Source organism: Microlunatus elymi, from assembly GCF_007362775.1.
GTDB classification, from domain to species: Bacteria; Actinomycetota; Actinomycetes; order Propionibacteriales; family Propionibacteriaceae; genus Microlunatus; species Microlunatus elymi.
In genome coordinates, this window is record NZ_CP041692.1 from 1,094,719 (window position 1) to 1,210,061 (window position 115,343).

The following is a 115,343-nucleotide window of genomic DNA, read 5'->3' on the forward strand; positions in this document are numbered from 1 at the left end:
CGGATGCTCCATCCAAAGCTGCCCGTGCAGCACCTCCCGGCGCAGCACGATGTCGCCAGGATGGAACCTCGGCCGGAACATCATCTGCATCGACCGGCTCACCCGGCCACCCATCTAGCCATACCGCCACCGTGACACAACACCGCGGAGCCAGCCATATCCGGCCATGATCAACTCGTCGCGGAAGCCGATCGTCTCTCGGCACACCGCGACGGGGCACGTTGGCTGCGACAGTCGCGTAGCGGGCGGCCGTACCTGGATGGCAAGATCCCTCGGGTGGATCTCACCGAGACGTTCTCCTGGAAGGGACGCGACGTTGCGTGGTCGCGCATCGGTTCAGGCCAACCAGTGGTGTTCTGTCATGGCACCCCGTGGTCGTCGAAGACCTGGGCGCGTTTCGCCGACGCCCTGAGCCGAGACTTCTGCGTGTACCTGTGGGACATGCCCGGCTACGGCCAATCCTCAAAGCACCCCGACCACGACGTGGACCTGGCCACCCAGGGCGAAGTGTTCACCGACCTGCTCGCTGAGTGGAAGATCGACCCGCCGCACGTGGTCGCGCACGACTTCGGAGGCGCTGTCTCCCTGCGAGCACTGCTCCTCCATGGAGCGGACTTCGCATCGGTGTGCCTGGTCGACGTCGTCGCTCTCAGGCCGTGGGGCTCGCGCTTCTTCCGCCTCGTCCATGACCACACCGACGTCTTCGCGGCACTCCCGGCTGCGGTGCACGCGGGCGCGTTGGCGGCCTACATCCAAACCGCGAGCTTTCGGGGCCTTGATGCCGATGAGCTCGCCGAACTGACGGCGCCATGGCTTACCGAGGAGGGCCAGGCCGCCTTCTACCGCCAGATCGCCCAGGCCGATGAACGCTTCACCCGCGAACTCGAAGATCGACTGTCCGACATCGATCTGCCCGTCCATATCATCTGGGGTGAGCAGGACACCTGGATCCCTCTCGACCGCGCGTCACGCCTCACCGATGCGATCCCCGACGCGAGTCTGCGCACTGTCCCCAATGCAGGCCATCTGATCCACTACGACGCACCCGCACCGCTGGCCGACGCGCTACGAGCCTGGCTCCAACCGTTCGGCCACTGAGCACGTCTCATCGCGACCCGTAGAGGGTTCGGCTTACGGCGCGACGCCAAGCTGATCCGACCATGATCAATTCCTTGTCGCAAGCGGATCCTCCGCCGGGCCCGGTGACGGAATCGGGTCGCGTGGGCATCCGTGGTTGTGATGCGATGTCGATCCGTGACGCCGAACGTTGACCACAACACGCCTGTGCCGGGGCTTGAGGGTCTCGATAACGGACTAGACGAGCATGGCCGGATCCGCCGCGAAGGAGACATCAACCGCGTCGATGCAGCCTTCGCCCCTCTTGTAGCCGAGGCTGCGTCGGCCCTCCGACAACTCCTTGACCGACGCCTGCACAGCATCTACCTGTACGGCAGCATTCCTCGCGGCACCGCCGTCGTCGGCCAGTCAGACCTCGATATGGAGGTCGTCCTGCACAGCGAGCCGACCGAGACAGATCGCACCGCGATCGGCCGGCTTGCCGCCGAGCTCGACCAGGACACCGACCTGGTCAACGAGGTCGGCATCATTGTCGCGGGCCGTCCTCGACTGCTGTCTGCGGCCGAGCGGTACGACAACGCGTTCCAGATCTCATGTCTTTGCACGCCGCTGTGGGGACCGGATCTGGCCGATGAGCTGCCCGATCAGTACCCGAGCATCGAGCTGGCCCGGCACATCACCAGCGGAACCCAGGCCGCCTTCACCCGGCTCACCGCCGCGCTGAACGAACCGACGACATCACGGCCAGACTTCATCCGGCAGCGGGTCGGTCGACGAATCACCCGGCTGGCCTACACCTGCGTCCTATTCCGCTGGCCAGGCTGGACAAGCGACCCGATAACCATGCAGCGAGTCATCACCGCCTTCTATCCCGGCCACACCGACGAAGTAGCCGCCAGCATCCGGCTCGGCTGGGGCCGGCTGACCGGCAACCCTCCTGACACACTTGACGATCACCATAAAGCGGTTGAACTGCTCACCAATTCCGCGCCCTGGTGGACAAGTGAACACCACAGAGTCACTGCCCAGACCGGGTGAGACCGCGCCGCAAGTGGATCAGTGACCGGGCAGATTGCGTTACCCATCGGGTCTGTCAAGTTTTCGGTGTAACTGATTTTTGATCTTGTTAGTTGCGTCCGGCGGATAGGCGTCCGTCGAAGGTGATGTCGAAGGCGTTGAGTGCTGCCTTCCATCGGTTGGTCCAGCGTTTGCGTCCTCGGCCGGTCGGATCGAGACTCATGATCGCCAGGTACAGGCACTTCAGCGCTGCCTGCTCGGTGGGGAAATGACCGCGGGCATTGACCGCTCGCCGGAGTCGGGCGTTGATCGACTCGATCGCATTCGTCGTGCAGATCACGGTGCGGATTTCGCGGTCGAACTGCAGGAATGGGACGAACTCTGCCCAAGCGTTGGTCCACAGCCGGATGATCGCCGGGTAACGCTTCTCCCACTTGGAGCTGAAGTCGGCGAACCGGTCCAGCGCTTCGGCCTCGGAGGCGGCGGTATACACCGGTTTCAGGTCCTTGGCGACCGACCCCCAGTCCTTCTTCGAGGCGTATTTGAACGAGTTCCGCAGCAGATGCACGATGCAGGTCTGCACGATCGTCTTGTCCCACACCGCCGACACCGCGTCAGGGAGTCCGGTCAGCCCGTCGCAGACCAGCATGCACACATCGTTGGTGCCACGATTCTTGATCTCGGTCAGCACTCGCAGCCAGTACTTGGCACCTTCCCCGTCGCCGTGCTCACCGGCCCACAGGCCGAGCACGTCACGCTCACCGTCGGCGGTGACACCCAGGGCCAGGTAGATCGGCCGGTTGCAGACCTCACCCTCCCGGATCTTGACCTGGATCGCGTCGATGAACAGCACCGCATACACCGGGTCCAACGGACGAGACTGCCAGGCGGCCAGCCCCTCCATCACCCGGTCGGTGATCGTCGAGATCGTCTGTTTCGACACCTCCGCCCCATACACCTCGGCGAGGTGCGCCGAAATCTCCCCGGTCGTGAGTCCCTTCGCCGACAGCGAGATCACTAGGTCCTCCACCCCAGACAGTCGCCGCTGCCGCTTCGCCACGATCGTCGGCTCGAAACTGCCGTCCCGGTCCCGCGGCACCGAAACATCAACCGGCCCGGCTGAAGCGCCACGGGTTTCGGGCCGGTCGGTTATGGGTGGGCCGGCTCCGGTTGGAGCAGGTTCAGTAGGTGATCGTAGTGGGCTTCCTCGTACTCGGCAGGGATGAGGTAGCCCAGGCTGGAGTGGAGCCGGTCGTGGTTCCACCAGTCGACCCATTCGGCGGTGGCGTATTCGACGTCGAGCAGGGTTTTGATGGGCCCTTCGGGTCTGATGCATTCGTTCTTGTAGAGTCCGTTGATCGACTCCATCAGGGCATTGTCGTAGGAGTCTCCGACGCTACCGGTAGAGGGCCGGATTCCGTTGTGGGTAAGGGATTCGCCGAACCGGATCGACGTGTACTGGCTGCCCTTGTCACTGTGATGGACGAGCTGGTCGGCGATCGGATGCCCCTGGTGGTCACGCTGCCAGACCGCCATCGCCAGGGCGTCGCGGACCAACCGGTCGCCCATCGTGGTGGCGACTGCCCAGCCGAGGATGCGTTGGGAGAACACGTCCACGACGAAGGCGGTGTAGCACCAGCCGGACCAGGTCGACACGTAGGTGATGTCGGCGATCCAGACTTGATCGGGCACCGCTGCGGTGAAGTTGCGGTTCAACAGGTCGGTGGCGGCTGGGCGCTTGGGGTCGCGGATGGTGGTGGTCTTCTGCTTGCCTCGGCGCAGCCCGTTGAGGCCTTCCTGGCGCATCAGCCGGTCGACCTGGCAGTAGGGCACGTCCAGGCCCTGGCGGCGTAGCCAGCGGGTCATTTTCCGGCGGCCGTAGAACCGTTCCTTCGGTGGCCGGCCGGTGACCGGGTCGGGCCGGCGGGTGGCCAGCAGCGCCTCGACCACGACCGCATCGTCCAGGTCACGGTCGGCCGGTGGCCGGGTCCTGGCCTTGCGGTAGGCTCGTTCGCTGAACCTGATCCCGAACTCGAGTAATACCCTGCAGATAAGGAAGATCCGGTGACCGCATCGACGTTGCGCGTCGATGAACTCGACGATCATCGGCGTCGGGGGTCGAGTTCCCCCGCGAAGAAAACCGATGCTGCTTTCAAGATTTCGTTGGCCTCGCGCAGCTCACGGTTCTCCCGCTCCAGCTCCTTGATCCGGGCCCTCTCCACACTCGTGGTGCCCGGCTGCTCGCCGGCATCGATCTGGGCCTGTTGCACCCACCGGCGCAGCGATTCCACTCCGACTCCGACCTTCGGCGCGATCGCTTTGCACGCCAGATACGGGCTGTCGTACTCGTCTAAATGATCTTGGACCATCCGCACTGCACGGTCCCGCTGCTGCTTCGGATACTGCTTCGGCATGACAACCGATCCTCTCGAAAAGGACCGGCCCTAAAGCCGCGACACTCCAGGCTTCGGTCAACAGCGTCTTGGCCCGGTAGCCGTTGCGGGAGTTACCGCCGTCCCGGCCGACCGGATCATGCTTGGCATACCCCAGGTGATCATCCATCTCACCCTCCAGGGCGCCCTCGACGATCATCTTCGTCAGCCGGCCCAGCAAGCCGCCCTGACCGGTCAGCTGCAACCCGTTGGCCCGGGCCCGATCGGTCAGCTCGCGCACCAGCTGCTGATCGCTGGCCGACAGCTCCTGCCCGTCAGCAGCAGCCACATCCCTACTCGTCACGTCAGTCACAGGTGTCTCCTTCGTCTCAGGAGTTACACCGTTAAAATTACAGTCCCTACCCATCGACATGCCGTTTGCGCTGCGGGTGTGGAGGAGGTGTCCGTTTGGGTTAGTCGACTCGGCGGATCGGTGGCAGTGCGAATTTGCCTTTGAGGATTTCTGGGCGGGGTTGGTAGAGCCGGATCATGGGCCGGAAGTCACCGTCTGGGGTGGGGAGCCAATTGGCTGCCTGCTCAGCGTCGGGTTGCTGGTGTTGCAGGTAGAGGGTGAGTGATCCGTCGTCGCCGTATCGGATGCCGGGGGTGCGGTCGCCGATGGAGTAGCGGCCGATGGGGTTGTCGACGAGGAAGTACTCGGGCATGGCGTACATCGTCATGGACCAGAACGCGTCCACCGGTGGCAGTTGGGTGAAGGTGATCGTGTAGCGGTGGCTGCCGGTGAGTTGTTCGCCGTCGCTGTCGACGTAGATCTGGGGGTAGACGGCCTCGTAGGCGTGGTTTCCCCAGAGTGCGTTGCGGGCGGCGACGGCGCGGTCCAGGTAGGCGGTTAGGGGATCGGCGATCTTCCATTCGTCGGAGTCGATGGTGCCGATACTGAAGGCATCGCGGTTGTAGTCGAACAGGTGCAGGCTCATCTGCCAGCCGTTGACGGCGTCCGGGTCGCCCGATTTCGCTGCTTCTTCCACACGTTGCTTGCCCGTGATGAGTCCCGCCGTGAGGAGCTGTACCAACTCCTCGGACGCGCCGGGATAGGGGCTGTCGGGGTCCAGCAGGCCGAGGGAGTCGAGGGTGGCGAGGTAGGCTTGGTCTTCGGAACCTGTAGGCGGGTTGGCTTGTGACCAAAGGCGCAGCTGCTCCCAAGAGTGCAGAGGCTTGGAGAGATCGGCATCGGCTGAGGGGATCCCGGCCGGCGTGGTGTTGCCGTCGACCGGGCTGAGGGTGAAGTGCTGCTGGAGTTGCAGGACGCGCGGCAGGTCGTCGAGGCCGTCGCAGGCGAGCCTGCCCACGATGCTGACGATGTTGGTGGGTGCGCTGATGACGTCGAGGCCGCCGGTGTCTCCGGACCATCCGGGCGGGGTGATCAAGTATTCGGCTTCGCTGGTGCCGGTGGCTCGGCGACCGACATAGGCGAAGTTGTTGGTCCAGGCGTCGACGAACTGCAGGACGTAGTAGGCGCCGGCCGTGTCGGGAACGTGCAGCCGCAAGGGTCCGCCGGACAGGTCAAGCTGAGCCAGGGCGTACACGGTGTCGTTGTTGACGCTGACAAACGGGTCGGCCGGGGTGGCGAGCTGCTGCGCGAATCCGAACCGGTTGAACGGGGTCGGTGGCAGCGACCCCATGCCGTTGCGCGCGATCGCTTGCAGCGCATTGAGGTTGTACACCAAGGGATAGCCGAACACGTAGGCGTCGGCGACAAGATCGGACATCAGTGGGGCTCCATCATTCGATGCGGGTGATGCGTCGGGAAACCTGCGTAGGCTGCGCTGCTCGAGGATCGAGCCGTTCGGCCTCGAACAGGCCCATCAACGAACGGCAACCCATCGGCTACCGGACCCGTTCGATCGGCGGGATCTGGTAGCTGCCGTCGAAGATCGCCGGGTCGGGGATGTACATCCGCAGCACCGGCCGGAACGGCCCCGCCGGCGCCGGAAGCCAGTTCGCCCGCTCGTGCGCATCGGTGGGCTCGGTATTGCTGATGGTGATGGTGATACCGCCATCGGGGTCGGCGGTGATGCCCGGAGTTCGGTCCCCGATCGAATAGCGACCGATCTCGTTGTCCACCAGGAAGAAGTTCGGCACGTCATACATCGTCAGCGACCAGAACCCACCCACCGGCGGAGTCGGCGACAGCCGCAGCCGGTAGGTGTTCGTGCCGTCGAGCTGGTGATCATCGGAGTCGACGTAGGTCATCACGTAGGCGGCTTCGTAGCCGTGGTTGCCCCACAACCCGCCCAACGCCGCCGCCGCTCGTTCGGCGAGGCGGATCTTCGGGTCGGTGAGTTTCCACTCATCAGAATCGACGGTGCCGACCTCGAAGTAATCGAGGTTGTAGTCGAAGACATGCAAGGTGAGCGTCCAGCCGTTCACCTTCGGGCTGTTGCCCGAGTGCTCGATCCGGTCCAACGCCGCACCCCCCGAGGCGTAGGCGGCTTCCAGCCGATCCTGCGTCGGCGACGCCAGCCGGCCGACCGGAACGTCCCCGGTCAAGCCCAGTTCTGCGACAGCGGCCAACAGCGGCTGGTCCCGCGGTGCCGGTGGGAAAGCCTGCGACCACAGCCGCATCTTCTCGAAGAAGGCCAAACCCTCCGAAAGGTCCGGCTCGATCGGCGGCAACCCCACCGGGACCGCCGACTCATCAGCCGGTGTCAAGGTTGTGGCGTCTTGCAAGGCGTGCACGACCGCAAGATCATCATCACCCGACACCGCCCACCGCCCGACAATCGAACCAACTCGGGTCGGGAAGCGGATCACCGCCACCTCATCGGCAACCTCACCGTCCCAGCCCGGCGGAACCAGAAGGAAATCGCCGGGGCCGGGACCCGTACCCCGCTTACCGACGTAGGCGAAGTTGTCGGTCCACGCATCTACGAACTGCAGCACGTAGTAGCGGTCGCCGACCTCCGGTACATGCAACCGGACCGGACCGACCGACAGGTCAATCTGGGCCATCGAATACACGGTGTCGTTGTTGATCGTGACGAACGTGTCCGCCGGCGTCGCCAACTGCCGCGCGTGACTGAACGTGTTCCAGTCCGCGGCAGGATTACTCCCCACGCCCGAGGTCACGTAACGCGTCACCTGATCCAAATTGAACACCAGAGGAAAACCGACCAAATAGGCCTCAATCCCCAACCGATCCACAGCCCCAACGGTCGCCATAACACCCTTCCCGCGCACCCATGGCCCTGGACAGACCACCGAGTCCCATCAAGCCAGACTCCAACCGATCACACCTCACCCGGAACAGGTGGCAAATCGCGGGCCACGCGACACCCCCCACCTGACTGCAAGCCACTCGTCACCGACATAGGTGCCCGTTGGACGTTCCCCAGCCGACATCGCCGTACGCCGCCCCGCAAGCCGGCCCTGGCGGGCAGACCCTCCGGGCAACCTGACCGGGCACGCCGGTCAGCGCGGAGTCGCTGCGTCACAGACGATCCTTCATCGGGGCATCAGTGGTCCGAGGCTATTGATCGAGCCACCAGGCGGCCTTCTGTAGTGAGCCTGTCTGGTTCATCAGGTCGTTGACCGGATCGGGGTTGTAGCCAGACACAGCCGGCCTGTAAAGCGCTATCGCGGCCCCGAGGACGGGCAGCGCCCGCAGCTCGGCCGAGGTCAGCCGACTGCCGGTGCCCGCTTCAAAGGTCTTGATCCAAACCGGAATCTGGTCTGTCGCGGTCGGGCCGAGAACTGCGATGGCCCAGTTGAGACTGTAGGCAAGATCATGTACTCGGGGTCGGCGGGCGGCGAATCCGAAGTCCAGCGCGACCAACTCTCCTGCACCGGTCCGGGGCAGGTTATTCGCCTTTCCGTCGCCATGGATGACCTGACACACGAGATCGCGGGCGGGCACCCATCGCCGGGCGACGGTCCGACTCTGCGCCACCAGCTGTTCGACCAAGTGACTTGCGTCGCGGTCAGCCGCGACCGCATCTCGGGTCGCCGCCAGCCATCGACGCAACGCCGACCCGGTGGCCCACGTTGCGATCACCGGTCTTGTCAGCTGGCCGGTGAAGGTTGCGAGGTGGCGGTCGATCGTCCCCAGGTCAGACAGCACCGCAGTGCACGCGTCCGCGCTGGGCGTTGCGGCCTCGTGCGGGATATACGGCTCGAGTTCCGCCCAACGGTCGGCGCAGCGAAACACTGTCTTACCTTCCCAGGGGATCGCGACCGCAACCTGCACGCCCACGCTGGCCAGATGGCGACGCACGGCTTGCAAGCCGAGCAATCGCTGACGCGACACGAACGGCTGATGAACGCGCAGCACAAGGCCCGGTTCGCGAAGATGGAGGTTCAGGCTGAAGTGACCACCGAGATCTCGTACCTCGCTTCCCGAGGCGATGCGCTCGGCGACTTCAAGCACTCCGGCCGTCGACGCAGGCAGGCGTCCCGGGAGGTCTGCGGGATCGTCGAACCACCACGACCGCACTCCCCGACGTGGCGTCGCAACTGGCATTGACACGACAGGCATCCTGCAACATCCATGCTGCGGCGCCGAACGTAATTTCCTTCTTCGTGAAGTGAAGCCACCCGATCAGCCCAGAACGACCACGGCGTGCATGTGCCGGAAGAGGTTCCTCTGAGGACACCGAGATCACGATCAGGCATCGTCGCTGGAAGCGGATCGAGCACCGGGCACCTGACAACGTGTCGCTACGCTGCAGCCGTGACGGAACTCGGTAGTCAACGGTCGGTAACCAAGATCAAACTCGGCGGAGCAGTCCGCACACATCAGAGCGTTTCGATCCAGACGACCCCCGAGGCGTCATGGTTGTACGCTCCCGAAGGAACCGCCGTCTACTACGACACCGGTGAGCTGTACACCCACCACAACACCGCTGGCGTCCAACTGCTCGTCCCCGGCGAGTGGTGGACCGCTTGGTGGTTTCAGGACAAGCGCTGGATCGCCATTGATGTAACGCTGCCTGTCGAAGAAACCAGCGAGGGGTTCCGCTACACCGACCTCGAGCTCGACCTGTGGTGGCGAAACGGCGACAGCGGCATCGTCGATCAGGACGAGCTAGACACTGCCCTCACCAGCGGGAAGGTCGATCAGACGACCGCCGAGGCAGCCCAACAGGTAGCGAACTCCCTGCACGATCGGCTTCAGCACGATCGCGAGTTCATCGAACTCGGATTCAGCATGCTCGACCGATGCCTCGACCGTTCGTCAGCAAGCTAACCAGCAACAGCCGCGACTGGCCGCCCGTAAGCGGTTCGTGACCTGCCCGGCCAGGGACCTCGCCGCGTGATCGGCGGGACACTTTCAACAGCGAGCCGGAGTCCACCCGGTTCAAGTTCCCCTGCATCACCAAAGATCACGACCTTGCTGGTGTCCGTAGCGGTTCGCCGGCGAAAACGAAGTGGAAATCCCCCACTTTCGTGAAGGCATGCACTATGAGGAGTTGTCATGCCAGAGAAGCGACGGAAGTTCGACGCGGAGTTCCGCGAGGGCGCTGTGCGGCTGGTGCACGAGTCCAACAAGTCGATCGCGCAGGTCGCCCGTGACCTGGGGGTCAACGAGGGCACCCTGGGCAACTGGGTGGCCCGGGACCGTGAACAGCGTGAAGGCGTCAATAGCCTGTCCAAAGATGATCTTGACGAGTTGAAGCGGCTGCGCTCTGAGAACGCCGAGCTGCGGATGGAGCGTGATGTTCTCAAGCGTTCCGTGGTCCTGTGGGTGAAGGAGGCGATGAGGTGAGCGTGGCACGCTTCATCGCCGACCAGAGGACCTTCTACCGCGTCCCGATCGCGGTCTGCTGCGCCATCCTCGGCCTGAGTGTGGGCTGGTTCTACAAGTGGATCAAGTCCCCGGTCACCGACCGACAGCAGCGGCGCCGCGAGCTGGATGCTGCGGTGCTGGCCATGTTTGAGGCGTCCGGTCGTACCTACGGCTCACCGCGGATCCACCGGGATCTGGTCGATGCCGGCTGGAGGGTGGGCCACAACACGGTCGCCGACTCGATGACCCGCCAAGGCCTGCAGGGCAGAAAACGCAAACACCGTAAGGGATTGACCAAACAGGACCGCAAGGCGGCCAAGTTCCCGGACCTGGTGCAGCGGGACTTCTCCGCCCGGGCGCCGAACTGCAAATGGTGTGGCGATATCACTGAGATTCCGACCGATGAGGGCAAGCTCTACATGGCCACGGTGATCGACTTGTTCTCGCGCAAGCTGCTGGCCTGCCCGATCAGCGATCACCCCGACGCGCCATTGGTCTGTGATGCGATCAAGATCGCCGCGGCGGTCCGCGGTGGCCGGGACCACATCGAGGGTGTGATCTTCCACTCCGACCGTGGATCAACGTATACAGCGAAGGACTTTTCCCTGCTGTGTAAGAAGAAACTCGGGATCCGACAGTCGATGGGACGGGTCGGATCCTGTTTCGACAACGCGGCAGCGGAGTCGTTCTTCTCCACCCTCGAACACGAAGTCCTGTCCCGCCACCACTTCGAAACCAAAGCCCAAGCCAGGGCTGTCGTCCTGGCCTGGTGCCACCAGTTCTACAACGTCCAACGACGGCACAGCGGCGCGGCCTTGCTGCCACCCGACCAATACGAGATGATCACCGCTGACCAACCGGCAGCGGCCTAAACCGAAACCCTTCACGATTTCGGGGAAATCTCAAAGATCACGACCCGACATCACGTCCGGCAGGGATCGCTAATCGGGCACTGATGAACGGGTCGTCTGGTGCCCGGTGATCGTGCGGCAAGGCCCGGTGACCGGGCGGTCGGCAGAGGATCGGCCTGTCACGGTGGCCCGCCCGCAGGGGATTGGAGGATTTCAGCGGTTTGAGAGGAGTGTTCGGTGATGGCGCGGGCCAGGTCGGAGAGTCGTTGGTGTGTTTGGCGTGCGTGGGCGCGCATCGCTTCGAAGGCGTGGTCCATGGTGAGGTCACCGCGCTCGGCGAGGATGCCTTTGGCTTGTTCGATGATTAGTCGGCTGTTGAGCGCGGTCTGCAGCTGGTTGGTGACGATTTCTGCTTGCTGGGTGCCGCGATGTTGGAGGATGCCGATGGTGGCGATGTCGGCCAGTGCTTGGCCGACTCGCTGGTCTGGCTCGGCGAGGTCGGATGCGTGGATGCAGAACAGGTTCAATGCGCCGATGACCTGGCCGCGTAGTCGCATGGGCAGCGCGTGGACGGAGACGAATCCTGTCTGCTTGGCAGCGGTGGCGAATTGTGGCCACCGTTTCTCGTTTGCGGTCAGGTCGGCGTTGACGACAGGTTTGCCGCTGCGGTAGGCGTCGACGCAGGGGCCGGCGTCGGTCTGTAATTCGAAGAGTTCGAGCAGCCGGGCCTGCTCCATCGATGCCGCGGCGGAACGGAGCCGACCCTGTGAGTCGGCGAGGGCGACACCGGCGGCGTCGACATCCAGCAATTCGACGCACCGAACGGTGAGGGTGTCCAGGAAGTCGATCACATCGAAGTCTTCGACCAGCGTGTCGGCGAGTTGGACGAAGACTTCTGCCAGCCGTTGCACCGCCGCGTTGGTCACACCAATCCCCTTGCTCCCTGAACCAGACGTGAGGCGCCAGATAGCGTTAGTCGCACGTTGGTTGCGTCAGTTGCGTTGGCGTCGATTACTCATCGTTGACCCTCGTCGAATCGTAGTCGCCGTGCTACGACGTCTTCCGCAACCTCTGATGTCATCCGGTTGTTGCCGTAGGCATGGGCGCGCAGTCTGATCAATGCCTCGGTCAGGTCGATTCCGAGTTGGACACTGATCATCCCGGTGGCCTGAAAGACCACCATCTGCTGCTGGTCGAGCAGATCGTCGTCCATTTCCGGCGCGAGGGCAGCCGCGGAGAGGAGGATCGATGTGGCGGCATCCGCCAACGCGACAGCGTCACCGAGGGCAGGTGTGGACAGCGGGCCGGGTTTGTCTCGATGCAGGACCAGCACGCCGACCTTGATGGCGCCAAGTTGCAGGGGCAGGGCGAACACGGCCCGCACGTCGAGAGCTATCGCCTCGGCGGTGAAGGCCGGCCACCGGACCTGCGATAGTTCGGCCAGATCCGGTGCAAACACTGCGGCACCTGCCTCGATCGCGTCGATCGCGGGCCCTTCGCCGGTGGTGAACTGCAAGTCCGCGAGCCGCCGGCTTACGGGGTCATCCCCCCAGGTCAGAGTCGGGACGCGTTCAGCAGCGCCCAAGACGACTGAGGCGACCGAGGCACCGACCCCTGTTACGCCCAACACCGCAGCAGTGGCGGAGGAGGCGAGGCTGGACAGGCCGTCCTGGTTCGCCTGATGGTTGCGTCGCAGCGATGCGAGGCAGATTGCCATCGCTCTGGTCACCATGGTCCGCTCTCCCCTCCGCCCGGCAGCCCCCAGCCGTGCGGGGCCGCCGACGGTGTGGTTCAGCGGCGGACGAGGCGTCGGCCGCTTGTCGATGCGGGTGGTGTGTAGTCCAGGCCGAAGTGGCGGAAGGCGCGTTCTTCATCCTCGACCGGGAGCTCTTCGCCCGAGCGGGTGGTGGGGGCGCCGTCGACATCGGCCTTGGTCCACGGGAGCGTGATGTAGTCGGGTGAGGTGACAAGGTCGCGGGCTGGTACCAGGACCTGCTTTTGGCTCAGCATTCCGGTCCTGACCGCTAGAAAGACGGGCTCGTCGGTCTCGGCGTCGTAGTAAATGTCGGCAAGCTTGCCGAGCTTCTCATCGGCGTCGATCAGGACGTCTTTGTCGCGCCATTCACCGATATTGGTCGGTACGGTCATAGCTGACTCCTTGTTGGTGTTTGTCGAAGTTGATGTTTATCGAGTTGGTCGGGCCGTTTGTCGGTCGAGCAGATCGGGGCCGGCACCGCGCATTTGGGCGGCGAGCGGACATCCGAATGGGTCCCGGGCGGCCAACCCGACCTTGTTCAGGTACCGCAGCACGGTTGCGTACGCAGCGGGGAGACTTTTCTCGGTGTAGGTGATCTTGTTCTCGGCACACACTTGGCGAACGAGTGGCTGGAGCTTGCGCAGATTCGGTCGAGGCATCGACGGGAACAGGTGATGTTCGATCTGGAAGTCCAGGCCGCCGAGCAGGAAGTGCACAAGCCATCCGCCGCTGACGTTGCGCGACATCAGCACCTGGCGGCGCAGGAAGTCAATCTTGAGATTCGGCGGCACCGTCGGCATACCGATGTGGTTCGGGGTGAACGCACCACCGAGATAGAGCCCGTACGACGCGAGTTGCACGCCGAGGAACGCGGCCGCCGTGCCGGGCGGCATGATCAACAACAGACCGGTGAGATACCCCAAGTGGCGGATCAGCAGCAACGCGAGTTCCCACCGACGGCGCTTCATCGGCGTCCGGCTGACCACCCGACGCATACTCGCTACGTGCAGGTTCAACCCCTCCAACATCAACAACGGGAAATAGAACCAGGCCTGGCGATCAGCCAGATACCGACCGAGCCCGTGCCGTTCGGCCCGCGCGTACGGGGTGAAGGCCAACACACCGGGGGCCACGTCGGGATCACTCCCAGCCTTGTTCGGATTCGCGTGATGGGAGCTGTGTTTGTGCTGCCACCATCCTAGGCTGAAACCGCCGAGCAGGTTGCCCAGTCCCAGGCTGGCCCACTCGTTCGCCCAAGAGGTCCGGAAAATCTGCCGGTGCGCCGCGTCATGGCCGAGCAACGCAAACTGGGTCAGAATGACCGCGAGTACCGCCGCCAGCAGCAGCTGCAGCCAGGAATCACCCAGCAGCACCATCCCGGCCACCACGCCCGCCAGCGCGACAACGGTCAGCGAGATCTTGGTCCAGTAATAGCCGTACCGGCGCTGTAACAGCCCGGATTCCTTCACCGCAGCAGACAGCTGCGTGTAACTGCCGGTATACCGATCCTGTGCCCGATCAACTCGAGCCGGGCGTGCCGCCTGAACAGTCATCATGATCACCCTCGGTCCCGACCCATCCGATCAGCGAGCGATGGGAGGTATGGATTGCCCAATATGGGGCCGAGGTCTAGGGCACCAGGTAATGGCTTCTTCTCGACAGTACCCACCGAACGGCTCCCAACACGACGAACCGCACGCCGACCGAAACCGGATGAGATTATCGGGCGGCGTTCGACCGCTGACGGACAAACCGGCGCGGGGAAGGGGTCGCCTGACGCCAGGTTCCGGAAGCGACGTAGCTGATCATGGTGTGGATGACTGCGGCGGCCGGGACGGCGAACAGCGCACCGGGGATCCCGGCGATGAAGGAGCCGCCGGCGACGGCGAGGACCACCGCGAGCGGATGTACCCGGACGGCGGAGCCCATCACGAGCGGCTGCAGGACGTGGGACTCCATCAGGTGGACCACCACAACGCCGGCGAGCATGATCACCGCCTGCAGCGGTCCGAGGTAGACCAGGGCGATCAGTACAGCCAGCACGCCGGTCGCGATCGCACCGACCAGCGGCACGAACGAGGCCAGCAGAACCAGCACCGCCAGCGGCACCACCACCGGCAGGCCCAGGAAGAATGCGACCAACCCGACCCCGACAGCGTCGGCGGCCGCGACGAGGAGCTGCACGCGGACGAACGCGCTCAACGTCAACCATCCCGCCCGGCCGGCGCCATCAACGGCCGGTCGTGCCGGGCGCGGGAACAACCCGACGATCCAACCCCACACCACGGCACCGTCGATGAGCATGAAGATCGTCGAGAACAGCGTGATCAAAGCACCAGCGACAATCCGGCCGACCGTGGCGCCGGCGGACAAGGCGCCGCCAAAGATGGCACTGCCGTTCTTCTTCATCGCCTGGATCGCCTTGTCCAGATCGGCGGCCAGAGCAGTATCACTCAAATGGAGAGGTCCGACCCGCAGGTAGGTGCGGAAGCTGTTGTACCGCGCCACCGACCGCGCCTCCAAGCCAGGCAGACCGGAACGGATCTGGGTCGTCACCAGCAAAGCCAAACCACCCACGATCAGCAACAGGCCCACCAGCACCGCCAGGATCGCGAGCACCTTCGGCCACCGATGCCGTCGAAGGAACTGCACCGGCGGAGAAATCAACGCACACACCAACAGCGCGACCAGAACCGGGATCACGATCTCACTCAGCGAAGCCACCAGGTAAACGCACACCGCGATCGCCCCGACGACCACCAAGAACCGCCACGCCCACTGCGCGGCCAGCTCCACCGCCGGCGGCACCGCCGTCCGACGAAAACCGTTGCGAGGACCGTTGGAGCGACGCGCCAAACCAATACGAACCGACCGGTGTCTGGGATTCATGGCACAAGTCTGAGCATCCCGGGCACACCCGATCAGAACCAGCCCCCGCTTCAGCGCGCCGGACTCCGCCTTTTCACCCACGGCCAGGCCTGTGCTGCGCCCCAATGTGCGGCCGGGTTTCGAGGAGACGATTCAGCGGCCCCGGGCACCCTGGGGCTGTCCGCGTCGTTTTGGCTATCGCAGCTAGATTGGAGTCCTGGGAAGGCGCTGCAAGTTCCTTGCTCCGCATCGACACCCAGCCCTTGGAGGTCGCCATGAGCGACTACACCTCACTGCCGGAACGCCGCCCCACAGCCACACCCGCAGCGGCACCAGTGATCGAGTCAGATCCTCCGGTCCCGACGTCGCCCCTCCCGCGCCTACAGCTAAAGCCGATCCTGGGCGAAGCAGTCCTGGACGGCGCCTGGTGGCCCCGGTCGCGCGACCTTCGTCAAGAACTACCATCGCTGACCGATTACTGGCCCCTCGAACATGGCCGGATCGCCCGGGCCCTCTACTCCACCGCCGACTGGGATATCGCACCCCGCCGCATCGTCTCCCGCGGCTCCATCATCCCCGCCTCATCCTTCCCCGACGAAAACACTCACAAGATCATCCTCACCCTGGCCGGCAACCGCCGCCGTATCGAACTCCTCGTCATCCCACCCGATGCCGATCCCACACACGCCGAACAGGCGTTCGCCCTCGCGATCGACACCAGCAACCGTCACACCGCAACCCAAATCCTGACCGACCTAACGGAACCGGCCCTGACAGAACCAACCCGACGACCAACCTGACTAACCAACCTGACGAACCAACCTGTGAACCAAACCGTCATGGAACTGACCTGATTGAACCGACTCAGCCCAACCGGCCTTCAGAGCGCCAACCACGCAACCGGCGGCCGCAGTCGCGTCGGGCCACGTCCCCCGTCAGGCGGGTCAGGCGGGTCATCGTCGAGACCGTCAAGGTAGCCGTTCCCTGGCAGGCATCGGAACGCGCCGCCCGCAAGCGGGCCGGTGGCGGGCAGACGACACGGGCAGCACACCGGGCACCCGGCCGAGCGTCGCGTCGCTGTTGCACAAGGGATCGGCAGATTCGGACAGGTAGTCGGGTCCCCGGTGATGACTCCGGGCGGTCCCGTTGCTGGGCAGTTTCTCGAGTGTCCAATCAGGCTCCTGTCGCGTGGGACCACGATGCCGAACCGGGTTGACAGTGGACCGTCTGATCGTTCGGATAGGCCTGTGAGCCCCCGCAAGTTCCATGCCGACCACATCGGCACACCTGTCGTCCACGAACTGGTGGCTGCTCAGTTCCCTCAGTGGGCCGCGCTGCCGCTCGAACCCTTCAACTCCAGTGGGTTGGCGAATGCGATATACCGCCTCGGCCCGGACCTGTCCGTACGGCTTCCGCTCCCGCCCTCGATCACCGACATGGTCCAAAGGGAGCAGGAGAAACTGGCGGCACTCGCGCCGTTCTTGCCTGTCGCCATTCCCTCTGTCGAGGCGATCGGCTCACCTCACGCCGCCTTTCCGGGCACGTGGTCCGTCCACCGCTGGCTCACCGGCGCGCAGCCCGCCCCGGACGCGATGGTTGATCCGCGCCGGCTGGCGAGGGACCTCGCGGCATTCGTCGACGCATTCCGGCGGGTCGACCTGCCGGACCGGGAACCGACGTATCCGGGCGAACGTCGGACGCGCGCTCCGATGGTCTCGATGGACTCCTCAACACGGAAGATGATCAGCGAGCTGGATGGCCTGATCGACACCCGCGCGGCGCTCGCGTCGTGGGAGGAATCGCTCGCAGCACCGTACGACGGCCGCGAGGCGTGGGTGCACTCCGACCTGACCCCGAACAACCTGCTCGTCTCGACGGCAGGCCGACTGACCGCGGTGCTCGACTTCGAGACCTGCGGTGTCGGCGATCCGGCATGCGATCTTTTCCCCGCGTGGTACCTCCTGCCGATTGACGTCCGCGACGAATTTCGCGCAGCGCTGGACGTGGACGACGCGACGTGGCTTCGCGGACGCGGACGAGTACTGTCTCAGGCCCTGACCTATTTGAGGCACCACAAGGAAACCCCAGCGCTGGCGAACAATGCGCGCCACGTCATCCGCGAGGTGCTCGCGGCTTCTCGATGACGCCCCGGGCAGGACCGATAGCCGTTCCACCAACGGGCCGACCGAAACCCTCATGACCAGCGGAATCGCCGGCGACCGATAGACCCGCCCGGCTCCGGTGTCCGCAAGGGTGCCTCAAACGAAGCGACAAGCGACGACCAATCTGCGAGACGAAGCGCTCGACTCCGGCGCCGTCGACAAGCGCTGGCTTCTGCCGTGGCGTTCACCGGCGCGTGGCCGCCGGGCTGACGTTTGCGGTGCCAATGAACATCGACCAGAGTGCGAGGCAGGACAGCTCAAGTTGGTAGCTGCTGCCAATCAGGAGGGCAGCGGTTCGCGCCAAGGCGAGCTGCTTCACCAGGCAGTTGGCGTTGAGTCGACTGCCGGCGATGATCATGTGACTCTCCTGATCTCGGATCCATAGCAGGTTGTCCAGCAGTTCGACGTCGAGACAAGACCGGGGGATCGGCGTCTTTGGATCGCGGGCTCCGAGTTGTTCGAGGCCGAACGCCGACGGGTCGCCGATGTAGGCGCGGTCGACGATCAGGACGGGCATCTTCAGGTTCAGGAACGTGGCCGGGAGCAGATGCCAGCCGTCGTCGAATCCAAGACGAGCGACCGGTGGCAGCGATTGCCGGAGGACTTCGATCGTGGCAGTCATGGTGAAGCTCCGTCCTGTTCCGAGACAGTGAACGGAGCGGGGACCTCGTCTCGAGGTGCCCTGTGGCTGCCGTCGAAGCAGTCGGCGGGTGCCCACTGTCGCATGCGTTGGAGGAAGCCGGGGAGCCAGCGGTCGTGCCACATCTGCGCCGCGTCGGAGTTCGACTTGGCGTCGTTGAATGCGCGCCGCCAGGCGAACGCGAGGGTTGCGATCTCGGCGGCAAGGCCGCCGTGCTGCTCCCAGCAGTACGGGATGCGTTTCGTCTGCTCCTGTGGTGCGTAGCGCAGGTTGAACCAGGCAACCCAGGTCGGCAGGACGTCGACGTCCTTCATCGGTGGCGGCTGGTGATAGCACCACGGCGCGGTCCGCAACTCGCCTTCGCGCACGTCGACGAGCCGTCCGAGTACGCCGTCGATCGCCTCGATCGCGCGGTTCTGCTGGTTGACGGTGTCGCGCAGTGAGCGGACTTCAATCTGCAGTCTGCTCACCTCCGACGGGTCGGGGGAGCGAACGCCGTAGTCGCCCGACTCGTCGAACGGGTCGAACGGGTCATCACTCATCGCGGCACCAGCTCTCCGGTGAACGCGGGCCGCGACAGTTGAGGTTCGTCGTCGACACGGCCGGCGCGAAGGGCGTCCGCGTCGGCGCGAAGCTGTTTCCAGTCGCGGCGCGTCCACGCGGGCACGAGGCGGACGATGGTCGGCGGCATCGAACGCATGATCAACAACGCCCGGCCACGCGGCAGCTCCCGGATCGCGGCAGGCTCCAGGATGTCGCTGCGTTCAACGCCGACGTGGATCGATCCGGGATCAGCGAATCCGTGGCTCTGCCGGCTGCGTCGCTCCTCGAGCCGTCGACCTGCCAACAAAGATGCCCACTTCAACGTCTCTTCCGACTTGAGTCCGCCGAGGATGGTCAGCGCCGTCGTGTTGTCGAACAGCGTGGCTGCCGCCCTGCCCCAACGGGCCTGAGCCTGAGCCGGCGACTGCAGGGCGTAGTGGACGATCACACCTCGCCCCGCCGAATCCGACAACGTGTCGGGCAAATCGGGCAGCGGACAGATCGAGGCGACCTCGTCGAGCACCGCAGTGAACGGCGGAGCCAATCGCTCACGTCCGCTGGCGTTGCTGTCGGCGATCGCGAGTCGACGTGCGGTGTCGAGCACGTCCTGGACGAACGCGGTGATCAACGGCGCCTGAGACGCGGCGTCGTCCTCGGAGCCGATCACATAAACCGTGCCGCCGCTGCGTACGAACGCTTCTGGATACAGCCCTTCGGCGTCGGTACGCGGCAACGCGCTCGCGGCGACGTCGGGGTCGGTCAGGCACGCGATCGCGTCACGAATGGTCTCCCAGATGCCGGATCGGGTCTCCTCGACGACCGATTGCGCCTGCTGCAAGGTCCGGCGTACGGCAGTGAAGTCCGGCCGGGTACGGAGGATCGCTGCGGCTTCGGTGTCAAGATCGTTCTGGCACCAGCCGACGAAGTCCATCAACGGAGCTCCTGATATTCCGGCGGCCAGGAGATAGGCGGTCAACACGGCCACGGCGCGCCGCTCGAAGAACGCGTGGTTGCCGACGGTCCCGTCGTGGCCCTCGCCGGTGGTCGCACGCAGTAGTGCTTGGGCTCGGCGTTTGGCCGACTTGACCGTCGTACAACCGCGGACGGGATTCCACCGGACAAGATCGGGCCACTTCGCTGATCCGGTGAGGTCGAGCACTTGGACGGCCGAACCGGCGCGTTGACGGGTCTTGGCCGTGAGCAGGAAGAGATCGAGCTTGGTCGACGTCACGATCAGCGAACCCGGTGCCGCGATCACCTTGTGCAGTTGGTCCATCAGCGTCTTGCCGGACTGCTGCGGCGCGATGACACCGGTCGCGTTCTCCAGCGGTAGCCACAGGGCGGATCGGCCGACGGCGGAGCGATGCAGCGGGATCCCGACCTGTGCGGGAGCGGCGAGCCGACGGTCCCGCCAGCCGAGGTCCGGGCGCGTCGTGCGAGCCCGCTTGCGGCACACCGAAACCGACAACTCCTGGGCGAGATCAGACCTGGTTGCAAAGCCGCGACCAGTGGGCGCAGCCAGTCGATACGCCGTCATCGCCGTCCACACATACGCCGACGAGACCAGACAGAGCAGCGCAATTGCCAGCACCCAGAACGTTCCCGACCCGATACCGATGCCGAAGGTGGCGGTCGCACGGCCGGGATGCAGCCACACCGTCGCGGCGAGCGTCGACCATCGACCCGGAGTTTGCCTGCCGATTCGGGCAAGACCGACTCCGGCCAGCACTGGCGTCATCGCAGCGACGAACAGGCCTACCATGATCAACAAGGCGACGACGGCTGCGGCTTGTCGGCGATCTTCTGCCGCGTACCAGCGCCACATGATCAGGCCACCCCGTCCGTCTCGTCCGGCTCGGCAGGGGACACCCGTACTTCCTCGGCCATCGCGTCGGCGGGGTTGGCTACCGACTCGTACTTCCGGGTCCCCATCCGGGAGTCGGTCTGGATCAACTCCCACTCGTAGCCGTCGCGCAGCACCGTGTGATCGACGACGAAGGAACGCTGGCCGACCTTCCACAGCGCCGTCGCCTGCGGCAGTCGGGGCAGGAACTCGGCTTCGATGTCGGTCAGGTTCAGCGTTGACCGGGTGATCGGCACTTGATCGTCGGCTTGGTTGTAGACAACTCGGGTGGAGCAATCGGCCAGCAATCCGAGTGCGAGTTCGCGGATCTCCGGCGCGGCTCCCATCAGGTCGGAGATCCGGTGCAGTGCGATGAGCGTTGCCGAGCCCGACGTCACGTCATCCCCGCGCGCCAGCTTCTGCCCTTCCGAGATGCGGCGCACGATGTGCGGATAGCGGATCTGACGCCAGCACTCGTCGAGGATCCGCAGCCACTGATCGTCGGTAAAGGTGAGGATCTGATCGACCAGCGCCTGCGCGCACGTCATCGTGAGCGCCACGCCGGCATCCGATGCGCGAATGCGTGAGATGTCGATCACGACGCCGGGCCGGTTCCAGTCCACCTCGACGGTCTCCCCGTCGAAGACGCCTTTCAGGCTGCCCTTGATCATCGCTCGGAAGCGGAGAGCCAGGTCGAGACAGTCGTCGGCGAGGACCGACAGCGGGACCGGGATCGCTGCTGCCATCTCCGGTGTCGGGTTCAGCATCAGCTCGCAAAACTCGGCCAGGTTCGGTTGACGCATCCGATCCGCCGCGACGTGATCAACTTGCCGAGTGAGCTGCGCGAGCGCTTGCTCGATGCCGGTCTCCTCCCGTGCGGTCAGGGGCCGTCCCGACGCGGTTGCGCCGAGTGCGTTGAGGAGTAGCAGACGTTGTTGCTCCATCAGCTCGATGTACGTGGGCTCGTCGACTCGTTGTGGACGCGGCGGTGCGTAGAGGGGGTTGAGCGCTTTGCCCATGCCCGGCCCGAGTTGGACCAGGGTTGCTCCGACCGCCCGGGCCGTGGCCGCCATTTCTCCTTTGGTGTCGGCTGGATTGATGAAGCGGACGCCGAACGCCAACAGTCGCAGGACGATCGTCTTGATCAAGGACGACTTGCCCGACCCGATCGTGCCGAAGATCGCCACGTTGGGGTTGGGCAGGATCCCCGCCCGGTAGAGCTCGAACGGGTCGAATCGAAACGCTCCGCGGGTGAAACGGTCCCGCCCGACGTATGCGCCGTCGGCCGTGAAGCCGTGCTCGGCGACGAACGGGTAGACGCCCGCGATCTGTGCCGTCGTCTCTTCGTGTGCGCGCAACCGCATCCGGTGGAACACCCGACCGGCCCACCGTCCGGCCGGGCCACGACCGGCGGGCGCGACGTCGAGGGTGCCGAGAAGATCGACGATGCCGTCTTGCGTACGTTCGGCAGGCGGGCGCTCACGCCACGGCGTACGCGGTGCCGTGACCGTTTCTGGCAGCGTGAGAGTACGTGATTGGCTTCTCATCGCAATCCTCGAGCCAGCGGCAGCGCGGCCGCGCCGAATGCTTGATCGTGTTCGCCGGACATCCGAGCGATCTCCAGCTGCGACCGTTGTGCGAGAGCTTCAATCTCGCCGGAGGCGGCTTCGAGCTGGGCGAGGTCGTCGGCCGACACCGAAAGAAATCCGAGCATGCGATACAGGCCGTGGCCGGCGACCAGTTCGGTCTCGCGTCGATCGACATCGCCGGCTTCGATCTCGTGCCGGCGTGTTGTGCGCCGCCGGAACCGTTGCCTCATGGCCGCTTCGGAACTCACCCCGGACTGGCGCAGCGTCACCCGACGACTGGCGCGACTCGGGCTGAGCGGCTCCAGGACGATCGACACCGTCCGCCGATGCTGACTGGACAACAACAACGGCGTCAAGAACCCGGCGTCGACGTACTGCCGTGGCCATTGCAGAATCCACCAGCAGCGGTGAACCGCGCTGTCGGTGCGGTAGTGAGACCACGCGTTCTCGGCACGCATGGGCCCACAGATCCGCGGATCGACGCCGGACGGCAGACCGTCGTCACCGCCGCGGCTGTCGGACCGGCCTCCGCCACGACGGCGGATGAGCGGCCGTGACGCCGGATCGTACGCTGTGCGAATGACTTCGCCGAGCATTCGTGGCGGGCACCACCCGTCGACGCGGACGCCCGCACCCTTGAGACCCTCGGCGATCTTGTCGATCTCCCTGACGACGACCGCGGCCGCGCCCTGATGGCCGCCGCCGGCTTGGCGGATCTCGGCGTTGGCACGGCGTGCGTCCACGCTGACGGCGACGAAGCATTCGTGGGCTTGGGTGGACCCATCCACCGCCGACAACAGTTGCTCGTAGTTGGCGGCCTGCAGGGAACCGTCGTGAACGCCCCGCCGAGTCCAGTCGCGGTGGAGGGCGTCACCGGAGTCGGGGAGGGTCCGTTCCAGGACTTGGATCCGGTTGATGACGCCGTTTTCGGAGCACAGCTGGGCCAGCAGCGAGCCCCACGCGTCGACGCGGGATGCTCGCACGGAGGTTTCGAGCAACGCGAAGGTGGAGCCTTCGAGTGCCAGGACAGCGGTGTACGTCTTGGCGTATGGGTCGTGTACGACGGCGATCTCGGCACCCTCGCCACCGTCCAGGACGAAGTTGATCAGGCGCAGGTGGGCCAGGTCTCCAGGCAGGACGAACTCTGCCGTGTCTGAGTTGCGCATGCGAAACACACCCCCGCGATAGACGTCCTGACCGGTCAGCTTTTGGGTCCAGAAGTTGGCGATCACCGGTACGTACTCGACGATCGTGCGGCCGCGAACGGGCAGGAACGCGATGGTGAGACAGACCGCCGCCAGCAGCACCCAGCCGAACCGGGCACGTCCGCTGGTGTCGGCGTCGAAGATGCGGGTGGACGTCCACACCGCGACCACGCCCAGCAGCAGTTGCGAGGTTGTCATGCCCAGCAGCCAGCCGCGCGATTCGCGCGGGCCGAACCGCACCTGTTGGCTACTCATCGCTGTCCTGGCCCTGGTCAGTCGGCGTTTGCTGCGCCGGTGGCAATTCGAGCTGTCGGTCGTCGACGACCGAGCCCGGAATGATCAGGTGATCGATTCCGCGTGGGGCGATCGCAGGGCGCTGTGGTACGTGGGACGGCGTCTGGACGATGGTCAGCTGTGCAGGTTCAGGTCTGGGCTCGCGGTCCTGCTGGGAGGCCGAGCCGCGGTGGTCGCTGCTTTGGGATGTGTCGCGGGCGCCGTGTGGACCACGCGATATCGGTGGACTCGGTACGTGAGGGCCTTCGACGTCGCCCAGGACTCCGCCGCCGGTAGCCGCGTGTCCGGCGAGCCATCGGCCACCCGACTCGATCGTGCCTCCCGCGAGCGCTGCCGTCACGGCTGCGATGCCGATCGGGCCCGCGAGTCCGCCGCCTCGCGCCCCAGTGGATGTGGTGCCGGCGACTGCCGGTTGCGGGGGTCGTCCGGCCAGCATCGGGCGTGGTGCGTTGCGCTCCATGATCACCCGAGTGAGATCGACGCTCGAGGTCGCCGACTGTGCCGATTGTCCGATGTAACCCGCGGAGGCCCTCGGTGCCGCACCCGCCGACGTGTTCGTCAAACCGCCGGAGAAGCGGTAGATCACCCCGGGCAGCAGGGCGGCAAGCAGGATGATCGAAACACCCAACAGGGCGTCGGAGAAGGTGGCTTGCGGTTGACCTCGCGCCGGCACCGACACCAGCACGGCGCCCAGGCGTACGGCGATAACGATCAGCGGCTTGGCGAGCAGCAGGGCCACGAACATTCGTACGGCGGCGTTGAACCACTCACGGGTCATCCGCGGACCCGCGGTTCCCGCCAGGGTCAGCGGCAGAGCCATCACGATCATCAACAGAGCGATGTTGCGCATCAGCAAGGCGACGAGCGCGGCGACGATCGCGATGATCAACAGCAGGCAGACCAGGATTGCGGTGAAGCTGCCCACGTCGTACGACGGTCCAACGGTCGAGTTGGCCGCGCCGCTGACGTACTCCACCCAATCGGCGAATTGCTTCCCGGCGCGATCAAGGTCCGTAGCACCGGACTTGTCGGGGCGGCCGGCGAGCCAGCGGGAGACCTCATCGGACGCTTTCATCAGCATGACCGCGACGGCGGCGCCGGCCGACCAGAAGAGGCCCCAGACGATCACTCCGAACAGCGCGTGCCCGAGGTGCCTGACGTCGAGTCGAACAGCGGAGATGATCAACGAGATCAGCAGCACGCCCAACAGGATCACGGCTCCGAGGCTGCCGACGTCGCTGTACAGCGACACGATTCCCGGGTTGTGCCATCCGTCCAGCATGGCGATTGCTTGAGTTCCGGAGGTCAGGATCGTCAGTAGCCCTTGCCACAGGCTGACGATTGACCGCTCCAGCCAGATGTGCACCTGTTTGGCCAAGCAGTCGAACGCCGCCGGGGCTGTCGTCACGCACTTCAGCTTCTGCGCAACCGGAGCGACCTTGTCAAGGAAGAGGGCGCGGGCCGGATCGAGCATCTTGTCGAACACGGAGGTGCAGAATCGGGTCACCGGCCGTGCGACCTTTCCGAGCGCTTCACCACACGCTGCCCGGATCCCGCTGTTGTTGCCCTCGGGGTCGATGTTCTCGACGATGACGGACCGGCACAGTTTGTTCGGACTGATGTCTTTGGGCAGCTTGATGATCGGCGGCACCGTTCGGCACACCGATTGCGCCACGTCCTCGGCGACACTTCGTCGTTCCCTCGTTGTGGGCGCGGCGTGTGCTGCCGGCACCGCGGTGGCTAGCACGGTTGCCGCCAGGAGCAAGGCGGCGATGATCGAACGGAGTCGACTAGTGCGGCGCATTGGCGTACTCCAGCCACGACTGCTCGGCTGAGTCCTGGATCTCGCCCGGATCCTCGGGTGTGCGCGAAAGGATGCTGCGCTTTTCCGCGGACGTGGGGTTTCCGGACGGATCTTTGGGGTCCGCCGCTGCGCCGCCGCTGCGGACGATCAGCTCGTGATTGAGTTTCCAGTCGCCGCGAGCCCACACCACGTTGACCGCGTCGATGCCCCAGGTTTGTTGACTGGCGCCGCTCGCGTCCGCGGTGACTTCGGGCGCCCACACGTAGACGGTCGCGCTGTCGGGGGAGTAGCGGGCCACCGCGTACGCGCCGCGAGCAGGCTGCAGCTCGTCCGTCGTGAGGCCTCTCATGCCGGATCGGATTTCGTCGAAGGACCGTACGAGGGCTGTCCGGGTCGTGTCGTCGGCGGCGGTCGCGGTCGCCATCGCGTCTGCGGCGGACTTGTCGGTGATCTTGATGGAGTTCATCCAGATGAGGTAGTTCGTCGCTGCGGCTGCCGCGCCGTCCTGGGTACGGTCGTACGTCAACGGCAGACCGTCGGGGCCCTCGGACTTACCGCCACGTCCTGCCGCCACGACGCCACGATCAAGCCCATCCGCCGCGTCGCTGCTCGAAGCGGTACTCGGTGCGACCGTGGGCGTGTCACTCGGAGTGACCGCCGCGGTCGAGGACGTCGTCGGCGTCGCCTGTGGTTCGCCGCTGCGGCCGGCCAGGTAGGCGACGACCGCGATGGCGGCGAGCAAGATCACCAAGCCGCCGATGACGACTCCGGCGCGGCGACGATTCCGGCTCATGCACGACTCCTCATGGGTACGGACGGCGACGTTATGCCCCGGCGTTGTAGAAGAAGTTGATCAAGGTTGCGGATATGCCGACCAGGAAGGCGACGCCCAACGAGGCGAAGATGCCGACCTTGCCGATGGTGCTCGCCTGCGTGAAGCCGAGCCGTGGGCCGATCGCCAGGATCAAGCCCGACAGCAGCAATCCGACGAGGCAAGCGATGATCGCGTAGAAGCCGATCGCGTCAATCAGGTCACCGATGGCGCTGCTGCCCGGCGCATTCTGCGCGCCCGCGGCGATGTTGGGACCGTCGACGACGTCCTTCGGCTTCTTCGGTGCCGCCCACGCATAGAACGGCGCGACGGCAAGAGCGGTGGAGGTGGCGACGGTTGCCGTCAGAGTACGGACCTTATGCATTGCGGTCCTCCTCTCCAGGAGCGGCGGTCACTACCGCCGGTTGGATGGAACGATAGACGTCGAGACAGATCCTGACGACTGCCTTGTGGATGGGACCCGGAACATGCTGGGAGGGTAGGACCCGTCCTGGACCGAGCGCCGGATGAGCGGCCAGCCTGTGGACAGACCAACATCTGATGCCCAAGGCTGTCGCCGCCGGCTTGCTGTTGCGGTCGTGGCGTCCCGCCGCATCGTTGATGACGACGGTGATCCGCTGACGCGCCACACCTCTGTCGTCCTGCAACCACAGCAGCGCTTCGGCTGTCTTGGCGAGACTGACTCGGTCAGGTCGCACCGTCAGAACGACGGAGTCGGCGGAGTTGGCGCGCGTAACTCGTTCGGTTGCCAGAAGCCCTGCAGGTGCGTCGCACACGATCATCGGGTGCAGTTCGGCAGGGTGCATCGGTCGCTCCGTGAGGCGGACGTTGCCGCCACGGCGGCCGACGTTGATGAGCTGGTCGTTTTCGGCTCCCCAGCGTTCGTGGGCGTGGGAGAGCGGAGCGGCTTCCAGTTCCTTCAGGACGACTGGACGATGCAGGTGGGCGTACGGCAACGCGGCGAGCGTCACGGCAATCAGCCCGGCCATCGTCGTGCGCCCGGTCCCGCCGGCCAGGCTGCACACGTCGATGTGATGGTTCGCCGGCCACTGCGCAAGAGCCAGTTGGTCGGCGGCCTGGGCGTCGCTCAGGGTGCGTTCCAGCCGAGGAAGATCGGGCACAGGATCAGCTGAAGCGCGAGGCAGCGCCAGAGGCCGATTGCGCGTGAGGTCGACCGACACCGGGCGAGCTCCGTAGCCCGACACCCGCCGATCGCCACTTCTCAAGTTCACAGTCACAGGCTTGAGAATAACTACAGTTACGATCCATGCGCTAGGGGATGGGCCGACTTGTTCTGAAGTTGTGGATCGTCGATCGCGGTCTGTGCTCAAGGTGCCGACTGTGCGATGCTAGGTGGGTTGGAACCCGATTGAACGAAGGATTGGTTGTGGCGGAGGACGGCATCCCGGGTCTCGCGGACAAGCTGAATCGGCTGTTCGCGACTGTGCCCGGCCCCGGCCGCAACGGCCTGTACTCCAACGACACGGCGGCTCAGGCGCTGCGTGAAAAGGGCATCACGGTCTCAGGCGTCCACATATCGCACCTGCGATCCGGACGTCGAAACAACCCCTCGGCGCGGCTGCTCGCGGCAATCGCCGACCTTTTTGGGGTGCCCATGGGGTACTTCTTCAATCCGGATCTGGAGAAGCAGGTCGAATCGGAGCTCAACGCGCTGACGGCCATGAAGGACTCGCGTGCCAAGGGCTTGCTGCTTCGGACTCAAGGGATGAGCCCCGAGAGCATGGAGCATCTCAGCGAGATCATGGATCGCATTCGGAAGATCGAAGGCCTCGATGACCCAGGAACGGCGGAGAGCTAGCGCGGGAGCACGGATTCGGCTCGCTGGCTTGCGGGCGAGCAAGTTGATGCCACCGAGCGGGTTCGTTGATGATCTTGTTGCTGCCGTCGCTTTGAAGCGCGGACGACCGATCAGGACCATGTCGGCCAGTCTCGGACCGCGAGAGCCGAGCGGGTTCTGGATCGCGAGGGAGGACGCGGACTGGATCGTCGTTCCTACGGGTGTCGGCGTGGCGCAGCGCACGGCCATCATGTGTCACGAGTTGGCTCACATCCTGCTTGGGCACACGCCGATCGGTGCGAACTCGGATCCCGACGCGTTGGCTGCTCTTCTCGCCCCGGATGTCGATCCCAATGTCGCTCGCCGATTTCTGGCGAGGTACCGGTACGCGGACGATGTTGAAGTCGAAGCGGAAGCTTTGGGCACTCAGCTCGCGACCATGCTCGCGCGGCGAAGCGAGCGGTGCGCCGTCGGGCACGACGCCATATCGGATCGGTTGCGCTGATGCTGGTGGGCGCGGCTGTGGTCACCTGGGCGGCTGCGCTCTACCGCGCTTGGCTCTCGTGGTCGCAGCCCCGGACGCTGTGGCGTACGAGTTTCACAGCGGTGATGGTCGCCGTCGCGATCGCTCTGACCATCTACTGCGCGCGCCGACCCTTGGACCAAACGCTGCTGTCGTACAACGTTGCCGGGCTGATGTCGCGGCTTGCGATCACGATCGGTATTGGATTCCTTCTCGTGTACTTGCACGCGCTCCGTTCACCGACTGTGCCGAAGTCGGCGGTGGCCCTCTATTCCGCGACAACGGGCGCGGTGGCCGCGGTGCTGATCGGTTCCTGGGCCGCGGCGCCGTTTCATGATCGGGAGCTTGAAGATCTCTTGGCCGCGCGATCGAACGCAACCACGGTGTACTGCGTCGCATATTGGTCGTTCCTCGGTCTGGCTCTCGGGTTGACCGCTCGGACGTGCCTCCGTCGACGACGTTCGGCCAACGAACCGGATCTAGCCCGCGAGACGAGCCTGATTCTCAGCGCCAGCGCGTCAATCGTGGCACTGCTCATCCTCGCGCTGTGGTCCTCGTCGCTCGTTGTGAACCTTTCCGGCGAGAGGGGAGCTGCCATCAATCGGCTCGGCGACCGGCTGCTGCCGCTGCCGCTGGTGTTGGTCAGTCTCGGCGTGATCTGCCTGCTCGTAGTTCCCTATGTCACCTCGTTGATCACGACCTGGCGGCGTCGACGCACGCTACATCCGCTCTGGCTGGCACTTGTCGCCCGCTACCCGGATGTACATCTGCAGATGGCGCCGCGCGGAGGCCCGCTGACTCGGCTTCAGGTCCAGGTGGAGCGAATGATCATCGAGACGCTCGACGCGTTGCGGATCGCTCCAGTCGATGAGCCGGCAGATGGAGTCTCACGTCTTGAGTCGGTGGCTGCATCGATCGAAGCCGGCAGCGACCGAACCGACCTCCGTGCCGCCGACCTTCTGGAATGCTTCGAATCCCGCGACTCGGACCTTGATCAACTGGCGAAGCTCGCGACCGTGTACAAGGAGCTGCATCGTGCATCTGCATGAGGATCGCCAACGGCGCAGCGCCCAGTTGGCAGCCCTCGATCCCAGCTTTGATTGGCACGAGATCTACCGGCGCCTGACCCTGTGGGAGTTTCCCGCGGAGGCTCGGCTCGGATTCCAGTTGGCGTTCTATCGTCCGCTGGCGGTTCCTCGCATGGCGACCCTGCTGCAGAGTACGGGGCACATGCAGTTCGACACGACCCGGCGCGCGTACGACACCGCGCTGATGATGCACGAGATCATCCACGGTGGCGTTGACTCGGAGCGTGGCCGGCGGATGGTGCGTGTGCTGAATCGGTTGCACGACCGACCCGACATTCACGCAGAGGACATGACCTACCTGCTTGCGGCGCTGATGGTCGTACCGACGAGAGTCATGGACCGCTTCGGGTGGCGACCGGTCACTGTCGCCGAACGGGAGTCGACTTGGCACTTCTGGGATTCTCTTGGGGAGCGGATGAGGATTGCTGTCCGTCCGGCGTCCTACGACGAGGCGGAGGACCGGATGGCCGAATACGAACCAGCCCACTTCGCTCGGAGCGCAGCCGGTGAAGCACTGATTCGAGCCACGCTGGACACACTGCGCGGCCGAATGCCGGCACCCGCACGGCCGTTCGTAACACAGATCACCAGCGTTCTCATCGAGGAACCGGCCGTGCTGCGCGAGCTGGCACTGCCGTTGCCTTCGCGTCCGCTGCTCGCGGTTGTCGATGGAGCCGCGTCACTGCGGCGCACGATTCAACGACGCACACCTCCGGCGAGTGAACCGTCGTTCACCCCGGGGCAACCGACCAGGCAGGTGTACACGCACGGATACGAGCTCGACGAACTTGGTCCTCGGGACCGGTAGACACATCGAGAACTGTTCTGTAGTTTTGATTCTCGTTCAGATATGAAACGAGAGTTAAGTCATGCGGCGGACTGTTCTGGCCGCAGCCGCGCTCCTGCTCGTCGTGCTCGTGGCTGTCGGTGCGTACCGGTTGGGAGCTGGCTCGCGTCGGCCGTCTGCGGTCGTGGGCGTCAGTCACGTCGCTCCGAAGGAGACCGGTCTGCCAACTCCGTCGCCGAGGTCGAGCCGAGTACCGGAGGCCAGGACAGAAGCGTGGCAACCCGTCGCGCGCGAGTTCGTCGCGGCATTCCTTGACAACTCTTCGAAGCGGCCCGAACTGCTGCGCAGAACCACGAGTCCTCGTTTGGCAACGCTGCTGGCGCGAACGGAGCCGACGAAGGTCCCGACCAGTCCTGCAGTCGGCGATCCGATTCGTATCTCTGATGACGCCAGCATGACCACAGCGTTGCAGCGGCTTGCAGACGGATCCTCCTTCGCGATCGACCTGGTGGCGGATCCGGAACGTCCCTCGGGGTGGATCGTCGTGAGTGTCCGGCCGGGGGAGGAATGACGTGCGCCGGATGATGGTCGTCGGAGTCTTGGTCATCGGCGTCGTACTCGGGTTGCCCTTTCTCGGTTTCATGACTGCGCGCAACGCGACGCCGCCGAAGACCTGTGTTGGGGACGGCGCGTCCCAGCCGCTGGCCGGACCGGTCCCGAATGTCGCGGGCCTGACTAGTGCACAAGTCGGCGTGGCCAAGATCATCTGGACGCAAGCACGACGACTTGCCAATCGACTCGGCGGTCCGGCCGATCAAGCCGCAGTGATCGCCATCGCGGTCGCGTCCCAGGAGAGCGACTTGGGAGCAAATCCTGCTACGACGCGGCCGAACGCCGACGGTGACGCCGGTCCATTCCAGCAACGTACGCTGCCGGGCTGGTACGGCACGCTCGCCCAGGTCACCAATCCCGCGTACGCCGCAATGACGTTCCTTGTCGGGCACACGGTCACCCGCGAGCAGTACCCCCAGGCTCGTGCGGCGGGCGTTCAGCCCGCAGGAGGCGCTGGCCATCACATCCCGGGTCTCGCAGATGTCCGTGGCTGGCCGGACATGGACATCATCGACGCGGCTGACCGAGTCCAGCGGTCCGCGTTTCCGGACGCGATCGCCGACGACATCCCGCTCGCACGCCAGCTTGTAGCCACCTTCGACTCCGGATCGTCGGCACCACAAGCCGCCACCATCAGTTCGGTAACGGACTCCGGATGTGCAGGTGACTCGTCCGGATCATCCTGCCCACCCTCGGGATCGCCGGCCGAAGCTCGACTGGAGCCGGACACCCTGCTGGTGCTGCGCTGCGTGAAGCAGCAGTTCCCCGAGATCACAACGTTCTATGGGTACCGGTCGCACGACCCGTACCCCGACCACCCGTCTGGCCGAGCGGTCGATCTCATGATCAGCTCTGCCTTCCGCGACTACAGCAGCCCCAAGGCCGTGGCGTACGGGAACAGGGTCGCCGAGTGGGTCAAGGCCCACCACGCCGAACTAGGCGTGCAGTACATCATCTACCACCAGCGAATCTGGAACGTCCAACGCAACAACGAAGGTTGGCGTCGCATGCCTGACCGGGGCAGCCCCACGGCCAACCACATGGACCACGTGCACGTAACGACCTACGGCGATGCCGCGAGGCCGACGGCACTGACGCCGGACGCTGACGCCGGCACGGCGGTGACGCCTGTCGAGCACTACACGCTCAGCGCAACCTTCGGCCAGGTCGGCTCGTGGGCTCGCTATCACACCGGTCTCGACTTCGCGGCCCCGATCGGCACTGAAGTTCGTGCCGCAGAAGCGGGCATCATCACCCACGCCGGCTACGGCAATGCCACCACCTGGGCAGGGCAGTACATCACCATCAAACACGCCGACGACACCAGTACCTTGTACGCCCACCTGTCGCGAATTGACGTTCATCAAAGCCAGTCGGTGGCCACAGGTAAACCGATCGGCGCGGTGGGAGTCACGGGACGCAGCTTCGGCCCGCACCTGCATTTCGAGGTCTACCCCGAGGGCGTTTCGCCGGGAGACATTTACAGAGCCGTCGATCCCAAAGAATGGTTGGAGCGACGTGGTGTTCAATTCGAAGATTGAGACTGTAGCGCTCCTCGCCTTGAACCTGGGGGGTCCCACCTCGTGACTGACGTTCAGCGTTCAGTCGGCTCAACTACGTCTGCGTCGTCAGTCGCGGCGCCGCGGTGTGCGGCGCGAGCAACCTCGCCTGGAACCGGCCCGGGCGACGATCGAAGATGCAAGAGAACGATGCCGTCAACGACCTCGGTCGGGTAGCCCCGGAGGCGAGCCCATGAACCAGGTGCGAGGTGGCGTCCGGTCTCCAGGTCGAACTCCCAGCCGTGCCAGGGGCACTGCAGGATCTCACCGTCGCGGCCGTACTCGTATTCGTACACATCGCCGGTGAGCATGGTGCCGGTGACGTTGCCGCGGCAAACGGGTGCGGCCATGTGAGGGCAGTGATTGCGCCAGGCTCGAACGGTGTCGCCGGCGCGGTAGAGGCCGATCTCCAGATTGCCTAGGGTGACGAGCAGAATGCCGCGGTCAGGGATTTCGGACAGGCGTGCGACCTCGTACGCGGTCATTCGGCTTGATCTGCTGGCAGCGGGTGGGTCGCCGGCGAACGATGCTCTGGCTGCGTTGTCCGTGCCGAGCGCGGCGGCCGCTCCCGCAGTTGGTAGAGCTCGGCTGCGGTGCCGGACATGATTCGTTGCCTCACGTCGCGATCGAGCCGTCGAAACAGTAGTCGTGGATTGTCGCTGTCCCAGTGCGGATAGTCGGAGGAGAACATCACGGTGCGTTCGGCGGCCATCATGCCGAATATCCGACCAAGGTCGTCCGGTCCGTCCGGCTCCTCGATCGGCTGGGTGGTGAGCCGGATGTGATCCCTGATGTAATCCGACGGACGCCGCGTGAGCCACGGCACGGTGTCTCGCAGTGCCATGAAGTTCTTGTCCAGGCGCCACATCAGGTGGGGCAGCCAGGACAGGCCTCCTTCGACGACAACGACGCGCAAAGTCGGGATCCGTTCGAACACACCTTCGCAGACCAGACTTGCCACTTGTGCCATCGCCGTAAGCGGCAGCAGTGTGTGCCATTCGAGATACCGCGATGGGTACCCGACAGGGGTCGGCGGTGACGCGCTGCCGGCACCTTCGGCTCCGGGGTGCAGCGCGACCGGCAGTCCGTGAGCCGCGGCTGCTTCGTAGATGGGCAGGTAGTGGCGTTGCCCGCACGGCCGCCGAGTGGTGGATGCCATCAGCACTTGAACGATTCCCGGGTGTCCGGCCAACCGTTCGATCTCACCGACGGCGGCCGAAGGGTCATCGGAGTTGATCAGGATCGACCCTTGTAGCCGGGGACTGACGGTAAGCCACTCTTCGACGGTCGCATCGTTGACGGCTCGGGCGACGGCATTGAGATAGTCGGGATCGGTTCCCAGCGGCAGCACGAACGGGCCGGTCAGAATTGCGTAGTCGATATCGTACCGGTCGAGGTGATCTTGAAGCAGGAACGCCGGGTCGCTGGCCGGGTCTCCGCCGGCGGGTGGGAGTGTGTCGCTGCGCAGCACACCGCGTGGGTTGAGATAGCCGGTCCCGGCGCCTAGTCCGACCGCGACCCATCGGTCGCGCCAGGGCGGCGGAAGTCGATCATGCAGGTGCGGCAACGCTTGGTGTACGTCGGTGTCGATCAACGACGCCGACTTCTGCTCGGCACAATCAGTCATCGTCGACTTTCGTCGGTGCATGCTCGACTGTCGTCGTCACTTGTCCAGGTGGCGAACCAGCTCGGCGAACAGCTGGAGGTCAGTGACGAAGTCTTCTGGGCTCGTTTTCGGCTTCTCGCCGGCGCTCACGCAGTGGTGGAAGTACTCCCACTCGTGGGTGTATGGGTCCTTGAGATGCGGCCGACGGACCGTCCGCGTGATCGCGTCCCCGCTGGTCTGCTCCACCTCGAGGGTGGTCGGCAGATGGCGCACATATGGCGTGTCGTATTGCACTCGGAAGCTGGCATGCTCGCCGAAGACCTCCAGGTGAGCGTCGAAGCGAAGCTGCTCGTCGACGCCGGTCTCGTAGGAGACGACGAAGTCGTCATACTCCAGCATGGCTGCGATGAAGTTGCCGTCGCGCCACTGGCGGGCGGCATGCACGCCGCGTGCTGGGCCGAGGAGTTCTCGCATGGCCGACAGGTCGTGGCTTCCCAGGCCGCACAGTAGCCGGTACGCGCCGGCCACGGCTGGGTCGACGTCGCCGATCGCGTCGAGAACGAGTGCACGCCCTTTGGCCCACCGCTCCTCGATGGCAGACTGCGGTAGATCCTGCGGTCGGACCACGTACGAGGTCTGGTCGATGATCAGCTGGTTGCGTCCGATCACGTCATGCACTCGGGCAAAGTTGACCCGGCCAAGGCTCGCCAGCATTTCCTTGGCTTCGAGGAACGCGGGAGCGAACCGCCGCATGTATCCGACCATCACCGTGCAGCCGCTGCGGTCACGCGCATCGATGATCGCTTCGGCTTCGCGCGGCGACAGACACATCGGCTTCTCCACGAGGACGTGAAGCCCCTGCTTCACGGCCTGGATGACTGCCTCGGCGTGGTATTCGTCACTGCTGAGCACGGCGACCGCATCGATGCCGCCGGCATTGATCAGATCCGAGCTGCTGGCGTAGCGGTTCGGGATCGCGAACCGGTCACCGACTGTGCGCACGAGCTCTGGCGACACGTCGCATGCTGAGTGAACTTCAAACAGTTCTGTTAGCGCCGACAGCAGCGGCAGATGCACCACCTGGGCGACTTCTCCGAGGCCGATGACACCGAGTTTCATGGGAGCTCCTCTCGCGGGGCAGCAGTGCGCCGCGTTTGATCTGGCGTCGGCGGCTACCGCCGGACTGCCGTTCCAATTCGATTTGGATGCCGGGAGGGACGTTAGCCCTGGATCGTGGTTTTGGGAAGGCCTTTCGACAGCGATCGAAGGACGCCGATCAAGGAGGAAGCACCACAGATTGGCCAAGGACCGCGTAAATCTGGGGACACCGGGCCGTTGACAGGCTGCTGGCGGCTGACCTAGCGTTGTGCAAGTCGATTTGCGCAGTTCTTTCCCCTCGGCCCAGGATGATCTGGGGACGAGCACTCCAACCAAAGTCGGGAATGGGGTCTTGAGATGGTGACAAAGTCGTCTCGTCTGGTGATTGCCGCCGCAGCAGTGGCAACCTGCGCTGCTCTTGCAGCGTGCTCGGTGGGGACCAAGCCCACCGGACCAACCTCGGGCAGTGCGACACCGCAGAAGGTGTCTGCCCCCACCAAACCGGTCACGATCACGTTCGCGTCCTGGGTGGGTGATCAGCCGGCAATGAAGAAGCTCTACGCCGGGTTCCACCAGGAGTATCCGAACATCACGGTCAAGTTCAACAACATCCCTTCCGACTCCGAGCAGCAGAAGCTGGTCACGATGGTGGCCGGTGGCACCGCGCCGGACGTGGCGTACATGGACAGCTCCGGCGTCGCCGACTTCGCTTCGCGTGGCGCGCTGGTTGGTCTGGACGGGTACATCTCCGGCGGGGGTGTCATCAAGAAGGATGACTACGTCAAGAACTTCACCGAGAACTCGATCTACAAGGGCACCATGTACGGCCTGCCGTTCGACAACGAGACAACCGGTCTGTTCTTCCGCACCGACTTGTTCAAGCAGGCGGGCATCAGTGGCCCTCCGAAGACGTGGGACGAGCTGCAAGCCGACGCACAGAAGCTGACTCAACCAGCGCAGAAGCGAAGCGGCATTGCGATCTTCGGGCCCGAGTCCGGCTATTACGTCCAGCCGTTTGTGGCGTCGGCAGGCGGTCAGATGCTGTCCAACGACGGCAAGAAGGCTCTGATGGACTCTCCGGAGGCCGTTCGAGGCGCCGCGTTCTACACCGGTCTGGCCAAGTACGCTCCGGCGGACTACCTGAACTCGAACTCCTACGACGGCCGGGTCGCCTTCGAACACGGGCAGGTTGCGATGTACATCGCCGGCTCCTGGTTCGGCGGATCGCTGATCAGCGAGGCGCCGAACATCAAGGGCAAGTGGGCGACGGCGATGATCCCGCAGGACAAGAAGTGCGCGACGCAGGTCGCCGGCGACAGTCTCGTGATGTTCGACCAGTCAAAAAACAAGGATGCGGCTTGGCTGTGGATGCAGTACCTCTCTCGGCCGGACAGCCTGAAGACGTGGAACGTCGGACAGCCGGACAGCACCGAGCTGCCGCCGCTGAAGTCGCTGCTCAATGACCCGGCGACCTTCAAGGGCAAGGAGTGGCTCAAGTCGTTCGCCTCGATGATGTCCTGCCAGGTCATCACCCAGAACAGCGCCCAGTGGGGTCAGATCCAGGACCACCTCAACGACGAACTGACGAAGGTCATCTACGGCAAAGCCACGGCCCAAGAAGCCATGCAGGACACGGCGAAGTACGCGAACCAACTCTTGGCCAAATGATCAAGGCAACACGGGTCAGGTGATCCCGTGTGACGTCGCAACCGGGGTGCACCGATGGAGGTAAGTCAAACGATGGCAACCCATGAGGTCGCGGCGCCGGCCAGGGCTCGGCGCCGACGGACGGTCAGGCAAGACATGCGACGCGAGTGGAGCGCGTACGCGTTCCTGTCGCCGGGGCTGATCCTGTTCACCATCTTCACCCTGGCCGCTCTGGCCTTCTCCTTCTACCTGAGTTTCCACTCGTGGTCGATCATCGAGTCCTACAAGCCGTTCGTCGGGATGCAGAACTACAAGGACGCGCTGAGCGATCCCGACCTCGGTCAAGCGGTGATCAACACCGGCTACTTCACCATCGGGTCCATCCCGCTGACGATGGCCGCGGGGTTGATCATCGCCTTGATGCTGAACCAGCAGATCTGGGGAAGGGCGATCTTTCGTGCGATCTTCTATCTGCCCGTCATCACCCCGATGGTGGTCTCCTCGATCGTCTGGAAATTCATCTACAACGGCGATTACGGCATCCTCAACTACTACTTGCAAAACATCGGTTTGGTGCACCACCCCATCAGCTGGCTCTCGGATCCGAATCTGGCCATGCCGGCGGTCATCATCATGTCCGTATGGCAGAACCTTGGATTCGCCATGGTCATCTACCTCGCGGGCCTGCAGTCGATCCCGCAAAGCTACTACGAAGCAGCCCGGGTCGACGGGGCCAACAGCGTCCAACAACTTCTCCGGATCACCATCCCGCTGCTGGCACCGACCACACTGTTCCTGGTGGTGACGTCGGTCATCGGCTCGTTCCAGGTGTTCACGCAGATCTACATCATGACCAACGGCGGCCCGGTCGGACGGACGAACACCATCATGTACTTCATCTACCAGAACGCGTTCCAGTTCTTCAAGATGGGATACGCGTCCGCGTTGTCCGTGCTTCTGATGCTGATGCTCGGTGTCTTCACGATCCTGCAGTTGCGGATCTACCGGCCAGGGTCAGGAGGTGATCTGTGATGGCATCGACCGGACAGATGCTCAGTCGAGCGGCGGCGTCGCCACACTCAGCATCGCGCGCGGCTCATCGACGCAAACCGGTTTCGGCCCTTGGTGTCGTCCTGCTGATCATCAGGTACGTGATCTTGATCGCCGGCGCGATCGTCTGCCTGGCGCCGTTCGCATGGATGGTGAGTGCGTCATTCCAACACGAGGGAGACATCTTCAGCTGGCCGATCCACTGGATCCCGAAGAATCCGACCATCCAGAACTACACGTCGTTCTTCGGTTCGGGCGGCCATATCGGGACCTGGCTGTTCAACAGCACACTCGTCGCGGTCGTCACGACGGTGCTGCAGCTGTTTCTCGACTCGCTGATGGCCTACGCCTTCGCGAAGCGGCGCTTCCCGGGTCGGTCCTGGCTGTTCGGACTGTTTCTGGCCACCCTGTTGGTCCCCGGTCAGATGACGACGATCCCCAACTACCTGATCTTGAAGCACATCCCGTTCTTCGGCGGCAACAATGCGTTGGGATCAGGTGGGCACGGCTGGCTCGACTCATATGCCGGCCTGATCGTCCCGGCCGTGGTGAGCGCGTTTGGCATCTTCCTGATTCGCCAGTTCATGGTGAGCATTCCCGACGAGCTGCTGGACGCGGCCCGCGTCGAAGGGGCCTCGGAGTTTCGAATCTTCTGGTCGATCGTCCTCCCGCTGTGCAAGCCGGTGCTGGCAGCGAACGCGATCTTCACCTTCGGATTCTTCTGGAACGACTTCTACTGGCCGTTGATCGTCATGAGCAGCCCACAGCATTACACGCTGTCCTTGGGGCTGGCTCTGTTCGTCGGCGCGCACCAGACGGCTTGGACACTGCTGATGGCTGGGTCTGTGATCGCTACGATCCCGGTACTGATCGTCTTCCTGATCTTCCAGCGCTACTTCGTCAGCGGCATTTCCATGACTGGCATGAAATAGGAGACTGTTGTGGAACGTGGAGTGTACTTCGACGGCTGGTTCCCACGGCAGCATTGTTATCACCCGAGTCTGCCGCCTCGCCGGTTGACGATGGTTGAGGATCTTGCCGCCTACCGGGCAACGATGCTGGTGTGGTCGGCTCTGGGCGGTGGCGTCGTTTCCCTGCCGTACCTGGAAGACGAGGCGCACGGGGCGATTCCCGCACGCTTTCGCTTCTACGGCTTTCTCAACGACGCAGAGTTCATCCAGGAATGCCGGAAGCGGGGCATCACCGTCTTCGGGGTGGTCTTCGAACACGCGTGGGAGTTCCCGGTCGAACTGAACGACGACGAGAGCGTCGTGCTCTCGCTGAACGAGACCCGAGGCGCCGGCAAGGCGGACTGGCTGGGACTGCGTGAGTTCTGGCAGAACCGTTACCCGAAGCTCTGGCCGACGTTCGAGTCCTATTTCCCGGATGGCATTCGTTCCACCGACGGCCAACCGGTGACCGACCCGCTGGAAGAGTGCGCACAGCGCAACATCCACGGTGACCCACTGCACGCGCTGTGGATCGAGGTGCCCGGCTCCGAGCACTACAACATCATGATGGAGCGAAACAACCCGGTGTGGCGTGAGTACCTCAAGGGTGTGATCCGCACCCAGATCGACGCCGGGGTCCAGGGAATCCAGTTCGACGAGGCGGAGACCCCGATCACTTCGCTGCAGTACGGCGGCTGCTTTTGCCACACCTGTATGTCCGGGTTCCGCGAATTCCTGCAGCAGGCACCGAGCCGACCGGCCGAGCTTGATCGAGCCGACCTGGAAACTTTCCACTACGGCGAGTGGTTGTTGGCGCGCGGCTACGACTTCACCACAAATCGTGAGCAGACACCTCTGTTCGACTCCTACATGCGGTTTCAGCGACAGAACATCGTCCGCTACTTCGGCGAGCTGGCCGACTATGCCCGCAGCTACGCTGCCAGCAAGAACCGAGACATCAAGATCACCGGCAACTTCTTCAACCTCTTCGAGCACTACTACCCGATGCGCGAGAAGGTGGATGTCATCGTCACCGAGATGCGCAACACCACCTACCGGCAGCCGGCCTGGTATAGGCACGCGGCAGCATTTGCGGGCGAGAAGCCACTCGTCGTCGTGGAGAATCCGTACGGTGGGGTGGTTCCCGATCTCCTCAACGCGCTGCGGTCCGGTCGCGAATTCGACCGGTTCCGGCTGTCGATCTACGAAGCGGCGGCACTGGGGGTGAACATGAGCCTGCCGTACGGGTCATGGATGGGCAGCGAGATCGAGGACGCCTTCTACGCCCCCCATGAACTCTGCCTTGAGGCGGGCAACTTCCTGGCCGATCACGAAGACCTGTTCGCGCCGGCCACCTACTCACGGCTTGCGGTGGTGTTCAGCGCCGGGAGCGCCTTCCGGCGAATAGCCCCGCCGGATCTGATGGGGGACACCGGCGACAATCGGGTCAACCGGCAGGTCGCCGACCGTGGCCCGTTCTGGTCGGTCGCGGAGGCGTTGAGCGACGCCGGGCACGTGTACGACGTCGTGTACTTCCCGGACGACGAACTTGGCACCGACCACGTCACCGCGACCGCACTGGAGCAATACACCACGATCGTCCTGCCCGGATGCACTTACCTCACCGACAGGCAAGCGGTTGCGGTGCAGGCTGCATTGGAGCGTGGGGCGAGGGTGATCGCCACCGCCGAGGTGTGCGCAGACCGGCCGGAGATCGCGAACCATCCGGCGTACGATCACATGGCCGGGGCAGCCGATCTGACACGAGTCCTCGAACCCCAGATCGCCGCCGACGGGCTGGGCGACACGGCGTACAACATCGTCCAGTTACCCGGCGGCGATGCCGCAATCCATCTGATCCGTTACGACTACGATCCGGTCACCGATGCCGTTCCGGTGATCGAGAAGGCGCGGATCGAGGTGACGCTGCCGCAAGGGTTCCAACGGGTTGCTGCAGTCAGCCCACACGGTGACTTCGAAGCGACCCTGGAGGCTGTCGAAGGCGAGCGGTACCGGCTGCTGGTGGGCCAGGTTCCCTTGTACGGCATCATCCGGATGTCGAGATAGGACGTTCGCATGGCACTGACCTCCAACCCCCGCACGCGTGCCACGATCAAGCAGGTCGCCGAACACGCCGGGGTCAGCGAAACGACCGTTTCGCATGTGCTCTCCGGGAACCGTCCGGTCGCCGAGTCCACCCAGGAACGTGTGCGTCGAGCAGTCCGGGAGGTCGGCTATCGGCCCAGCAGCATTGCGCGGAGCCTGCGGATCAGCCGATCGATGACGGTTTCCTTGATCATCCCGGATCTGACCAACCCGTTCTACACGGTTCTCGCGCGGGGGCTGGCCGACGAACTGGATGCCCAGGGCTATCGGCTGACGATCTGCAACACCGACGGTGCTCGCGATCGTGAGCAGGATTTCATCGACGACGCACTCGACCGCCACGTCGACGGCATTGCGATGACGTCGTACCACCTGGCTACCTCGGAGGTGCAACGGGTGATCGATCTCGGGGTACCGATCGTCTGCATGGGCGAAAGCATCGATCACCCCAGCGTCGATCGGGTCATCACCGACGGCGAACAGGGCGCCTGGGAGGCAACCCGCCATCTGTTGGAACGCGGATCACAGCGGATCGCCATGATCGCCGGCGCAAAGGATCTCAACAACGATCGAATCAGTGGCTATCGCAGCGCTCTGCGATCGGTTGGGCGGCGCGTGTCCCGCAAACTCGTCGCTTACGGCGAATGGACCAGAGATGGAGGCCGCCAGGCCATGCACTCGTTGATCAAGATCGATCCGAAGATCGACGCCGTGTTCTGCGGCAACGACTTGATGGCCATCGGCGCGATGGATGCACTGACCGAGATCGGCCGGTCCATCCCCGACGACGTCGCACTGGTCGGATTCGACGACATCGACGCCGCCTCGCTGGTGCGTCCCGCACTGACGACAATCGCCAACCCCGCCTACGACTCCGGCCGGGCAGCGGGAAAGCAGCTGCTGCAGCGCATGCTGGGAGAGCGAACCGGACCCCGAACAATCACCACACTGCCCTGCAACCTCAGAATCCGGGAGTCGGCATGAGACTGGACGACCGAGTGTGCCTGGTCACCGGTGCCGCTGCCGGCATCGGTGAGGCGATCGCCACCCGACTGGCAACAGAGGGCGCCACGGTCGGGTTGGCCGACCGCGATCTGGACAAGGCGACCCTTGTCGCGGATCGAATTGGTGGGTCCGCATGGCGGGCCGACGTTTCCCAAAGCGCCGACGTGGCGCAATTCGTCGGTGAGGCCGCAGAAAGATTCGGTCGCATCGACGCCATCGTGAACAACGCCGGCATCGCCGTCGGCGGAACCGTCGCCGACACCACCGAGGACGACTGGCAACGGGTACTCAGCACGAACCTGACCGGCGTCTGGCGCGGAATGAAGTACGCCCTGCCGCATCTGATCCAGAGCAAGGGCTGCATTGTCAATCTGTCCAGCGTGCAGGCGCTGGTCGGAATGCCCGGATGGGCCGCATATGCGGCCACCAAAGGCGCCATCATCGCGCTAACGCAGCAGGCAGCCGTGGAATACGGCGCCGACGGCGTCCGGGTGAACTGCCTGGCCCCGGGAACGATCATGACACCGATGAACGAGCAGATCTTCGCCCACGCATCCGACCCCGACGCACTGATCGCGAGTTGGAACGCTTCCCACGCACTCGGCCGGTTCGGCCGACCGAGCGAGGTCGCCGCCGCAGCCGCATATCTGATCAGTGACGACGCCTCATTCGTCACCGGCAGCTGCCTGCGGGTGGATGGTGGCCTGAGCATCCTGGGACCCACCGGGCGGGCCGACTGATGGCCGAACATCCAGCGGCGCTCGACGGCATCCGCGTGCTCGACTTCAGCCAGATGATGCTCGGTCCCTTCGCCACCCAGGTGTTGGCCGACCTGGGAGCCGACGTGATCAAGATCGAACGACCGCACAAGGGCGAGTGGGAACGCGGACTCACCTTTGCAGGCCAGTTGTTCGACGGCGACTCCGCAGCCTTCCTGGCGATGAACCGAAACAAGCGTTCGGTGGCGGTCGACCTCAAGGCACCAGGAGCTCGTGACGCCCTCCTGCGACTGGGGCAGACGTGCGACGTCGTGGTGGAGAACTTCAGGCCGGGCGTGATGGACCGCCTCGGCCTCGGTTACGACGACTTCCGCGCCGTACGTCGCGACATCATCTACTGCTCCGGCTCCGGCTGGGGACAACGCACCAAGTACGCCGCAATGAATCGCCCCGGTCAGGATCTGCTGATCCAGGCAGCCACCGGGCTCGCCTTCAACACCGGGACCGCTGATGATCCACCTACCGCAGCCGGAACCTCGATCTGCGACGCGACCGCCGCCCTCACACTGTCCAACGGGATCCTGGCCGCGCTCTTCGCCAGGGAACGGCACGGTATCGGCCAACGAGTCGAAGTCGATCTCTACCACGCCACCATGGCCATCCTTTGCCAGGAGCTGTCGGCGATGACGAACCTGGGCCTCGATTTCGAACGGTCCGAGGCCGGCGTTGCACAGCCGTGGCTGTCGGCACCGTTCGGCATCTACCCGACGGTGGACGGCTGGATCGCGATCGCGATGGGCGACCTGGCCGCCGTCGCCCGGGTGTTTGACGATCAAGTACTCGCCGATCTGGACCCTTGGGACGATCGCGACGCGATCAAACGGCGGATCGAACACCGCAGCAAGGAACGCGGCAGCGACGAATGGCTGACAGCCCTGCTGGACGCCGGTCTATGGGCAGCTCCGGTGCGCACGATGAAGGAAGCGATGGACGAGCTGGTCGCCGACGACTCGGAACTGGTCGTCGAGATCGATGATGTCGACGGCAGGACCCTGCGCTTGGTCGGGTGCCCGATCACCCTGTCCGAGACCCCCTGGACACAACGCCGCAGGCCACCTGCGGTCGGCGAGCACACCCATGAAGTCCTCGCCGCGGTACTGGACGACACCGAACTGGACGAGCTCCGGCGAGCGGGAGCGCTATGAGGCGGTTGCATGAGCATCTGATCGAGGATCGCCGAGACGAAGTCGCGATCCTGCGGATCGAGCGCGAGGAGGCCCTCGGCGCGTTGTCACGCAGTCTCGTCGAGTCGATCGGCAGCTACTTCGAGGCGCTGCGCGATGATCCCGCGGTACGGGTGTTGCTGCTCACCGGCACGGGGAAAGGGTTCATCGCCGGCGCAGACATCGGGGAGTATCACGCCGTCAGTTCCGACGAATTCGACTCCTATCAGCGACTCAGTAGGCGAGTGTTCAGCACGCTGGAGTCGCTGCCGCAGATCACCATCGCCGCGGTCAACGGGTACGCACTGGGCGGCGGGTTCGAGGTGGCGTTGTGCTGCGACCTCGTGGTCGCCGCTGAACGGGCGCGCTTCGGCCTGCCGGAGATCAAGCTCGGCCTGCTACCCGGAGGCGGCGGCACCCAGAGGCTCGCCCGCGCCGCTGGGATTCGGTTCGCCACCGAGGCGGTGCTGACCGGCCGATTCATCGACGCCGACGAACTCCGCGCGAGCGGCGTGGTGTCCAGGGTTCATCCCGCCGGTGAGCTGATGGACCGCGCGATCGAGTTGGCCGAGGAGATCGCCGGTCGGCCACCGATGGCCGTCGCCGAGGCCAAACACGTGCTGCGCACTGGATTGGAAGGCGGCCTCGAGGACGGGCTGACGATCGAACAACAGGCGCTGTCGCGCCTGTTCGGCACGGCCGATGCCGCGGAAGGAATCAACGCCTTCCTCAACAAGCGTGAACCACGATTCGTGGGGAGATGAGATCCGTGCGGATCTTCTGCGACGGGATGATCACCGAACCACGCCTGGCACATCCCGAAGGCGTGGCGATCGATCGCGACGGCAACGTCTGGTGCGGTGGAGAGACCGGCCAGATCTACCGCATCGCGCCGGACGGCTGTCGGCGCGAGCTGGTAGCCAGCACCGGAGGGTTCTGCCTCGGTCTCGCCTTCGGGCCGAGCGGTGACCTGTTCGTCTGCGACCTGGCCCACGCCGCGGTCTATCGGCTGGACCCACGCTCCGGATCGGTTATGCCCTTCGCCAGCGGCGTCCCGGGACACACCCTCCGCATTCCGAACTATCCCGCCTTCGATGCCGCCGGCAGGCTCTACGTGTCGGACAGCTGGGCAATGCGCCAGCCAGGGCCTGGCATCCTGCGCTTCGACCCAGACGGTGACGGTGAGCTCTGGCACGCCGGCCCGTTCGACTTCGCGAACGGACTGGCCCTGAGTGCGGACGGCTCGTGGATTTATGTGGCAGAGACCTTCGGCCAGCGTGTGTCGGCCATTGAGATCCGTCCCGACGGCTCGGCAGGAGGCCGCAGGGTACTGGCCGAGCTGCCTGGGGACTACCCAGACGGCCTGGCCGTCGCAGCCGACGGCTCGGTCTTCGTCGGTTGCTACCAGCCCAGCAGGATTCTGCGCATCGACCCGTCGGGCACCGTGACCGTCGTCGCCGAGGACGTCAGCGCGCACATCCTGGCCCATCCGACAAACATCGCCTTCGCCAAAGAGAGCCTGATCGCCGCCAATCACGGCCGATGGCACCTGACCGAGATCGACGTCGGCGTCCGTGGGGTCCCGCTTCCGCCAACCTGAACAGGAGACCAGTTTATGAGCAAGCCTGCTGTCGTCATCGATCCGCACTTTCGCAGCATGGGCGAGATCTTTTCGACTGCTGATCGGCAGCGGCTCACCGAAGTCGTCGACGTGGTGTGGGGCAGGGACGAGCCGATGCCCGTCGAGCTCGCGCGCGAAGCGCTGGCCGATGCTCGCGCAGTGGTGTGTTCGGGTTGGCGATACGGCCCGGTGCCGACCAACGTGCGCGCCATACTCGACGTCTCGGGCGCGTTTCCGGCCGATCTCGACTACCGAGCCTGTTTCACCCAGGGCACTCGCGTGCTCTCGGCAGCCCCTGCCTTCGGTCCACAGGTCGCCGAAATGGCGTTGGCGCTCGCCCTCGCCGTGAGCCGCCAGGTCGTCGACGGCGATTCAGCCCTGAGGGCGGGGACCGAGAAATGGCTGCATGCCGGCAACACGGGCACGTTTCAGCTCTTCGATCAGCCGGTCGGCCTGATCGGGTACGGCAGCATCGCCCGCAACCTGCGTGAACTCTTGAGGCCGTTCGGATGCCCGATCTCGGTCTATGACCCGTGGCTGGCCGATGGTTACCTGCGCAGCCAGGGAGTCTCTCCGGTCGCGTTGCCCGAGCTGCTGAGCAGTTCTCGGGTGATCTTCGTCCTGGCGTCGCCGACGATGGAAAACGGCGCACTGCTGTCTCGCGAGATGCTCGAGCAGATCGACAGCAACTCGGTGCTGATCCTGATCAGTCGGGCGCACGTGGTGGACTTCGACGCGCTGACCGAACTGTTGATGGCGCGTCGATTCCGGGCCGGAATCGACGTCTTTCCCGCCGAGCCGCTCCCGGCCGATCATCCGATACGGTCCGCGCCGGGCACGGTGCTGTCCGCGCACCGGGCCGGGTCGATCCAGGAAGCGCTATGGGAGATCGGCCGGATGGTCGTAGACGACCTGGAAGCCGTCGCTTTGGACCTTCCTCCGCAACGGCTCCAGCAGGCACAGCCCGAATTGATCAATCGGCTGGTCCGATACCGGTGATCGCCGGCCGTCAACGTTGGCCGTGGTGCGGTAGCCGTGCACGTGGCGGCATCCAGTACGGGCGGCGTCGGGGCGCCCGGCTGAGTGCGCCGGATATCGCGCGATAGGCCGGCTTCGGCTTCAGGTCCGTGTCGTACGGGCAGGGTCGGCGGTCGGCACCGTCCGGCCGGGGATTGTCCTCGTTCTCCTCGGTCCAACGGTCCGACAGTCCGTACTGGATGACGGAAATCACGGCCTCCTCCTCCAACACGGTGTCGAGATAGCGGCGATACACGTCAGCGACCCCGCGATCGCGTGGACCAACAGCGGCCGGCAGGCCGTCGTCGATCACGTCCATCTCCGTGATGAGGATCTTCAGACCGCGATCGGCGACCTCACGCAGGAACCCCCGGAATTCGCGACGGTGGAAGCGTTCAGCGAAATCTGTTGCCAGCAGATGCGCCTCGATTCCGAGCGCGTGAAGGGGCACATCGGCACCCAGCAACGAATCGATCACCTCCAGCAACGCACGCTGGCGCGGAACCGGCTCGTCGCCGTACTGATTGACCGTGTCCAGGCCGAACTCGTTCAAGATCAACAACGCCCGCGGGTCCTGCTCGTGCGACTGGTAGAACGCCTCGGACACGTAGCCCGGCCCGATGGTGTTGTACCAAGGAACGTCGGTTCGCAAGCCGTGGTTGCCCTCCGGATCGGTGACCTCGTTACAAACGATCCATCCGGCGACCCGTCCGCGGTAGCGTCGTACCATGGCCCGCACGGTGGAAAACAACACCTTGCTGGCCCGTTCTTGAGACATCCCCCAAAGATCGTCGTCGCTCCAGCCGTCGCCGAACCCCTCGTCCCAGACAAGTCCGGGCGCGCCGATGATCAGCTGCCGATTGGCCTCGGCGAACTCAACGATCATGTCCGGGTAGGTGAAGTCCAGGCTCGAGGTCGGTGACGGCCGAAGGTGATACCAGAGGAAGTCGTCCTCGGGCCACAACATCGCCACTTCCTGGCGGAACAGAGCTGCGTACGCATCGTCGTCTGCGTACATCCAGGTGGAGATCGATCCGCCGTAGACGATGCCGCGGTGCCACGCGTCCTGCCACAACGCCCGAGGTCGCTCGCCGGCCGGTTGATGGGCGGAGGCTGGCGGTGCGACGGCTCCGGCCGCGATCAATCCTGCGGTACCGGCAAGAACACCACGGCGAGTGAATCGCGCCCGCGGTCGAAGCCTTTGTTGATCATGATCATGTTCCTCTGGTCGGTCACCGTTGACTCTTGCATCGAGGATGCAAATCGACTTGGATAACGCTAGACGTGGCCGCCAGGGCCAGTCAATAGCCCAGAACCGACAACTGTCGAAGGGGAACAGATGCTGCTGAACGAGATCACACGCGTCCTGGTTGTCGTGGCACACTGCGACGATGCCGAGTGGACGTTCGGTGGCACCGTAGCCCGTCTCGCCGACGCCGGGGCCGCGATCGACTACCTGATCGTCACGGACGGTGCCAGTGGAGGAGTCGACCTGTCGGTCACCGACGGGGAACTCGCCGCGACCCGCGCCGAGGAACAGCGTGCCGCCGCCAAGGTGCTGGGCGTCCGTAACGTCACGTTCCTGGACTACCACAACGACGAACTCCAGGTCAGTGTCGACCTCAAGCGCGACATCGTCCGGGAGATCAGGCGCACCAGACCGGATCTGATCCTGACCTGGACTCCCTACCGCAATCCAGACGCGTCGATCGACTGGGCCCACGGTGATCATCTGGCGGTGGGAGAGGCAACCCTTCAGGCCGCCTATCCTGAGGCGCTGATGCCTCGGATCCATCCGGAACTAACGTCCGAGGGTTTGGCGGCCCATGCCGTGCGCGAGATTTGGTATCCGGCGATGGCGGACGCCGACTGCTACATCGACGTCAGCGATGTCGTGGAGACGAAGATGGATGCGATTTGGTGCCACCAGAGCCAGAACGGCGAGGCCAACGGCGACCGATCCTGGCTCTTTGATCAGCGGGTCGCACCGCCGATGCACGACGCCGGTCGCTACCTCGCAGCCGCCTACGCCGAGAGGTTCCGTCGCGTCGTGGTCGGGGCCTGAGCTATCGCACAGCACCCTCGCTCATCCGCGGCGGGGTCGCGACTCACCGTGCGAGCGGATGCATCGCCGTGCCCCACGGCCGAGAGAGACCCCTTGACACCTGGCGACACGCTCTCTTACTGTGTTATCGGTTACATGTGTAATCGGTAACACAATCAAAGGCGATGCGATGACCGATCAGGTGACGGCGTACGACGTGGCAGCCCGCGCCCGGGTGTCCGTCGGAACGGTGTCACGGTTTCTGACGGGCAACGGCTACGTCGGCCAGGCGTCACGCGCTCGCATTAGCAAGGCAATCGAGGAACTGGGCTATGTCCGCAGCAGCGCGGCGTCCAGCCTGCGGTCTCGGAAGAGCGGCATGTTCGGATTCGTCGTGTCAGATTTGCGTAACCCGTTCACTGCGGAGTTGGCGGTCGCCATCCAAGAGCGAGCTCGCGAGGTCGGCTACGTGGTGTTCCTGGCGCACACGATGGGGTTGCCGGATCGGGCGATGGAGGCCATCGACCAGCTGCAAAGCCACGGCGTCGATGGAATCGTGATCACGCCGCCGGCCTCGGAGCAACTCATTCACCGGCTTGCAGAGCTGCGAGCGGGCGGCACTCCGGTCGTCGGCATCGGGCTCCGGACCAAGCCGCAGGTGATCGATCTGGCCACGGTCGACACCACGACAGGTGCACGGCAGATTGTGGATCACCTTGTCGAGCTCGGGCACACCCGAATTGGCTTCTTGGGAAGCGATCGGAGCAGCGGCCGGTATCGCGGGTACAAGTCCGGCCTGAGGGCTGCGGGCATCGGGCTGGATCAAGATTTGATCGGGATCGGCTCATCGGACCAGTCAGCGGTGTGGGATCTGGCCGAAGCGCTGCTGACGGGCAAGAACGCACCAACGGCGATCTTCGGCTTCAACGATGCAACCGCATTGGCGGTGCTGCAACGCGCCTACCAGAGCGGTCTGCGCGTGCCGGAGCACCTGTCGGTCGTCGGGTTCGACGACGTCGACCTCGCCGCGCACTCGGTGCCGCCGCTGACCACGATGGCACAACCCAAAGACGAGCTCGGACGTCGAGCCGTCGACATGATCATTCAACAATTGGGGGCCGGCATACAGGAGCCGACAACCGTGACGTTGACCCCCAAGCTCGTGATTCGCGCGTCGACTGGCGCGCCGGTCATGCGCTGATCGCGAGGAAGCGAGGAGTTCACATGTCCACATCGATCCGTTGCCAGGAGTGGCAATGAACAACAACAACGTGCTCAGCCGGCGGGCCCTTCTCGGTGCCGGCATCGGTGCAGCCGCCGCTGGGATGCTGGGCGGCTGCAGTGGCGGCAAAGGACTGCCGGGATCGGAGCAATCCGGTCAGGCCGGGACCGGTGCCGGCACCATTCAGTGGTGGACCAACCACACCGAGGAAGACACAAAGCTGTTCAAGGAACGCATCAAGGCGTTCAACAAGGTCCATCCCGACATCGAGGTCAAGCTGCTCAACATCGCCGAGGGCAAGCAGTACTACACCAAGATCAACACCGCTGCGGTCGCCGGGAGCCTGGCCGATGTCTTCTACACCCGAAGCTTCGACATCGCGCCGTTCGTCGCGCGTCAGTGGATCCAGCCACTCAAGGAACTGATCGAGAAGGACAAGGACGAGGTCAGGCCGGACGACTTCTGGCCCGCCGAGGTTGCACAACTTTCGGTCGGGGACACGATGTACGCATTGCCGTACGACTTCTCCAACTTCGCCATCTACGTCAACAAGACGATGCTGGACAAGCAAGGCGTCTCGATGCCGACTGACGACTGGACATGGGAGGACCTGTTCGAACTCGGCAAACCCTTCGTCCAGAAGTCCGGCTCGCGTCAGAAGCGCTGGGGTGTCGGGTGGACCACCACAGACTGGTTCTCGATGGGAGTGTTCCGCGCTTACGGCGGTGACACCTTCAGCGAAGACCTGACCAAGAGCGTGATCAACAATCCGACCAATCTCGCGGTGATGACTGGATGGGACGAGCAGATGGCAGCCGGTGTCCTGCCGGCCACCGGCGCGACGCCGGCCGGAGTGGACGTCTTCGCCTCGCAACTGGCGCCGTTCAACGTCAACGGATCCTGGGCAACGCTGCAGACCAGAGCTGGGATCGCCGACAAGTTCGAGTGGGACGTCGTCCGACTCCCCATGGGATCGACTGGCAAACGCGCCGTCTCGACCGCGGGAGGGGCCTGGAGCATTGCCAAGGCATCGAAGAACCAGGAGGCGGCATGGACATTCCTCAAGTTCATCACCAGCGAGGAATCCACCAACGCTCTCATCGCCGATGTGACCCGAAGCATCCCAGGCCGTCAGTCCTCGGCGAAGCGCTGGAACGAGGTCGTCAGCAGCGGCAAGGAGCCGCCGACCTCGGCAACGATCTTCAGCCAGCAGATGTCCGAAGACGCTGTCAACTGGGCCTACCCGAAGTTCTGGTCCGAGTTCGAGCAGGCATGGAACACGCAGATCGCGACGCTCGGAGTGAAGGGGAAGCCGGCGACCATTCTAAAGAAGACGCAGGACCAGACCAATGTCGCAGCTCAGCGTTACTGACCGTCCGAGCAGCGGCGACGTCGCCCCGGCGCCGAAGGGGCGGCGCAAGCGCCGATCCTCGATGGCCCGACGAGAAGCGCTGACGGGACTGTTGTGGGTCCAGGCGTGGTTCATCGGCTTCCTGGTGTTCACCCTGGGCCCCATCGTCGGCGCGATCTACCTTGCTTTCACCGACTGGCAGGGGCGGGGGCTGCCGAGGTTCGTCGGAGGCAGGAACTTCGTTGAGATCTTCACTGCCGACCCGCTCTTCTGGCAGTCCCTCAAGGTGACCGGAATCTTCGCACTGCTGTATCTGCCGGCGAGTCTGGTGATCGGGCTGGGCATGGCCATGCTGATGAACCAGAAGCTCATCGGAGTCCGGGTCTTCCGGACGATCTACTACCTGCCGTCGGTGCTGTCCGGAGTCGCGGTTGCCATCTTGTGGAACTTCGTCTTCCATCGTGACTACGGCATCCTGAACGGCCTCATGGGGCTCTTCGGTGTCCCGCCGGTTCCCTGGTTGCAGGACCCTCATTGGGTACTGCCCGCGCTGGCGATCATGCAGCTGTGGGGCGTCGGTTCATCGGTAATCATCTATCTCGGCGGACTACAGGGAATTCCGACCGAGCTGTACGAAGTATCGCGAATCGACGGTGCTGGCTGGTGGTCAACCCTGCGTCACGTCACTCTGCCGATGATGTCGCCGGTCATCTTCTTCCAGCTGGTTCTCGGACTGATCGCGACATTCCAGATTTTCACACAGGCTTATGTGATGACCGGTGGCGGACCCGACTACGGAAGCTACTTCTACGCGCTGAACATCTACAACAGAGCATTCGTCGAACTCAGGTTGGGGTATGCGTCGGCCCTGTCCGTGGTCTTGTTCGTGATCATCGTCTTGGTCACCGCCGTGATCTTCAAGACCTCGCGCGCCTGGGTCTACTACGCGGGAGAGAGCCGATGAGCGGCTACCAAGCGGAAGAGAAGACCTACCGGGGTGTCAACGGCGCGGCCGATCGGGCACGCAAGGGCGGTTCGTACGCACTACTGCTCGTCGGCGCAGCAACGTTCCTCCTTCCGTTCGCGTGGATGTTGTCGACCAGCCTGAAGACTCCCGATGAGATCTATGCCTACCCCATCAAGTGGATACCGAAGCATCCGCAATGGCACACCTACGCAGACCTGTTTGCCGACGGATCGTTCCTGCGCTACATCCTCAACACGATTCTGATCACGGTTCTTGGCGTCACGTTCTCCCTGGTCGGCAGCTCCTTCGCCGCGTACGCCTTCGCTCGACTGAGGTTCCCCGGCCGAGACGCGATGTTCTTCGTCATGCTGGCAACGATCATGGTTCCGGCCTGGGCCACGGTGATCCCGTCCTACGTGATGTTCGGACTGCTCGGTTGGCTCGACACCTATCTACCGATCCTCGTACCGGCGCTGTTCGCAACACCGTTCAACACGTTCCTGCTCCGCCAGTTCTTCCTCTCCATACCCAGAGAGCTGGAAGACGCTGCGAAGGTCGACGGGGCGGGCACGCTCAGGTGCTTCGTGACGATCGTTTTGCCGCTCGCGAAACCGGCATTGATCATCGTCGCCCTGTTCGCCTTCCTGTTCTACTGGAACGAGTTCCTCGGCCCACTGATCTACCTCTCATCCCAGGACAAGTTCCCGATCTCGCTGGGGATCATGAACTTCGCCGGGGAAAAGTCACAGGACTTCGCCAGCATGATGGCCGCCGCGACGGTGGCCATGGCACCCTGCGTCGTCCTCTTCTTCATCGCCCAGCGCTGGTTCGTGCAGGGCGTCGTCATCACCGGAGTGAAGGGATAACCCCATGACCGACCTGCGTGCCGATCGCGCGGACAACACAACCCTGCCGTCAACACGCTTGACGCTCGACCTGCAGGGCCAGGACTACTACGACCGCGTCTACGGCTGCTGGCAGGGCAAGAACGCCGGAGGAACCCTCGGGACGCCACTGGAGAAGGCATTCGGCGAGGACGAACCGTTCGACGTCTGGTGGTATCCAGAACTGGCCGAGGGCGGACTACCCAATGATGATCTTGAGATGCAATTGGCTTGGCTGAAGGCTGCCGAGGAGGTCGGCCCAGGGCTCACAGCCCGCGACATGACGGGCTACTGGCTCGACCACATCGGCTACAACTTCGACGAGTACGGCCTGAGCAAGGGCAACCTGCGGCTCGGGCTGGAACCGCCGATCAGTGGCAGCCACAACAACTGGTTCGTCGACTGCATGGGCTCACCGATCCGCTCGGAGATCTGGGCCTGCATCGCTCCGGGCGCGCCACGCGTGGCCGCCAGGCTGGCGATCCAGGATGCTATCTGCGACCACGCAGGCGGCGAGGGCGTCAACGGCGAGGTGTTCAACGCAGCCGTGGAATCGTCAGCGTTTGTGGTGCAGGATCCCGTGACCTTGATCAACATCGGACTGTCCTACATACCTGCCGACAGTGCGTCGGCACGTGCGGTCCGGGCTGTCCTCGATGCCCATCGTGCAGGTCTGGACTGGAAGGCTGCCCGAGAAGCAGTACGCCAGGCGACCCCGCACTATGTGGCGCAGTACTCGCCGATCAACCTCGGCTTCCAAGTGATCGGGCTCCTGTACGGCACCGACTTCGGAGACGGCATGTGCAAGACCGTGAATTGCGGATACGACACCGACTCATCCGGCGCGGCGATCGGCAGCTATCTCGGCATCCTTCACGGCAGCAGCCGGTTGCCCGCGAGGTGGGTCGAGCCCCTCGGCGACACGATCGCCACCAACGAGTCCTGGGGTGGCGTGAAGCATCTGTCTGATGGTCTGCGCCCGGTGCCGCAGACTCTGGACGAACTGGTTGCCCGAATCCGGTTGGTAGCAGACCGAGTCCTCCGCCACCACGGGTTGCTGAACCCCGCGGGCCTGTTGGAGCTGACCGAGCCGGACCTCTTCGCCGACCCGGACTTCGCCGCCGAGCTGGCGTCCAGCAACAGCGTCGTGACCGTCACCGGACCGATGGTCAGCGTAACCATCGACTATCACGGCAGTCCGGTCGTACGCAGTGACGAGCCACGAACCGTGACCACCGAGTTGACCAACCGACGGGAGGAGGCGCTCGAGATCACCGCTGAACTCGCCCTGCCGACAGGCTGGCCACCCGTTGCTCCGCAGCAGGTCACGCTGCAGCCTGGCGCTGCGTTCAAGGTCAACTGGAGGCTCCCGGCGGTGCCGCGGGCCCTGATCAACAACAGCAATCGACTCCGGCTCGACCTATCGGTGGAAGGCCGTCCCGCACCTGCGCCGATCCCGTTCGTGCTTGTCGGGGCTGTCGCGCAGCGAGTCAGCGGACCGTACCTACTGGACGGACCGGTGGACGCAGCGTTGGCGGGAGAATTGCCGCCTGAACGAGTCGCAGACGGCGGCCGGCTGGGAGGTTGGGTGCAGCGGTCGGTTGAAGGGAACGACGCCGAGGTTGGTGACCTGCTCAAAGAGCCAGGCGTCCTCTACATCCAGACCTATCTTGAGTCTCCCGACGACCGCAGTGTCCGCCTCGGTGTCGATGCATCGGTCGCCAACCGGGTCTGGCTGAACAACACTCCGATCGCGACTGTGGAATCCGGCCGGCCGGTCCGGCCCAGCCTGAACGCATCGTCCGGGCCGATGCGATCCGTTAACCTGCGCCGGGGCTGGAACGAACTGCTGATCAAGCTCGTCCGCGATCATGATCATTCTGGGCCCGTGGACTGTTTCGTCCTGATGGCAGGCGACGATCGGCTGCGCGCAGTCCAATACGACGTGGGTAGAAGTCGCCTTCCTGGAGACGCGGTCAGCACGGAGCTGTAGTCCCAACTCATCGGCTTGCAGCCGACGTGGGTTCTGGCAAGCGGTCTACGGAGCGGCCGGTCGTTGTGAACGGGAGGGGTGTGCCGCGCTCCCCAGATTGCCGGGTAGGTCGTGATGGGTGCCCACCTTCAAACCCGACGGTTGGGTACCGGGTGCTGCGATGATCGCCGCAGATGTTTCAGGACCCGTAGTCCAATGGCGGTCCGCCGGTAGGCCACTTGCCGATGCTCCATTCGTAGATCACGTAGCCACCGAAGCCCCCGGTCCAGCAGTCCGCGGAGAACTCCTTCACCCAGGCCATGTCTCGCTGAACTACCGAGCCGATGTCGGGTTGTCCCAGACCGAGGACTCCAGGTTCCAATTGCGGGACGTAGGCCTTGGTGTAGTCGAGCACGTAGCTCGGATCGAGATCGGGCTGTAGCCAGTCCTGCCATGCCGTCTCGATGATCATCCCCTGCGGTGGCACCACGTTCTGCATGGCGGGGATGTCCTGGGCCTGGTATTCGGGCGACTTTCCGGCGCCGCCGGGCACCCGGACATCCGCGACGTAGGTGAGGAAGACGTCGATCGAACGCACCGCACGAGCGGCATCTGCGATCCCTCGCATGAAGTTGTTGATGGTGGCGATCCGGAACTGGACCCACTGTTGGTATTCCGCCGAGTCCTTCATCTCGGGGGTGAGGTAGTAGACGCCTTCATCGTCCTTGCTGAAGATCTTGGTCAGCGGGTCGAATCCATGTTGACGTCGGAAAGCGTCCCGGGCGCTCTCTCTGACGTCCATGTAGTGTGCATGCTCCGGATTGTCTCGATAGGGCCCGCCCCAGACCTCGTACCACGGCTCGTCCAGGGTCAGTCCGTCGAACGCATAGCGGGACATAAGCGCGGAAACCTGCCGATGCAGCCAGGACACGAAGTCGTTATTGGTCGGGGATAGGTAGACCCGCCAGCTGTACGCACCGTCTCCGCCCAGCGAAACTTGCCGCCAGTTGGGATGCTGGTTGTAGGCATCGACATTGGTGGTCGGAAAAATCGTCAAGGAGACCTGCAGTCCCAGAGCGTGCAGGGCGTCGACGATCTCGGTGTAGTCCTTGTCGAAGTCCAGGATGATCAGGTGAATCGCGGTGAAGCCCTGGTCGCGTATCCGAGCCGCGATCGTGGACCATCTCCGGTCGGGGTAATCGTACGTCGACAGCGCCGGGTCCAGGAAGGTGCTCGGACCGAGGAACCCACACGACTGGGTGAGCGACAACGCGCCGACCCGAAGGGTGCCGGCTCGCCCGTTCCGTGGTCGATGCTCGATCCGGAGCTTCGCGATCCGGGACAACAGCGGTGCGCCGATCGGCTCGAGACCGACCGTGACGGCTAGTCGGCCCGATCCGACCGGCCTGGTTCGGCCGTCCGGACGGAGCGTTATCGCTCGATCCGATCCGTCGGCCCCGATGAAGCGGAGCCTGGTGCCGCTGCCGAGCTCTGCTGCAGGGACCGTCACTTCGACGGAGCGGTAGCCGCTCCAGTCCTCGCCGATGACCGTTCGCTCTGCACCGACCACCGCGGCCCCACGTCGCCAGGTGATCTGTAGCTCGTGACCGAGCTGCAGATCTGGCATGGCGCCGTCTTCCGACCAGGGCGACCACAGCTGTGGGTTGTCGGCAAATCTGTCGATCGCCAGTCGGGCCACGGATTTGGTGCGGGCGCTACCTGGGCCATGCGCAGCGCCTGATGGAGATCGGTTCGGCGTCGCGGCAGCCTGGGCAGTTCCGGTGGCCGAAAGCGCAGCGGTGGCGCCGAGAGCTGTCAGTGCGAAACGTCGTCGGCTGAAGGGGGCACATCTTCTCCTCGTTGAGCGAGGCCTGACAGAAAGTCGTCGATCCAGGCGGCGACGTTACCGATAGTGAGTCGTGATGGCAATAGATTGGTCATAACCATTCGAGGCACCACGTGTTCGCGGCGGCGGCCGAGTGTCGCAAAGAACCCTTGTTGGACGGCAGAGTAGGGATCCGTAACGGGCAGCGCAGGTCCACGGTGGATGGATCGTGCAAAATAGGTGCAGTCCAATCCTTGACTTGCGATGTGGTCGGGATCCAGACTTTCGGACAACCACACCGAACCAGCGGAGGTTCCGATGTCAGGACCAACTCAACTCTCCCGGCGCAGATTCATCGGCTCCGGTGTCGCTACGACTGCAGGCCTCGGCCTGCTTTCCTCCTGCTCGAAGAGTTCGGGCTCATCCGGGGGAAAGACAACGATCCGGTTCTCCTATCTCTGGACGGGCGAGGAAGCCAAGGCTCTGGAGACGGTGATCGCGAAGTTCAACGCCAGTCAGTCGTACATCGTCGTCAAGGGCGTGTCGAATCCTGATCAGCAAGCCCAGCTCGCCGCTATGACCGGGAGCAAGGGTTCCTTCGACGTCTCGGACAACTTCGGCACGGTGACCGGGGCCTGGGCGTCCAAGGGCGTGATCAAATCGCTCGACGAGTACATCAAGAAGGACAATTTCGACATCGACGACTTCGTCCCGTCGGCGATTACCCAGTGCCGTTACCAGGGTCAGATCTACCAGTTGCCGATCGCGGTGAACAACAGTGCGCTGCTGTACAACAAGGACCTGTTTGACAAGGTGGGCATCGCCAAGCCTCCAACGACGATGAGTGAGTGGGCCGAGGCGATCGGCAAACTCACCAAGACCAGCGGTGGCCAGATCACCCAGCTCGGACTAGGCGGCACGAGTGGTGCAGGCATCGACTACAGGCTGATGGGCGCGGTCTACGGCGGTCAGTGGTACACCGACGGCAAGCCCTCGCCCACCGATCAGGGCAACATCGATGGGGCCGATTTCTACGTCAACAACGTGATCAAGAAGTACGGCGTCAAGCAGATCGATCGCTTCGTATCCGGCTTCGGCGACTACCAATCACCACAGAATCCTTTCTACCAGGGCAAACTCGCGATGGTCATCGACGGCGAGTGGCAGCCCGCCTTCATCAAGCAGTTCGCGCCGAAGCTGAACTGGGGTGTAGTCCCGGTCCCGTACCCGGACGGTCAGCAGGACCAGGCGAACACCAACCTGGTCAACCCGGGCACGTTCTTCATCCCGAGCAACAGCCAGCACCCGGACCAGGCTTGGGAGTTCTTGAAGTACCTGGTCTCCAAGGATGCGATGCGCACCTTCACGGTGGCGCTGTCGAACCTGCCGGCGCGTAAGTCTCTGCTCGGCGACCAGGCGTATGCCGACATCCCGAACTTCGACGTCTTCTTGAAGCTGCTTGGTGACAAGAACGCGTCCTCGATCCCAAGCGAGCCGAGCTTCTCCCAGTACACCTCGGATCTCGGTACCGCCGATGATCAGATCACTCGGCTGGTGAAGACGCCCGCTGCTGCCTACGCGCAGGTCGCCACGGCGGCCAAGAGCTATGGCTGAGGTGGTCGCCCACGGTCGTCGCCGCCGTTCGTGGGTGGGGCTGGGGTTCGCGAGTCCGTGGGTGATCGGGTTCGTAATCTTCATGGCAGGTCCGATTCTGGTCTCGTTGTACTACAGCTTCACCGAGTTCAACCTGTTCCAGTCGCCGAAGTGGGTCGGTCTGGACAACTACCTCAGTTTGTTCAGCGATCCGAAGTTTGTTCGTTCGATCATCAACACCGCCTACCTGACGGTGATCGGGGTGCCGCTCGGACTGGCTCTGGGCATGCTGGTTGCACTGGCTCTCAACTTTCCGGTTCGTGGTCAGCCTCTCTATCGTGCGATCGTCTATCTTCCGGCGATCGTCCCGGTGGTGACCGCCACGTACCTGTGGCGCTGGGTCTTCAATGCCCAGTACGGCTATCTCAACCAGATGCTCGGCCATCTCGGACTGACCGGCCCGAACTGGCTGTCGGATCCGGTCTGGACCAAGCCTGCGGTGATCATCATCACCCTGTGGGGGATCGGCGGCACGGCGGTGATCTACCTGGCCGCGTTGCAGCAGGTGCCCCAACAGTTGTACGAGGCCGCCGCTGTCGACGGCGCGAACGGCTGGCAGCGGTTCTGGCATGTGACCTGGCCGGCGCTGACGCCGGTGACCTTGTTCCAGTTGATCATGGGCGTGATCGCGGCCGTCCAGATCTTCGCTCCGACCTTCCTGCTGACGCAGAGTCGCGGCAATGCCGCGAACGGCGGTCCCGGAGATTCCTTGCTCACCTACACCATGTACTTGTTCCAGAACGCGTTCGTGTTCTTGAAGATGGGCGAGGCCGCGGCGATGGCGTGGATCCTCTTCATGTTCATCGGCCTGCTCACTTTGTTGATCTTGTTCAGTTCGAAGCGATGGGTGCACTATGGCAGTGAGTAGTACGGTCGAAGCCACCGGTCGGACCATCGACAAGCCGGCACCAAGATCAACAAGGCCGCGCCGACGGTACCTCGGTCGGCGACTGACCCACCACCTGATCCTGATCTTGATCTGCCTGGCCTTCCTGGTGCCGTTCGCGGTGATGATCACTACCGCGTTCAAGACACCGGCAGACATCTTCAGCGTGCCGCCGAAGCTGCTGCCGCACCGCTGGGTGCTGAGCAACTTCTCCGAAGCCGTGAACGCGATGCCGTTCTTCCGCTACCTGGCGAACACCGCACTGTTGGTGATCTTGAACGTACTGGGCACGTTGATCTCCTGCCCACTGGTCGCGTACGCACTGGCCAAGCTGCGCTGGCCAGGACGCAACGTCGTCTTCGGCACCATCCTGGCCACCATGATGTTGCCGGCACAGGTCACCTTCATCCCGCTCTATCTGCTCTGGGACCGGGTCGGCGCCGTCGGCACCCTCTGGCCGTTGATCATCCCAGCCTTCTTCGGCTCACCGTTTTACATCTTCCTGCTCCGGCAGTTCTTCACCGGAGTCCCGGACTCGCTCCGAGAGGCCGGTCTGTTGGACGGCGCGTCGGAGTTCCGGATCTACTGGCGGCTGATCCTGCCGCAGGCCAAGCCGGCGATCGCAACCGTGGCGATCTTTCAGTTCGTCGCGACCTGGACCGACTTCCTGCTGCCGCTCATCTACTTGAACACCCAGGAGAACTACACGCTGTCGATCGGGCTGTACAACTTCTTCGGCGAGCATGGAGTTGCCTGGGGACCGCTAATGGCCGCCTGTCTGATCTTCACCGTGCCGGCACTGATTGTCTTCATGGTGGCTCAGCGCTACTTCGTCCAGGGGATCGCCGTGACCGGTATGAAGTAGGCGTAACTGGCCGCTCCGCTTCGTCCGGCGCGCCAGACTACGTGCGCGAAGCCGATCCGAAGGAGAACCCATGCCCGAGAAGGATGTCGAGGCCACCCTGCCCAAGCACCAGCGCATCAGGCAGGAGATGGCCGCGCAGATCCGTAGCCTCGAACCGCACAGCCTGCTGCCGACCGAGCGGGAGCTCGCCAAGTCGCAGGGGGTCAGTCGGGCCACGATCCGGTTGGCCCTTGATGCGCTCCGCGAGGCGGGGTTGGTCTATCGGGTCCAGGGCGCCGGCACGTTCGTCGCCGGCCCGACGATCTCCAAGACCCTCGCACTCAGCTCGTTCAGCGAGGATATGGAGATCCGCGGGATGGTGCCGTCCTCGCGCTTGCTGTCCGCGGACGAGACACCGGCCGGGCCGGAACTGGCCGAGCAGCTGGGGATCGAGACCGATGATCTTGTGATTCGGCTGACCCGAGTCCGGCTCGCGGATGACGAACCGATTTGCCTGGAGACGGCGCACCTGCCGTCGGCGCGGGTCCCGGGTCTGCTGGACCGTGATCTCGGCGGTTCGCTGTACGAGGTCATGCAGGGCATCTACCACCTAAAGGTGGTCCGGGCCGAGCAGGTCGTCCGGGCGATGGTGCTGGACGTCGGCGATGCCTCACTGCTCGGTACGCCTCCTGGCGCCCCGGCGTTGCGGATGCACCGGATCGGTCTGGACGATCGGGACCGGCCGGTCGAAAGCACTACCTCGATCTACCGAGCCGATCGGTACGACCTTCGGCTCGCCGTGCGCAGGGCCGAATAGTCCTCGACATCAGGACTTCTGAGATGTCAACCACAGAAGGGAATTTGATGATTCGCGTCGGCATCGTCGGCACCAACACCTCCCACGCCGGGGTTTATGCAGGCTTGATCAACGGCTCCGAGCAGAACGCTCCGGTCAGTCCCGACGCCCGTGTCGTCGGGGTGTGGAGCAGCGGTCGGCCAGGGCTGTCCGGAGACCACCATGGCGGCCCCACACTGGCCGAGCAGTTCCGGATCGACTCGGTGGTCGAGGATCCGAGCGAGCTGATCGGGGCGATCGACCTGGCCGTCGTGCTGGACGATTTCCAGGGCGGCGCATTGCATGCCGAGCTCGCCCGCCCGTTCCTGGAAGCCGGAGTGGCTACCTATGTGGACAAGCCGATGACGCTCTCGGTGCAGGACGCCGTTGATCTCTTCGCCCTGGCCGGACGGACCGGTGCACCGCTGATGAGTTGCTCCGCACTGCGCTTCGCCGCCGAACTTGAAACTCTGCGATCCGACGCCGTCGGTCCGGTCAGGCTGATCTCGGCCGTCGGCCCGGGCGACTGGTTCAACTACGGCGTACACACGGTCGAATCGCTGGTCGCCCTGCAGGGTGCCGGTGCGCAATCCGTCCAGCAGATCCACGGTGAGGGCCGCGACGTCACGGTGATCACCGGCGCGGACGGGCCGCGGGCTGTGGTCACCACACTGCGGGATGCGCCGACCTCGTTCCAGCTCACCGCGCACGGATCTGCCGGCACCGCGCAGACCGAGGTCAGCGACTACGCCGGCTTCTACGGCAACACGATCAAGGCGGCGATCGCTATGTCCGCTTCGGGCCAGTCACCCATCGAAGCCCGGGAAAGCCTTGAGGTGTTGGGAATTCTCGCGGCTGGTGAGCGTTCGGCTGCCAGCGGCGAGCCGGTCCTGCTCGCCGACGTCGCGGCGGAGGCGGTCCGATGAGCGCCGCCTCCCCGCGGGTTGCGGTGATCGGTGCCGGCGGCATCGGTCGGGTGCACCTGAACGCCTATCAACAGGCGGGTGCGGACCTGGTCGCAGTGGCCGACCTCGATGCCGCCGCGGCCGAGGCCGCGGCAGCCTCGTACGACATCACCGGATTCGACAACGCCGGCACGATGCTTGATCAGATTCGCCCGGATCTGGTCAGCATCTGTACGCCGCCGGCTCGGCACGCCGAGCTCGCCATCGAGGCGCTGACCGCGGGCGTGGCCGTGCTCTGCGAGAAGCCGATGGCGTGCACGGTGGCCGAGTGCGCGGCGATCGAGGCAGCGGCGTACGAGTCGGGATCGCTGCTGTCCGTCGGATTCTGTCATCGCTTCCAACCCGAGATCGAGGCCATGCGGGCTGCCATCCGCAGCGGCCGGATCGGCACCGTCCTGACTTATCGGAACGTGTTCGAGGGTCCGTTGGACGGCGTAGAAGCGCGATGGTTCTCCCAAACCGAACTGTCCGGCGGCGGCGTGCTGATGGACACGTGTGTCCATTCGGTTGACCTGTTTCGCTTCCTGATCGGGGAGATCGATCAGGTCCGGGCGATCACTGCCACCACGGCGAGCGATCGAGGGCCGGCGCTGGCCGTCGAGGACAGTGCTCAGCTCACCTTACGGTCGACGACCGGGGTGTTGGGTGCCATTGAAGCGAGTTGGCGGGTGGCTCCGGGCGAGGCGACCGTGACGGTGTGCGGCAGCCAGGGCCGGCTGCAATTGGACTACTCGACCTTGACGCTGACCCAGACGGACCCCGATGGGAACGGCTCCGCGCTTGAGGTCATCACCGGGGATCGGTTCGTCCGGCAGGCACGACATGTCCTGGAATGCGTTGCCGAGGGAAGGCAGCCGCAGGTCACCGGGGCCGACGGCGCCCGCGCGATCGCCGTACTCAGCGACGCGTATGCCTCGGCCACTGATTCAGTAATTTCAAAGGAGAAGTAGAGCCATGACTTATCGAGCGATCACCGGAACATTCCTGGACGAGATGACCCACGACATCCCCTCGCAGAACTGGGGCCCCGACGAGTGGCGACGCGAGTTCGACACGTTCGTTGAGGCGGGGATCGATACCGTGATCATGATCCGGACTGGCTACATGGAGAAGCTGGCCGCGCCGTCGCAGACGGTCGCCGATCATCGCCGGGTGCTTCCGGTTTATGTGGATCTGGTGCGGTTGTTCCTTGACTTGGCTGCGGAGCGGAACATTGACCTGTTCTTCGGTCTGTACGACTCCGGCTACCACTGGCATCGCAACGACTGGACGGTCGAGGTGGAGCTGAATCGGCGCTACCTGCATGAGATGTATGACCGATACGGCAGTTCGCCGGCGTTCCGCGGCTGGTACCTGCCGCACGAGACCATCGATTCGGGTATGCGGATCATCGACATCAACACCGCGCTGGCCCGCGAGATCCGGACGTTCAGCGACCTTCCGATCCTGGTCTCGCCGTTCTTCCACGGCCGCACCGATCAGGCATCCGGTCCCCGCGGCTCGGTCCGCAGTGTGGAGGAACACGCGCGGGCGTGGGAAGAGATCTTCACCGCCTACTCCGGCTTGGTCACCTACTGTGCCTTCCAGGACGGCACGGCCGATCTGCTGGCCCTGGAGGAATTGACGGCCGCGACGGCGAAGGCGGCCGACAAGGCGGGCATCACGCTGTGGTCCAACTTGGAGTCGTTCGACCGTGACATGCACATCAAGTTTCCCCCGTTGGACTGGAGAAAACTGGCCCACAAGCTCGACGTCGTACAGCCGTACGTGGAGAAGGTGATCACTTTCGAGTTCTCCCACTTCCTCAGCCCCAACTCGACCTGGACCTCGGCACAGAACCTCTACCGCAGGTACCAAGATCACCTCGCGGTCCGAAACGGCTCCCACTGATGAGTCCCGACGCCGCCACGGTCGGCATCGACATCGGCGGCTCCAAGATCGCCGTCGGCCTGGTCGACGACAGCGGTCGTGTGACGGACCGCGCCCAGGTGGCGACGCCGGCACGGTACGGAGGAGACGCCATCCTCGATTGCGCGGTGCGGCTGGTCCTCGCGCTGACCGGTAACCGGCGCATCGCCCGAGTCGGTGTCGCGGCAGCGGGAGTCATTGGAGCCAACGGTGTGGTGGAGTCGGCGACCGACCTTCTTGCCGGCTGGGTCGGGACCGATCTCGTCGGCGGCCTGAGTGACAGGTTGCCCGGCAGGCCGGGCGTGGCCGCGGTCAACGACGTGCACGCGCACGCGGTTGGCGAAGCCTGGCGCGGCGCGGGAACCGATCGCGAGGGCGTCCTGCTGGTGGCCGTGGGCACCGGACTCGGCGGTGCGGTTGTCCACGGCGGCCGGGTCCTGCGTGGCGCGCACGGGGCAGCCGGACATCTCGGACATGTCCGGTGTGTCGAGGCGCGGGATTTGCCGTGCAGTTGCGGTGCGACCGGGCACCTGGAGGCGATCGCCTCCGGCTACGGACTGGTCCAGCTGTATCACCGGCTCGGAGGCGACCCAACCGTTACCGATGCCCGCCAGGTCAGCACCCGCACCGTCTTTGACCCGGAGGCCGCCATCGCGGTGGAACGGTCGGCGTCGGCGTTGGGATCGGGACTGGGCGACCTGACCAACATCATCGATCCGGACCTTGTTGTCATCTCGGGCAGTGTGATGGGCGCCGGACCGAGTTGGTGGCGCGTCCTGCGAACCGCCGCGCGTGAGGCGTCGCTGCGATTGTTGACCGATACTGCCATCGTGCCAGCAACACTCGGAGCCGACGCCGGCATCATCGGCGCAGCCCGGATCGCGCAAGATCATCAGCGGGTCGAACGATGACCGCGGCACAACAGATCATCGAGACACTCCGCGGAGGCCTGGTCGTTTCCTGCCAGGCCTATCCCGGAGAGCCGTTGCGCAGCCCGGAGATCATGAGCCGGATGGCCCAGGCGGCCGTTCTCGGCGGAGCGGTCGCAATCAGGGCGCAGGGGCCCGACGACATCCGGTTGGTCCACCAGACCGTCTCCGTGCCGCAGATCGGACTGTGGAAGATCGGCGACCGCGGCGTCTTCATCACCCCGACACTTGCCCATGCACTCGCGGTGGTCGACGCCGGTGCCGAGGTCGTGGCGATCGACGGCACTCGCCGCAGCCGTCCGGACGGGCTCACCCTGCAGCAGACCATCGAAGCCATCCACGACAGATCTTCCGCGCTGGTCATGGCAGACGCCGGCGACCTCGACGATGCGCTGGCCAGTCAGGACGCCGGAGCAGACCTTGTCGGGAGCACCCTGGCCGGGTACACGCCGTCGCGACCCAGGACGAACGGACCGGACCTGGAGTTGATCGGTCAGCTCGCTGGCAGGTTGAGCGTTCCCGTCCTGGCCGAGGGCCGCGTACACACCCCCCAGCAGGCACGGGCCTGTCTGGACGCCGGAGCCCACGCCGTCGTCGTCGGAACGGCCATCACGCATCCGACGGCCATCACCAGCTGGTTCGCCGACGCGCTGACCGCTGATCGACGTCTCGACAATCGGCGGGGCGGACCCCCGACCGGCGAGCAGCCACAGACCGGGCCGGCAGACGAGCATCGAATCCTCGCCCAACCCGTACCTGATCAATTCGAAGGAACCGCATGAGTCTCACATCGACGACCGCCGCGACAGCTGAAACCGTCGAGTGTGACGTCGCAGTCATCGGCGGCGGGCTTGGCGGCATCGCCGCAGCACTGGCCGCGGCGGCCGCGGGTCAACGGGTCGTCCTGACCTGTGACCAGCCAGTCCTTGGCGGGCAGATCACCAGCCAACTCGTTCCGGCTCTGGACGAACATCCGTACGTGGAGACGTTCGGCTCGTCGGCGTCCTACCGGCGTTTCCGCGATCTGATCCGGTCCCGGTACGACGGCGTCGCCAATCCCGGCGGCGGCTGGGTGAGCCGGCTCTGCTTCGAATCGTCCGCGGGCCTGTCAGCGATCGAGGAAATGCTGAACCCGTACATCGCGACCGGGCAACTCACAGTTCTCCTCGACATCAGCCCGGCGCTGGTTCTTCGCGACGGGGCACGGATCAGTGCGGTCGAACTCACCGGGGCCGCCGGCATCGTGCAGGTCCGTGCCAACATGTTCTGTGACGCCACCGAAACCGGTGACCTGCTCCCGCTCTCCGACGCCGCCTGGGTCGTCGGATCGGAGGGACGCGACGCGTACGGCGAATCACTGGCCATTCCGGGCGGTCCCCGCCCGGGCGCGGTGCAATCGTGCACGGTCGGGTTCGTCGTCGAACACGACCCGGACGGAAACTACGTCGGCCAGGAGCCGCCGGGCTATCGCCGGTGGCGTGACAGTCAACCGTTCACCCTCGAGATCGCGGGCGCGGACGGCCAAACCCATCGGTACCGGATGTTCACCGAAGGTCCGGACGGCAGACCGCCGTTCTGGACCTACCGGCGGCTGCGTGACGGCGCGACCCTCGGCGGACGCGACCTCGCGCTGATCAACTGGTCCAGCAACGACTACGCGGCCAGATCGCTCATCCACGAACCCGACCTCGCCCATGCTGAGGCACGCGACCTGTCGCTCAGTTTCCTACACTGGCTGCGCACGGAGTGCCCACGCGACGACGGCGGACACGGCTATCCGGGGCTGCGCCTGGTGCCCGTGGCCGCGGGGACACCGGACGGCCTTGCCGCTCAGCCTTATGTGCGAGAATCTCGCCGGCTCCGGCTCACCCAGCCGATCACCGAACACGATCTGCTCCGGCGTCCCGGCCACGCACGCGCAACCCAAATGCCGGACTCCGGCGGGATCGCCCTGTACAACCTCGACCTGCACGCCCGCGTCGGATACGACGCCGACAGCACCGAAGCGCCGATCGCCAACGTCACCAGCGCCCCGTTCCAGGTCCCGCTGCACGCCCTGGTCACCGATGAACCCGCCAACCTGCTGATGGCCGCCAAGAACCTCGCCGCCACCCAAGTGGCCGCCGGCGCCTACCGCGTCCACAACGGCGAGTGGGCCGTCGGAGAAGCCGCAGGAACGCTCGCTGCACAGGCAGTCGCCAGAAACCTGGCACCGCACGCACTGCTCAACCATCCACATGAACGCCATGCCGTACAACGTGCACTGCTCCGAGGCGGCGTACCGATCACCTGGATCGAGGACATCGAGCCAGACGACCCGCTTTATGTGCCAGCCCAACTTCTCGTCACCGCAGGTGGACTCGGACAGAACCGAGCGGCCAGCCTCAGGATCGAGCCCCAAAGCGTCGCCGACGAGAGCGATCGGATCGCGCTCCGAGACGCAGCCAACTCGCTGCTCGGAGGCGAGCCAGTGCCCGAGAACGCCCTGCCGCCGGCAGGTTCGAGCTGGGCAGAGGTCGTACGATCTCTGGCCCCTGCCCTTGATCGAGCGGTTGCTGGGACGTAGCAGCCTTGCCAGTGACGCCGAGCGCCCCGGCGGTGGGCCTGATCGACTCCCCATCCAGGAGTGGGTGCCGGCAGAGATGCTCGGCCAGGCCCCCGTGGTCGGTGCCAGCTGCCGGGCAATCCAAGCTACGTCCCGGATTCTGATCGCCCGGCTGGCATCCCGTTGCGCGCCTCGTGCTACGGCGCAGGGGTCAGGTCTCGGCGTTTGATGTATCCGTTGCTACTGATGACGCAGTTGGCTGGGACATCTCTTGCCACGACGGTCCCCGCGGCGATGACTGAGCCGGAACCGATCCGCACTCCGGCTGTCACCGTCGCGTTCGCGCCGATCCAGACGTTGGACTCGATCACGATAGGCGCGACAGTGATCCCGTCGAACCGTTCCGCTGGCTCTACCGGATGCCCCGCGGTGCTGAGCGTGACGCCAGGTCCGATCATGGTGCGGTCGCCAATCGTGATCCCGCCCATGTCGTAGAACGCGCAGTTCTGGTTCACGAACACCCGGTCCCCGAACTCGAGATTGAGCCCGTAGTCGCAGTAGAACGGCGGGTAGACCGTGAGTGTCTCAGGGGCGGGCCGGCCGAGTATCTCGCTCAGAAGTGCCATCCGCCCGTCGATGTCGCTGTGGCGCAGCACGTTGAGCCGTGAGGTCAGCTCCATGACGATCTGCGTCCGTTCGGTCACAGCGCGTGCCTCCGGAGTTCGCCGGGGAATCAGCCGCTCATTTCGCATCGCCTCATCCTGACATCGCACTCGCGTGGCCGTGCACCGGATCCCGGGCAACCCAGATCACTTCGCCGCTTCTGACCGCCAGCTGCCGATCGGGTACCGGTGGTCCGCGGCAGGCCGAGAACAGCGGTACCGCAAGCACCACCGAGATCATCAGGAGCGGCCGGCGACCGCGCGGTGTGGTGGATGACGTCGGTGACACCACGGCACCATCATCGAGCAACGAGGCGACGAGCGCTCGGGATGATGATGGCCGTCCGTACTACACGGTTGTCGCGATGAGATCGCGGAATTGTCCGGCGGCGATGTGACGGGTCACTTGGCGTATCTGGTGATCGATGCTGCTGCGCTGGGCAGGGTGGCGCTGCCATCTCTGCAGGAGCTCCGCCATAGTCTCGGCCATCGGGAGGGACGGGCCGGAGCAGGCGGCTCGCCAGTGCCCGTACCAGCTGATGCAGGCCGCGGTGATTGCCGGTGGCACGGCATCGTGTTCCAACCGGCCCAGGTAGACGTGGTCGGTCAGCGTGATGGCTCCGACGCTGTCGGCACGTCCGCCGAAGTGGCGTACCAGCCGGTCGCGAAGCTCGCGCAGGTGTGGGTCGGATTCGTGACAGTCGGCGATCGCCTCACGCAATGGCCCCGACCGGCCGGCGGCCAGTTCGGCCCGGGCCAGCGCCGGCAAGTCTTCAATGCCTGCCTCGGGGAGGATCGAGTTGGCCGCCTCGACGATCAACGCCTTGGGCCCGTGTCCCGGGCCCAGGTGGTGGTCGGGCACCGCGAAATGCGCCTCGTAGCGCCGGTTGAGGTCCTTGCCTGCTCCGGCTTCCAGATTCAGCCACATTCGATCAACCCTTGCACAACCGTCGGGGCCCGTTCATCGGGGAAGACCTCGAAACGCCGACACGCCCGGTCATGGATCATCCGCCAGGACCCGGTCAGGCGGCCGCCAGCACGTCGGTCTGCGAACGGATCCTGGTGGTCATCTTCTGGGAGGTGATAATCGATCGTGCGCTTGGATCGAATTCACATCGAGGACTACGACCCGAACTGGCCGCGCATGTTCGAGCAGCAGGAGCGGATTGTGACGCCGACGTTGGCTGGCTGTCTGCTCATGCCGATTGAGCACATCGGCAGCACTTCCGTTCCCGGGCTACCGGCCAAACCGATCATCGACATGCTCGGCGTAGTCGACAGCTACGACGCCGTTGCAGCGGCCCTGTCGGGGCTGGCCGATGTCAACTGGCTCCTCGCTCCCGAGCCGGGAGACGAGACTGCTCGCAAATACTCGCTGTGCTACCCGTCCATCGAGTTACGCAGCGCCATTCATCCAAGAGACCCTCGTCGCGGCGAGACAGTGGCGCTCGGCAGGCGCCTCCCAGGCTCAGCAGGCAGGTGACCTGTGACGGATCCCGTCCGGATCTCGGGGAGCTGCCACCCTGTCCAGTGGGACCCAAGATGGGAGTGCCGAGCATGGCTTCGCGGCAACGTCGCGTGCTGCTGGTCCTGGGATCGCTGGTCTCCTCGTATCCTGCGCGGCAATCATCCTCTTGGTACGGTTTGCCATCAGCACTTCCAGCGGTGGTGGCCGGGCTGGTGCGATCGTGCTCAGCGTCATTCTGCTGACCAACATCGCGCTCAACGTTGGACGCATTCGACGGAATAGGCGTAACTCGCCGCCACGCTAACTAGTGCAGCACTCAGACGACTTTCGGGGGAAGATGCCGTCCGTCTCCTCGCCATCCATAACTGCAAAGGCCTGGAGTTTGAAAAGGTGGTCGTCCGTGGCGTGGAGGACGAGCTCTTTTGGTTCGATGAAGCCGGGGAGAATAGATCCAAATTTTTGTCGCTATATCTCGGGCGAAGCAGAACCTCATCCCTACCTGGACGTCGATGCGTCCCCTACCACCGGGAGCGCCTCGGAATTGGAACGTCCACCGACACGCCTACCAAGAGTTCCTCGACAACGCAGTCGACTAGATAAAGCCGCGACACTCCAGAGGCCCCGGTGTTTACCGGCTCTTCAGAATCGACGGTGTAGTTGGGGTCTGAATCCTCCGGCTTCGAGCAGGCTACGGGCGATGTAGTTGGTGAGGTTGCGGAATCCGAGGGCGGAGCCGCGGAGGTGTTCGAGGCGGCCGTTGATCGCTTCGGTAGGTCCGTTGGAGGTGTGGGGCCGGTCGAAGTAGGCGATCACGTCAGCAGCGCGGCGTTTCAGGGTGCGGCCGAGTTTGCCGATCTCGACCAGCGCGGCCGGAACGTTGTCGGAGATCGCGTCGACGACTCGTTTCATGATCATCTTCCCGGCCGTCCGGTCGGGCGCCCGGTAGGCAGCGATCACCTGTTGGTAGATGCCCCAGGTCACTTCGACCTCGACATGCCGGTCGGTGGCGAACAGGTTGGCCAGTCGGTCACGTTGTTTGTCGGTGAGGAGATCTTGCCCGGTGAGCAGGGTCCGGCGGGCACTGTAGAGAGGATCACCCTTGCGGCCGCGGTGGCCCAGAGTTTGCTGCTGGACCCGTTGCCGGCACTGTTCCAACGCGTCCCCGGCCAGGCGGACCATGTGGAATGGGTCCATCACGGTGACCGCCTCGGGTAGTTCCTCGGTGGCCGCGGTTTTGTAGCCGGTGAACCCGTCCATGCCGACGACCTCGATCTGGTCGCGCCAGGCTTGTGGTCGATCGTTCAGCCAGGTCTTGAACACCTGCTTGGAGCGGCCCTCGATCATGTCCAGCAGCCGCGCGGGTCCCCTCCGATCCCGCACCGGCGTCATGTCGATGATCACGGTGACGAACTTGTCCCCGTGGCGGGTGTGCCGCCAGGAGTGTTCGTCGATCCCGATCACCCGCACACCGTCGAACCGGGCCGGATCATCAATCAAGACCCGCTTGCCTTCGGCCAGGATCGCGGTGTTGGCGGTGTTCCATGACACCGCGAGTCCTTCGGCGATCCGGGCCACCGTCAGGTGCTGACACACGATCCCTTCCAAGGCCCACCGCAAACCAGCTCGCGACAGTTTGGCTCGTGGTTCGGCCGCCCGGCTGGTGTCTTGGCGCCACACATGCCCGCAGCCCGTACAGCGGTACCGGCGGACCGTGACGACCAACGTGGTGGGCCGCCACCCGAGCGGCTCGTGCGCCAGCCGCCGCACCACACTGTCGCGGGCAATGCCCTGACAGCCGCAGCGGTGACACCAATCATCAGCATCGACGACCCGGCAGGCCAGCTCGGCCCGGCCGGCTTCGAGCCGCTGACCGACGACCTGAAGCCCGAGCGCGTCGAGCCGGCAGAACGTGGTCAGATCAGGGCACTGGAAGGTAGCGTTGTGCAACGTCGGGGTCTTTCCGATGGGCCGGTGTGAGAACCTCCATCATCGAAAGACCCCGACACCCACCAGCTCACCGACGCGCCGCCACTCGAGCGCGTTTGATCACATCCCAGCTACACCCTCAACTGCGAAGAGCCTGTTTACCGAGCGTACGAGTGTTGGGCTGGATGTGCACGCCCGATCGGTCGCGGCAGCGGCGATCGATGGGGTGACGGGTGAGTTGTTCGAAACGGCCCTGACTCCCGATGTTGAACACATCAGATCCTGGCTGGCTGGTCTGCCGGGTCCGGTGGCGGTGGTCTATGAGGCCGGTCCGACCGGGTTCGGGCTGTACCGGTTCCTGACCGGGGCCGGGATCCGGTGCGAGGTTGTGGCACCGTAGAAGCTGCAACGCCCCGCCGGTGATCGGGTCAAGACCGATGCCCGCGACGCGGTCCATCTGGCCCGGCTGCTGCGACTGGACGAGGTCTGCCCGGTCACGGTGCCGTCGATCGAGCAGGAAGCGGCCCGGGACCTGGTCCGGTCCAGGGAGGACTGCCGCGGTGATCTGATGCGGGCCTGGCACCGGCTGTCGAAACTGCTGCTGCGACACAGGATCGTCTACTACGGCGGCAACGCCTGGACCGGGGTCCACGACGGCTGGCTGTGCCGGCAACGGCTGGAAAGCCCGGCAGCGCAGTTGGCGTTGGAATCGGACTACGAAACCGTCCAAGCCGTCACCTTGCGACGGCACCGGCTCGACGTCGCGATCGCCGAACTCGCCGCTGACAGCCGATACACCCCGATCGTGCGGCGGCTGGGATGCCTGCGCGGCATCTCCACGTTGACCGCGTTCGGGCTGGCCGTGGAGATCGGGGACTGGACCCGGTTTACCGGCGCTTCGATCGGCCCGTTCGTCGGGCTGGTGCCGTCCGAGAACTCCTCCGGCCAATCCCGCCACCAGGGCCCGATCACCAAGACCGGGAACAGCCACGCCCGCCGGCTCCTGGTCGAAGCCGCCTGGCACCACCAACGCCCCTACCGGATCGGCAAGACCATGCTCGACCGATGGCAACTGGCCAGCCCCATCGCGCAGGCCCGCGGTGATGCCGGCAACCGGCGGCTGCACCGACAATGGATGAAGTTCATCGCCCGCAAGAAACGCCACCCCGTCGCCAACGTCGCCATCGCTCGCGAGCTGGCCGGCTGGTGCTGGTCCCTGGCCACCCTCGACGATGTCGGCGATCTCGGTGACCGGCCGATGACCGGGTAACCCCCACAAACGGTCTCGTTGATCATCGGTAGCCCGCTTCCGGAGCAACCCGCGCCACCACTATGAGCAGACCAAGACAAGACTTCTCGGTCGACGCTCGGTCCTAGACACGCGGACAGGCTCCAGCCGAACAGCACCGTCCTGCGGTAACCAACCCGCGCATATCAGGCTTGACCCGACGCGTCGCGAACGCCACCCATGATCAACAAGACACCGGAGAACCGCCGAGAACCCATCCCGACGGCGCTTCACCCTGCCCACTTTCCCGATCCGGCCAAGACCGGACAGCACCAACGACAAACACCCACTACATACCAGTGGTCAGCGGGCCGGAGGCGGCGCGCTGTCGCCCGCCGGGCCGGAATGCGGCGGTATGACCCAGCTCTGCCGCCGCCGGTGGCGAAGCGAAATGGTCTACAAAGGGAGTACCGAAGTCGCCACAGACGCCTCGATCCGGCCCTAGGCTTACGGCCAGCCGCAACGATGAGGAGGGCGTCGACATGCCAACGGGGAGTATCAAGGTCATCGATTTCGAACGCGGGTTTGCGTTTATCGCTCCCGACGATGGAAGTAATGATGTCTACGTACGTCTTTCGACGACCGAATCGGTCTCGCTGCTTCGAAGGGGATTGCAGGTCAACTATGTAATTATCGAAACGGGGGCGGGCAAACGTGAAGCGGGGAACGTGGTCCCGGCGAATGATGCCGACGTCGCGACACGCTCCACTCACGGATGGGTGAAATTCTGGAATAATGTCAAGGGATTTGGATTCGTTTCGACCGGCGACGGTCCTGACCTCTACTTGGCGCGACGTTCCACGCGGTTCGATGGGAGCCAGCTTCCATCCGAGGGCGACGAAGTCGATGTCGAGTATGTGCACACAGGTGAGAGAAACCCAGTTGTCATCAAGCTGACGATCACCCGCTTGGCTCCATGGAAGCCTTCTGGGATCGCGCTGTTCGACTTTGCTGAGATGGGAGGCAGGGCGCAGTCCGTTGACCAATTGGCTGCGCTCGCGGAGCCGGAACCTTGGGACAACGGTCATGAACCGACTGGGGGTAAGCCGATCCTGGACTCGTATCTCCGCTACACGTACGTGCGCTTGGTCGAGGAGGGAAAGGTAAGTACTTCCTCAGACAATACGTACGCGTCATTCAATACCGGGCTGGTGACTCCCATGCAAGAGGAGATCTTCGCGCTATTCATTCGCAATCCATCGCCGGACAGGCAGCCTTGGCAACTCCTTGGGTTTAGGAAGCGGTCGGACCGCCTTATGCTTACCCATTTTGGGCACGCCTTGCCTGATCTCGCCAACTACTTCGACGACCCAGGCGTCCTGCTTTACGATCGACGGCTTCAACTGCACATAAACATAGATCACGTGATCGAGCATCTTGAGAGGTTTCCGGGCTCTTCGCAGTTGAGGGTGTAGCTGGGATGTGATCAAACGCGCTCGAGTGGCGGCGCGTCGGTGAGCTGGTGGGTGTCGGGGTCTTTCGATGATGGAGGTTCTCACACCGGCCCATCGGAAAGACCCCGACGTTGCACAACGCTACCTTCCAGTGCCCTGATCTGACCACGTTCTGCCGGCTCGACGCGCTCGGGCTTCAGGTCGTCGGTCAGCGGCTCGAAGCCGGCCGGGCCGAGCTGGCCTGCCGGGTCGTCGATGCTGATGATTGGTGTCACCGCTGCGGCTGTCAGGGCATTGCCCGCGACAGTGTGGTGCGGCGGCTGGCGCACGAGCCGCTCGGGTGGCGGCCCACCACGTTGGTCGTCACGGTCCGCCGGTACCGCTGTACGGGCTGCGGGCATGTGTGGCGCCAAGACACCAGCCGGGCGGCCGAACCACGAGCCAAACTGTCGCGAGCTGGTTTGCGGTGGGCCTTGGAAGGGATCGTGTGTCAGCACCTGACGGTGGCCCGGATCGCCGAAGGACTCGCGGTGTCATGGAACACCGCCAACACCGCGATCCTGGCCGAAGGCAAGCGGGTCTTGATTGATGATCCGGCCCGGTTCGACGGTGTGCGGGTGATCGGGGTCGACGAACACTCCTGGCGGCACACCCGCCACGGGGACAAGTTCGTCACCGTGATCATCGACATGACGCCGGTGCGGGATCGGAGGGGACCCGCGCGGCTGCTGGACATGATCGAGGGCCGCTCCAAGCAGGTGTTCAAGACCTGGCTGAACGATCGACCACAAGCCTGGCGCGACCAGATCGAGGTCGTCGGCATGGACGGGTTCACCGGCTACAAAACCGCGGCCACCGAGGAACTACCCGAGGCGGTCACCGTGATGGACCCATTCCACATGGTCCGCCTGGCCGGGGACGCGTTGGAACAGTGCCGGCAACGGGTCCAGCAGCAAACTCTGGGCCACCGCGGCCGCAAGGGTGATCCTCTCTACAGTGCCCGCCGGACCCTGCTCACCGGGCAAGATCTCCTCACCGACAAACAACGTGACCGACTGGCCAACCTGTTCGCCACCGACCGGCATGTCGAGGTCGAAGTGACCTGGGGCATCTACCAACAGGTGATCGCTGCCTACCGGGCGCCCGACCGGACGGCCGGGAAGATGATCATGAAACGAGTCGTCGACGCGATCTCCGACAACGTTCCGGCCGCGCTGGTCGAGATCGGCAAACTCGGCCGCACCCTGAAACGCCGCGCTGCTGACGTGATCGCCTACTTCGACCGGCCCCACACCTCCAACGGACCTACCGAAGCGATCAACGGCCGCCTCGAACACCTCCGCGGCTCCGCCCTCGGATTCCGCAACCTCACCAACTACATCGCCCGTAGCCTGCTCGAAGCCGGAGGATTCAGACCCCAACTACACCGTCGATTCTGAAGAGCCGGTTTCCGGAGCCGTTGAACGCCAACGAGTTTCTCGCCAGACAGGCCATCCAGGCCGCTGAAGTCAACACTCGATCACGCGTCTATCGCAACTATAAGGCAGCGATTCCTCAGTGGTATCGCGACTCCCACAGCGATCATGCCTCGGTTCAGCTGCTCCTGCCATTGTGTCTGCGCCAGCCAGACAAGGCCGACCTAGCCCTCGTGGTCGATCGAGTGGGCGATTCCTACCGCGGCAACACCGTGCTCACGCTGGATATGGCGTACCGGAACGCTCGACTGCTGGCTCGTCCGGACAGTGACTGGCTCATTCCCTAGGCGGTCATGCGGCATCGGTCGAGTCAGAACGTCGACCTGGCCGGCGAGCGTCATGCGGCGGAATGACGCGTGGCGCGGCCACGTGCCCTGTCGATCAGCGGACCGATCAATCGGCGCCTACGAGCCGCTCCATCCACGCACCTACTCGTCGTCGGGCCACGGCTTGCCAGGTGGCCAAGGGTTCGGAAGTCCGAAGAACCGGTCCGCTCTTATTGGGGCTGAGACCTCAACTAGCGTGCTGTCGACAAGACTGAGGGTACCGCCCGGCAACCCGACGGCTTTCGGGAAGCTCGTGGACCGGGTTCGGGTGCCGCCACAGGGTCGTCTCCGCCCGCTGCACGTGATACGGCATTAGCTGATTCACGAGGAGAACGCCAGAGACGTTGCGGTTGGTCCACCCCGGTGGCGTGCCAAAGTAGCCATCCGGCAACCTGACTTCCCGGGTAACGATCGTACCGTCGGGCGCCTTGCCGAACTGCACGGCGACGTGCCCATACATGGCGTTGCAGCTGTGCCAACGGTCCCTATCGTGAATGTAAGTGCCGATCGCGATGATGAACGGCGCTCCGAGGTCCCCGTACTCGTGGTGCTTCGTCGCCAATGCCTTCTTGATCGCCGGTGCGTCATCGATGAAGTCGACATCCGTGTGCCCGTAGACACCGATTGCCCTGTCGTCCGGCCTCGTGCCTCTGGCTTCCGGCTTCTTCGGAACTGCTCTGAACGTAACCGTCCAGCCCTCGTGCTCCCATCGATGCGTCGGAGCTGCGTCCGCGTCCCACGGGGCGTCGGGGTCGAGGTCAGTGAGCCAGCGCTGTAGGTTCCCCCGTAGGCGTGCTGAGGCGGGTTGCGATGTGCCCTCGTCGAGCTCGTCCAGCCACAGCATGAAGTTGGGGTCGCCCAACCGATTCACCGTGTCGAACAGTACGGCTCGACGTTGCGCCGCCGCTTTCTCGGCTGGAGTCGATCCGGGCGCGATGGCCTCGATAAAGAATCGAACGACGTCGCGTTGAGCGAGGAAGTCCGGGCGGCGACTAGTGCCCTGGACATGGGGATGGATCGTGACCGTGTACCCAGCCCTTGCGAGGCTTTCGTGCAGGTAAAGTTCCAGGAATGCGCTGCGGAACTGTTCGTCGTCGCGGGAACGGAACCGCTGCCGCAGGTCGTTGTACTCCTCGTCACTGGGGATGCGGTCGAGCCACTCCTGCATGAGCGCACGAGGGTGCTTCCAATATTCACCCGCGATACGGTTGAGGAACTCGCAACTCGACTCCCGGCGGGTCGACGGCGTGGCGTCGGTTCGCTCGAAGTTGTCGAACAGCAGTTGACGTTGTTGCCCCATGCAGGCCAGCGTGCCAGTACTCGCCGACCGCGACCTCGTCATGCGCGTTGCCGTCTGCGCGGGTGTCTTCAGGAGAGCGGTCGATCGGATCGGCACGTCCGGTCGTTTCCGTGGTGCTGACGCGGCGGTATGACGCCTGCTCGTTGGGGAGAGGCGGTGCGTCTGCGGCCGTGAGCCGTCAGCGATCAATGGTCTTTACAGTGGCTACAAGTCCCGCGGTTTGATGAGCCTCGACTCATGTAGGACTCCGAATCACGAGGGTTGGCGAGGTGTTTGCCATGATCGACAACGCGAGCCGAGATCGGTAGGGCGATGGAGACGCCGGCGACGTAGGCGGTGAAGTGGACGGCGTGACGGTCGAGGTTGCCGGGCGCTCGGTCGTAGTGCTCGGTAGTGCGGGGATCGGCATGCCGGGCGAGGATCTGAGCGTCGCGGAGTGGGACGCCGGCGTCGAGGGCGTTGGTGATGGCGGCGTGCCGCAGTGAGTGTGGGCTGATGTGGCGGGGGATTGCGGCGAGTTTTGCGATCCGGGTGATCATTCGGTAGGCGTCGCGTCGGTCGATTGCGTTGTGGGTCGGTGGTCGCAGTATTAATGGGCCTTCGGTGCGTTGGCCGCGCCAGGCTTCAAGTGCCCGTAGCACAGGGATGGTGAGTGGCTTGACGAGCCGGAGTTCGTGCCGTCCAGCCCAGCTGGCTGGTTCAGAGGGAGGGATCCGTCGGTGACGAAGGCTGTCCTAGCCAGCGCATGGGTTCCAGGAGCGCGGGTCCTCTACATCGGAAAGGCGAGTGCCGGAACGTCTGGCCGGCGGGGCCTGGCGAAGCGCCTCGACGAGTTCCGGAGGCACGGTGCCGGCGAGGCGGTCGGCCACTGGGGAAGCAGGTACCTCTGGCAGCTGGCAGACAGCGGGGAGCTGCTCGTCGCCTGGTGCAAGACTCCCCATGCCGACGCCGAAGGCCTCGAATCAAAGCTCATCAAACAGTTTGAATTCGACTGGGGCAGTCGTCCGTTCGCCAACCGCAAGACCGGCAAAGCTATCAATGCGGGGTAGGTGCTCGCGGCAGTATGACAGCTGGTGGCTGTCAGCCGACCTGCGTACTCATCACGACTGGCGGCGACATGTCGCGTTGGTCAGATTCTTGCGATGCGATGGCTAGTCGCTAGTCCTTACTCGTGAAGATGATTCGGACGGCATCGATCCTGTCTTCCTCGCTGAGGTTCCTCACGAGCATCAGGAGGAACTCGGCAGCCCGCGGAGCGCCGTGCTTTTTGGCGATCTGGATATATGTGCGGGCCAAGACTGCTGGGAGCGGATCGAGAACTCCTGTCAGTTCGTCCATAGCGTCCCGGATGCCTTGCATGACGAACGGCAAGGTGTCGGGCCCTAGCCACGGCTGAGCCAACTGGTTGGTAAGCAGGATCTCCAGGTTTCCGGAAGCGCTCTGTACGTTTCCGTCAGTGATACGCACCAGCCCGAGCGCGACCGCGGCTGTCCATTGGGTGATGCCGGTAGGCGACGACGAGGCGGTGCGGGCGATGGCTGTGTTGGCGAATCGGACACAACCGGCTGGATCGGTCCAGGAATGCGCTCGAGCTAGTGCGGCGGCAGCCCCCTTGGGCGCCCAGCCGTCAAGCTCCGCCGCGAGCGTTAGGACGTCCGGGTCGAAATCCAGATCGACGTGATAGCCGGCGATCAACTTGGCCCGCACGGCTGCCCCGAGAGCTGGCGCGAGGAGACCGGCTCCCTCTAGCGCCGAGAGGAGCTCGACTGTTCCAAACGCCTGGACACCTTCAGAAGCGGCGAGTTGCCGCAGGGCCCGGTCGTCGCACCAAAAGGCGCGTTGCTCAGAGATTGCCAGATCCAGTGCGCTGAGCCAGGTGCCGTCACTGGCGAACTCTGCGAAGCGTTTGAGGCCGGGCCAGCCGCGGCGTTCGGAACGTGCCAGAAGTTCGACGACCCGGTCCGCGCGCCGCGCGAACGCTTCTGCCTCGTCTTGGCCGGTCTCAGTGATGCGCGGGCGGTTCTGTTTTTCGTCCCAACCCAAGGTCATGGTCGAAAGCATGTCGAGGCTTTGCTGCGCGCCGAGTGCGTCGCGGTAGGCCGTGTCCGTTGTCTCGAGAGCCAGGAACGCACCCACGAGGGTGTCAACGGTTGCCGGATCGAGCAGGGTGAGGGCCGCAGCAGCCGATGCGTCGATGACGACACGCGAACCGAAGGCGGCAGCCGCTGCGGCTTGGCCGACGATCGCCATCGGGGGCAGGTGGCTGTACACGAGGCCGGCGGCGGTCTTGATGCAGGCCTCGACGTATGTCCGAGAGGCCAGCTCGGCAGCGAGTCCCACCGGCAATTCGCCGCGCTCGACCTTTCCGCGGATGTCCTTCATCGCTGCGGTCTCGGTCGCGTGGTCCTTCAGCAGTGCAGTCAACGAGCCAAGGAGGTCATTTTCATCGAGAGTGATCTGTCGGAAGATCTGGTTTTCAGGGTGCGCCTTCGTGAATTCGTCGGTGCTTTGTGAAGTTCGCGAATATCGGCGTCGGCGACTTCGCGTTCGTGGCGGCTGAGGCCGCGGTAGATCTGAACGAGGAACACGCCTACGACGTCGGGCTCGTGCTGCCACGCCCTCATCATCTCCAGAGAACGCTGTACGAACTCGGGGCTGTCGTCGCATTCGGCAGCTAGGCCGATCCAGGTGCGAGCGTCGGCGGCGTCGCGAGGATCAACCGGCTTGCCCTGATAGGTAAGTGCGCGCCAGGCGTCATGGATGCCTCCGGCACGGACCAAGCTGTGAACGAGGGCCCACCTAATCGTGAGGTTTCCCGGCGCGAGCGTAACCATCTCTCGAGCAACGGCGAGGGAGCGACTGAACTCGCCCAGCGACTCAAGGGAGTCGAACTGGATCATCAGGGTTTCCAGTCGACCTGCCCAAGTTGCTCCACCGAGCGACAGAGCAGTGGCGGCGACGTCGTGGGCCTTCTCGTAGTCGCCGGCACTTGCGTACCGGGCGGCCGCCATTCGCATCATCAGCGGGTGGTTCCACCGCGCGCCACCGGCTTCGAGGACTGCCGCGGCGTCGGTCGCCTGCCCCTGCGCCGCGAGCCGTTCTGCCAGGAGGATCGTGAGCTCTTCAGAGTCGGTCGCACGAACCCGGAGTAGCGACATGTTCTCGTCGCTGCTCATCACCGCATGGATGGTTCGGATCCTCTCGATGGCCACGCTGTAGTCGCCAGACAACGAATCGAGGTCAGGCAGCGCCCCGCCGAGGGGCGCCAATGCGGCGGCGGTCTGGAGTCTCGAGGTGTCGTCCGGCGCGCAGTCCCACGCTCGGAGCCAGGCCTCTTCGGCATCGTGGAGGCGATCTTCGGAGAAGGCTTCCCAACCGGCGACGGTGTGAGAGACGAACGGATCGCCGAGCGCTTCGGCAACGGCCTGGGCGGTCTCGAACCGTCCCATCGTGGCGGCGAGGATGGCCGACTCCCGCCGTAACCTCACGTCGTGGGCTTCGTAGGCTAGAGCTGTCCCATCCGGTACTTCCTGTGTCAGACGCCACGCCCGGTCAATGTCAGTCGCGAGCGCGGACGCCTTCACCGCGGTGAGGATCGGTGCGACGCTGTCACCAAGCCAGGTGCGTCGCGAGTCGCGTGCCCGGATCGCCAGGTCATATGAGCGGGCGAAGTCATCGAGTGGATGGTCGCTCTGCCCGTAGTGGCCGCGGGACAGGAGAGCCTCGGCGGTCCTCAGGGTATTGCCGCTTCCTTCGGGATGCGCGGCGGCGGCGGCGATACCGATGGCGATGGCACGGTTGAAGTCACCTCGGCCGGTTACCGCTGCCGTCTGGAGAATGGCTCTGATGGACTGGTCATTGGGCTCTTCGGGGTCCCACGCATCCAGGATCTGCTCTGCGGCGGCGTACTCGCCCCGCGCGATCGCCTCGCCGGCTCCGGCGAGCGGATGCTTTGGATCGGAGCGTGCCCCCAAAGCTCGCGGGCGCGAACCGCGTCCTCAGGCGTGCCGGTGCCGACGATCAGGCCTGCGCGCGCCCACCAGTAAGAGGCTGAGGCGCCAGCGTCGACACCCTTGGAGATGAACTCGAGGGCAGCGTCGTTGGCGCCGTAGTCGGCGGCGACACACGCGAACCAGCACCATCCCTCAGCCGGAGCCTCGGCCAAGGGGCTCGGCGGGGTGGTACCCCACTGCTGAAGAAGGGTTCGACGGTCGCGGTCGGCAGCAAGGGTGATCACGAGCGCTCGGAACGGAGTCCACTGTGACGCGAGTTCGCGAGCCGTTTCGGCCCGCCACGGGTGGAGCTTCTCCAGAGCGCTGATGAGCGCGTCTTCGTCGCCGCCGGCCGTGAGCAGTGTTCGCTGCTCCCGAACAGCGGACTCGATTGCGTATTCCAGCCGGCGTGTCTGGGTCACGCGCCCGTCACCCTCCGGCATTCGGCGGAGAGCCTCGTCCCTTACGAGGTCGACGACGCGGGCCGCAGCAACGTCCGTGTCCGGTCCCGTCGGCTTGACCTCAAGGGCAAGACGGGCGGCCGATTTACGAAGCGCCTGTGTCTCTTCGGATGCGATACCTTCGCGCACGTCTGCGGATTTCATCCACGCACGCAGCTTTCGCCGATCGACCAGGACGCCTTCGGATTCCGCGGTCTTCGATACCACCCGCGCCACGCGAATTCGCTGGGTCCGCTTCCCGAGGAGCACGAAGATCTGCTTTCCAACTGCGCTGCCCACGCCCTTGGCGACGCCGGTCGCCGCGGTTGCCATTAGAGGATCTACCAACGCTGCTCCTTCATCTGGTCGTCCCCATTCTTCCCGAGAGGTCCGACATCCTCTGTTGCTCGAAGGTCGGAGAAGGTGACGAGGATGCGGCCGGTGCTGCTCACCGCGTGAGAGTTGGTGTGGACTCGCGAAGGTGACACGGCTTGGCGTGGCCATGGGCGTGCGAACGGCTCACTTGTCCACCGCATTCTGGGCGAAGTGACGCACGCGTCGTCCGGGCAAGCTTCCACCGGGCAAAGACATCGTCTCGATCGGGTCGCTGGGGATGTCCGGTTGGTGACTGGTGTCGCCGGCTAGGGGCGGTTGGTTGATCCCTATTCCGTCCCGCGGGGCGTGCCAAGGCAGCGTTTCCCCTAGTGAGAGGTGGTTTCCCTGGCGGTCTGTAAAACCGTCGGCTTCGCCTACGAAGGTTCGAATCCTTCACCTGCCACTGAGCGTAAATCGGCGTCTGACTAGGGCAGACGCCGATTTGTCGTTGAGACGGGTTGTCCGGCTGTGTCCGGTTCGGGCCGAAGATATACGGCTGGTCGTTCCCCATACGTTCCCTGGAGTCACAGAATCGGGACCCCGGCGTGTCGCGGACCTCAGGGCTGTGGGGAGTCGTCCGTCGCTGGACGCTGGCTGTCGTCAGGACGTCGCGTCGCCTGCCAGGTCCGGTCCAGTGTTTCAGAATGGGCGCCGTCGATGGCTTTGGCATAAACGGTCAGCAGAACGTTGACGCTGTGGCGGGCCCACCGCGCGACCAGGCGGCGTCGCCGGTTGTCCGTAGCCAGGTTGAAACGGCCGCATGCCGGAGGCTGTAGGGGACTTTCATCAGTTCCGAGGCTGCTTCCTGTTCGGTGAAAGCCGCCCGACGGGGCTTGCGGTTGGTCGTGTTCGCTGCAGCAATCCGGCCATCCTGCGTTTGCCCGCGCGCGTGCCCAGGGCACATCTTCGGTGCTCACCCGGCGACACATCGGGCACCACACCGAGCCAGCTCTGCCCGGATCCAGACCCCGTGAGGTGCCCAGATCAACGTGTCGCCACCGCCGGGCAATCCTGTCATAACGGCTCCGGATCGCCAGTCCGCACGGGCAGTGATAGATCCGCCGGCGAGGCCGCACGTCGATGATCAACCCGTCGTCGGTGAACTCGATCCCCGACACCGCTGCCCCGGCCAGGACGCGATTTAATGCAGTTGTGACGCGCGCGCGTGACGCCTTTCGATATTTCGGTTGTCTCAGCAACGCCGAAACCTAGAGGCCCGAACGTGTGCGCGTCACGCTTTTCCTCCTCGACACGCCGCAATCCCAACCACACAAGAGATCCCGAGCATCTACCCACACCCGGCCACCCAAGGAAACCTGAGGAGAGCCCCGAGCGTGCGATAAGCGCGATCCTGTGGGATGCCAAGTTCGCCACCGAACTCAGTCAGTTGACGATCCGCGCGGCCACGACCGGCTGGCCGGGACCGGTCAGCTCCCTAACCGCGCTGGCTCGGCCGGCAATTGCCATCAACATGGCTTCTGCCGGTCCAGCAACCTCCGGTCCCGAACCGTGGGTCCAACCCAGGTCCGTCGTCGTCAGGCGCACGCCGCGGACAATGTGCCACGCCGGCAATTCCGGGCTGCACACGCAGTCGTCCAACGCCTGCCGCAACCGGTCCGCCGGGATCTGGCGCGGCATGCCCAGCGGACGGCGGATGTCCTGGTGATGGATGGTGACGTCCAGCAGGGCGAGTCTGCCCCCAAAGCTGGCGGCCAGTCGTTCTGGCCGAAGGTGCGCCCGGAGCCTGTCCAGTAGCTGTTGGGCACTGAGCGGTGCCAGTTCATCAACGAACACTTGGTTGGCGTGGACGATCCGACCGCGGATGACGCGGCGCAACATGTCAACCAGACTGACGCCGTCGAAGCTGGTCACGTGAGCGACCACATCTCGGACCCGCCAGCCCTCACACAAGGACGGCGCCTCCCACTGCTCTGGCGTCAGAGTCGCCAGCAAATCGGCCAGTTCTGTCCGCTCCGCCGTCGCCATCTCGACACAATCCAAGGCCTCACCCCCACAGTCGCTGCCTCGCTGGAAGGAAGCCTTGCCGTTACTCAACACATTGTCCAGCACGACCGGTTGCCAACCATCGCAGACCCCGACACGTCCCACGAACCGTGGATGTTCGCAGCGGATCCCTCGCCGGACCAGGGTGAGCGGCGGCCCGTGATCGAGTTAGTCGATCACCGTCACGTTGCTTACTCGGCAGACGTACCCGTCCCGGCCGCTTGGAAAAGTATTCGCATTCGAACCGCACGGTCTGTCCAGTCCGGAGGGACCGGTAGCCATCCATCACCAGCCCCGAGAAGTGGGCGAATACGTCTGACTCGACGTCTGTGGACCGCAACACACCTCAATCGAGTCTGGGGTACCCGGTGATCACGCGGCAAGGTCCCTTGACCGGGCGGATCGTCCTGATTCTCAGGTGGTCTGCAACTTTCGTTGGGCTTCAGAACCATTCTTTTGCTTCATGTCCCGCGGGTGCCCGATTTCTAGCCTTGATTTGGTTGTTGGGATCGAGCGGATTGAGGGTTTCGGATGGGGTCATTCCCGGCACGGCTGGCCACTTTGGTGACCGGCCGGCGGCGCTCCTGGCTGGTGCTGGCGGCGATGGTGGCAATTGCACTCGGAGTGATCGGAACGTTGCAGGGTGCGAAGGCGCCGAGCGCGGTTTCGGCGTTGCCGGCCGGGTCGGAGTCGGCCCAGGTGGCCCAACTGGAGAAGCGATTCCCCAACCATGAGCTGGCAGCAGTGATGGCGGTGTTCACTCGCTCCGACGGCGGCACGCTCACTAAGGCCAATTTGGCCGCGGCGAAGCAGGTCGGGCAGTCGCTGGGCGCCAAGGTCGGCCGGAACGCGACCAAGCCGGTCGTGTGGTCCGATGGTGAGGCGGCGGTGGTCAACGTGATGATCAACGCTGATCGGCCCAACAGCGAGATCGCCGACACAATCGGCTCGCTGCGGGATGTTGCGCATTCGACTGCGCCGGCGGGTTTGGTGGTGCAGATCACCGGCGGCCCGGCCTTTGGAGCCGACATCGCCTCGGCTTTCGATGGGGCGAATTTCACGCTGCTGGCGGTCACGGTCGGCATTGTCGCGGTGTTGTTGCTGTTGACGTACCGGTCGCCGATCTTGTGGCTGGTCCCGCTGGCTGTCGTCGGCCTGGCCGATGAGGTCGCCGCAAAGGTCACGGCCTGGGTCGGCGAGTTGACGGGGCTGCCGTTCGACGTCGGAATCATCAGTGTCTTGGTGTTCGGTGCGGGGACGAATTACGCCTTGTTGTTGATCTCCCGCTACCGGGAGGAGGTGACCGGCACGGCTGAACACCGGGCGGCGCTGGCTGCGGCGGTGCGAGGGACGGTGCCGGCGATTCTGGCCAGCAATGTGACGGTGGTGTTGTCACTGCTGACCTTGTTGTTGACGTTGATGCCGAACACCCGGGGTCTGGGTGTTGCCGCCGCGATCGGACTGGCGATCGCGTTGATCTTCGCCCTGGTGCTGCTGCCTGCGGCGCTGGCGGTGTGCGGCCGGCGGCTGTTCTGGCCGTTCGTACCGGCACCTGACCGCCCCCAGCAGCGACCGGTCGGGACCGTGTGGCGGCGTGCCGCGACCGGGGTGACGCGGCGTCCGCTGCCAGTGGTGCTGGCCTCCGTCGCGGTGCTCGGGGTGCTGGCCTGTGGCCTGATCGGCACCCGGGTCGGGCTGAGTCAGTTGGAGCAGTTCAGGGTGCCGTCGGAGTCCGCAGCCGGCCTGCAGACGGTCTCCCGGCACTTCCCGGCCGGCGAGACCGCGCCGGTGACGGTGATCGCCAATTCCGACTCAACCGACCAGGTCGTGAAGGCGGCCCGCAACGTCCCCGGCGTGGATGCGGTCCGGCCGGCGGGTACGTCGGGTGACGGGCTGGTCAGGATCATCGTGGTCGAGTCCGCTGCGCCGGGCAGCGACGGGAGTCTGCAGACCGTCCGTGGTCTTCGCGATGCGGTGCATGCGGTGCCGGGTGCGGATGCGTTGGTCGGTGGGCAGAACGCCCAGGACGTCGATATCCGGGCCGCGTCGAAACACGATCTGTTGACGGTCGCGCCGCTGATCCTGGGTGTGGTGTTCCTGCTGCTGGTGGTGTTGTTGCGGTCGTTGCTCGCGCCGGTGTTGTTGGTGTTGATCAACACTGCGTCGGCGGTGGCGGCGATCGGCGCGGGTACCTGGGTCGGCAAGACCTTGTTCGGTTTCCCGGCCTTGGATGTGAACGTTCCGCTGGTGGCGTTCTTGTTCCTGGTCGCCTTGGGGATCGACTACACGATCTTCCTGGCTCACCGGGTCCGGCAGGAAGCCGCGAAGTCCGGTACGCGAGCCGCGGTGGTGGAGGCTGTTGCGCATACCGGCGCGGTGATCACCAGCGCCGGAATCGTGCTGGCCGGAGTGTTCGCCGCGCTCGGGGTGCTGCCGTTGACGACCCTGGCCCAGCTCGGGCTGATCGTCGGCCTCGGTGTCCTGATCGACACCCTGCTGGTCCGCACGATCGTGGTGCCGGCGGTGATCAGCCTCGTCGGCGATCGGTTCTGGTGGCCCGGCCGGATCCGCCGATCCGATGAGGCTGCCGGTGACGCCGAGGCGACCGACCGCGACCAGGTTCCGGCCAGGGCATGAAACCGCATGACTGCAATGACCGAGGCTAGACCGCTCCCACCACCTAGCGTGACGATCATGAGTCCAAGCTCCCTGCGGCCGACGGCCCTCGGCCTGCTACGGCGCAGCGAACACCTCCTGTTCGCCGTCCTGCTGATCCTCGGTGTCGTCAGCGCCCGCCACACCCCTGGCTGGCCGATGCTGGTCGCCGGCGCGGTGCTGGTGGCCGCCTGGTACGCCCTCGGAATTGTCGTGGCCGGCCGCAGCCGGGATCGGCGACTGGCCACGGCCTGGCTGGTGGTCCTCACCTTGGGTTGTGCCGGTCTGGCGGTCGGTTCTGACGGATTCGTCTGGCTGGCCTTCCCGCTGTTCCTGCTGTACGCCCAACTGCTGCCGCTACGGGCCGCTGTCCCCGGTGTGGCCGTCGTCACCGTCGGCACCATCGTCCGGGCCGCCGTCGCCCAGGGCGGGGTCAACGCCGCGGTCATCGTCGGCCCACTGATCGGCGCCACCGTGGCGGTGGTAATCACGATCGTCTACCGCGACCTGACCGAGCAGACCCGGCAACGTGCGATCTTGATCGACCAGTTGACCGCGACCAGGGACGAGCTGGCGACCTCACAACGGCGCGCGGGTGTGCTGGCCGAGCGGGAACGGCTGGCCCGTGAGCTGCACGACACCGTCACCCAGGGCCTGACCAGCATCGTGCTGGTGCTGCGCACCCTGCAGGATGACGGTGCGCTCACCGAACCGCGGTTACGTCGCCGACTCGACACGGCCGTCTCCTCGGCCCAGGACGTGCTGAGTCAGACCCGGCGGATGGTGCAGGCACTGACCCCGGCGGAACTCGGTCAAACGTCGCTGCCCGATGCGATTCGCAAGGCGGTGTCCCGCTCCGGGCTACCGGCCCATGTCCACATCGACGGTGACCCGACGCCGGTCCCCACGCCCGTAGCGGTGGCCTTGCTCCGCGCCACCCAGGAGGCATTGACCAACGCTGCCCGCCACGCCCAGGCTCACCGGGTCGATGTGTCGCTGACGTTCCTGCCCGAGGCGATCAGCTTGGACGTGATCGACGACGGAATCGGGTTCGACCCCGATCAGCCGTACGGGACGAGCACCGGCACCGGCCTCGGCTTGCAGGGCATCCGGGCGAGGACCGCGGAGATCGACGGCACCGTTGACATCAACTCTCACCCCGGGCAGGGTACCGCTCTGAACATCACGGTGCCTCACAGGAGCAGCGCCGATGAGTGAAATCCGAGTGCTACTCGTGGACGATCACCCGGTCGTCCGCGGCGGCCTGAGGGCCGCGCTGATCGCCGACCCACAGATCACCGTGATCGGCGAAGCCAGCACGGGTGAAGACGGTGTCCGGCTCGCCCGCGACCTGCAACCCGACCTGGTGTTGATGGACCTGCAACTCGGGCCCGGCATCGACGGAACCGAAGCCACCACACAAATCCTCCGGCTGCCCGACCCGCCCAAAGTGCTGGTCTTGACCACGTACGACCGGGACGCTGACATCCTGCCCGCGATCACCGCCGGGGCTACCGGCTACCTCCTCAAAGACGCCGAACCCGACACCCTGCGCCGCGCCGTCCACGACAGCGCCGCCGGGAAAACCGTCCTCGCCCCAACCGTCGCCGACCGACTCCTCAACCGGGCCAGGCAACCCACCTCGGCCACGCTCACACCGCGGGAAACCGAGATCGTCCGGATGGTCGCCGTCGGACTGTCCAACCAGGCAATCGCACAACGGCTGCACATCACCGAAGCCACCGTGAAATCCCACCTCGTCCCGGTCTTCACCAAGCTCAACGTCGACAACCGAACCGCCGCCATCGTCGAAGCCCGACGCCGCGGCATCATCACCTAACCGAACGCAGGCACACCCTCTTATGAGCCAGCCACACAGCACACCAACACCGGCCCCGGCCCCGACCGACGAAACCGCCAGCCCGCAGGGCCGCCGCCGCTGGATCGCCCTCGCCATCCTGGCGACCGGGCTGTCGTTGATCATCATCGACGGCACGATCGTCAACGTCGCGATCCCGGTGATCATCACCGACCTGAACCTGGACCTGGTCGACGCGCAATGGATCAATGGCAGCTACGCCGTCGTCTTCGCCGCCCTGCTGCTCACCACCGGACGCCTCGGCGACCGACTCGGCCGCCGACGCTTGTTCCTCGTCGGCCTCGTCCTGTTCGCCGCCGGCAGCGTGCTCGCCTCCCTGTCCGGCAGCGGCGGCAGCCTGATCACCGCCCGGCTGATCCAAGGCATCGGCGCCTCCGCCGTACTGCCAGCCACCCTGTCCACCGTCAACGCAACCTTCCGCGGCAAAGACCGGATCGTCGCCTTCGCCGTCTGGGGATCGGTCATCTCCGGAATGGCCGCCATCGGACCCCTGGCCGGCGGTGCAATCACCACCTACCTGACCTGGCCGTGGATCTTCTGGATCAACCTGCCCATCGCCGCCGCCGTCGCGGTCGCCGCGATCATCTACGTCCCTGAAACCCAGGCCAAGATCACCGCGCCCGGACTCGACGTCGACGGATTCCTGCTCAGCGCCGTCGGCTTCGCCGCCGTCGTCTTCGCCCTCATCGAGGGCCAAACCTACGGCTGGTGGCAACCCAAAACAGACCTCAACCTCGGAGGCTTGACCTGGCCGCAATCCGCGCCGGTCTCGGTCATCCCGGTCATCGCCGTCTTCGGTGTCGGGTTGCTGGTGTTGTTCGTGTTCTGGGAACGGCACCGGATGCGCAACGGCCGCTCCGGCCTGCTCGACCTACGCCTGTTCAGCATTCCAACGTTCAGCTGGGGCAACCTGACCGCACTCCTGGTCGCCATCGGCGAATTCGGGCTGCTGTTCGTGCTTCCGCTGTTCATGGTCAACGCCCTCGACTTCTCCACCATGACCACCGGACTCGTCCTAGCCGCGATGGCCGCCGGAGCGTTCATCGCCGGCGCCACCGCCCGCCATCTCGCCGAACCCATCGGCGCCGCCGGTGTAGTCGTCGTCGGACTCGGGCTCGAATGCGTCGGCGTCGTCGCAACCGCACTGTTCGGCACCGCGCACAACTCACCCTGGCTGCTCGCCGGACTCCTGGTCATCTACGGGCTCGGGCTCGGCCTCGCGTCCGCCCAACTCACCAGCACCGTGCTCGCCGACGTTCCCGCGCAGCAGTCCGGTCAAGGCTCCGCGACCCAGAGCACCGTCCGCCAGGTCGGCGCAGCGCTCGGTACCGCGATCCTCGGCACCATCCTCGCGCTCAGTGTCGCCTCGGCCACCACCAGCCAACTCGAGCACGTTTCCGGCACCAACCCGCACACGGTGCAGCAACTATCCACCGCGACCAGTGAATCCGGTGGCGCCAACATCGGCAAACTCCGCCACAGCAACAGCCTTGGCTCGAACACCGCCGCCACCGTCGATGCACTCAGCCATGGGTTCGCCCACGGCACCCGCACCACCCTGCTCGCCGGCGCTGGCTTCCTCCTCCTCGGCCTGATCGGTGCCACCCAGCTCCGCAAACAAGTTCGAACCGACAATCAGAGCAAGGAGAACCCGGCATGAAGCGTCTCTTCTGGGCAGCCGCCATCTACACCATCCTCGGCCTCGCCGGCGGCCTGTACTTCCGCGAACTCACCAAGGCCCACGACTTCACCGGCCACACCGAACTCGCCGTCGTCCACACCCACCTACTCACCCTCGGCACCATCGTCCTGCTGCTGATCCTCGCACTCGACCGCGCACTGCACCTCAGTGACCAGCGCCGGCTCTTCGCCGCCTTCTTCTGGATCTACAACATCGGCCTCGTGCTCACCGCGACGATGATGACCATCATCGGCACTCGCACCGTCCAAGGACTCACCAACGGGCCCGCACTGGCCGGGCCAGCCGGCATCGGCCACATCCTGCTCACCATCGCCTTCATCCTGTTACTCGTCATCATCGGACGGAGCGTCCACGCCCAACCCGCGCGGTCGACCGTCGGCACCCAAAATCGCCCGGCCAGCGTCAGCGACGTCGCGGGCAGCCCTGCGACCGAGTCGGCCGCATAAACGGCTCGGACCCGTGTCTCGAATGACGTTCCGTTTGCGGGACGGGCTCATGCCAGTCACACCATGAGCAAGTTCTGCCTCGATAGCGGATCGACCACCGGACACCCAGGCGACCGATGTGTCGCCGTGCCACGATTGCGGCGTGAAGAACAAGACGAACAAGGTCGTTTGCTACGTCCTCAACGAGGATCACCTTCTCGTCTTCACCCACGACCAGGCACCGCTCGAGGTGACCGGTCCAGGTCCCAGCGGGCACCATCCGACCGGGAGAAGATCCCCGTGACGCCGCGGTCCGCGAACTACGCGAAGAAACCGGGCTCGAGGGCACCGTGATCAGATCACTCGGCACCGCCCGGTACGACATCTCACCAACACGACTCGAAATCTCGACGCGACACTTCTTCCTCCTCGAGGTTGGCCCCAACGACGTCACCAAACGCTGGACAGCCGGAGAGCCCGACCCCGAGCATGGAAACGAACTGATCACTTGGACCTGCTGGTGGCTCCCGATCAGGAACGCCCATGTACGGGACTGTAATTTTAACGGTGTAACTCCTGAGACGAAGGAGACACCTGTGACTGACGTGACGAGTAGGGATGTGGCTGCTGCTGACGGGCAGGAGCTGTCGGCCAGCGATCAGCAGCTGGTGCGCGAGCTGACCGATCGGGCCCGGGCCAACGGGTTGCAGCTGACCGGTCAGGGCGGCTTGCTGGGCCGGCTGACGAAGATGATCGTCGAGGGCGCCCTGGAGGGTGAGATGGATGATCACCTGGGGTATGCCAAGCATGATCCGGTCGGCCGGGACGGCGGTAACTCCCGCAACGGCTACCGGGCCAAGACGCTGTTGACCGAAGCCGGGCCGGTTGATGTTTCGGTGCCGCGGGACCGGGACGGCAGTTTCGAGCCGACGATCGTGGCGAAGCGGCAGCGGCGACTGTCTGGGGTGGAGGACCTAGTGATCTCGCTGTCGGCGAAGGGACTCACGACCGGGGAGATTTCGGCGCACCTCGCCGAGGTGTATGGGGCGGAGGTGTCGAAACAGACGATCTCGACGATCACCGACCGGGTGATGGAGGGGCTGGCCGCCTGGCAGTCTCGTCCGTTGGACCCGGTGTATGCGGTGCTGTTCATCGACGCGATCCAGGTCAAGATCCGGGAGGGTGAGGTCTGCAACCGGCCGATCTACCTGGCCCTGGGTGTCACCGCCGACGGTGAGCGTGACGTGCTCGGCCTGTGGGCCGGTGAGCACGGCGACGGGGAAGGTGCCAAGTACTGGCTGCGAGTGCTGACCGAGATCAAGAATCGTGGCACCAACGATGTGTGCATGCTGGTCTGCGACGGGCTGACCGGACTCCCTGACGCGGTGTCGGCGGTGTGGGACAAGACGATCGTGCAGACCTGCATCGTGCATCTGCTGCGGAACTCGTTCAAATACGCCTCGAAGAAGGACTGGGGGTCGGTCGCCAAGGACCTGAAACCGGTGTATACCGCCGCCTCCGAGGCCGAAGCGCTGGACCGGTTCGCCGACTTCAGCTCCAAGTGGGAGAAGCGTTACCCGGCGATCATCCGGCTGTGGACCAACGCTTGGGCAGAGTTCGTCCCATTCCTGCAGTTCGACCGCGAAATCCGCACCGTGATCTGCACGACGAATGCGATCGAGTCGATCAACGCCCGACTCCGGCGAGCGGTCAATGCCCGCGGTCATTTCCCCACCGAGCAGGCAGCGCTGAAGTGCCTGTACCTGGCGATCATGAGTCTCGATCCGACCGGCCGAGGACGCAAACGCTGGACCAACCGATGGAAGGCAGCACTCAACGCCTTCGACATCACCTTCGACGGACGCCTATCCGCCGGACGCAACTAACAAGATCAAAAATCAGTTACACCGAAAACTTGACAGACCCCCATGTACTGGCCGCCGGCTACGGCGCGATGATCGGTGACCTCTACGCAGAGAAGTGACAGGCCGGTTGCCTCGTCCGCCAGGGTCCGACCGCGACCGTCTCCGAACGCGGATCCTCAACCGGGCGCAAGAGTGACTCCGCTTGGTCGTGCTGGCGATCATCGGTCGAGGTTGAGGGCCTGGCGCAGTGTGTTGAAGGTGTTCTCGGCCAGCCGGTAGTAGGCCCATTTGCCGCGTTGTTCGCGGGTGACGAGTCCTGCTTCGGCCAGTAGTTTCATGTGGTGGGAGACGGTGGGTTGGCTCAGGCCGACCGGATCGGTCAGGTCGCAGATGCAGGCTTCAGCATCCTGGGCTGCGGCGATCAGGGAGATCAGCCGGACACGGGTCGGGTCACCGAGGGCTTTGAACAGTCGAGCCAGCTGTTGGGCAGAGTCCGGGTCGAGGGCGCCGCCGGTCAGGGGGGAGCAGCAAGCTGCGATCCCGACCGGGGTGGTCGGCAGCTCAGTTCGGGTGCTCATGTCGTAACCTTAATCGACACATTGACGTTCGTCGATACGTACGGCATGATTTTCGCATCGACGTTCTTCAATAGGAGGAAGACTCATGACCGATCAGACCAGCGACACCCGCGAGCAGGTCCGGGCCCGCTATGCGGCCGCGGCGACCGCCGTTAGTCAAGGTGGCCGCGGAGCGCTGGCCGTGGTGGATGCCGATCAACCCTGCTGCGGGTCGACCGAGAGCGCCTCCTGCTGCGGCGGCACCGGTGAGGTCGATGAGGCGTTCGGCGCCGCGTTGTATTCGGCGGCCGAGCAGGGTGAGTTGCCCGTCGCCGCGGTGGCAGCGTCGCTGGGCTGCGGCAATCCGATGATGGTCGCCGAACTGCACGAGGGTGAGCGGGTGCTCGACCTGGGATCCGGCGGTGGCATCGACGTGCTGCTCTCGGCGCGGCGGGTCGGGCCAACCGGCTACGTCTACGGCGTCGACATGACCGACGAAATGCTGCAGCTGGCCGAGGCGAACAAGGCCAAGGCCGGCGCGACCAACGTGGAATTCCTCAAGGGCACCATCGAGAACGTTCCGCTGCCTGACGCGTCGGTTGATGTGGTGATCTCCAACTGTGTCATCAATCTGTCCACTGATAAGCCGGCTGTGCTGGCCGAGATGTTCAGGGTGCTCGTTCCGGGAGGCCGGATCGGCATCTCCGACGTCGTCGCCGAGGACCAGCTCACTCCTGCCGACCGCGCTGAACGTGGCTCCTACGTCGGCTGCATCGCCGGTGCCCTGTCCCGGTCGGAATACTTCGGCGGTCTCGCTGCGGTCGGGTTCACCGACACCGAGGTCAGCTTCACTCACCAGGCCACGCCGGGTATGCACTCCGCGCTGATCCGCGCGGTCAAACCCGTCGCGGGAGCCTGAGGCAGTGGAACGGACCGACCTCCACCGCAGCATCGGCCAGACCGATGCGCCGCTGCTGACCAAGTTGTCGCCGCTCGACCGGTTCCTGCCGGTATGGATCGGCGCTGCAATGGTGGCCGGGCTACTGCTCGGCCGGACGATCCCCGGGCTCGGCACGGCGATGAGCGCCGTTGATGTGCATGGGGTCTCGCTGCCGATCGCGTTCGGGCTGTTGGTCATGATGTATCCGGTCCTGGCCAAGGTCCGCTACGACCGGCTGGACACCGTCACCGGCGACCGGCGGATGCTCGTGACCTCGCTGGTGCTGAACTGGGTGGTCGGCCCGGCACTGATGTTTGCCTTGGCCTGGTTGCTGTTGCCCGACCTGCCCGAGTACCGCACCGGGCTGATCATCGTCGGTCTTGCTCGGTGCATCGCGATGGTGATTATCTGGAACGACCTGGCCTGCGGCGACCGTGAGGCGGCCGCCGTGCTGGTGGCGATCAACTCGGTGTTCCAGGTGGTCATGTTCGCCGTGCTCGGCTGGTTCTACCTGTCGGTGCTACCCGGCTGGCTCGGCTTGCCCCAGCAGCACCTGGACGTCTCGCCGTGGCAGATCGCCGCCTCGGTCCTGGTCTTCCTCGGCATCCCGCTCGCTGCCGGGTTCCTCACACGCCGCCTCGGTGAGCGGGTCAAGGGCCGTGCTTGGTACGAACAGCGATTCCTGCCCCGGCTCGGGCCCTGGGCGCTGTACGGACTGCTGTTCACCATCGTGATCCTGTTCGCCCTCCAAGGCCACGAGATCACGTCTCGCCCGCTCGACGTGGCCCGCGTCGCGCTGCCGCTGCTGGCCTACTTCGGCCTCATGTGGGGCGGCGGGTTCGTCCTCGGCCGAGCGATCGGGCTGCCGTACGAACGGACCGCAACCCTGGCGTTCACCGCAGCCGGTAACAACTTCGAACTCGCCATCGCTGTCGCCATCGCAACCTTCGGGACTACCTCCGGGCAGGCCCTCGCCGGCGTCGTCGGACCCCTAATCGAGGTCCCCGTCCTCGTCGGACTCGTCTACCTCGCCCTAGCAATCCGGGGACGCTACCGCGTCCCGCAAGCCGAATCCGCGTCCGCGGAGACCATATGAACACAGCCAAGCCCGCCGTGTTGTTCGTCTGCGTCCACAATGCCGGCCGATCCCAGATGGCCGCCGGCTGGCTCCACCACCTCGTCGGCAACCGGATTGAAGCGCCACGGCTTTCGGGCCGGTCGGTTATGGGTGGGCCGGCTCCGGTTGGAGCAGGTTGATTAGGTGATCGTAGTGGGCTTGTTCGTACTCGGCCGGGGTGATGTAGCCCCAGGGAGCCGGCCCACCCATAACTGACCGGCCCGAGAGCCGTGGCGCTTCAGTAACGCTCCGGCCCGCGGTGCCGCACCCCTGTCGATGTGGGCGCTGCTGTCCGCTGAGGGTCAGTCGAATCGGGCGGCGGTGTGGTAGAAGCCGCGGCTCGGTGTCCAGGTGCAGGAGTCGTCGGTCTGGTAGTCGTCGAGTTCGGCGCGGAACTCGGCGGCGTGAGTTGCCGCCTCGAAGTGGGCTCGCCCGGCCCATTTCGTGACGTTGATGAGTTTGAAGTGGGTGTCGGCGTCGATCGACCGGAACAGCTCGGCCGAGATGAAGCCGTCGGCACTGGTGGTGAACCGGGAGCGTTCTTTCCACTTGGTGATGAACGTGTCGATCTCGTCCTCGCCAATCTCGAAGACGTTGATGAACGTGACCGGTTCGCGCCGGAATACGCGGTGGTGGATATGTCTGGTCGCGGTCTTTCGTAGTCAGGTGCAGGCCTCCGTGGCCAAGGTGATGGACGCCGATCCTGACCGCTGGCGTGGGTTCAGTACGGTGGTCACGACGCTCTGTCTCATGGACGTCAACAACTGCGGACTCGCTCGCGCGTTCCTGTCCGAGCACCCCGGTCGACTCGACTTCGGCAGTGACCGCGCCAGTGCCGAACGAGCATTTGTCGACCTCGTCGGACGAGCCCACGCGGCCGGCGACCTCAGAACCGATCTCACCCGAAACGACCTCGACCTGGCCCTGGCGGCCAACTGCGGGCTGACCCATGCCGATCCGGAAAGGCGCCATGCCGGATCCCAGAGGCTTGCTGCGCTGATGCTGCGCGCGCCTTCCATACCTGACGACTGTCTGGTCAGCTGGTTGCGCCGACCTTCGGGGTCTGCTGGTAGAGGGCAAGCCGCCAGCGGCCGTCGCGTCGCACGTACACGCTCGACATCAGCCCGACGAACTCGGGCTCGGCGGCTTCCCGATAGCCCGTACCGACGTACACCAGCCCGGCGCTGTCCGGCCCTGTACCGATCGTCTGTACGTCAGTGATCTCATAGGCACGCCAGGCGGGCGACTGGCGCAGGGCGGCGACCACCGTCGGCCGATCCATCACAGCACCGTTGGCCAGCACCATCAATGCGTCCTCGGTCATCAAGTTGCCGTAGAACACGTCCCCAGTGCTGTCGCACAACGAGTCCCATCCCTGCCGCTCAAGATCGAGCAGCGTCTGCTTCACGTCCTGGTCGACCATTCTCAACAACGTAGTGGGCCTTCGCCCTGGCGTCGACCCCGCCATCGGCTCGGGCCCGAAGGGGTCTCGCAGACGGGAAAGGCGCCACCGCCGAATACGCCCTCCAGCGTCGACAACCATGTGCCGGACGAGCTCCGTGACCTGCGCGACCGGGTGAACCGGGCCGAACGCCGGGCCCACTCGCGCCGAGCGGCACTGGAACGCGGCGACGACTGACGTGTTGCTGGCGTTCGTGGAGCTTGTTGGCGTTGTGCAGCGTACGGCGGGCGGCGAGCGGGTAGGAACACCGTGCCGGAACCGACGGATGGAGGTTGTTCGGATGGCACCCGACTGGCTGGTCGTCCTGTCCTGGTGCGGGTTGGGGATGGGATTCGTCTCGGCAGCGTGGATCGTGGTCGACGTGTTCGTCCGACGGTATCGGCAGCTGATGCCGATCATGGAAGCGGTCTGGCCGATCACCGGGCTCTACTTTGGGCCCGTCGCTGTCTGGGGCTATCGGCGGTTCGGACGGCCGATGACGCGCCGTTGGCAGACCGATCATGACCGCAGGGAAGCGCCGGACAAGCCGCACTGGGCCGCGGTGGCGGTGGGGGTGAGTCATTGCGGTGCCGGCTGCACCCTGGGTGACATCATCGCCGAGTTCGTCATCTTCGCGATTGGCGCGACGATCGCCGGGCGGGCGCTGTTTGCGATGTTCGTCGGCGACTACCTGGCGGCGGTGGCGTTGGGGATCGTTTTTCAGTACTTCGCGATCGCGCCGATGCGCGGCCTCGGCCTGGGGAAGGGGCTGCGGGAGGCCGCGAAGGCCGACGTGTTGTCGCTGACCGCGTTCGAGGTCGGTCTGTTCGGCTGGATGGCGTTGATGTATTACGTCTTCTTCCCCGACCCGCACCTTGAACCGTCGTCTCCGGTGTTCTGGTTCTTGATGCAGATCGGCATGGTGATCGGGTTCTTCACCGCCTGGCCGGCCAACGTCTGGCTCATCCGCTCCGGCATCAAGGACGCCATGTGAACTGCCGTCAGATCGTGATGTCGCTGCCCATGGTGACGGTGCGTTGCGGCGGCAACCCGAATCGAGCCGACGGGTTGGCGGCGTTGTGCGACAGCGCGATGAACAGTTGCTTGCGCCAGCCCGTCAGGCCGCCGGGATGGGTTGCGGTGATCGCCCCCCGGGACACGAAGTACGACACCGGCTTGATCCGGGCGAGGTCGGGATCAAGCACCTTCCGGGCGCAGGCGGCCTCCAGCGCCCGCGGGATGTCGGGTTCATCGGCGAAGCCGAACCGCACGGTCAGATGATGGATGCCGTCATCGGCATAGCCGAGATCGTCATGGCTGAACGCGTCGGCGAGGGGGACGTGCGGGATCTTGCGGGTCTGCACCGACACGATCAGGACGTGTTCGTGCAGGATGTGGTTGTGGTCGACGTTGGCGCGCAGTGCCAGCGGCGTGGTGTCCTTGGTCGGGTGGGGGAAGACCGCCAGACCCGGTACTCGGGGGATCTGGTCGGTACGTACTCGTTCGACGAAGTCGCTGAGCGGACCCTCGGTGTCGCGTCGCTTGGCCAGCACCAGTTGGCGGCCCTTGCGCCAGGTCGACATCACGATCAGCACGCTGGTCGCGATCAGCAGCGGTACCCAACCTCCGCTGAGGATCTTGGACAGGTTGGCGGCCAGGAAGGTTGCTTCCAGTCCGCCGAACACGAGGCCGGCCAGGACGAGTTGCCGGGCGCGCCAGTGCCACAGTATCCGGGCGACCACCAGCAGCAGGATCGTGTCGACCAGGAGCGCGCCGGTGACCGAGACTCCGTACGCGGTGGCCAGCGCTTGGGAGGATCGAAACGCGAGCATGACGCCCAGTACGCCGATGAACAGCAGCAGGTTGATGCCGGGCAGGTAGACCTGGCCGCCCTCGTGTTCGGAGGTGTGGCGTACCGACAGGGTGGGGAGCAGGCCCAGTTGCATGGCCTGTCGTGACAGTGAGAATGCGCCGGAGATGACGGCCTGGCTGGCGATCACGGTGGCTGCGGTGGCCAGCACGACCATCGGGAGTCTGGCCCAGTCCGGCACCAGCAGGAAGAACGGGTTGGCGACTGCCGTCGGGTCGTGCAGGATCAGGGACGCCTGGCCGAGGTAGTTCAGATAGAGGGCGGGGAACACGACGGCGAACCAGGCGCGCCGGATCGGCGGCCTGCCGAAGTGGCCCATGTCGGCGTACAGGGCCTCCGCACCGGTGATCACCAGCACGATCGCGCCCATCGCGATGAAGCTGATGGCCGGATGGGCTATCACGAACGAGACCGCGTAGGTCGGTGACAGACCCCGTAGTACCCCAGGATGCTGTACCACCTCGGTCAGCCCGGCCGCGGCCAGCGCGGCGAACCAGAGCAGCATGATCGGTCCGAACAACCGGCCCACCCGGCCGGTGCCGAAACGTTGCAGCGCGAACAGCAGGGCCAAGATCACCGCCGCCAGCTCGACAACCAGGTGACTGACGCTCGGCGCCGCGACCTGCAGGCCCTCGACGGCGGACAACACGCTGATCGCCGGCGTGATCACTGAATCGCCGTAGAACAGGGACACTCCGACGATGCCGATCAGCAACAGCACCGCGGTCCTGCTGCCGCGGTGGGCGTAGATGCGTTGCGCCAGCGCGGCCAGCGCCATCACTCCGCCCTCGCCGTCGTTGCTGGCCCGCATGACCACCGTGACGTACTTGATCGACACGACCACGGTCGCGCTCCAGAACATCATCGACAACACGCCGTACACGTCATCGGCGGTGGGGCGTACCGCACCGTGGTCGATGCTGAACACCGTTTGCATCGCGTACAGCGGGCTGGTGCCGATGTCACCGAAGACCACGCCCAGCGCGGCGATCATCAGCGCCACGCCACCACGTCCACCGGCCCGGCCGCGATCGGCACCACCGCTCCGGCGGCCGGCCTGCGGTGACCCGGGTCGGCCGGCTGGGGAGGTTTCGGGTCGGGCTGTCAACGCCACTCCTGCCGACGTGCTCCAGGGTGAACGCAGAGGAGGCCAAACAGGTGTTGGCGCAGGTACCCCGCGCGATCCAGGCCCTGGCATACGTGGGTGCACCGGACGCTCATCGTCGTCTCAATCACGAGAAGCAACCATAAGCGCGGCCACGTCCAACCGCGCTACTTCACCGAAGGGCGGAGGCCCAGCGGCCGCCCTTCACGTTTCCCGGCTGCTGGCCCTTCAGATGCCGAGGATAACCAGGTCGGTCACTGAGGGCTCCCCGGCGGCTCGGGTGAAGTCGTGGAGCGCCGAAATCAACAACTCCCGTTGGGCCGGCTTCATTTGCTTCAGGATCGTCCGGATCTCGTTGCGGCGGCGGGTGGTCACGGTCTGCACCAACTTGTGACCCTGCTCGGTCAGGTCGACGAGTACTTCGCGCCGGTTGTCCGGGTTGGCGTTGCGGCTGAGCCAGCCGCCGGCGACCATCCGGTCCAGCGAACGAGTGAACGTGGAGGGCACGACGTCGAGTCGTTCGGCCAGGCTGCCGACCCGCATCCGGCCCTCGCTGGACAAGATCACCATCACCCGGAACTGCGGCAGCGTCACCTCGTCCAGTGCGTCGGCCACCGAACGGGCCGTGACTCCCAGCAACGCGCGGGACGCGGTCAGGGTCGCATCGGTCGCCGCTGACAGTTGATCACTCATTCCTCCGCCCGCCCCAGGCAACACCGCAGCGCCATGGGCCCAGTCAATCACGTCCGGTCAACGGCATCGGAACTCAGCAATTAGTTGCACGACTGCAACAGTTGCATACTTGCACTCGTGTTTGCTCAGCTCGGTGGTTGGCTCCGTGGTTCCCGCTTCGGCCTGTTCTCGCTCGCGTTGGTGGTCGGAGTCGGCGCGGGCCTGGGAGCGGTCGCTTTTCGCTATCTGGTCAACGGCGTCACCTGGCTCGCCACCGGCCATGCCGAGTTCGGCCAGGACGGCCGTATCCCCAGCGATCACCTGCCGTGGCTCGGGCTGGCCTCCTACATCGTGATCCCGGCACTCGGCGGGCTGGTGTACGGGCCGTTGGTGTACCGGTTTGCCCGCGAAGCGCGCGGCCACGGCGTACCCGAGGTGATGGTCGCGGTGGCCGAGCAGGGTGGGCGGATCCGGCCGCGGGTCGCGGTGGTCAAGGCGCTGGCCTCGGCGCTGACCATCGGTACCGGTGGCAGTGTCGGACGTGAGGGGCCGATTGTGCAGATCGGCTCGGCGATGGCCTCCAGTCTCGGCCAGTGGGTCCGGGTGCCCGAGAGTCGGATGCGGGTGCTGGTCGCCTGTGGCGCGAGTGGTGCGATTGCGGCGACCTTCAATGCGCCGATCACCGGTGTCTTCTTCGCCGTGGAGATCATCCTGCGCGAGCTCGCCGGGGAGGCGCTGTTCGCGGTGATGCTGTCGGCGATGGTGGCCGACGCGATCGCGGTCCCGCTGCTGGGCGCCCAGCCGTTCCTGGTCGGGTTTCCCCGCACCACGGTCATGCATCATCCGGCCAACTACATCCTGGTTGTCGTCCTTGCGGTGATCGCCGCTCTCATCGGTCAGCTCTACTCACGGGTGTTGTACGGGTTGGAGGATGTCTGCGACAAGCTGTGGGGCAAGCGCCCTGAATGGGCCCGTCCGATCGTCGGCGGACTCCTGGTCGGCCTCCTCTTGCTGGCGATCCCGCAGTTGTACGGGGTCGGCTACCCGGTCATGTTCAAGGCGGTCGCCGGAGACTATGCGCTGTGGTTCCTGGTCCTGCTGATGTTCGGCAAGATCCTCGCCACCAGCCTCACCCTCGGCGTCGGCGGCTCGGGTGGTGTGTTCGGACCCTCGCTGTTCATCGGACTGATGGGCGGCACCGCGTTCGGCGTCGTCGTCGATCACCTGTTCGGCCCGGCAGCCGGTGACCCGGCACTCTATGCGGCGGTCGGCATGGCCGGAGTCTTCACCTCCAGCACCCGGGCACCGCTGTCCGGGTTGGCCAGTGTCGTCGAGATGACGGGCGACTTTGCGCTGACCCTGCCGGTGATGCTGACCGTCGCAGTGTCGACGGCCATCTCGCGGGCGATCAGCTACGGCACGATCTACACCACCAAGTTGTTGCGGCGTGGCCAGGACATCGAGCGCACCGCACCGTGGCGGGCGTTCACCGACCTGACGGCGGTTGGCGCGATGCGGCGACTGCGAACGCCGTTGCCGGTACCCACCGAGAAGGTCGCAGAGGGCAGGACCCCGACACAGTTCGACGGTGACGTCGTCGCCGTCCGCGATCCGCAGGTGGTCTTCGAATCGGAGTCGATCGTGGACGTGCTGCGGCACCTGGAACGACACCGCCGCGACGGGATCCCGGTGCTGTCCGAGGACGGCCTTCAGATCACCGGCTGGGTCACCAACCGCAGCATCCTGCAGACCATCCGGCGACGGCTCGCCCTGTCGGAGGCCGAAGCGGAGAAGTCGCCCGACACCGAGGAAACCGTCGGCCGCAGTCCGATGCCCGGTTATCAGGTGCTCGAGGTCGGCGTCACCGCCGACTCCCAGCTGGCCGGCCACGAGTTGCGCACGATCGACTGGCCGGCGGGTGCGGTCGCGGCGACCGTGATCCGCGACGACCGCCACCGGCATGCCGACGACGCGATCGTCCTGCGGCCGGGTGACCGGGTGGGCCTGTTGGTCCGATCCTGATGCCCGCACCGCACCGTCGGCGCCGATGTTGTCATCCGGAGCACCTGCCACGGCGTCGATCCGGCGGCGGCGAGCTCGTCGAATTCGTGATGCCGGCTGTGCTGGGCACCTCCCACGAGGCACCGGTGACATCGCTGCCGGTCAGCAGGTTTCGGCACGCCTGTCCCGTCTTGGATGAGGCCCGGTCGCCCGATCCGGCTGTTGCACGGAAAGCGAAGCGGAGCGGGCCAGCCCGAGGACACGATGCCGGCATCGACCAACTGACGAACGACCGCCGAGCCGACGAAACCCGTACCGCCGGCGACGAACAGGCACATGAGGCCACGGTGTCAGGCCGGTCGGCAGATCAGGCGTGCGGGATCGCGCACCGCAAGGCAAACGCGAGTTCCTCGACCTGCAACGCTGGACCCTCCCGGGGAATGCAATCATGCGTCGTGAATCGGCGAGAATTCGTTGATCCCACCGGAACGGAGCACCCGTGAGCACGCTGCGCACCATCGGCCTGGAGGAACACTTCGTCACCCCGGACCTGGTCGGAAACGGGGCGTCGGCGCGCAGCATCGCCCAGCCCGACAAATAGGCCGCGCGGGGGTCAGGCTGCTGGATCTGTTCGACGAGCGCATCGCTGAGATGGACAAGGGCGGGCTGGACGTCCAAGTGTTGTCGCTGAACGCGCCGGGCATCCACGCCGAGCCGGACGCGGCGACCGCAACGCGCGCGTCGGCGACGGTGAACGACTTTCCTGGCCGAAGCCATCGCCAAGCGGCCGGACCGGTTCCAGGGCTTCGCGGCGCTTGGCCTGCAGGTTCCTGACTGTGCCGCGCGCGAACTGGAGCGTGCCGTCACCCAGCTTGGTCTGCGTGGGGCGCTGATCAATGCCCACACTCAGGGCCGCAACCTCGACGACCGGTGCTTCGACGTCTTGTGGGAGCGAGCCGAGTCGCTGGGGTGCCGCTCTACCTCCATCCGGCAAACGGACGCCTACCTGCGCCGCAACCTATGGGTAACCACCAGCGGCGTCTGTGACGAGCCGCCGCTACGGTGCGCCATCGACGCACTGGGCGCCGATCGCGTGCTCTTCGCCACCGACTACCCGTTCGAGTCGATCCAGGTGGCGACCCAGTTCCCGCGACGGTGGCCATCGCGGAGGCCGAGCGGGACAGATCGCACACGTCAACGCCGAGCAGTCGCTGGGGATACCCGCGGTCGGCTGAGGACAACCCGCGAAGGCCACGAGCCTCGTCCCCAGAGGGCTTATCGATCCCGGTCCGGTCGGCGTGCTGGTTGCCAGACGTCGCGGTAGTCGTGGACGAACTCACGCAGTGTGGTCGCCGGTTGTCCGGTGAGTTTGCGGACCACGCGGTCGGGGATGGCGGATACATTCAGCCGCACCATCCGGTAGATCATCTTCTGGACTGCGATGTAGTCGGCGTGCCGACCCTGTTCGGCCAGTCGAACGAGGTAGTCGGACTCGCTGGGGCGGGCATAGGTGATGAACCGGCCCAGCACGTCGGTCATGACGGTGGCGATCTTGTGGTAGCTCAGTGGCTGCTCGCCGGAGAGGCTGTAGGCCTTCTGGAGGTGTCCCGGCTCGGTCAGTGCGACTGCGGCGACTCGGCCGACATCCCGGGCGTCGATCATGACAGTGAACGATCGGCCGGCCGGCACGTAGATGTTGCTGTGGTCGCGGATCTCTTCGGGATAGATGCTGGAGAGGTTCTGCATGAAGAAGTTCGGCCGCAGGAACGTGTGCGGGGCATGGCTGGTCTTGAGGTGCTGTTCGACGGCGTGGTGGGGTGTGCGAGTGTTGAACTGAACCCCTGGTAGCGACAGGAACGCCAGTTGTCGTACCTGGTGGCGGTTGGCCGCGTCGATGAAGGGAAACAGATAGCGTTGCACGTCCTCGATCTGCGGCGGGCGCATCAGGAACACTCGATCGACGCCGTCCAGTAAGCGGTCGAATTCCGCCGGTGTCATGGCGAAGTCGAAGCGGCGTGCCTGCGCACCTGAGGCCATCGTGGCACTGCCGGGGTCGCGGACGGCTGCGATCACCTGCTCGTCGCGAGCGGGAGATGATCAAGGACGGCCGAGCCGACGATTCCGGTGGCGCCGGTGACCAGTACCGCGGTCATGAAGTTCCGTCCAGACGGTGGATCAGATCGGCCAACGTGGCCAGTTGCCGGTCGGTGAGCGGGACGAAGCGGGCGGAGGAGGGGTGGTGAGCTCGGCCTCGTACCTGTGCACCGCGGCACGGGCAACAGGAGTCAGGCGCAGCAGCCGGGACCGAGCGTCGTGGGGATGCACGACTTGCTCGTCAGCCCCTGGGTGTGCAGCCCTTCGACCAATTGGCTGACTGCACCGGGGGTGATGCCGAGCCGTGCCGAGATGGCTCCGGGCGTCAGTGGTGTCTGGCTGTGCGCGATCAGGAACATCGCGTCCAGTTGGCTGCTGGTCAACCGAGCGTCGCCGAAGGATGGCCCGGCGGTGCCGGTCGAGCGGGCGGTGGCGAGGTCGCGGCTGATCGACACGATCGCTTCCAACACCGTGCCGATGAGCGTGTCGCGTTCCTCCGGATCGGCGTTCGACGAACCGCCGGGTCGGTGGGTCATGCGCTGACGAAGGGGAGATCGCCGATGTACTTGCGGTCTCCGACCTGGGTGAGGATGAAGTCGGCCACGTCGTCGCGACTGAGCTGCGTGCTGGCGTCCACGCCGACCCGGCCGACCCGATAGTGCCCGGTGCCCGGGTTCTCGGTCAGCCGCGGTGCGCGAACCACGGTCCAGTCGAGCCCGGAGTCTTGCAACAGGCCAGATGGCCCTCGGCATCGGCCAGCACCCGGCCGGACCGCAGCTTGAGTAGGCCCTGGATCGCCCGGTCGGCGATCTTGGGCCGATCTCGGTCGGCCCGCAGCCCGCCGCCGGACAGAGTCACGATCCGTTTCACGCCCTGGGCTGCCATAGCGTTTGTGATGACGAGGGTGCCAGCGGTCTGCAACGTTGCCGAGGAACCCTTCACCTGGCCGAAGAGGCTGAGCACCACGTCGGCTCCGGACACCGTTTCGGCCACGCTCGCCGGATCAAGCACGTCACCCCGCACGACGCTCAGCCGCTCGGAGGTGGCCGTCAGCTTGGCCAGATCCCGTACCAGTGCGCGAACCGTCAACCCCGCTGCCAAGGCTCGATCCAGGACTCGTCGGCCCGTTCGGCCGGTGGCCCCGAACAATGCGATCGCCGTCATGGCCGGATACTTTAGCGGCTAAACATCTCCTGGAAGGAAGGTTTGATCGACGGCAGACGTATTCCGTTCGGCCGTCCGAGGGGTCCTGACGCCGGCCGGTTCGTCGAACCATCGCGAAAGGAAGTGGATCACCGACATCAGCTTTCGCTGCTGGGCGAACATCCGCTGCAAACACGGCGCCATGCTGATGGCTCGGGATGCCGTGAACGCACGCCTTGGCACTGTGCGAAGCAGATCGGCGGCTGAACGCCGCGTGTTGACCTCCAGGACCATGCCTGGCGTCGATCCGAGTTGGTGAGTCCTCAGTCGGAATCGTATGGCACTACCCAGATGGCGGCCCCGAGTTCGCGATCGGACTTGATGTTCTCGTTTATGTCCGCCCTTCTTCGGGGACTGAGCCCCAAACGTTCGGCACGTGCGAGAACATCGGGGTCGGCATCGGAAACGCGGATCACCGTCCAGGATCCGGCGCCGGCCTCACTGAGTCGGACGGCGTTAGTTGGCTTATGGGTCACCCCGTTCCGATCGGGAATGGGATCCCCGTGGGGGTCACTGACGGGATGCCCCAGAGCCGCGTCGATCCGATCGATCAGGGTCGAAGTTGCCGCATGTTCGAGGCGCTCTGCCTCGTTGTGCACTTCGTCCCAACCGTAGCCAAGCTTGTCGACCAGGAAGGTCTCCAGAAGTCGGTGTCGGCGTACCATCGCGACGGCGTAGCGGGTGCCGATCGGTGTCAGGTAGATCGGTTTGTACGGTTTGTGGGTGACCAGTCCAAGTTGTGCGAGCCGTTTGACGGTGTCGGTGACGTTGGCCACGGAGGTCCCGAATCGGTTCGCGAGCGCCGTACTCGTGATGGGCGGATCGCCCCATTCGGTGGCAGACCAGATCACTTTCAGGTAGTCCTGTGCCACCGGGGTAATTTGGTCAAGGTCCGGTTCGGTCGGGTCGTCCGTGCCTCTGGTTCCCACCCCCTCAGTCTCGCATCCGGATTCCTGCTGGGTCCTTGGCGCGGGCTGTGCTGCGTCAGTCTCCATCCGTGAACGACAGAACAATGAGAGCCAGATTCAGGCACACGACCGCGCCGGTGACGAGCCAGGCGGTGGCTGTGAGCGGCCGAGGATTGGCAAACCTGCCCATGACTGCCTGTCGGCTGGTGTAGGACACCAGCGGGACAAGGGCGAACGGAATGCAGACGCTGAGGACGACCTGGCTCAGAACCAGAGCCCGCGTGGGGTCAAAACCAACCGCCAGCACGATCAGCGCCGGGATCAGCGTTATCGCCCGGCGCCAGGCGAGCGGAATCCCGACCTTCAACAGGCCGGCCATGATGGTCGAGCCGGCATAGCAGCCTATCGAGGTGGATGCCAAGCCCGAGGCCAGCAACCCGATGCCGAACACCGCTCCGACTGTCGGACCGAGTGCACTTTGGATCGCATGGTGGGCTCCCGGAATGCTGTCGGTTCCGGCGACACCGGGCAGACTCGCGGCTGCCAACAGCAACATGGCGATGTTCACGCTGCCGGCCACCATCAGGGCCAGCACAACGTCGATCCGGGTTGCCCTGAGCAGGCGCGGAATCCGGGTGGCGGCGATTCGGTCACCGTGGCGGTCTCGGGCCAGGCTGGAATGCAGGCAGATCGCGTGCGGCATCACGGTGGCGCCGAGCATGCTGGCGGCCAGCAGAACTGTCTCGCGACCGTCGAAGCGAGGCAGCAGGCCGGTCGCCGTCTGGCTCCAGTCGACGGGACTGAGGAACAGGCCGGTGACGAACCCAATGGTGATCACGGAAAGCAATCCGATCACGACGAATTCGAACGGTCGCTGCCCTCGGCGGGACTGCACAACCAGAAGTCCCAGTGACACCAGGCCGACGATCAGTCCACCAATCACCAGCGGCAGGCCGAAGAGGATCTTCAGCGCCAGCGCACCACCGACGACCTCGGCCAGGTCGGTTGCCGCGGCAACCACTTCTGCCTGGGTCCAGAACAACAGCCGGGAGCGTCGCGAAAGGCGGCTCCCCAGCAGCGAAGGCAGGGTCTGACCGGTCACCAGGCCGAGCTTGGCCGACAGGTATTGGATCAGGACCGCCATCACGTTCGCCAGTACGAGCACCCAGACCAGCAGGTAGCCGTAACTCGCGCCAGCGGTGAGATTCGCGGCGACGTTTCCGGGATCGACGTAGGCGATCGCCGCGACGAACGCGGGGCCGAGCAGCCAAATCAGTCTGCGACGACCGGAACCCGGGCCGCGGGGGTTTCCAGCACCTCGAACCGCCGGTCGCTCGCCGACGTGCTCCGGGGCATCCGGCTCGCTGGCAAGGCCCAATCTCGACACAGAAGTTAAGGTAGCTTAACTCGTCCGGCTGAAGGAACCGCGGGACCGACTGCGCCACATTCCGGTCGGGTGAGGACGGGCGGTACTCACAGGGAATCCGGGAACGGCAGGCGGAGCCAGTCACCTGCGATGAACCGGCTGGTGCGTCGTCGCCAGCCGGCTGATCAGCGCGGCTGCCCTTCCGGGTGCGTCGCCGTTGCGGCTGATTTCGTCTCGAAGGCGTTCGGCCGCCGTCCGATAGGAGGGGTTCATCAAGACATCCGAGACCGCTCGGGCGATGGCGGATGGCCGGGGCCTGCGGCCACGTATTCGGCGGCCGGTGCCGCTCCAGACGATCCGTGCACCGACCTCTCTCTTCTCCTCAGTTCGTCCTATCTGAACCAGTGGTACTCCATAGCTGAGAGCAAGCGTTACGCCGGTGTAGCCCCCGTTGGTCACCATGCAGGACACCATGGGGAGCACGCGCTCGTACGGGAGATAACCACAGACCGTGATCGCTGCCCGGGTAGAACCCAAATTTCGCAGAGCTCGGTCCACGGCGTGGGAATTCGGCTGACCGGTCAGCACGAGTAGTTGGACCGGATGGTCGGCGAGAGCCTTGATGGCGGGAATGATCAGTTCGTTGGGGTCGGGCCTCATGGTGCCCTGGGTGATCAGGATTACCGGCCTCCCCGCGTCGGCGAGGGTCGGCAGCCAGGTCGGTTCGGTCCAGCCCTGGCTGGGGACGGGGCGCATCACCCCAATCCAATGCAGCTGTGGCGGGAGCCTGTGCCGGGGATACTCGAAGCCCGGCGGGCAGGCTTGGAGGTGTAGGTACGGCGAGATCCGTTCCTGAACCGCTGCGAGTTTGGTACGGATGCCGTTGCGAGCTTGGATTTCCTGCCATTGCAGTTGCAGGGGACCATAAACGAGCCGGCGTGCGGTCCGCCGAACCACGAAATCACGCTGTCGACCCCATAAGCTCTGGTCGGGGAGGTAGCCCGGCCCAAAGGGCGGCGCAAGCTCGTCGTCGAATTCGAGCGGACCGTCGCCGAGAGTGGCCCAGGGTGGCCCGCCGACTGCATGCAGCAATTGAGGAGCGAACATCAGCAGATCGCAGAGGACCGCGTCCACTCGCTGCCGGCCGGTGATCTCCAACAGGTCGTCCAGTTGCGTCTCTGCCTGGCCAAGAAAGAAAGTCGCGAAGGACTCTCGGATCGCTCGCGGCCCATTCGTGGAACGACGTCGTCGCTTCATCGACCGATTCGCGATGACGTCGTCGGCTCGCGTAGTCGGGATGAACTCTGCGCCGACCGAGGCGATGTCCGGACAGAAGCGTCGACCCGCGTACCACACCACTCGATGGCCGTCCTGAACCAATGCTCGGGCCAACGGCAGCATGTTTCGAGTGTGGGCAATGATGGGAGTACTGGCGATCAATATTGTTCTCACGTTGCACTCTCATTGTTGAAGCTTTCCGCGGACAATCGACTGGTCGGAGTGGCCCGGGCTGGGATCGGGGCGCGGCTCGGCGGAGACGTCTACAACGGTGAAATTGCGGAGATTCAGGCCTGCGGGAACCTGATAGCTGCCGCTGCGGTCGTTGAGATAGCCGAGCGACCGCATGTGGCTCAAATCCGCGGTGGCGAGCCACACCTCGCGGTTACCGTCGAAGGGCTTCGCCACGTCGATCGTGATGTGCAGGTACTCCGATCCGTCACGGGATCTCTCGATCTGGGCCGACCCTGAGGAACCCTTCCAGCTGGGCAGGGCCGTGAGTTGGGCACTGCTGATGATCTTCGAGGAGTTGAGCTGCCGGGGAAGCAGCAAACCACCGGCGAATCCGACGATCGCGGCAAGTACAGCGGCGACAGCGATCTGAGGCCACCACTTGGTCCTCGCGCCGGTTGTCTTCCTCCGGTGGTGGCCGCGGTGACGTTCCTCCCCGCGCCCCGTCCGGCGGTCCGCGTGTTCGGGTGCGTCGTTTTCCAGGTTCGGCCGCGCAACGTTCGTTTGCCGGACGCGATCCGCGGCCTCGTCCGCGACGGCGTCGCCGGGGCGTAGCGACACGAGCTGCAATTCGGCCACCGTTCGTTCCCACACCGCCGGTGGGGGAACGACAAGCGCTTGAGGATCCGAGGCTGCGGAGCGCGTCAGCCCAGCGGCTCGGGTGAGCTCGGCGAACTCACCGGCGCACTGCGGGCACTGCTCGACATGTGCCTCGGCGGGCCCGATGTGTTCACCGATCGCCAGCAGCGCGAGGTCGTCAGGATCGGAATGCATCGAGCTCCACCCCCAATCGATCGCGCAACTTCTGAAGACTACGGCGGATGTGGCTCTTGACGGTGCCCGGTGGCAGTTGCAGTCGTTCGGCGATCTGACTGTGGGTCAGGTCTTCGAAGAAGGCCAGCCGGAGGACTCTACGCGGCTCGTCCTCCAGTCCGGCCAACACATCGGCGATCACCATCCTGTCGGCGGTGTCGTTGAGCTCGGCCAACTCCGGGTCCAGCGTGCGTACGTGCGCCTGGGCGATGACTTCGTTCACGACGCGTAGATCTCGTCGGCGACGCTGGTAGGTGTCGGCGATCTTGAAACGGGTGATTCCGAGGAGCCAGTTCCGCAACGCCGATCGTTGCGGGTCGAATTGGGTACGACTGCGCCAGGCCGCTACGAACACCTGCTGGGTGATGTCCTCGGCATCTGCTTGATCCGCCAGGGAGCGGAGCGCGAGAGTGTAGATCAGCGCCGACCAGCTCTGGTAGACCTCGGCAAACGCCTGTTCGTCGCCGCGGCGAAACCGCTCGGCGAGTGATGCGTCGAGCACATCTTGGTCAGACATGACGGCCGCGATCGCTTGTCCACGACGGGGGCAACCGAGACGAACGAACCGCTCTGCCGTTCACTGCGGGACCGCCGTGACGATCAGCAGATCTTGGTAGCCGGTTGCCGTTCGGTACGGTGGTGCACACGTCATCAGCCGCAGCACAGGTGGTCCGGTTCGGGTGAAGATTTGCTCGAAGTCCGTGGTCTTCTTGGCGAACCGCTGCCGGTGCTTGACGACGTAGTTGATCTTGTGACCGGCAGAGTCGGTGATGACGACCTTCGCGTTCAGTGGGACGGCGACAAGCCGTGAGAACGGCCCGAGCCCCTGATTGAACGTGTCCACGTGGCCGGCGAGAACGGTTGCGCCGCTGCGATCGCCCGGCCGGGACCCGAAGCGGTACCACCAGGCGCGCTGGGTGGTATCCGGCATTGCCAAGAAGCCGTCTGCGTCGACACCAACGGGCACGACCCGCAGATCCATCGCAATGCTGGGTACTTGCAGGCGCACAGGCCAGGAATGACGTACCTGCTGCGCGTTAGACCGTAACGCACCCGACCTCACTCGAACCTTCTGAATCGCTGTCCCGGTGGGGGTGTGGGACGCTCGATGCTCGGTGCTCCTGTCGGTCGAGGGCGCGGCTATCGGCTGATGGGGCGCGGACGCGACAACGGTGGGCTGTGCAGACTCCAGGCGCACACCGGGCAGAACAGCGCCGCCGGTCGTCAGCAGCACACTGGCGCTAATGGCCAGCGCGAAGCCGACGTGCCGGTCCCAACCCGTTGGCGCCGCTGACTGAATGCCTCGCCGATGGGCCTCGCCGCCGACCGGGCGCGGCAGGCGACCGGGCCTGGTCGGGTCCGGTCGCCCACCTGTCTTGTGCTGACCGCTACGCGTCTGCAACGAACTTCTCTCCGGAGGTGGATTACGTGTGGGGCGTCAACGGGATGCCTTGGCTCGGGCGACTCGTCCGATCGACAACACGGCCATTGCGGCGGCGAGCAGCACTCCGGATGCGATCCAAGTCGACGAGCCGGCGCCGACGAGACCCGCTTCACCGGCTGGGACGCCGCCGGGTGCACTTGCGAGTCCGGGGATCGTCTGGACGGCGAGCTTCAGGTTGTCGTCCTCAGCACTTCCCCAGGCGTAGACGATCGTGTTGACGCCTTCTGTGACATTGACCGGCGCCGGGCCGATCAGCGGTTTCGTCGTGCCGGCGGCTGCGACCGATGCCTGCACGGTTCCGGCTGGCAGGTCCAGCACCTTCTGATCGGGATTCTGCAGACCCTGGACGACGGGCTTTCCGCCGGCGAGGATGTCAACGGCCGGCGCGGCCGCGTCGTGCCGAACGGTGAGCCGGCCATGGCCTGCAGCGATCTTTGAGATGTCGTTTTCGTACAGCGTGGCGGTTGGTTTGCCGTTGGCTGCCAGGTGGGCGACGGCGGAGTAGTTGCCGCCTGCGCGGAGGCTTACTTTCACCGGGCCGATCGCGGGTTTGGAGTCGTTCTTGGCGTCCGCTGCGGTAATCGCCAGCTTATGGGAACCGGACGGGACCGTCAGCGGGCCGGCGATCTGGCCCGGTTTGAAGTCGTTGAGCACGCGCTTTCCGTCCAGGTACACATCGACGGGAAGCTTCGGTACTGCGTGGACGACCGACAAACGGCTGTCGGATGCGGCGTGGGCCGTGGCTGCTGAGGTCGTCATGGTCCCGGCTGCTGCGGTCAGTGCGGCCGCACCGATCAGCGCGAGCATGCGGGTGGGTCGGGATGGGGCAGGCATGTGGGTCGTTGCTCCTTCGGAATCGACATCGATACCGGTGAATTCGGTTGTCTTGTTTGCAAGCAGGTTCTGGGACCTGTCGCAGGTGGGCCTGATTGCCGAAACCGGCATTCAGGGACTAGAACTGAGCGAAGGGACGCGGGGTGGCGTACCCGAAGGTTTCGCCGCTGGAGAACGCAATCACGCCGAACGTTTGATTCAGGGCGCCGGCGGCAGTTTGGGTAAGGGTCAGACGCACCAGTCCGAGGGAGTAGTGATCAGACGGTCGGATCGTGAAGAGGTCGACGCGGCCCACATCACCGATCGATCCGCTGACCCGCGCACTGACCTTGGCCCGGCCGAGATCGATGGAGAAGTTGCGGAGTTCGATCGCGCGTTGCGGGGTGCTCAGGCTCAGCCCGCCGGCGTGCTTGATTCGGAGGTTGGCCAGTCGATACCCGACGATCGGGAAGTCGGCCGCGACGGTGCCTTTGTACGGGCCGGCTTTTGCCGAGCCCAGCGGCGCGGGAGCGATCTGGGCGCGTTGGATCAGCGCGTAAACGGCTGGCGCAACCACCACCTGGGTGTAGCCGCGATGCACCGACGCCAGGTGGCTTCCGTGTTGACGCGGGCTCGCCTCCGCAGCCGTCGCGCTGGAGACGAGCGCGGCCGCAGCCGCGAACGCGCCAGCAGCCGCGAGTAGCTTGAATCTCATCAATACCTCCTGCTGATGTTCCGGGCCGATCCCGGACTTCATTCATCAATTCGTCAGCTACGGCCGATTCGGATGCACCTCTCAACTGGGACTTGTGTCGGCGCGGCATCGGGAGGTAACCGAAGCTGGTCGTCAGCCAGCCGCCCAGCAGCGGACGGAGCGCCGCTGTGACGCCGATCGTCGCGCCCAGATCCCGAACGCCAGTCCTCGCTCGCCTCGGAAGTTCGCGTTCAGCAGCGACAGCGATGTCGGCAGCATCATCGCTCCGCCCACACCCTGAACTGCGCGGGCGCCGATCAGCACACCTCCCGAATCGGCCAAGCCCGCGAGCCCGCTGGCGGCCGCGAAGATCGCCACACCCGTCACAAAGAGGCGCCGCTGACCGAACTGATCGGCCAAGCGACCGTTGACCAGTAGCAACGCAGCGAGGACCAACGCGTAGATCTCCTGGACCCACCGCCCCTGCTTCGAGTCGATCCCGATGTCTCTCACGATGGACGGCACGGCGACGATCACGATCGTGGAATCGATGATGATCAGCCAAACGCCGAGACTGATGATCACCAAACCCGGCCAGCGACGGCGATCCTGCGCACCGGGTTGAGGCTCCGAGAGCATGGCCTCAATCTACGCCTTCAAGCTAGAAAAACTAGCTCCAACGATGATCCGCCACGAACGAAACGCTGGCTCAGTCGGCTGGTTCGCTCGGCTTCTCAGCAGCTTCGGCGATGTAGGCATGGAGAATGTCCGTCGCGCGATGCAGGAAGTCCAGTACGGTGGCCGCCTCCTCGGAGGTGAGTTCGGCCCCGAGTTCCCGAAAGCCGTCGTTGACGGATTTCAGTGTCTGGCGCACTTCGGTTCGAGCATGTTCTGTGGCGCTGACGTTGGTGCGATAACGCGGCTTGCCTTCTGGCTGTTCGACGGGGGTTCGCCTGACGTGGCCTGCCTCGGTCAGGCGGTCGATGAGCACGCTGGCGGATGCAGTTCGGATCCCGAGTCGGTCGGCGAGCTCCTTCGGGCTGATTTTGTTGCCCGACGCGGTGACCAGGTCCATCGCTTGTACGTCGGTGACCCGCAGCCCCATCCGGCGCGCCGCGGCGGCCTGCATCTCGCGCCCGGCCTGAAGGAGCAGGCGGACGGCCATGCTGAGTTCGTAGGAGTCCGCCGCAGTCACGCGTCCGATCGTAGTCAGGGCCGGTCATGGATATGGCGCCGGACACCCGATACGATGGAATTGTGACTAGAAAATCTAGCCCGCTGTTGTCGCCGAGCAGTCAGATTCCGGCTGAACCCAGCAACCCCCCGTTGGTGCTGGTGACCGGCGCGACCGGTTACGTCGGCGGGCGTCTGATTCCCGCGTTGCTGGCGGCGGGATATCGGGTACGAGCGGTGGCACGCCACCCGGAGGCTCTCTCGGATCGGCCGTGGTCGGATCAGATCGAGGTCATGGGCGCCGATGTCGGCGCAGCCGACGACATGCGGGTTGCCTTGTCCGATGTCGAGGTTGCCTTCTATCTGGTGCACGCGATGGGGTCGGGGCCGGATTACGACGCGCGGGACCGAACGCTGGCGCGAAACTTCGCCGCCGCAGCCGAGGCGGCGAGAGTGCGTCGGATCATCTATCTCGGTGGCATGCATCCCGACACTGAGAATCTCTCTCCGCACCTGGCGTCGCGGCGCGAAGTCGGAGAGATCTTCCTC

At 65.0% G+C, this 115,343-nt stretch carries 108 protein-coding genes, 1 tRNA gene and 5 pseudogenes (2 of these 114 only partly in view); 60 read left to right on the forward strand and 54 right to left on the reverse strand.

The window, feature by feature from the left end; genetic code table 11:
* On the reverse strand, positions 1–102 hold the 5' end (the start) of the coding sequence (locus FOE78_RS04850) for a DUF402 domain-containing protein (RefSeq protein ID WP_168207383.1). It extends 477 nt beyond the left edge of the window; 102 of the gene's 579 nt are visible here — the first part of the coding sequence; it begins with the start codon at positions 100–102; the stop codon falls past the left edge of the window.
* A 174-nt stretch (positions 103–276) separates the two neighbouring features.
* On the opposite strand from FOE78_RS04850, the gene FOE78_RS04855 reads away from it, so the two are divergent.
* Together FOE78_RS04855 and FOE78_RS04860 are read left to right on the forward strand one after the other, a co-directional pair.
* Positions 277–1,098, forward strand: coding sequence for an alpha/beta fold hydrolase (locus FOE78_RS04855; protein WP_143985307.1), 822 nt, complete (start codon positions 277–279; stop codon positions 1,096–1,098).
* 156 nt (positions 1,099–1,254) lie between these two features.
* Positions 1,255–2,115, forward strand: a complete 861-nt coding sequence (locus FOE78_RS04860; protein ID WP_143985308.1) for a nucleotidyltransferase domain-containing protein — start codon at positions 1,255–1,257, stop codon at positions 2,113–2,115.
* Between the two features lie 88 nt (positions 2,116–2,203).
* Here FOE78_RS04860 and FOE78_RS04865 read toward each other — a convergent pair.
* The 6 genes and pseudogenes from FOE78_RS04865 to FOE78_RS04890 form a co-directional block, all read right to left on the reverse strand.
* Positions 2,204–3,238, reverse strand: a pseudogene (locus tag FOE78_RS04865) (IS256 family transposase); the annotation flags it as partial.
* A gap of 5 nt (positions 3,239–3,243) precedes the next feature.
* Positions 3,244–4,508 (reverse strand): IS3 family transposase gene (locus FOE78_RS04870; RefSeq protein WP_143985309.1). Its coding sequence is split into 2 segments (ribosomal slippage): positions 3,244–4,235 and positions 4,235–4,508, totalling 1,266 coding nucleotides; the frame shifts between segments, so codons are not numbered across the junction.
* 103 nt (positions 4,509–4,611) lie between these two features.
* Positions 4,612–4,899: pseudogene (locus FOE78_RS24695) on the reverse strand (hypothetical protein); the annotation flags it as partial.
* Positions 4,900–4,939: 40 nt separating this feature from the next.
* Complete coding sequence (locus FOE78_RS04880) at positions 4,940–6,229, reverse strand: DUF1254 domain-containing protein (protein ID WP_228266051.1); 1,290 nt, start codon at positions 6,227–6,229, stop codon at positions 4,940–4,942.
* A gap of 145 nt (positions 6,230–6,374) precedes the next feature.
* Positions 6,375–7,748 (reverse strand): DUF1254 domain-containing protein, encoded by a 1,374-nt coding sequence (locus tag FOE78_RS04885; protein ID WP_210414813.1) that lies wholly within the window; start codon positions 7,746–7,748, stop codon positions 6,375–6,377.
* A 268-nt stretch (positions 7,749–8,016) separates the two neighbouring features.
* Positions 8,017–8,913 carry a phosphotransferase enzyme family protein gene (locus FOE78_RS04890; protein ID WP_168207384.1) on the reverse strand — a complete coding sequence of 299 codons (897 nt, stop codon included), beginning with the start codon at positions 8,911–8,913 and terminating at the stop codon, positions 8,017–8,019.
* Positions 8,914–9,216: 303 nt separating this feature from the next.
* Between FOE78_RS04890 and FOE78_RS04895 the strand changes: the two genes are divergently transcribed.
* The 3 genes from FOE78_RS04895 to FOE78_RS04905 all read left to right on the forward strand — a co-directional run bounded on the left by FOE78_RS04895 (position 9,217) and on the right by FOE78_RS04905 (position 11,144).
* Entirely contained in the window at positions 9,217–9,732 is a 516-nt protein-coding gene (locus FOE78_RS04895; protein WP_168207385.1) for a DUF402 domain-containing protein, read from the forward strand.
* A gap of 228 nt (positions 9,733–9,960) precedes the next feature.
* Positions 9,961–10,251, forward strand: coding sequence for a transposase (locus tag FOE78_RS04900; RefSeq protein ID WP_143984785.1), 291 nt, complete (start codon positions 9,961–9,963; stop codon positions 10,249–10,251).
* Entirely contained in the window at positions 10,248–11,144 is an 897-nt protein-coding gene (locus tag FOE78_RS04905; protein ID WP_143984784.1) for an IS3 family transposase, read from the forward strand. Before FOE78_RS04900 ends, FOE78_RS04905 begins: the two co-directional genes overlap by 4 nt.
* A 158-nt stretch (positions 11,145–11,302) precedes the next feature.
* On the opposite strand, the gene FOE78_RS04910 is transcribed toward FOE78_RS04905, so the two are convergent.
* From FOE78_RS04910 to FOE78_RS04930, 5 genes are all read right to left on the reverse strand, one after another.
* Complete coding sequence (locus tag FOE78_RS04910; RefSeq protein ID WP_228266052.1) at positions 11,303–12,049, reverse strand: GAF and ANTAR domain-containing protein; 747 nt, start codon at positions 12,047–12,049, stop codon at positions 11,303–11,305.
* A gap of 89 nt (positions 12,050–12,138) precedes the next feature.
* The gene (locus FOE78_RS04915; protein ID WP_143985313.1) at positions 12,139–12,855 is read right to left on the reverse strand and encodes a GAF domain-containing protein; all 717 of its coding nucleotides are present in this window, start codon (positions 12,853–12,855) and stop codon (positions 12,139–12,141) included.
* 59 nt (positions 12,856–12,914) lie between these two features.
* Positions 12,915–13,271, reverse strand: coding sequence for a PRC-barrel domain-containing protein (locus FOE78_RS04920; protein WP_143985314.1), 357 nt, complete (start codon positions 13,269–13,271; stop codon positions 12,915–12,917).
* A gap of 36 nt (positions 13,272–13,307) precedes the next feature.
* Positions 13,308–14,432 carry a fatty acid desaturase family protein gene (locus FOE78_RS04925; protein ID WP_143988553.1) on the reverse strand — a complete coding sequence of 375 codons (1,125 nt, stop codon included), beginning with the start codon at positions 14,430–14,432 and terminating at the stop codon, positions 13,308–13,310.
* 166 nt (positions 14,433–14,598) lie between these two features.
* The gene (locus FOE78_RS04930) at positions 14,599–15,768 is read right to left on the reverse strand and encodes an AI-2E family transporter (protein WP_210414814.1); all 1,170 of its coding nucleotides are present in this window, start codon (positions 15,766–15,768) and stop codon (positions 14,599–14,601) included.
* A 254-nt stretch (positions 15,769–16,022) separates the two neighbouring features.
* Between FOE78_RS04930 and FOE78_RS04935 the strand changes: the two genes are divergently transcribed.
* Together FOE78_RS04935 and FOE78_RS04940 are read left to right on the forward strand one after the other, a co-directional pair.
* Complete coding sequence (locus FOE78_RS04935) at positions 16,023–16,547, forward strand: DUF5994 family protein (protein WP_143985315.1); 525 nt, start codon at positions 16,023–16,025, stop codon at positions 16,545–16,547.
* A 447-nt stretch (positions 16,548–16,994) separates the two neighbouring features.
* Entirely contained in the window at positions 16,995–17,891 is an 897-nt protein-coding gene (locus tag FOE78_RS04940; RefSeq protein ID WP_143985316.1) for an aminoglycoside phosphotransferase family protein, read from the forward strand.
* Between the two features lie 202 nt (positions 17,892–18,093).
* On the opposite strand, the gene FOE78_RS04945 is transcribed toward FOE78_RS04940, so the two are convergent.
* Genes FOE78_RS04945 through FOE78_RS04985 form a run of 9 tightly spaced genes read right to left on the reverse strand, consistent with a single transcriptional unit; the run spans position 18,094 to position 27,891 of the window.
* Positions 18,094–18,531 carry a hypothetical protein gene (locus tag FOE78_RS04945; RefSeq protein ID WP_143985317.1) on the reverse strand — a complete coding sequence of 146 codons (438 nt, stop codon included), beginning with the start codon at positions 18,529–18,531 and terminating at the stop codon, positions 18,094–18,096.
* Positions 18,528–19,091 (reverse strand): hypothetical protein, encoded by a 564-nt coding sequence (locus tag FOE78_RS04950; protein WP_143985318.1) that lies wholly within the window; start codon positions 19,089–19,091, stop codon positions 18,528–18,530. The genes FOE78_RS04945 and FOE78_RS04950 overlap by 4 nt, the downstream gene beginning before the upstream one ends.
* Positions 19,088–20,917 (reverse strand): type IV secretory system conjugative DNA transfer family protein, encoded by a 1,830-nt coding sequence (locus tag FOE78_RS04955; RefSeq protein WP_143985319.1) that lies wholly within the window; start codon positions 20,915–20,917, stop codon positions 19,088–19,090. The genes FOE78_RS04950 and FOE78_RS04955 overlap by 4 nt, the downstream gene beginning before the upstream one ends.
* A 2-nt stretch (positions 20,918–20,919) precedes the next feature.
* A complete protein-coding gene (locus FOE78_RS04960) occupies positions 20,920–22,482 on the reverse strand; it encodes a conjugal transfer protein TraC (RefSeq protein ID WP_143985320.1) in 1,563 nt (520 codons plus the stop codon).
* Complete coding sequence (locus FOE78_RS04965; protein WP_143985321.1) at positions 22,479–23,984, reverse strand: SCO6880 family protein; 1,506 nt, start codon at positions 23,982–23,984, stop codon at positions 22,479–22,481. The genes FOE78_RS04960 and FOE78_RS04965 overlap by 4 nt, the downstream gene beginning before the upstream one ends.
* A complete protein-coding gene (locus tag FOE78_RS04970) occupies positions 23,977–25,827 on the reverse strand; it encodes a phage tail tape measure protein (protein ID WP_143985322.1) in 1,851 nt (616 codons plus the stop codon). Before FOE78_RS04970 ends, FOE78_RS04965 begins: the two co-directional genes overlap by 8 nt.
* A complete protein-coding gene (locus FOE78_RS04975) occupies positions 25,814–26,620 on the reverse strand; it encodes a hypothetical protein (protein WP_143985323.1) in 807 nt (268 codons plus the stop codon). Before FOE78_RS04975 ends, FOE78_RS04970 begins: the two co-directional genes overlap by 14 nt.
* Before the next feature lie 31 nt (positions 26,621–26,651).
* Positions 26,652–27,023 carry a DUF6112 family protein gene (locus FOE78_RS04980; protein ID WP_143985324.1) on the reverse strand — a complete coding sequence of 124 codons (372 nt, stop codon included), beginning with the start codon at positions 27,021–27,023 and terminating at the stop codon, positions 26,652–26,654.
* The gene (locus tag FOE78_RS04985) at positions 27,016–27,891 is read right to left on the reverse strand and encodes a hypothetical protein (RefSeq protein WP_210414815.1); all 876 of its coding nucleotides are present in this window, start codon (positions 27,889–27,891) and stop codon (positions 27,016–27,018) included. The genes FOE78_RS04980 and FOE78_RS04985 overlap by 8 nt, the downstream gene beginning before the upstream one ends.
* Positions 27,892–28,046: 155 nt before the next feature.
* On the opposite strand from FOE78_RS04985, the gene FOE78_RS04990 reads away from it, so the two are divergent.
* The 6 genes from FOE78_RS04990 to FOE78_RS23780 all read left to right on the forward strand — a co-directional run bounded on the left by FOE78_RS04990 (position 28,047) and on the right by FOE78_RS23780 (position 33,008).
* Positions 28,047–28,478 carry a helix-turn-helix domain-containing protein gene (locus FOE78_RS04990; RefSeq protein WP_143985326.1) on the forward strand — a complete coding sequence of 144 codons (432 nt, stop codon included), beginning with the start codon at positions 28,047–28,049 and terminating at the stop codon, positions 28,476–28,478.
* 208 nt (positions 28,479–28,686) lie between these two features.
* Entirely contained in the window at positions 28,687–28,962 is a 276-nt protein-coding gene (locus FOE78_RS04995; protein WP_143985327.1) for a hypothetical protein, read from the forward strand.
* Positions 28,962–30,029 (forward strand): DUF6545 domain-containing protein, encoded by a 1,068-nt coding sequence (locus FOE78_RS05000; RefSeq protein WP_143985328.1) that lies wholly within the window; start codon positions 28,962–28,964, stop codon positions 30,027–30,029. The genes FOE78_RS04995 and FOE78_RS05000 overlap by 1 nt, the downstream gene beginning before the upstream one ends.
* Positions 30,016–30,876 carry an oxygenase MpaB family protein gene (locus FOE78_RS05005; protein WP_143985329.1) on the forward strand — a complete coding sequence of 287 codons (861 nt, stop codon included), beginning with the start codon at positions 30,016–30,018 and terminating at the stop codon, positions 30,874–30,876. The genes FOE78_RS05000 and FOE78_RS05005 overlap by 14 nt, the downstream gene beginning before the upstream one ends.
* Positions 30,877–31,219: 343 nt before the next feature.
* Positions 31,220–31,426, forward strand: a complete 207-nt coding sequence (locus FOE78_RS23530; protein WP_168207387.1) for a hypothetical protein — start codon at positions 31,220–31,222, stop codon at positions 31,424–31,426.
* A gap of 10 nt (positions 31,427–31,436) precedes the next feature.
* Positions 31,437–33,008 carry a M23 family metallopeptidase gene (locus tag FOE78_RS23780; protein ID WP_228266180.1) on the forward strand — a complete coding sequence of 524 codons (1,572 nt, stop codon included), beginning with the start codon at positions 31,437–31,439 and terminating at the stop codon, positions 33,006–33,008.
* A 53-nt stretch (positions 33,009–33,061) separates the two neighbouring features.
* Here FOE78_RS23780 and FOE78_RS05015 read toward each other — a convergent pair whose 3' ends face one another.
* From FOE78_RS05015 to FOE78_RS05025, 3 genes are read right to left on the reverse strand one after another with little or no spacing between them, the layout of a single operon-like run.
* The gene (locus FOE78_RS05015; protein ID WP_143985330.1) at positions 33,062–33,511 is read right to left on the reverse strand and encodes a Rieske (2Fe-2S) protein; all 450 of its coding nucleotides are present in this window, start codon (positions 33,509–33,511) and stop codon (positions 33,062–33,064) included.
* Positions 33,508–34,653, reverse strand: a complete 1,146-nt coding sequence (locus tag FOE78_RS05020) for an amidohydrolase family protein (protein ID WP_143985331.1) — start codon at positions 34,651–34,653, stop codon at positions 33,508–33,510. The genes FOE78_RS05015 and FOE78_RS05020 overlap by 4 nt, the downstream gene beginning before the upstream one ends.
* Before the next feature lie 36 nt (positions 34,654–34,689).
* Complete coding sequence (locus FOE78_RS05025; protein WP_143985332.1) at positions 34,690–35,751, reverse strand: Gfo/Idh/MocA family protein; 1,062 nt, start codon at positions 35,749–35,751, stop codon at positions 34,690–34,692.
* Positions 35,752–36,213: 462 nt separating this feature from the next.
* Here FOE78_RS05025 and FOE78_RS05030 point away from each other — a divergent pair, with 462 nt between their 5' ends.
* The 10 genes from FOE78_RS05030 (at position 36,214) to FOE78_RS05075 (ending at position 47,050) form a co-directional block, all read left to right on the forward strand.
* The gene (locus FOE78_RS05030; RefSeq protein WP_168207388.1) at positions 36,214–37,398 is read left to right on the forward strand and encodes an ABC transporter substrate-binding protein; all 1,185 of its coding nucleotides are present in this window, start codon (positions 36,214–36,216) and stop codon (positions 37,396–37,398) included.
* A gap of 72 nt (positions 37,399–37,470) precedes the next feature.
* Positions 37,471–38,409, forward strand: coding sequence for a carbohydrate ABC transporter permease (locus FOE78_RS05035; protein ID WP_168207389.1), 939 nt, complete (start codon positions 37,471–37,473; stop codon positions 38,407–38,409).
* Entirely contained in the window at positions 38,409–39,359 is a 951-nt protein-coding gene (locus FOE78_RS05040) for a carbohydrate ABC transporter permease (RefSeq protein WP_210414817.1), read from the forward strand. The genes FOE78_RS05035 and FOE78_RS05040 overlap by 1 nt, the downstream gene beginning before the upstream one ends.
* A gap of 9 nt (positions 39,360–39,368) precedes the next feature.
* A complete protein-coding gene (locus FOE78_RS05045) occupies positions 39,369–41,444 on the forward strand; it encodes a hypothetical protein (protein WP_143985335.1) in 2,076 nt (691 codons plus the stop codon).
* Between the two features lie 9 nt (positions 41,445–41,453).
* Positions 41,454–42,467 carry a LacI family DNA-binding transcriptional regulator gene (locus FOE78_RS05050; protein ID WP_143985336.1) on the forward strand — a complete coding sequence of 338 codons (1,014 nt, stop codon included), beginning with the start codon at positions 41,454–41,456 and terminating at the stop codon, positions 42,465–42,467.
* Entirely contained in the window at positions 42,464–43,228 is a 765-nt protein-coding gene (locus FOE78_RS05055; RefSeq protein WP_143985337.1) for an SDR family NAD(P)-dependent oxidoreductase, read from the forward strand. The genes FOE78_RS05050 and FOE78_RS05055 overlap by 4 nt, the downstream gene beginning before the upstream one ends.
* Positions 43,228–44,412 (forward strand): CaiB/BaiF CoA transferase family protein, encoded by a 1,185-nt coding sequence (locus FOE78_RS05060; protein WP_143985338.1) that lies wholly within the window; start codon positions 43,228–43,230, stop codon positions 44,410–44,412. The genes FOE78_RS05055 and FOE78_RS05060 overlap by 1 nt, the downstream gene beginning before the upstream one ends.
* Positions 44,409–45,194 (forward strand): enoyl-CoA hydratase/isomerase family protein, encoded by a 786-nt coding sequence (locus FOE78_RS05065; RefSeq protein ID WP_143985339.1) that lies wholly within the window; start codon positions 44,409–44,411, stop codon positions 45,192–45,194. The genes FOE78_RS05060 and FOE78_RS05065 overlap by 4 nt, the downstream gene beginning before the upstream one ends.
* Positions 45,195–45,220: 26 nt before the next feature.
* Entirely contained in the window at positions 45,221–46,030 is an 810-nt protein-coding gene (locus FOE78_RS05070; protein WP_168207391.1) for an SMP-30/gluconolactonase/LRE family protein, read from the forward strand.
* Positions 46,031–46,045: 15 nt separating this feature from the next.
* Positions 46,046–47,050, forward strand: a complete 1,005-nt coding sequence (locus FOE78_RS05075) for an NAD(P)-dependent oxidoreductase (protein ID WP_143985341.1) — start codon at positions 46,046–46,048, stop codon at positions 47,048–47,050.
* Between the two features lie 10 nt (positions 47,051–47,060).
* Here FOE78_RS05075 and FOE78_RS05080 read toward each other — a convergent pair whose 3' ends face one another.
* Positions 47,061–48,143 (reverse strand): endo-1,4-beta-xylanase, encoded by a 1,083-nt coding sequence (locus FOE78_RS05080; protein WP_143985342.1) that lies wholly within the window; start codon positions 48,141–48,143, stop codon positions 47,061–47,063.
* A 264-nt stretch (positions 48,144–48,407) separates the two neighbouring features.
* On the opposite strand from FOE78_RS05080, the gene FOE78_RS05085 reads away from it, so the two are divergent.
* The 6 genes from FOE78_RS05085 to FOE78_RS05110 all read left to right on the forward strand — a co-directional run bounded on the left by FOE78_RS05085 (position 48,408) and on the right by FOE78_RS05110 (position 55,529).
* Positions 48,408–49,133, forward strand: a complete 726-nt coding sequence (locus tag FOE78_RS05085) for a PIG-L deacetylase family protein (protein ID WP_143985343.1) — start codon at positions 48,408–48,410, stop codon at positions 49,131–49,133.
* Between the two features lie 169 nt (positions 49,134–49,302).
* Positions 49,303–50,313, forward strand: coding sequence for a LacI family DNA-binding transcriptional regulator (locus FOE78_RS05090; RefSeq protein ID WP_143985344.1), 1,011 nt, complete (start codon positions 49,303–49,305; stop codon positions 50,311–50,313).
* A gap of 55 nt (positions 50,314–50,368) precedes the next feature.
* Entirely contained in the window at positions 50,369–51,706 is a 1,338-nt protein-coding gene (locus FOE78_RS05095; RefSeq protein ID WP_143985345.1) for an ABC transporter substrate-binding protein, read from the forward strand.
* Positions 51,707–51,767: 61 nt separating this feature from the next.
* A complete protein-coding gene (locus tag FOE78_RS05100) occupies positions 51,768–52,649 on the forward strand; it encodes a carbohydrate ABC transporter permease (RefSeq protein WP_210414818.1) in 882 nt (293 codons plus the stop codon).
* The gene (locus tag FOE78_RS05105) at positions 52,646–53,518 is read left to right on the forward strand and encodes a carbohydrate ABC transporter permease (protein WP_143985347.1); all 873 of its coding nucleotides are present in this window, start codon (positions 52,646–52,648) and stop codon (positions 53,516–53,518) included. The genes FOE78_RS05100 and FOE78_RS05105 overlap by 4 nt, the downstream gene beginning before the upstream one ends.
* A gap of 4 nt (positions 53,519–53,522) precedes the next feature.
* Positions 53,523–55,529 (forward strand): ADP-ribosylglycohydrolase family protein, encoded by a 2,007-nt coding sequence (locus FOE78_RS05110; protein WP_143985348.1) that lies wholly within the window; start codon positions 53,523–53,525, stop codon positions 55,527–55,529.
* Between the two features lie 178 nt (positions 55,530–55,707).
* On the opposite strand, the gene FOE78_RS05115 is transcribed toward FOE78_RS05110, so the two are convergent.
* A complete protein-coding gene (locus FOE78_RS05115) occupies positions 55,708–57,135 on the reverse strand; it encodes an alpha-amylase family protein (protein WP_143985349.1) in 1,428 nt (475 codons plus the stop codon).
* 516 nt (positions 57,136–57,651) lie between these two features.
* Between FOE78_RS05115 and FOE78_RS05120 the strand changes: the two genes are divergently transcribed.
* The 10 genes and pseudogenes from FOE78_RS05120 (at position 57,652) to FOE78_RS05165 (ending at position 67,919) form a co-directional block, all read left to right on the forward strand.
* Positions 57,652–58,947, forward strand: coding sequence for an ABC transporter substrate-binding protein (locus FOE78_RS05120; protein WP_168207392.1), 1,296 nt, complete (start codon positions 57,652–57,654; stop codon positions 58,945–58,947).
* 82 nt (positions 58,948–59,029) lie between these two features.
* A complete protein-coding gene (locus FOE78_RS05125; protein ID WP_210414819.1) occupies positions 59,030–59,854 on the forward strand; it encodes a carbohydrate ABC transporter permease in 825 nt (274 codons plus the stop codon).
* Positions 59,841–60,737, forward strand: coding sequence for a carbohydrate ABC transporter permease (locus FOE78_RS05130; protein ID WP_143985352.1), 897 nt, complete (start codon positions 59,841–59,843; stop codon positions 60,735–60,737). Before FOE78_RS05125 ends, FOE78_RS05130 begins: the two co-directional genes overlap by 14 nt.
* A gap of 70 nt (positions 60,738–60,807) precedes the next feature.
* Positions 60,808–61,533: a GntR family transcriptional regulator gene (locus FOE78_RS05135; protein WP_143985353.1), complete on the forward strand. Its 726-nt coding sequence runs from the start codon at positions 60,808–60,810 to the stop codon at positions 61,531–61,533.
* A 23-nt stretch (positions 61,534–61,556) separates the two neighbouring features.
* Positions 61,557–62,477, forward strand: coding sequence for a Gfo/Idh/MocA family protein (locus FOE78_RS05140; RefSeq protein ID WP_143985354.1), 921 nt, complete (start codon positions 61,557–61,559; stop codon positions 62,475–62,477).
* Positions 62,474–63,466 (forward strand): Gfo/Idh/MocA family protein, encoded by a 993-nt coding sequence (locus FOE78_RS05145; RefSeq protein WP_143985355.1) that lies wholly within the window; start codon positions 62,474–62,476, stop codon positions 63,464–63,466. Before FOE78_RS05140 ends, FOE78_RS05145 begins: the two co-directional genes overlap by 4 nt.
* 4 nt (positions 63,467–63,470) lie before the next feature.
* Positions 63,471–64,406: a DUF4434 domain-containing protein gene (locus tag FOE78_RS05150; RefSeq protein ID WP_143985356.1), complete on the forward strand. Its 936-nt coding sequence runs from the start codon at positions 63,471–63,473 to the stop codon at positions 64,404–64,406.
* A complete protein-coding gene (locus tag FOE78_RS05155; RefSeq protein WP_143985357.1) occupies positions 64,406–65,335 on the forward strand; it encodes an ROK family protein in 930 nt (309 codons plus the stop codon). Before FOE78_RS05150 ends, FOE78_RS05155 begins: the two co-directional genes overlap by 1 nt.
* Positions 65,332–66,006: pseudogene (locus FOE78_RS05160) on the forward strand (N-acetylmannosamine-6-phosphate 2-epimerase); the annotation flags it as partial. The gene FOE78_RS05155 and the pseudogene FOE78_RS05160, both read left to right, overlap by 4 nt.
* Positions 66,007–66,131: 125 nt before the next feature.
* Complete coding sequence (locus FOE78_RS05165; RefSeq protein WP_143985359.1) at positions 66,132–67,919, forward strand: FAD-dependent oxidoreductase; 1,788 nt, start codon at positions 66,132–66,134, stop codon at positions 67,917–67,919.
* A 176-nt stretch (positions 67,920–68,095) separates the two neighbouring features.
* On the opposite strand, the gene FOE78_RS05170 is transcribed toward FOE78_RS05165, so the two are convergent.
* Together FOE78_RS05170 and FOE78_RS05175 are read right to left on the reverse strand one after the other, a co-directional pair.
* Positions 68,096–68,602: a sugar O-acetyltransferase gene (locus FOE78_RS05170; RefSeq protein WP_228266053.1), complete on the reverse strand. Its 507-nt coding sequence runs from the start codon at positions 68,600–68,602 to the stop codon at positions 68,096–68,098.
* A gap of 307 nt (positions 68,603–68,909) precedes the next feature.
* Positions 68,910–69,488 (reverse strand): hypothetical protein, encoded by a 579-nt coding sequence (locus FOE78_RS05175; RefSeq protein ID WP_143985361.1) that lies wholly within the window; start codon positions 69,486–69,488, stop codon positions 68,910–68,912.
* Between the two features lie 165 nt (positions 69,489–69,653).
* On the opposite strand from FOE78_RS05175, the gene FOE78_RS05180 reads away from it, so the two are divergent.
* A complete protein-coding gene (locus FOE78_RS05180; protein WP_210414820.1) occupies positions 69,654–70,043 on the forward strand; it encodes a GrpB family protein in 390 nt (129 codons plus the stop codon).
* Positions 70,044–70,382: 339 nt separating this feature from the next.
* Positions 70,383–70,628 (forward strand): annotated as a pseudogene (locus FOE78_RS24700) (hypothetical protein); the annotation flags it as partial.
* Between the two features lie 39 nt (positions 70,629–70,667).
* On the opposite strand, the gene FOE78_RS05185 reads toward FOE78_RS24700, so the two are convergent.
* On the reverse strand, positions 70,668–71,975 hold the full coding sequence (locus tag FOE78_RS05185; protein ID WP_143985362.1) for an ISL3 family transposase: 1,308 nt from the start codon (positions 71,973–71,975) through the stop codon (positions 70,668–70,670).
* A 454-nt stretch (positions 71,976–72,429) separates the two neighbouring features.
* On the opposite strand from FOE78_RS05185, the gene FOE78_RS05190 reads away from it, so the two are divergent.
* The 4 genes from FOE78_RS05190 to FOE78_RS05205 all read left to right on the forward strand — a co-directional run bounded on the left by FOE78_RS05190 (position 72,430) and on the right by FOE78_RS05205 (position 76,398).
* Positions 72,430–73,224: a transposase gene (locus tag FOE78_RS05190; RefSeq protein ID WP_266095022.1), complete on the forward strand. Its 795-nt coding sequence runs from the start codon at positions 72,430–72,432 to the stop codon at positions 73,222–73,224.
* Positions 73,225–73,724: 500 nt separating this feature from the next.
* Positions 73,725–74,657 (forward strand): DUF3825 domain-containing protein, encoded by a 933-nt coding sequence (locus tag FOE78_RS05195; RefSeq protein WP_143985363.1) that lies wholly within the window; start codon positions 73,725–73,727, stop codon positions 74,655–74,657.
* Between the two features lie 110 nt (positions 74,658–74,767).
* Positions 74,768–76,075: an ISL3 family transposase gene (locus FOE78_RS05200; RefSeq protein WP_143985364.1), complete on the forward strand. Its 1,308-nt coding sequence runs from the start codon at positions 74,768–74,770 to the stop codon at positions 76,073–76,075.
* A gap of 20 nt (positions 76,076–76,095) precedes the next feature.
* Positions 76,096–76,398 carry a DUF3825 domain-containing protein gene (locus tag FOE78_RS05205; RefSeq protein WP_210414821.1) on the forward strand — a complete coding sequence of 101 codons (303 nt, stop codon included), beginning with the start codon at positions 76,096–76,098 and terminating at the stop codon, positions 76,396–76,398.
* Positions 76,399–76,624: 226 nt separating this feature from the next.
* On the opposite strand, the gene FOE78_RS05210 is transcribed toward FOE78_RS05205, so the two are convergent.
* Entirely contained in the window at positions 76,625–77,737 is a 1,113-nt protein-coding gene (locus FOE78_RS05210; RefSeq protein ID WP_143985366.1) for a hypothetical protein, read from the reverse strand.
* A gap of 185 nt (positions 77,738–77,922) precedes the next feature.
* On the reverse strand, positions 77,923–78,378 hold the full coding sequence (locus FOE78_RS24705; RefSeq protein WP_210414822.1) for a tyrosine-type recombinase/integrase: 456 nt from the start codon (positions 78,376–78,378) through the stop codon (positions 77,923–77,925).
* Between the two features lie 78 nt (positions 78,379–78,456).
* Here FOE78_RS24705 and FOE78_RS05220 point away from each other — a divergent pair, with 78 nt between their 5' ends.
* Positions 78,457–78,786 (forward strand): hypothetical protein, encoded by a 330-nt coding sequence (locus FOE78_RS05220; protein ID WP_210414823.1) that lies wholly within the window; start codon positions 78,457–78,459, stop codon positions 78,784–78,786.
* A 109-nt stretch (positions 78,787–78,895) separates the two neighbouring features.
* Here the strand turns inward: FOE78_RS05220 and FOE78_RS05225 are convergent, their stop codons facing one another.
* Both FOE78_RS05225 and FOE78_RS05230 read right to left on the reverse strand, forming a co-directional pair.
* Positions 78,896–80,161: a PIN domain-containing protein gene (locus FOE78_RS05225; RefSeq protein WP_143985368.1), complete on the reverse strand. Its 1,266-nt coding sequence runs from the start codon at positions 80,159–80,161 to the stop codon at positions 78,896–78,898.
* Complete coding sequence (locus FOE78_RS05230; protein WP_143985369.1) at positions 80,158–81,711, reverse strand: hypothetical protein; 1,554 nt, start codon at positions 81,709–81,711, stop codon at positions 80,158–80,160. The genes FOE78_RS05225 and FOE78_RS05230 overlap by 4 nt, the downstream gene beginning before the upstream one ends.
* Positions 81,712–82,857: 1,146 nt before the next feature.
* Between FOE78_RS05230 and FOE78_RS23535 the strand changes: the two genes are divergently transcribed.
* A tRNA-OTHER gene (locus FOE78_RS23535) sits at positions 82,858–82,947 on the forward strand.
* Positions 82,948–83,927: 980 nt separating this feature from the next.
* On the opposite strand, the gene FOE78_RS05240 is transcribed toward FOE78_RS23535, so the two are convergent.
* On the reverse strand, positions 83,928–84,530 hold the full coding sequence (locus FOE78_RS05240; protein WP_210414824.1) for a maleylpyruvate isomerase family mycothiol-dependent enzyme: 603 nt from the start codon (positions 84,528–84,530) through the stop codon (positions 83,928–83,930).
* 61 nt (positions 84,531–84,591) lie between these two features.
* Positions 84,592–84,834, reverse strand: coding sequence for a hypothetical protein (locus FOE78_RS24710; RefSeq protein WP_407662612.1), 243 nt, complete (start codon positions 84,832–84,834; stop codon positions 84,592–84,594).
* A gap of 245 nt (positions 84,835–85,079) precedes the next feature.
* On the opposite strand from FOE78_RS24710, the gene FOE78_RS05250 reads away from it, so the two are divergent.
* The 7 genes and pseudogenes from FOE78_RS05250 (at position 85,080) to FOE78_RS05280 (ending at position 93,095) form a co-directional block, all read left to right on the forward strand.
* Complete coding sequence (locus tag FOE78_RS05250; RefSeq protein WP_143985372.1) at positions 85,080–87,185, forward strand: MMPL family transporter; 2,106 nt, start codon at positions 85,080–85,082, stop codon at positions 87,183–87,185.
* 57 nt (positions 87,186–87,242) lie between these two features.
* Positions 87,243–88,421, forward strand: a complete 1,179-nt coding sequence (locus FOE78_RS05255; RefSeq protein WP_143985373.1) for a sensor histidine kinase — start codon at positions 87,243–87,245, stop codon at positions 88,419–88,421.
* Positions 88,414–89,043 (forward strand): response regulator, encoded by a 630-nt coding sequence (locus FOE78_RS05260; protein ID WP_143985374.1) that lies wholly within the window; start codon positions 88,414–88,416, stop codon positions 89,041–89,043. The genes FOE78_RS05255 and FOE78_RS05260 overlap by 8 nt, the downstream gene beginning before the upstream one ends.
* Positions 89,044–89,065: 22 nt before the next feature.
* Positions 89,066–90,742 carry an MFS transporter gene (locus FOE78_RS05265; protein WP_143985375.1) on the forward strand — a complete coding sequence of 559 codons (1,677 nt, stop codon included), beginning with the start codon at positions 89,066–89,068 and terminating at the stop codon, positions 90,740–90,742.
* Entirely contained in the window at positions 90,739–91,230 is a 492-nt protein-coding gene (locus FOE78_RS05270; RefSeq protein WP_143985376.1) for a DUF2871 domain-containing protein, read from the forward strand. Before FOE78_RS05265 ends, FOE78_RS05270 begins: the two co-directional genes overlap by 4 nt.
* Positions 91,231–91,487: 257 nt before the next feature.
* Positions 91,488–91,691 (forward strand): annotated as a pseudogene (locus tag FOE78_RS24715) (NUDIX domain-containing protein); the annotation flags it as partial.
* Between the two features lie 162 nt (positions 91,692–91,853).
* A complete protein-coding gene (locus FOE78_RS05280; RefSeq protein ID WP_168207653.1) occupies positions 91,854–93,095 on the forward strand; it encodes an IS256 family transposase in 1,242 nt (413 codons plus the stop codon).
* Positions 93,096–93,292: 197 nt separating this feature from the next.
* Here FOE78_RS05280 and FOE78_RS05285 read toward each other — a convergent pair whose 3' ends face one another.
* Entirely contained in the window at positions 93,293–93,652 is a 360-nt protein-coding gene (locus FOE78_RS05285; protein WP_143985377.1) for an ArsR/SmtB family transcription factor, read from the reverse strand.
* 85 nt (positions 93,653–93,737) lie between these two features.
* Between FOE78_RS05285 and arsM the strand changes: the two genes are divergently transcribed.
* Together arsM and arsB are read left to right on the forward strand one after the other, a co-directional pair.
* Entirely contained in the window at positions 93,738–94,550 is an 813-nt protein-coding gene (gene arsM, locus FOE78_RS05290) for an arsenite methyltransferase (protein WP_143985378.1), read from the forward strand.
* A gap of 4 nt (positions 94,551–94,554) precedes the next feature.
* Positions 94,555–95,667 carry an ACR3 family arsenite efflux transporter gene (gene arsB / locus FOE78_RS05295; RefSeq protein WP_228266055.1) on the forward strand — a complete coding sequence of 371 codons (1,113 nt, stop codon included), beginning with the start codon at positions 94,555–94,557 and terminating at the stop codon, positions 95,665–95,667.
* A gap of 323 nt (positions 95,668–95,990) precedes the next feature.
* Here arsB and FOE78_RS24720 read toward each other — a convergent pair whose 3' ends face one another.
* Complete coding sequence (locus FOE78_RS24720) at positions 95,991–96,326, reverse strand: antibiotic biosynthesis monooxygenase family protein (protein ID WP_143988568.1); 336 nt, start codon at positions 96,324–96,326, stop codon at positions 95,991–95,993.
* A gap of 398 nt (positions 96,327–96,724) precedes the next feature.
* Complete coding sequence (locus tag FOE78_RS05310) at positions 96,725–97,111, reverse strand: nuclear transport factor 2 family protein (RefSeq protein ID WP_143985379.1); 387 nt, start codon at positions 97,109–97,111, stop codon at positions 96,725–96,727.
* A 319-nt stretch (positions 97,112–97,430) separates the two neighbouring features.
* On the opposite strand from FOE78_RS05310, the gene FOE78_RS05315 reads away from it, so the two are divergent.
* Positions 97,431–98,123 carry a DUF4396 domain-containing protein gene (locus FOE78_RS05315; protein ID WP_143985380.1) on the forward strand — a complete coding sequence of 231 codons (693 nt, stop codon included), beginning with the start codon at positions 97,431–97,433 and terminating at the stop codon, positions 98,121–98,123.
* 7 nt (positions 98,124–98,130) lie between these two features.
* Here FOE78_RS05315 and FOE78_RS05320 read toward each other — a convergent pair whose 3' ends face one another.
* Together FOE78_RS05320 and FOE78_RS05325 are read right to left on the reverse strand one after the other, a co-directional pair.
* Positions 98,131–99,993 carry a potassium transporter Kup gene (locus FOE78_RS05320; protein WP_143988570.1) on the reverse strand — a complete coding sequence of 621 codons (1,863 nt, stop codon included), beginning with the start codon at positions 99,991–99,993 and terminating at the stop codon, positions 98,131–98,133.
* 339 nt (positions 99,994–100,332) lie between these two features.
* Positions 100,333–100,797, reverse strand: coding sequence for a MarR family winged helix-turn-helix transcriptional regulator (locus tag FOE78_RS05325; protein WP_143985381.1), 465 nt, complete (start codon positions 100,795–100,797; stop codon positions 100,333–100,335).
* A 117-nt stretch (positions 100,798–100,914) separates the two neighbouring features.
* On the opposite strand from FOE78_RS05325, the gene FOE78_RS05330 reads away from it, so the two are divergent.
* Both FOE78_RS05330 and FOE78_RS24725 read left to right on the forward strand, forming a co-directional pair.
* On the forward strand, positions 100,915–102,798 hold the full coding sequence (locus tag FOE78_RS05330; protein WP_210414825.1) for a chloride channel protein: 1,884 nt from the start codon (positions 100,915–100,917) through the stop codon (positions 102,796–102,798).
* A 799-nt stretch (positions 102,799–103,597) separates the two neighbouring features.
* Complete coding sequence (locus FOE78_RS24725; protein ID WP_407662646.1) at positions 103,598–104,101, forward strand: amidohydrolase family protein; 504 nt, start codon at positions 103,598–103,600, stop codon at positions 104,099–104,101.
* Here FOE78_RS24725 and FOE78_RS05345 read toward each other — a convergent pair.
* The 14 genes from FOE78_RS05345 to FOE78_RS05400 form a co-directional block, all read right to left on the reverse strand.
* Positions 104,053–104,814: an NmrA family NAD(P)-binding protein gene (locus tag FOE78_RS05345; RefSeq protein WP_143985383.1), complete on the reverse strand. Its 762-nt coding sequence runs from the start codon at positions 104,812–104,814 to the stop codon at positions 104,053–104,055. The two genes, FOE78_RS24725 and FOE78_RS05345, sit on opposite strands and share 49 nt — an antisense overlap.
* Positions 104,815–105,062: 248 nt before the next feature.
* Positions 105,063–105,407: a MarR family transcriptional regulator gene (locus tag FOE78_RS05350; RefSeq protein WP_143985384.1), complete on the reverse strand. Its 345-nt coding sequence runs from the start codon at positions 105,405–105,407 to the stop codon at positions 105,063–105,065.
* The gene (locus FOE78_RS24390) at positions 105,404–105,574 is read right to left on the reverse strand and encodes an NAD(P)-dependent oxidoreductase (RefSeq protein ID WP_210414827.1); all 171 of its coding nucleotides are present in this window, start codon (positions 105,572–105,574) and stop codon (positions 105,404–105,406) included. Before FOE78_RS24390 ends, FOE78_RS05350 begins: the two co-directional genes overlap by 4 nt.
* A complete protein-coding gene (locus FOE78_RS05355) occupies positions 105,553–106,035 on the reverse strand; it encodes an NAD(P)-dependent oxidoreductase (protein ID WP_210414828.1) in 483 nt (160 codons plus the stop codon). Before FOE78_RS05355 ends, FOE78_RS24390 begins: the two co-directional genes overlap by 22 nt.
* A 302-nt stretch (positions 106,036–106,337) precedes the next feature.
* Positions 106,338–106,946 (reverse strand): metal-dependent transcriptional regulator, encoded by a 609-nt coding sequence (locus FOE78_RS05360; protein WP_210414829.1) that lies wholly within the window; start codon positions 106,944–106,946, stop codon positions 106,338–106,340.
* Between the two features lie 112 nt (positions 106,947–107,058).
* On the reverse strand, positions 107,059–108,258 hold the full coding sequence (locus tag FOE78_RS05365; protein ID WP_143988572.1) for an Nramp family divalent metal transporter: 1,200 nt from the start codon (positions 108,256–108,258) through the stop codon (positions 107,059–107,061).
* 231 nt (positions 108,259–108,489) lie between these two features.
* Positions 108,490–109,749 carry a glycosyltransferase gene (locus FOE78_RS05370; RefSeq protein WP_143985386.1) on the reverse strand — a complete coding sequence of 420 codons (1,260 nt, stop codon included), beginning with the start codon at positions 109,747–109,749 and terminating at the stop codon, positions 108,490–108,492.
* A 60-nt stretch (positions 109,750–109,809) separates the two neighbouring features.
* The gene (locus FOE78_RS05375) at positions 109,810–110,631 is read right to left on the reverse strand and encodes an anti-sigma factor domain-containing protein (protein WP_143985387.1); all 822 of its coding nucleotides are present in this window, start codon (positions 110,629–110,631) and stop codon (positions 109,810–109,812) included.
* On the reverse strand, positions 110,615–111,187 hold the full coding sequence (locus FOE78_RS05380; protein ID WP_143985388.1) for an RNA polymerase sigma factor: 573 nt from the start codon (positions 111,185–111,187) through the stop codon (positions 110,615–110,617). The genes FOE78_RS05375 and FOE78_RS05380 overlap by 17 nt, the downstream gene beginning before the upstream one ends.
* Before the next feature lie 60 nt (positions 111,188–111,247).
* Positions 111,248–111,733, reverse strand: a complete 486-nt coding sequence (locus FOE78_RS05385) for a class F sortase (protein ID WP_143985389.1) — start codon at positions 111,731–111,733, stop codon at positions 111,248–111,250.
* A 375-nt stretch (positions 111,734–112,108) separates the two neighbouring features.
* Entirely contained in the window at positions 112,109–113,059 is a 951-nt protein-coding gene (locus FOE78_RS05390; RefSeq protein WP_210414830.1) for a DUF4397 domain-containing protein, read from the reverse strand.
* Positions 113,060–113,066: 7 nt separating this feature from the next.
* Entirely contained in the window at positions 113,067–113,684 is a 618-nt protein-coding gene (locus FOE78_RS23800) for a hypothetical protein (protein WP_210414831.1), read from the reverse strand.
* Positions 113,685–113,774: 90 nt separating this feature from the next.
* Positions 113,775–114,158 (reverse strand): MFS transporter, encoded by a 384-nt coding sequence (locus tag FOE78_RS23805; RefSeq protein WP_210414832.1) that lies wholly within the window; start codon positions 114,156–114,158, stop codon positions 113,775–113,777.
* Positions 114,159–114,330: 172 nt separating this feature from the next.
* Positions 114,331–114,816, reverse strand: coding sequence for a MarR family winged helix-turn-helix transcriptional regulator (locus FOE78_RS05400; RefSeq protein ID WP_143985390.1), 486 nt, complete (start codon positions 114,814–114,816; stop codon positions 114,331–114,333).
* Between the two features lie 26 nt (positions 114,817–114,842).
* Between FOE78_RS05400 and FOE78_RS05405 the strand changes: the two genes are divergently transcribed.
* Positions 114,843–115,343: the 5' end (the start) of an SDR family oxidoreductase gene (locus FOE78_RS05405; RefSeq protein WP_228266059.1), read on the forward strand. 1,089 nt of this gene lie beyond the right edge of the window; only the first 501 of its 1,590 coding nucleotides appear in the window; its start codon is at positions 114,843–114,845; its stop codon lies beyond the right edge, outside the window.

Excerpts from the sequence above, each read along its gene's own strand:
- FOE78_RS04900 (WP_143984785.1), top strand. The coding sequence starts at position 9,961 with ATGCCAGAGAAGCGACGGAAGTTCGACGCGGAGTTCCGCGAGGGCGCT.
- FOE78_RS04915 (WP_143985313.1), bottom strand. The coding sequence starts at position 12,855 with ATGGTGACCAGAGCGATGGCAATCTGCCTCGCATCGCTGCGACGCAAC.
- FOE78_RS04920 (WP_143985314.1), bottom strand. The coding sequence starts at position 13,271 with ATGACCGTACCGACCAATATCGGTGAATGGCGCGACAAAGACGTCCTG.
- FOE78_RS04925 (WP_143988553.1), bottom strand. The coding sequence starts at position 14,432 with ATGACTGTTCAGGCGGCACGCCCGGCTCGAGTTGATCGGGCACAGGAT.
- FOE78_RS04930 (WP_210414814.1), bottom strand. The coding sequence starts at position 15,768 with ATGAATCCCAGACACCGGTCGGTTCGTATTGGTTTGGCGCGTCGCTCC.
- FOE78_RS04935 (WP_143985315.1), top strand. The coding sequence starts at position 16,023 with ATGAGCGACTACACCTCACTGCCGGAACGCCGCCCCACAGCCACACCC.
- FOE78_RS04945 (WP_143985317.1), bottom strand. The coding sequence starts at position 18,531 with ATGACTGCCACGATCGAAGTCCTCCGGCAATCGCTGCCACCGGTCGCT.
- FOE78_RS04950 (WP_143985318.1), bottom strand. The coding sequence starts at position 19,091 with ATGAGTGATGACCCGTTCGACCCGTTCGACGAGTCGGGCGACTACGGC.
- FOE78_RS04955 (WP_143985319.1), bottom strand. The coding sequence starts at position 20,917 with ATGTGGCGCTGGTACGCGGCAGAAGATCGCCGACAAGCCGCAGCCGTC.
- FOE78_RS04960 (WP_143985320.1), bottom strand. The coding sequence starts at position 22,482 with ATGAGAAGCCAATCACGTACTCTCACGCTGCCAGAAACGGTCACGGCA.
- FOE78_RS04965 (WP_143985321.1), bottom strand. The coding sequence starts at position 23,984 with ATGAGTAGCCAACAGGTGCGGTTCGGCCCGCGCGAATCGCGCGGCTGG.
- FOE78_RS04970 (WP_143985322.1), bottom strand. The coding sequence starts at position 25,827 with ATGCGCCGCACTAGTCGACTCCGTTCGATCATCGCCGCCTTGCTCCTG.
- FOE78_RS04975 (WP_143985323.1), bottom strand. The coding sequence starts at position 26,620 with ATGAGCCGGAATCGTCGCCGCGCCGGAGTCGTCATCGGCGGCTTGGTG.
- FOE78_RS04980 (WP_143985324.1), bottom strand. The coding sequence starts at position 27,023 with ATGCATAAGGTCCGTACTCTGACGGCAACCGTCGCCACCTCCACCGCT.
- FOE78_RS05000 (WP_143985328.1), top strand. The coding sequence starts at position 28,962 with ATGCTGGTGGGCGCGGCTGTGGTCACCTGGGCGGCTGCGCTCTACCGC.
- FOE78_RS23780 (WP_228266180.1), top strand. The coding sequence starts at position 31,437 with ATGATGGTCGTCGGAGTCTTGGTCATCGGCGTCGTACTCGGGTTGCCC.
- FOE78_RS05015 (WP_143985330.1), bottom strand. The coding sequence starts at position 33,511 with ATGACCGCGTACGAGGTCGCACGCCTGTCCGAAATCCCTGACCGCGGC.
- FOE78_RS05020 (WP_143985331.1), bottom strand. The coding sequence starts at position 34,653 with ATGACTGATTGTGCCGAGCAGAAGTCGGCGTCGTTGATCGACACCGAC.
- FOE78_RS05025 (WP_143985332.1), bottom strand. The coding sequence starts at position 35,751 with ATGAAACTCGGTGTCATCGGCCTCGGAGAAGTCGCCCAGGTGGTGCAT.
- FOE78_RS05035 (WP_168207389.1), top strand. The coding sequence starts at position 37,471 with ATGGCAACCCATGAGGTCGCGGCGCCGGCCAGGGCTCGGCGCCGACGG.
- FOE78_RS05040 (WP_210414817.1), top strand. The coding sequence starts at position 38,409 with ATGGCATCGACCGGACAGATGCTCAGTCGAGCGGCGGCGTCGCCACAC.
- FOE78_RS05050 (WP_143985336.1), top strand. The coding sequence starts at position 41,454 with ATGGCACTGACCTCCAACCCCCGCACGCGTGCCACGATCAAGCAGGTC.
- FOE78_RS05055 (WP_143985337.1), top strand. The coding sequence starts at position 42,464 with ATGAGACTGGACGACCGAGTGTGCCTGGTCACCGGTGCCGCTGCCGGC.
- FOE78_RS05060 (WP_143985338.1), top strand. The coding sequence starts at position 43,228 with ATGGCCGAACATCCAGCGGCGCTCGACGGCATCCGCGTGCTCGACTTC.
- FOE78_RS05065 (WP_143985339.1), top strand. The coding sequence starts at position 44,409 with ATGAGGCGGTTGCATGAGCATCTGATCGAGGATCGCCGAGACGAAGTC.
- FOE78_RS05070 (WP_168207391.1), top strand. The coding sequence starts at position 45,221 with ATGATCACCGAACCACGCCTGGCACATCCCGAAGGCGTGGCGATCGAT.
- FOE78_RS05075 (WP_143985341.1), top strand. The coding sequence starts at position 46,046 with ATGAGCAAGCCTGCTGTCGTCATCGATCCGCACTTTCGCAGCATGGGC.
- FOE78_RS05085 (WP_143985343.1), top strand. The coding sequence starts at position 48,408 with ATGCTGCTGAACGAGATCACACGCGTCCTGGTTGTCGTGGCACACTGC.
- FOE78_RS05090 (WP_143985344.1), top strand. The coding sequence starts at position 49,303 with ATGACCGATCAGGTGACGGCGTACGACGTGGCAGCCCGCGCCCGGGTG.
- FOE78_RS05095 (WP_143985345.1), top strand. The coding sequence starts at position 50,369 with ATGAACAACAACAACGTGCTCAGCCGGCGGGCCCTTCTCGGTGCCGGC.
- FOE78_RS05100 (WP_210414818.1), top strand. The coding sequence starts at position 51,768 with ATGGCCCGACGAGAAGCGCTGACGGGACTGTTGTGGGTCCAGGCGTGG.
- FOE78_RS05105 (WP_143985347.1), top strand. The coding sequence starts at position 52,646 with ATGAGCGGCTACCAAGCGGAAGAGAAGACCTACCGGGGTGTCAACGGC.
- FOE78_RS05110 (WP_143985348.1), top strand. The coding sequence starts at position 53,523 with ATGACCGACCTGCGTGCCGATCGCGCGGACAACACAACCCTGCCGTCA.
- FOE78_RS05115 (WP_143985349.1), bottom strand. The coding sequence starts at position 57,135 with ATGCCAGATCTGCAGCTCGGTCACGAGCTACAGATCACCTGGCGACGT.
- FOE78_RS05120 (WP_168207392.1), top strand. The coding sequence starts at position 57,652 with ATGTCAGGACCAACTCAACTCTCCCGGCGCAGATTCATCGGCTCCGGT.
- FOE78_RS05125 (WP_210414819.1), top strand. The coding sequence starts at position 59,030 with ATGGCAGGTCCGATTCTGGTCTCGTTGTACTACAGCTTCACCGAGTTC.
- FOE78_RS05130 (WP_143985352.1), top strand. The coding sequence starts at position 59,841 with ATGGCAGTGAGTAGTACGGTCGAAGCCACCGGTCGGACCATCGACAAG.
- FOE78_RS05135 (WP_143985353.1), top strand. The coding sequence starts at position 60,808 with ATGCCCGAGAAGGATGTCGAGGCCACCCTGCCCAAGCACCAGCGCATC.
- FOE78_RS05140 (WP_143985354.1), top strand. The coding sequence starts at position 61,557 with ATGTCAACCACAGAAGGGAATTTGATGATTCGCGTCGGCATCGTCGGC.
- FOE78_RS05145 (WP_143985355.1), top strand. The coding sequence starts at position 62,474 with ATGAGCGCCGCCTCCCCGCGGGTTGCGGTGATCGGTGCCGGCGGCATC.
- FOE78_RS05150 (WP_143985356.1), top strand. The coding sequence starts at position 63,471 with ATGACTTATCGAGCGATCACCGGAACATTCCTGGACGAGATGACCCAC.
- FOE78_RS05155 (WP_143985357.1), top strand. The coding sequence starts at position 64,406 with ATGAGTCCCGACGCCGCCACGGTCGGCATCGACATCGGCGGCTCCAAG.
- FOE78_RS05165 (WP_143985359.1), top strand. The coding sequence starts at position 66,132 with ATGAGTCTCACATCGACGACCGCCGCGACAGCTGAAACCGTCGAGTGT.
- FOE78_RS05175 (WP_143985361.1), bottom strand. The coding sequence starts at position 69,488 with ATGTGGCTGAATCTGGAAGCCGGAGCAGGCAAGGACCTCAACCGGCGC.
- FOE78_RS05195 (WP_143985363.1), top strand. The coding sequence starts at position 73,725 with ATGCCAACGGGGAGTATCAAGGTCATCGATTTCGAACGCGGGTTTGCG.
- FOE78_RS05210 (WP_143985366.1), bottom strand. The coding sequence starts at position 77,737 with ATGGGGCAACAACGTCAACTGCTGTTCGACAACTTCGAGCGAACCGAC.
- FOE78_RS05240 (WP_210414824.1), bottom strand. The coding sequence starts at position 84,530 with ATGGCGACGGCGGAGCGGACAGAACTGGCCGATTTGCTGGCGACTCTG.
- FOE78_RS24710 (WP_407662612.1), bottom strand. The coding sequence starts at position 84,834 with ATGGATGGCTACCGGTCCCTCCGGACTGGACAGACCGTGCGGTTCGAA.
- FOE78_RS05250 (WP_143985372.1), top strand. The coding sequence starts at position 85,080 with ATGGGGTCATTCCCGGCACGGCTGGCCACTTTGGTGACCGGCCGGCGG.
- FOE78_RS05255 (WP_143985373.1), top strand. The coding sequence starts at position 87,243 with ATGAGTCCAAGCTCCCTGCGGCCGACGGCCCTCGGCCTGCTACGGCGC.
- FOE78_RS05260 (WP_143985374.1), top strand. The coding sequence starts at position 88,414 with ATGAGTGAAATCCGAGTGCTACTCGTGGACGATCACCCGGTCGTCCGC.
- FOE78_RS05265 (WP_143985375.1), top strand. The coding sequence starts at position 89,066 with ATGAGCCAGCCACACAGCACACCAACACCGGCCCCGGCCCCGACCGAC.
- FOE78_RS05270 (WP_143985376.1), top strand. The coding sequence starts at position 90,739 with ATGAAGCGTCTCTTCTGGGCAGCCGCCATCTACACCATCCTCGGCCTC.
- FOE78_RS05285 (WP_143985377.1), bottom strand. The coding sequence starts at position 93,652 with ATGAGCACCCGAACTGAGCTGCCGACCACCCCGGTCGGGATCGCAGCT.
- arsM (WP_143985378.1), top strand. The coding sequence starts at position 93,738 with ATGACCGATCAGACCAGCGACACCCGCGAGCAGGTCCGGGCCCGCTAT.
- FOE78_RS05310 (WP_143985379.1), bottom strand. The coding sequence starts at position 97,111 with ATGGTCGACCAGGACGTGAAGCAGACGCTGCTCGATCTTGAGCGGCAG.
- FOE78_RS05315 (WP_143985380.1), top strand. The coding sequence starts at position 97,431 with ATGGCACCCGACTGGCTGGTCGTCCTGTCCTGGTGCGGGTTGGGGATG.
- FOE78_RS05320 (WP_143988570.1), bottom strand. The coding sequence starts at position 99,993 with ATGATCGCCGCGCTGGGCGTGGTCTTCGGTGACATCGGCACCAGCCCG.
- FOE78_RS05325 (WP_143985381.1), bottom strand. The coding sequence starts at position 100,797 with ATGAGTGATCAACTGTCAGCGGCGACCGATGCGACCCTGACCGCGTCC.
- FOE78_RS05345 (WP_143985383.1), bottom strand. The coding sequence starts at position 104,814 with ATGGCCTCAGGTGCGCAGGCACGCCGCTTCGACTTCGCCATGACACCG.
- FOE78_RS05350 (WP_143985384.1), bottom strand. The coding sequence starts at position 105,407 with ATGACCCACCGACCCGGCGGTTCGTCGAACGCCGATCCGGAGGAACGC.
- FOE78_RS05355 (WP_210414828.1), bottom strand. The coding sequence starts at position 106,035 with ATGACGGCGATCGCATTGTTCGGGGCCACCGGCCGAACGGGCCGACGA.
- FOE78_RS05370 (WP_143985386.1), bottom strand. The coding sequence starts at position 109,749 with ATGCTGCCGTTGGCCCGAGCATTGGTTCAGGACGGCCATCGAGTGGTG.
- FOE78_RS05375 (WP_143985387.1), bottom strand. The coding sequence starts at position 110,631 with ATGCATTCCGATCCTGACGACCTCGCGCTGCTGGCGATCGGTGAACAC.
- FOE78_RS05380 (WP_143985388.1), bottom strand. The coding sequence starts at position 111,187 with ATGTCTGACCAAGATGTGCTCGACGCATCACTCGCCGAGCGGTTTCGC.
- FOE78_RS05390 (WP_210414830.1), bottom strand. The coding sequence starts at position 113,059 with ATGCCGGTTTCGGCAATCAGGCCCACCTGCGACAGGTCCCAGAACCTG.
- FOE78_RS23800 (WP_210414831.1), bottom strand. The coding sequence starts at position 113,684 with ATGAAGTCCGGGATCGGCCCGGAACATCAGCAGGAGGTATTGATGAGA.